108 protein-coding genes and 1 tRNA gene (2 of these 109 only partly in view) are annotated in these 113,281 nt (G+C 63.6%); 52 read left to right on the top strand and 57 right to left on the bottom strand.

Annotated features, from left to right (window positions below; genetic code table 11):
• Together NKH54_RS01655 and NKH54_RS01650 are read right to left on the bottom strand one after the other, a co-directional pair.
• Window positions 1–180, bottom strand: partial view of a hypothetical protein gene (locus NKH54_RS01655; RefSeq protein WP_023820626.1) — the 5' portion only. It extends 243 nt beyond the left edge of the window; the window shows 180 of its 423 coding nt (coding positions 1–180); its start codon is at window positions 178–180; its stop codon lies off the left edge, out of view.
• Window positions 180–1,433 (bottom strand): sarcosine oxidase subunit beta, encoded by a 1,254-nt coding sequence (locus NKH54_RS01650; protein ID WP_023671142.1) that lies wholly within the window; start codon window positions 1,431–1,433, stop codon window positions 180–182. The genes NKH54_RS01655 and NKH54_RS01650 overlap by 1 nt, the downstream gene beginning before the upstream one ends.
• A 201-nt stretch (window positions 1,434–1,634) precedes the next feature.
• Here NKH54_RS01650 and NKH54_RS01645 point away from each other — a divergent pair, with 201 nt between their 5' ends.
• The 8 genes from NKH54_RS01645 (at window position 1,635) to NKH54_RS01610 (ending at window position 7,830) form a co-directional block, all read left to right on the top strand.
• Window positions 1,635–2,003, top strand: coding sequence for a YrdB family protein (locus NKH54_RS01645; protein ID WP_023671141.1), 369 nt, complete (start codon window positions 1,635–1,637; stop codon window positions 2,001–2,003).
• Window positions 2,004–2,137: 134 nt separating this feature from the next.
• Entirely contained in the window at window positions 2,138–2,896 is a 759-nt protein-coding gene (locus NKH54_RS01640; protein WP_353027627.1) for an SDR family oxidoreductase, read from the top strand.
• A 105-nt stretch (window positions 2,897–3,001) separates the two neighbouring features.
• A complete protein-coding gene (locus tag NKH54_RS01635; RefSeq protein WP_023740928.1) occupies window positions 3,002–3,388 on the top strand; it encodes an SET domain-containing protein in 387 nt (128 codons plus the stop codon).
• Window positions 3,389–3,564: 176 nt separating this feature from the next.
• Window positions 3,565–3,843, top strand: coding sequence for a 30S ribosomal protein S21 (gene rpsU, locus NKH54_RS01630; RefSeq protein WP_023671138.1), 279 nt, complete (start codon window positions 3,565–3,567; stop codon window positions 3,841–3,843).
• A 203-nt stretch (window positions 3,844–4,046) separates the two neighbouring features.
• A complete protein-coding gene (locus NKH54_RS01625; protein ID WP_023686462.1) occupies window positions 4,047–4,901 on the top strand; it encodes a tetratricopeptide repeat protein in 855 nt (284 codons plus the stop codon).
• Between the two features lie 257 nt (window positions 4,902–5,158).
• Window positions 5,159–5,632 carry a DUF992 domain-containing protein gene (locus NKH54_RS01620; protein WP_023671136.1) on the top strand — a complete coding sequence of 158 codons (474 nt, stop codon included), beginning with the start codon at window positions 5,159–5,161 and terminating at the stop codon, window positions 5,630–5,632.
• An 89-nt stretch (window positions 5,633–5,721) separates the two neighbouring features.
• Window positions 5,722–6,201 (top strand): DUF992 domain-containing protein, encoded by a 480-nt coding sequence (locus tag NKH54_RS01615; protein ID WP_023671135.1) that lies wholly within the window; start codon window positions 5,722–5,724, stop codon window positions 6,199–6,201.
• 192 nt (window positions 6,202–6,393) lie between these two features.
• Complete coding sequence (locus NKH54_RS01610) at window positions 6,394–7,830, top strand: MFS transporter (RefSeq protein ID WP_353027626.1); 1,437 nt, start codon at window positions 6,394–6,396, stop codon at window positions 7,828–7,830.
• A gap of 120 nt (window positions 7,831–7,950) precedes the next feature.
• Here the strand turns inward: NKH54_RS01610 and coaBC are convergent, their stop codons facing one another.
• The 3 genes from coaBC to ubiE form a co-directional block, all read right to left on the bottom strand.
• The gene (coaBC, locus tag NKH54_RS01605; protein WP_023744160.1) at window positions 7,951–9,417 is read right to left on the bottom strand and encodes a bifunctional phosphopantothenoylcysteine decarboxylase/phosphopantothenate--cysteine ligase CoaBC; all 1,467 of its coding nucleotides are present in this window, start codon (window positions 9,415–9,417) and stop codon (window positions 7,951–7,953) included.
• A gap of 67 nt (window positions 9,418–9,484) precedes the next feature.
• Window positions 9,485–11,059 carry a 2-polyprenylphenol 6-hydroxylase gene (ubiB, locus tag NKH54_RS01600; protein ID WP_353027625.1) on the bottom strand — a complete coding sequence of 525 codons (1,575 nt, stop codon included), beginning with the start codon at window positions 11,057–11,059 and terminating at the stop codon, window positions 9,485–9,487.
• Window positions 11,060–11,090: 31 nt separating this feature from the next.
• Window positions 11,091–11,867 carry a bifunctional demethylmenaquinone methyltransferase/2-methoxy-6-polyprenyl-1,4-benzoquinol methylase UbiE gene (gene ubiE, locus NKH54_RS01595; RefSeq protein WP_023691856.1) on the bottom strand — a complete coding sequence of 259 codons (777 nt, stop codon included), beginning with the start codon at window positions 11,865–11,867 and terminating at the stop codon, window positions 11,091–11,093.
• A 133-nt stretch (window positions 11,868–12,000) separates the two neighbouring features.
• On the opposite strand from ubiE, the gene NKH54_RS01590 reads away from it, so the two are divergent.
• From NKH54_RS01590 to NKH54_RS01580, 3 genes are all read left to right on the top strand, one after another.
• A complete protein-coding gene (locus NKH54_RS01590) occupies window positions 12,001–12,972 on the top strand; it encodes an adenosine deaminase (RefSeq protein WP_353027624.1) in 972 nt (323 codons plus the stop codon).
• 114 nt (window positions 12,973–13,086) lie between these two features.
• Window positions 13,087–13,716, top strand: coding sequence for a uracil phosphoribosyltransferase (gene upp / locus NKH54_RS01585; RefSeq protein ID WP_023671129.1), 630 nt, complete (start codon window positions 13,087–13,089; stop codon window positions 13,714–13,716).
• A 129-nt stretch (window positions 13,717–13,845) separates the two neighbouring features.
• Window positions 13,846–14,403 (top strand): TIGR02281 family clan AA aspartic protease, encoded by a 558-nt coding sequence (locus NKH54_RS01580; RefSeq protein WP_353027623.1) that lies wholly within the window; start codon window positions 13,846–13,848, stop codon window positions 14,401–14,403.
• Between the two features lie 9 nt (window positions 14,404–14,412).
• Here NKH54_RS01580 and deoA read toward each other — a convergent pair whose 3' ends face one another.
• The 6 genes from deoA to NKH54_RS01550 all read right to left on the bottom strand — a co-directional run bounded on the left by deoA (window position 14,413) and on the right by NKH54_RS01550 (window position 20,704).
• Window positions 14,413–15,732 carry a thymidine phosphorylase gene (deoA, locus tag NKH54_RS01575; protein ID WP_352803009.1) on the bottom strand — a complete coding sequence of 440 codons (1,320 nt, stop codon included), beginning with the start codon at window positions 15,730–15,732 and terminating at the stop codon, window positions 14,413–14,415.
• On the bottom strand, window positions 15,732–16,550 hold the full coding sequence (locus NKH54_RS01570; protein ID WP_023733523.1) for a purine-nucleoside phosphorylase: 819 nt from the start codon (window positions 16,548–16,550) through the stop codon (window positions 15,732–15,734). Before NKH54_RS01570 ends, deoA begins: the two co-directional genes overlap by 1 nt.
• 12 nt (window positions 16,551–16,562) lie before the next feature.
• A complete protein-coding gene (gene cdd / locus NKH54_RS01565) occupies window positions 16,563–16,955 on the bottom strand; it encodes a cytidine deaminase (protein WP_353027622.1) in 393 nt (130 codons plus the stop codon).
• A 107-nt stretch (window positions 16,956–17,062) separates the two neighbouring features.
• The gene (locus NKH54_RS01560) at window positions 17,063–18,034 is read right to left on the bottom strand and encodes an ABC transporter permease (RefSeq protein ID WP_023683182.1); all 972 of its coding nucleotides are present in this window, start codon (window positions 18,032–18,034) and stop codon (window positions 17,063–17,065) included.
• A gap of 1 nt (window position 18,035) precedes the next feature.
• Entirely contained in the window at window positions 18,036–19,175 is a 1,140-nt protein-coding gene (locus NKH54_RS01555; protein ID WP_353027621.1) for an ABC transporter permease, read from the bottom strand.
• The gene (locus NKH54_RS01550; protein ID WP_023698756.1) at window positions 19,172–20,704 is read right to left on the bottom strand and encodes an ABC transporter ATP-binding protein; all 1,533 of its coding nucleotides are present in this window, start codon (window positions 20,702–20,704) and stop codon (window positions 19,172–19,174) included. Before NKH54_RS01550 ends, NKH54_RS01555 begins: the two co-directional genes overlap by 4 nt.
• A gap of 218 nt (window positions 20,705–20,922) precedes the next feature.
• Between NKH54_RS01550 and NKH54_RS01545 the strand changes: the two genes are divergently transcribed.
• Window positions 20,923–21,129 (top strand): SlyX family protein, encoded by a 207-nt coding sequence (locus tag NKH54_RS01545; RefSeq protein ID WP_196813704.1) that lies wholly within the window; start codon window positions 20,923–20,925, stop codon window positions 21,127–21,129.
• Window positions 21,130–21,142: 13 nt separating this feature from the next.
• Complete coding sequence (locus NKH54_RS01540; protein ID WP_353027620.1) at window positions 21,143–21,556, top strand: hypothetical protein; 414 nt, start codon at window positions 21,143–21,145, stop codon at window positions 21,554–21,556.
• Window positions 21,557–21,846: 290 nt separating this feature from the next.
• On the opposite strand, the gene NKH54_RS01535 is transcribed toward NKH54_RS01540, so the two are convergent.
• The 3 genes from NKH54_RS01535 to NKH54_RS01525 form a co-directional block, all read right to left on the bottom strand.
• Window positions 21,847–22,836: a BMP family lipoprotein gene (locus tag NKH54_RS01535; protein WP_023683177.1), complete on the bottom strand. Its 990-nt coding sequence runs from the start codon at window positions 22,834–22,836 to the stop codon at window positions 21,847–21,849.
• 252 nt (window positions 22,837–23,088) lie between these two features.
• A complete protein-coding gene (locus NKH54_RS01530; RefSeq protein WP_023691865.1) occupies window positions 23,089–23,412 on the bottom strand; it encodes a hypothetical protein in 324 nt (107 codons plus the stop codon).
• Between the two features lie 116 nt (window positions 23,413–23,528).
• The gene (locus NKH54_RS01525; protein ID WP_353027619.1) at window positions 23,529–24,275 is read right to left on the bottom strand and encodes a hypothetical protein; all 747 of its coding nucleotides are present in this window, start codon (window positions 24,273–24,275) and stop codon (window positions 23,529–23,531) included.
• A 360-nt stretch (window positions 24,276–24,635) separates the two neighbouring features.
• On the opposite strand from NKH54_RS01525, the gene NKH54_RS01520 reads away from it, so the two are divergent.
• From NKH54_RS01520 to NKH54_RS01495, 6 genes are all read left to right on the top strand, one after another.
• Window positions 24,636–24,725 (top strand) — tRNA-Ser (locus tag NKH54_RS01520).
• A gap of 283 nt (window positions 24,726–25,008) precedes the next feature.
• Window positions 25,009–25,968 (top strand): LysR family transcriptional regulator, encoded by a 960-nt coding sequence (locus tag NKH54_RS01515; protein ID WP_023686474.1) that lies wholly within the window; start codon window positions 25,009–25,011, stop codon window positions 25,966–25,968.
• A 153-nt stretch (window positions 25,969–26,121) separates the two neighbouring features.
• Window positions 26,122–27,135 (top strand): amino acid ABC transporter substrate-binding protein, encoded by a 1,014-nt coding sequence (locus NKH54_RS01510; RefSeq protein WP_023686475.1) that lies wholly within the window; start codon window positions 26,122–26,124, stop codon window positions 27,133–27,135.
• Window positions 27,136–27,305: 170 nt separating this feature from the next.
• Window positions 27,306–28,493: an amino acid ABC transporter permease gene (locus NKH54_RS01505; RefSeq protein ID WP_023686476.1), complete on the top strand. Its 1,188-nt coding sequence runs from the start codon at window positions 27,306–27,308 to the stop codon at window positions 28,491–28,493.
• A gap of 18 nt (window positions 28,494–28,511) precedes the next feature.
• Complete coding sequence (locus NKH54_RS01500; RefSeq protein WP_502901369.1) at window positions 28,512–29,636, top strand: amino acid ABC transporter permease; 1,125 nt, start codon at window positions 28,512–28,514, stop codon at window positions 29,634–29,636.
• A gap of 49 nt (window positions 29,637–29,685) precedes the next feature.
• Window positions 29,686–30,918: a MalY/PatB family protein gene (locus tag NKH54_RS01495; protein ID WP_353027618.1), complete on the top strand. Its 1,233-nt coding sequence runs from the start codon at window positions 29,686–29,688 to the stop codon at window positions 30,916–30,918.
• Between the two features lie 161 nt (window positions 30,919–31,079).
• On the opposite strand, the gene NKH54_RS01490 is transcribed toward NKH54_RS01495, so the two are convergent.
• From NKH54_RS01490 to NKH54_RS01480, 3 genes are all read right to left on the bottom strand, one after another.
• Window positions 31,080–36,038, bottom strand: a complete 4,959-nt coding sequence (locus NKH54_RS01490) for an autotransporter outer membrane beta-barrel domain-containing protein (RefSeq protein WP_353027617.1) — start codon at window positions 36,036–36,038, stop codon at window positions 31,080–31,082.
• Window positions 36,039–36,446: 408 nt separating this feature from the next.
• Window positions 36,447–36,740, bottom strand: a complete 294-nt coding sequence (locus NKH54_RS01485; RefSeq protein WP_023704064.1) for a hypothetical protein — start codon at window positions 36,738–36,740, stop codon at window positions 36,447–36,449.
• Window positions 36,741–36,932: 192 nt separating this feature from the next.
• Window positions 36,933–38,753: a PAS domain S-box protein gene (locus tag NKH54_RS01480; protein ID WP_023686480.1), complete on the bottom strand. Its 1,821-nt coding sequence runs from the start codon at window positions 38,751–38,753 to the stop codon at window positions 36,933–36,935.
• Between the two features lie 128 nt (window positions 38,754–38,881).
• Between NKH54_RS01480 and NKH54_RS01475 the strand changes: the two genes are divergently transcribed.
• The gene (locus tag NKH54_RS01475) at window positions 38,882–39,250 is read left to right on the top strand and encodes a response regulator (RefSeq protein ID WP_023671108.1); all 369 of its coding nucleotides are present in this window, start codon (window positions 38,882–38,884) and stop codon (window positions 39,248–39,250) included.
• A 435-nt stretch (window positions 39,251–39,685) separates the two neighbouring features.
• Here the strand turns inward: NKH54_RS01475 and NKH54_RS01470 are convergent, their stop codons facing one another.
• The gene (locus NKH54_RS01470) at window positions 39,686–39,844 is read right to left on the bottom strand and encodes a hypothetical protein (protein WP_023671107.1); all 159 of its coding nucleotides are present in this window, start codon (window positions 39,842–39,844) and stop codon (window positions 39,686–39,688) included.
• Between the two features lie 129 nt (window positions 39,845–39,973).
• Window positions 39,974–41,974: an AI-2E family transporter gene (locus tag NKH54_RS01465; protein WP_023686481.1), complete on the bottom strand. Its 2,001-nt coding sequence runs from the start codon at window positions 41,972–41,974 to the stop codon at window positions 39,974–39,976.
• Between the two features lie 185 nt (window positions 41,975–42,159).
• On the opposite strand from NKH54_RS01465, the gene NKH54_RS01460 reads away from it, so the two are divergent.
• Both NKH54_RS01460 and NKH54_RS01455 read left to right on the top strand, forming a co-directional pair.
• Window positions 42,160–42,393 (top strand): hypothetical protein, encoded by a 234-nt coding sequence (locus NKH54_RS01460; RefSeq protein ID WP_023671105.1) that lies wholly within the window; start codon window positions 42,160–42,162, stop codon window positions 42,391–42,393.
• Window positions 42,394–42,630: 237 nt separating this feature from the next.
• Entirely contained in the window at window positions 42,631–43,671 is a 1,041-nt protein-coding gene (locus NKH54_RS01455; protein ID WP_032997286.1) for an aminopeptidase, read from the top strand.
• A gap of 29 nt (window positions 43,672–43,700) precedes the next feature.
• On the opposite strand, the gene NKH54_RS01450 is transcribed toward NKH54_RS01455, so the two are convergent.
• Window positions 43,701–44,906: an ROK family transcriptional regulator gene (locus NKH54_RS01450; RefSeq protein ID WP_023751363.1), complete on the bottom strand. Its 1,206-nt coding sequence runs from the start codon at window positions 44,904–44,906 to the stop codon at window positions 43,701–43,703.
• A gap of 145 nt (window positions 44,907–45,051) precedes the next feature.
• Here NKH54_RS01450 and NKH54_RS01445 point away from each other — a divergent pair, with 145 nt between their 5' ends.
• The 7 genes from NKH54_RS01445 (at window position 45,052) to NKH54_RS01415 (ending at window position 52,014) form a co-directional block, all read left to right on the top strand.
• On the top strand, window positions 45,052–46,317 hold the full coding sequence (locus tag NKH54_RS01445) for an ABC transporter substrate-binding protein (protein WP_352543233.1): 1,266 nt from the start codon (window positions 45,052–45,054) through the stop codon (window positions 46,315–46,317).
• A 93-nt stretch (window positions 46,318–46,410) separates the two neighbouring features.
• Window positions 46,411–47,346 carry a carbohydrate ABC transporter permease gene (locus tag NKH54_RS01440; protein WP_353027616.1) on the top strand — a complete coding sequence of 312 codons (936 nt, stop codon included), beginning with the start codon at window positions 46,411–46,413 and terminating at the stop codon, window positions 47,344–47,346.
• On the top strand, window positions 47,339–48,244 hold the full coding sequence (locus NKH54_RS01435; RefSeq protein ID WP_023671100.1) for a carbohydrate ABC transporter permease: 906 nt from the start codon (window positions 47,339–47,341) through the stop codon (window positions 48,242–48,244). The genes NKH54_RS01440 and NKH54_RS01435 overlap by 8 nt, the downstream gene beginning before the upstream one ends.
• 25 nt (window positions 48,245–48,269) lie before the next feature.
• Complete coding sequence (locus NKH54_RS01430; RefSeq protein WP_023744138.1) at window positions 48,270–49,376, top strand: ABC transporter ATP-binding protein; 1,107 nt, start codon at window positions 48,270–48,272, stop codon at window positions 49,374–49,376.
• Between the two features lie 39 nt (window positions 49,377–49,415).
• Complete coding sequence (locus tag NKH54_RS01425; protein WP_023744137.1) at window positions 49,416–50,183, top strand: SDR family NAD(P)-dependent oxidoreductase; 768 nt, start codon at window positions 49,416–49,418, stop codon at window positions 50,181–50,183.
• Between the two features lie 26 nt (window positions 50,184–50,209).
• Entirely contained in the window at window positions 50,210–51,205 is a 996-nt protein-coding gene (locus NKH54_RS01420; protein ID WP_023744136.1) for a sugar phosphate isomerase/epimerase family protein, read from the top strand.
• A complete protein-coding gene (locus NKH54_RS01415; RefSeq protein WP_023744135.1) occupies window positions 51,202–52,014 on the top strand; it encodes an SDR family NAD(P)-dependent oxidoreductase in 813 nt (270 codons plus the stop codon). Before NKH54_RS01420 ends, NKH54_RS01415 begins: the two co-directional genes overlap by 4 nt.
• 408 nt (window positions 52,015–52,422) lie before the next feature.
• On the opposite strand, the gene NKH54_RS01410 is transcribed toward NKH54_RS01415, so the two are convergent.
• The 6 genes from NKH54_RS01410 to NKH54_RS01380 all read right to left on the bottom strand — a co-directional run bounded on the left by NKH54_RS01410 (window position 52,423) and on the right by NKH54_RS01380 (window position 56,731).
• Window positions 52,423–52,857, bottom strand: coding sequence for a hypothetical protein (locus NKH54_RS01410; protein WP_023671095.1), 435 nt, complete (start codon window positions 52,855–52,857; stop codon window positions 52,423–52,425).
• 693 nt (window positions 52,858–53,550) lie between these two features.
• Complete coding sequence (locus tag NKH54_RS01405) at window positions 53,551–54,099, bottom strand: dihydrofolate reductase family protein (protein WP_023744134.1); 549 nt, start codon at window positions 54,097–54,099, stop codon at window positions 53,551–53,553.
• A gap of 184 nt (window positions 54,100–54,283) precedes the next feature.
• The gene (locus tag NKH54_RS01400) at window positions 54,284–54,553 is read right to left on the bottom strand and encodes a PilZ domain-containing protein (protein WP_023726509.1); all 270 of its coding nucleotides are present in this window, start codon (window positions 54,551–54,553) and stop codon (window positions 54,284–54,286) included.
• Between the two features lie 397 nt (window positions 54,554–54,950).
• A complete protein-coding gene (locus NKH54_RS01390) occupies window positions 54,951–55,526 on the bottom strand; it encodes a DUF308 domain-containing protein (RefSeq protein WP_023704144.1) in 576 nt (191 codons plus the stop codon).
• 107 nt (window positions 55,527–55,633) lie between these two features.
• Window positions 55,634–56,221 (bottom strand): TetR/AcrR family transcriptional regulator, encoded by a 588-nt coding sequence (locus tag NKH54_RS01385; RefSeq protein WP_023704145.1) that lies wholly within the window; start codon window positions 56,219–56,221, stop codon window positions 55,634–55,636.
• Between the two features lie 147 nt (window positions 56,222–56,368).
• Window positions 56,369–56,731: a hypothetical protein gene (locus tag NKH54_RS01380; RefSeq protein ID WP_353027615.1), complete on the bottom strand. Its 363-nt coding sequence runs from the start codon at window positions 56,729–56,731 to the stop codon at window positions 56,369–56,371.
• Between NKH54_RS01380 and NKH54_RS01375 the strand changes: the two genes are divergently transcribed.
• The 4 genes from NKH54_RS01375 (at window position 56,730) to NKH54_RS01360 (ending at window position 59,501) form a co-directional block, all read left to right on the top strand.
• Window positions 56,730–57,050, top strand: coding sequence for a hypothetical protein (locus NKH54_RS01375; protein ID WP_353027614.1), 321 nt, complete (start codon window positions 56,730–56,732; stop codon window positions 57,048–57,050). The two genes, NKH54_RS01380 and NKH54_RS01375, sit on opposite strands and share 2 nt — an antisense overlap.
• A gap of 259 nt (window positions 57,051–57,309) precedes the next feature.
• Window positions 57,310–58,062 (top strand): DUF4142 domain-containing protein, encoded by a 753-nt coding sequence (locus NKH54_RS01370; protein ID WP_353027613.1) that lies wholly within the window; start codon window positions 57,310–57,312, stop codon window positions 58,060–58,062.
• A 31-nt stretch (window positions 58,063–58,093) separates the two neighbouring features.
• On the top strand, window positions 58,094–58,699 hold the full coding sequence (locus NKH54_RS01365) for a general stress protein (RefSeq protein WP_353027612.1): 606 nt from the start codon (window positions 58,094–58,096) through the stop codon (window positions 58,697–58,699).
• 181 nt (window positions 58,700–58,880) lie between these two features.
• On the top strand, window positions 58,881–59,501 hold the full coding sequence (locus NKH54_RS01360) for a hypothetical protein (RefSeq protein ID WP_353027611.1): 621 nt from the start codon (window positions 58,881–58,883) through the stop codon (window positions 59,499–59,501).
• 53 nt (window positions 59,502–59,554) lie between these two features.
• On the opposite strand, the gene NKH54_RS01355 is transcribed toward NKH54_RS01360, so the two are convergent.
• The 3 genes from NKH54_RS01355 to NKH54_RS01345 all read right to left on the bottom strand — a co-directional run bounded on the left by NKH54_RS01355 (window position 59,555) and on the right by NKH54_RS01345 (window position 62,885).
• Complete coding sequence (locus NKH54_RS01355; protein WP_023733545.1) at window positions 59,555–60,703, bottom strand: extracellular catalytic domain type 1 short-chain-length polyhydroxyalkanoate depolymerase; 1,149 nt, start codon at window positions 60,701–60,703, stop codon at window positions 59,555–59,557.
• A gap of 208 nt (window positions 60,704–60,911) precedes the next feature.
• Window positions 60,912–61,898: an aldo/keto reductase gene (locus tag NKH54_RS01350; RefSeq protein ID WP_353027610.1), complete on the bottom strand. Its 987-nt coding sequence runs from the start codon at window positions 61,896–61,898 to the stop codon at window positions 60,912–60,914.
• 246 nt (window positions 61,899–62,144) lie between these two features.
• On the bottom strand, window positions 62,145–62,885 hold the full coding sequence (locus tag NKH54_RS01345; protein ID WP_353027609.1) for a FadR/GntR family transcriptional regulator: 741 nt from the start codon (window positions 62,883–62,885) through the stop codon (window positions 62,145–62,147).
• Between the two features lie 38 nt (window positions 62,886–62,923).
• Here NKH54_RS01345 and NKH54_RS01340 point away from each other — a divergent pair, with 38 nt between their 5' ends.
• Window positions 62,924–63,922, top strand: coding sequence for an NAD(P)-dependent oxidoreductase (locus NKH54_RS01340; protein ID WP_353027753.1), 999 nt, complete (start codon window positions 62,924–62,926; stop codon window positions 63,920–63,922).
• Between the two features lie 34 nt (window positions 63,923–63,956).
• Here the strand turns inward: NKH54_RS01340 and NKH54_RS01335 are convergent, their stop codons facing one another.
• Window positions 63,957–65,552: an ATP-dependent nuclease gene (locus tag NKH54_RS01335; RefSeq protein WP_353027608.1), complete on the bottom strand. Its 1,596-nt coding sequence runs from the start codon at window positions 65,550–65,552 to the stop codon at window positions 63,957–63,959.
• A gap of 43 nt (window positions 65,553–65,595) precedes the next feature.
• Window positions 65,596–65,943, bottom strand: coding sequence for an AAA family ATPase (locus NKH54_RS01330; RefSeq protein ID WP_353027607.1), 348 nt, complete (start codon window positions 65,941–65,943; stop codon window positions 65,596–65,598).
• Between the two features lie 355 nt (window positions 65,944–66,298).
• Between NKH54_RS01330 and NKH54_RS01325 the strand changes: the two genes are divergently transcribed.
• A complete protein-coding gene (locus NKH54_RS01325) occupies window positions 66,299–67,186 on the top strand; it encodes an AraC family transcriptional regulator (RefSeq protein WP_023698608.1) in 888 nt (295 codons plus the stop codon).
• 320 nt (window positions 67,187–67,506) lie between these two features.
• Here NKH54_RS01325 and NKH54_RS01320 read toward each other — a convergent pair whose 3' ends face one another.
• Both NKH54_RS01320 and NKH54_RS01315 read right to left on the bottom strand, forming a co-directional pair.
• Window positions 67,507–68,301: a FadR/GntR family transcriptional regulator gene (locus tag NKH54_RS01320; RefSeq protein WP_353027606.1), complete on the bottom strand. Its 795-nt coding sequence runs from the start codon at window positions 68,299–68,301 to the stop codon at window positions 67,507–67,509.
• Between the two features lie 3 nt (window positions 68,302–68,304).
• Window positions 68,305–69,747, bottom strand: a complete 1,443-nt coding sequence (locus NKH54_RS01315) for an FAD-binding oxidoreductase (RefSeq protein WP_353027605.1) — start codon at window positions 69,745–69,747, stop codon at window positions 68,305–68,307.
• A 157-nt stretch (window positions 69,748–69,904) separates the two neighbouring features.
• Between NKH54_RS01315 and gloA the strand changes: the two genes are divergently transcribed.
• Window positions 69,905–70,315 (top strand): lactoylglutathione lyase, encoded by a 411-nt coding sequence (gloA, locus tag NKH54_RS01310; RefSeq protein WP_019856614.1) that lies wholly within the window; start codon window positions 69,905–69,907, stop codon window positions 70,313–70,315.
• Between the two features lie 74 nt (window positions 70,316–70,389).
• Here gloA and NKH54_RS01305 read toward each other — a convergent pair whose 3' ends face one another.
• The 4 genes from NKH54_RS01305 to NKH54_RS01290 form a co-directional block, all read right to left on the bottom strand.
• Window positions 70,390–71,358, bottom strand: coding sequence for an ABC transporter permease (locus tag NKH54_RS01305; RefSeq protein WP_023704158.1), 969 nt, complete (start codon window positions 71,356–71,358; stop codon window positions 70,390–70,392).
• Between the two features lie 4 nt (window positions 71,359–71,362).
• Complete coding sequence (locus NKH54_RS01300) at window positions 71,363–72,865, bottom strand: sugar ABC transporter ATP-binding protein (RefSeq protein ID WP_353027752.1); 1,503 nt, start codon at window positions 72,863–72,865, stop codon at window positions 71,363–71,365.
• 5 nt (window positions 72,866–72,870) lie between these two features.
• Window positions 72,871–73,854 (bottom strand): ABC transporter permease, encoded by a 984-nt coding sequence (locus NKH54_RS01295; RefSeq protein ID WP_023700938.1) that lies wholly within the window; start codon window positions 73,852–73,854, stop codon window positions 72,871–72,873.
• A gap of 159 nt (window positions 73,855–74,013) precedes the next feature.
• On the bottom strand, window positions 74,014–75,084 hold the full coding sequence (locus NKH54_RS01290) for a sugar ABC transporter substrate-binding protein (RefSeq protein ID WP_353027604.1): 1,071 nt from the start codon (window positions 75,082–75,084) through the stop codon (window positions 74,014–74,016).
• A 305-nt stretch (window positions 75,085–75,389) separates the two neighbouring features.
• On the opposite strand from NKH54_RS01290, the gene NKH54_RS01285 reads away from it, so the two are divergent.
• Window positions 75,390–76,985, top strand: a complete 1,596-nt coding sequence (locus NKH54_RS01285; RefSeq protein WP_353027603.1) for a GMC family oxidoreductase — start codon at window positions 75,390–75,392, stop codon at window positions 76,983–76,985.
• A gap of 459 nt (window positions 76,986–77,444) precedes the next feature.
• Here NKH54_RS01285 and NKH54_RS01280 read toward each other — a convergent pair whose 3' ends face one another.
• Window positions 77,445–77,582, bottom strand: coding sequence for an endonuclease/exonuclease/phosphatase family protein (locus NKH54_RS01280; protein WP_023691904.1), 138 nt, complete (start codon window positions 77,580–77,582; stop codon window positions 77,445–77,447).
• A 174-nt stretch (window positions 77,583–77,756) separates the two neighbouring features.
• On the opposite strand from NKH54_RS01280, the gene rsgA reads away from it, so the two are divergent.
• Entirely contained in the window at window positions 77,757–78,782 is a 1,026-nt protein-coding gene (rsgA, locus tag NKH54_RS01275) for a ribosome small subunit-dependent GTPase A (protein ID WP_023683132.1), read from the top strand.
• Between the two features lie 60 nt (window positions 78,783–78,842).
• Here rsgA and NKH54_RS01270 read toward each other — a convergent pair whose 3' ends face one another.
• The 7 genes from NKH54_RS01270 to NKH54_RS01240 are packed head-to-tail and all read right to left on the bottom strand — an operon-like array spanning window position 78,843 to window position 85,158.
• Window positions 78,843–79,634 carry a sugar isomerase domain-containing protein gene (locus tag NKH54_RS01270; RefSeq protein ID WP_023686509.1) on the bottom strand — a complete coding sequence of 264 codons (792 nt, stop codon included), beginning with the start codon at window positions 79,632–79,634 and terminating at the stop codon, window positions 78,843–78,845.
• Window positions 79,635–79,671: 37 nt separating this feature from the next.
• Window positions 79,672–80,442 carry a GntR family transcriptional regulator gene (locus NKH54_RS01265; RefSeq protein WP_023683130.1) on the bottom strand — a complete coding sequence of 257 codons (771 nt, stop codon included), beginning with the start codon at window positions 80,440–80,442 and terminating at the stop codon, window positions 79,672–79,674.
• A complete protein-coding gene (locus tag NKH54_RS01260; protein WP_023686510.1) occupies window positions 80,439–81,314 on the bottom strand; it encodes an ROK family protein in 876 nt (291 codons plus the stop codon). The genes NKH54_RS01265 and NKH54_RS01260 overlap by 4 nt, the downstream gene beginning before the upstream one ends.
• Window positions 81,311–82,051 carry a PIG-L deacetylase family protein gene (locus NKH54_RS01255; protein ID WP_031195993.1) on the bottom strand — a complete coding sequence of 247 codons (741 nt, stop codon included), beginning with the start codon at window positions 82,049–82,051 and terminating at the stop codon, window positions 81,311–81,313. Before NKH54_RS01255 ends, NKH54_RS01260 begins: the two co-directional genes overlap by 4 nt.
• Complete coding sequence (locus NKH54_RS01250; protein ID WP_353027602.1) at window positions 82,048–82,905, bottom strand: carbohydrate ABC transporter permease; 858 nt, start codon at window positions 82,903–82,905, stop codon at window positions 82,048–82,050. Before NKH54_RS01250 ends, NKH54_RS01255 begins: the two co-directional genes overlap by 4 nt.
• Complete coding sequence (locus NKH54_RS01245; protein ID WP_352711669.1) at window positions 82,902–83,834, bottom strand: carbohydrate ABC transporter permease; 933 nt, start codon at window positions 83,832–83,834, stop codon at window positions 82,902–82,904. Before NKH54_RS01245 ends, NKH54_RS01250 begins: the two co-directional genes overlap by 4 nt.
• Before the next feature lie 49 nt (window positions 83,835–83,883).
• A complete protein-coding gene (locus tag NKH54_RS01240; protein WP_353027601.1) occupies window positions 83,884–85,158 on the bottom strand; it encodes an extracellular solute-binding protein in 1,275 nt (424 codons plus the stop codon).
• Window positions 85,159–85,474: 316 nt separating this feature from the next.
• Between NKH54_RS01240 and NKH54_RS01235 the strand changes: the two genes are divergently transcribed.
• The 3 genes from NKH54_RS01235 to NKH54_RS01225 are packed head-to-tail and all read left to right on the top strand — an operon-like array spanning window position 85,475 to window position 88,517.
• A complete protein-coding gene (locus NKH54_RS01235; RefSeq protein WP_353027600.1) occupies window positions 85,475–86,767 on the top strand; it encodes an ABC transporter substrate-binding protein in 1,293 nt (430 codons plus the stop codon).
• Entirely contained in the window at window positions 86,767–87,657 is an 891-nt protein-coding gene (locus tag NKH54_RS01230; RefSeq protein WP_353027599.1) for a carbohydrate ABC transporter permease, read from the top strand. Before NKH54_RS01235 ends, NKH54_RS01230 begins: the two co-directional genes overlap by 1 nt.
• Window positions 87,654–88,517, top strand: coding sequence for a carbohydrate ABC transporter permease (locus tag NKH54_RS01225; RefSeq protein WP_023750102.1), 864 nt, complete (start codon window positions 87,654–87,656; stop codon window positions 88,515–88,517). The genes NKH54_RS01230 and NKH54_RS01225 overlap by 4 nt, the downstream gene beginning before the upstream one ends.
• A 6-nt stretch (window positions 88,518–88,523) precedes the next feature.
• Here NKH54_RS01225 and NKH54_RS01220 read toward each other — a convergent pair whose 3' ends face one another.
• Complete coding sequence (locus NKH54_RS01220; RefSeq protein WP_353027598.1) at window positions 88,524–89,708, bottom strand: Gfo/Idh/MocA family protein; 1,185 nt, start codon at window positions 89,706–89,708, stop codon at window positions 88,524–88,526.
• 302 nt (window positions 89,709–90,010) lie between these two features.
• Between NKH54_RS01220 and NKH54_RS01215 the strand changes: the two genes are divergently transcribed.
• From NKH54_RS01215 to NKH54_RS01180, 8 genes are all read left to right on the top strand, one after another.
• Complete coding sequence (locus NKH54_RS01215) at window positions 90,011–90,898, top strand: MurR/RpiR family transcriptional regulator (protein WP_353027597.1); 888 nt, start codon at window positions 90,011–90,013, stop codon at window positions 90,896–90,898.
• Window positions 90,899–90,977: 79 nt separating this feature from the next.
• Window positions 90,978–91,760, top strand: a complete 783-nt coding sequence (locus tag NKH54_RS01210; protein ID WP_023683118.1) for an SDR family oxidoreductase — start codon at window positions 90,978–90,980, stop codon at window positions 91,758–91,760.
• Window positions 91,757–93,292, top strand: coding sequence for a mannitol dehydrogenase family protein (locus NKH54_RS01205; RefSeq protein ID WP_353027595.1), 1,536 nt, complete (start codon window positions 91,757–91,759; stop codon window positions 93,290–93,292). The genes NKH54_RS01210 and NKH54_RS01205 overlap by 4 nt, the downstream gene beginning before the upstream one ends.
• Before the next feature lie 22 nt (window positions 93,293–93,314).
• Window positions 93,315–94,229 (top strand): sugar phosphate isomerase/epimerase family protein, encoded by a 915-nt coding sequence (locus NKH54_RS01200; protein ID WP_353027594.1) that lies wholly within the window; start codon window positions 93,315–93,317, stop codon window positions 94,227–94,229.
• 78 nt (window positions 94,230–94,307) lie between these two features.
• Window positions 94,308–95,342: an ABC transporter substrate-binding protein gene (locus tag NKH54_RS01195; RefSeq protein WP_023704174.1), complete on the top strand. Its 1,035-nt coding sequence runs from the start codon at window positions 94,308–94,310 to the stop codon at window positions 95,340–95,342.
• 266 nt (window positions 95,343–95,608) lie between these two features.
• Window positions 95,609–97,159, top strand: coding sequence for a sugar ABC transporter ATP-binding protein (locus NKH54_RS01190; protein WP_353027593.1), 1,551 nt, complete (start codon window positions 95,609–95,611; stop codon window positions 97,157–97,159).
• Complete coding sequence (locus NKH54_RS01185) at window positions 97,156–98,127, top strand: ABC transporter permease (RefSeq protein ID WP_023669686.1); 972 nt, start codon at window positions 97,156–97,158, stop codon at window positions 98,125–98,127. Before NKH54_RS01190 ends, NKH54_RS01185 begins: the two co-directional genes overlap by 4 nt.
• A 241-nt stretch (window positions 98,128–98,368) precedes the next feature.
• A complete protein-coding gene (locus tag NKH54_RS01180) occupies window positions 98,369–99,349 on the top strand; it encodes an ABC transporter permease (RefSeq protein ID WP_023704177.1) in 981 nt (326 codons plus the stop codon).
• Window positions 99,350–99,641: 292 nt separating this feature from the next.
• On the opposite strand, the gene NKH54_RS01175 is transcribed toward NKH54_RS01180, so the two are convergent.
• The 4 genes from NKH54_RS01175 to NKH54_RS01160 all read right to left on the bottom strand — a co-directional run bounded on the left by NKH54_RS01175 (window position 99,642) and on the right by NKH54_RS01160 (window position 102,565).
• A complete protein-coding gene (locus NKH54_RS01175) occupies window positions 99,642–100,082 on the bottom strand; it encodes a lipid-binding SYLF domain-containing protein (protein WP_023686526.1) in 441 nt (146 codons plus the stop codon).
• 438 nt (window positions 100,083–100,520) lie between these two features.
• Window positions 100,521–100,880, bottom strand: a complete 360-nt coding sequence (locus NKH54_RS01170) for a hypothetical protein (protein WP_353027592.1) — start codon at window positions 100,878–100,880, stop codon at window positions 100,521–100,523.
• Window positions 100,881–100,968: 88 nt separating this feature from the next.
• A complete protein-coding gene (locus NKH54_RS01165; protein ID WP_353027591.1) occupies window positions 100,969–102,117 on the bottom strand; it encodes an amidohydrolase in 1,149 nt (382 codons plus the stop codon).
• Window positions 102,118–102,145: 28 nt separating this feature from the next.
• Entirely contained in the window at window positions 102,146–102,565 is a 420-nt protein-coding gene (locus tag NKH54_RS01160; RefSeq protein WP_353027590.1) for a hypothetical protein, read from the bottom strand.
• Between the two features lie 235 nt (window positions 102,566–102,800).
• Between NKH54_RS01160 and NKH54_RS01155 the strand changes: the two genes are divergently transcribed.
• Window positions 102,801–103,790, top strand: a complete 990-nt coding sequence (locus NKH54_RS01155; protein WP_353027589.1) for a GlxA family transcriptional regulator — start codon at window positions 102,801–102,803, stop codon at window positions 103,788–103,790.
• On the opposite strand, the gene NKH54_RS01150 is transcribed toward NKH54_RS01155, so the two are convergent.
• Genes NKH54_RS01150 through eglC form a run of 3 tightly spaced genes read right to left on the bottom strand, consistent with a single transcriptional unit; the run spans window position 103,777 to window position 108,285 of the window.
• Window positions 103,777–105,096 carry an HlyD family type I secretion periplasmic adaptor subunit gene (locus NKH54_RS01150; RefSeq protein WP_353027588.1) on the bottom strand — a complete coding sequence of 440 codons (1,320 nt, stop codon included), beginning with the start codon at window positions 105,094–105,096 and terminating at the stop codon, window positions 103,777–103,779. The two genes, NKH54_RS01155 and NKH54_RS01150, sit on opposite strands and share 14 nt — an antisense overlap.
• A gap of 3 nt (window positions 105,097–105,099) precedes the next feature.
• Window positions 105,100–106,860, bottom strand: coding sequence for a type I secretion system permease/ATPase (locus tag NKH54_RS01145; protein ID WP_353027587.1), 1,761 nt, complete (start codon window positions 106,858–106,860; stop codon window positions 105,100–105,102).
• Window positions 106,861–108,285 carry an endo-1,3-1,4-beta-glycanase EglC gene (gene eglC, locus NKH54_RS01140; protein ID WP_353027586.1) on the bottom strand — a complete coding sequence of 475 codons (1,425 nt, stop codon included), beginning with the start codon at window positions 108,283–108,285 and terminating at the stop codon, window positions 106,861–106,863.
• A gap of 415 nt (window positions 108,286–108,700) precedes the next feature.
• Between eglC and NKH54_RS01135 the strand changes: the two genes are divergently transcribed.
• Window positions 108,701–109,144 carry an SRPBCC family protein gene (locus NKH54_RS01135; RefSeq protein ID WP_023683102.1) on the top strand — a complete coding sequence of 148 codons (444 nt, stop codon included), beginning with the start codon at window positions 108,701–108,703 and terminating at the stop codon, window positions 109,142–109,144.
• Between the two features lie 70 nt (window positions 109,145–109,214).
• Here the strand turns inward: NKH54_RS01135 and NKH54_RS01130 are convergent, their stop codons facing one another.
• From NKH54_RS01130 to NKH54_RS01120, 3 genes are all read right to left on the bottom strand, one after another.
• Complete coding sequence (locus NKH54_RS01130) at window positions 109,215–110,180, bottom strand: hypothetical protein (protein WP_353027585.1); 966 nt, start codon at window positions 110,178–110,180, stop codon at window positions 109,215–109,217.
• A gap of 128 nt (window positions 110,181–110,308) precedes the next feature.
• Window positions 110,309–111,811, bottom strand: a complete 1,503-nt coding sequence (locus NKH54_RS01125; protein ID WP_023691930.1) for a helicase HerA domain-containing protein — start codon at window positions 111,809–111,811, stop codon at window positions 110,309–110,311.
• A gap of 136 nt (window positions 111,812–111,947) precedes the next feature.
• On the bottom strand, window positions 111,948–112,589 hold the full coding sequence (locus tag NKH54_RS01120; RefSeq protein WP_023700072.1) for a glutathione S-transferase family protein: 642 nt from the start codon (window positions 112,587–112,589) through the stop codon (window positions 111,948–111,950).
• Window positions 112,590–112,735: 146 nt separating this feature from the next.
• Here NKH54_RS01120 and NKH54_RS01115 point away from each other — a divergent pair, with 146 nt between their 5' ends.
• Entirely contained in the window at window positions 112,736–112,966 is a 231-nt protein-coding gene (locus NKH54_RS01115; RefSeq protein ID WP_023669703.1) for a hypothetical protein, read from the top strand.
• A 132-nt stretch (window positions 112,967–113,098) separates the two neighbouring features.
• Here NKH54_RS01115 and NKH54_RS01110 read toward each other — a convergent pair whose 3' ends face one another.
• Window positions 113,099–113,281: the 3' portion of a hypothetical protein gene (locus NKH54_RS01110; RefSeq protein ID WP_023669704.1), read on the bottom strand. It continues 303 nt past the right edge of the window; the window shows 183 of its 486 coding nt (coding positions 304–486); its start codon lies beyond the right edge, outside the window; the stop codon is at window positions 113,099–113,101.

The raw sequence follows: 113,281 nt of genomic DNA, 5'->3' as shown, positions 1-113,281 counted from the left end.
CTTCTGGCCACCGCTCCACACGCATGCCAGAATGCCGGCGTCGATCGAAAACGGCCAATTGGCTTCGTTGCCGGCGCGGCTGATCGGCTGCGTCCGCACCTCGTCCGGTGACGGAAAATGGAACAGGTCCTGCTCCCCCGCCAGCACCAGCGGCACCGCTACAGCCAGTTCCACCATCATCAGTGCGCCACCGCCGCCGCTGCTGCCTCGTCGATGAGGCGCCCGGTGCGGAAGCGCTCGATGGTGAAGGGCGCGTTGATCGGATGCGGATCGTCCTTGGCAATCGTGTGGGCAAAGACATGGCCTGAGCCGGGCGTTGCCTTGAAGCCGCCCGTGCCCCAGCCGCAATTGACATAGAGGCCTGATACCGGCGTCTTGGCCAGGATCGGCGAACGGTCGGGCGTCACGTCGACGATGCCGCCCCACGAGCGCAGCATCTTCATGCGGGTGAAGATCGGGAACATCTCGCAGATGGCGTCCAGCGTATGCTGCAAAATGTGCAGGCCGCCGGTCTGCGAATAGGAGACATACTGGTCGGTACCGGCGCCGATCACCAGTTCGCCCTTGTCGGACTGCGAGATGTAGGCGTGCACCGTGTTCGACATCACCACGCACGGCACCACCGGCTTGACCGGCTCCGACACCAGCGCCTGCAGCGGATAGCTTTCCAGCGGCATGCGCACGCCGGCCATGTTCATGATCACCGAGGAGTGGCCTGCAGCCACCACGCCGACCTTCTTGGCGCTGATGAAGCCGCGCGTCGTGTCGACGCCCATGACCGCGCCATTGGCCGCCCGCTTGACGCCGGTGACCTCGCAATTCTGGATGATGTGCACGCCGCGCGCCGAAGCGCCGCGCGCATAGCCCCAGGCCACCGCATCGTGACGCGCCGTGCCGCCTCGCCGCTGCAAGGCGGCGCCGACGACGGGATAGCGCGCCTGCCTGGAAATGTTGAGCGGCGGGCAGAATTCCTTCGCCTGCTCAGGCGTCAGCCATTCATTGTCGATGCCGTTGAGACGGTTGGCATGGACATGGCGCTTCAGCACCTGGATGTCGTGCACATTGTGCGCCAGCATCATGACGCCGCGCGCCGAATACATGACGTTGTAGTTGAGTTCCTGGGAGAGCCCATCCCACAGCTTCAGCGCATGGTCGTAAATGCCGGCGCTCTCGTCGTAAAGGTAGTTGGAGCGGATGATGGTGGTGTTGCGCCCGGTGTTGCCGCCGCCTAGCCAGCCCTTTTCCAGCACCGCGACATTGGTGATGCCGTGCACGGTGGCGAGATAGTAGGCGGTGGCCAGGCCATGACCGCCGGCGCCGACGATGATGACGTCATATTCCTTCTTCGGCTCCGGCGAGGACCATTGTTCCTCCCAGCCCTTGTGGCCGCGCATGGCCTCGCGGGCGATGGCGAATACCGAATATTTTTTCAACGTTCCAGCCTCGCAATGGCGATGGGGTATTTTACGCAGCCCCGGCGCGCGAGGTGTATCACTAGCGAAACGGCGCTTCCACCCTTGCGCTGTTTGCGACGGCGCTTGCCGTTTTGCGCCGCGGCGGAAAAGACCTGCCCGGGCTGGCAGGCATGGCTGCGTTCGGACACACTGGCGATCGCGAGACTCTGGAGGACGAATATGGGCAACGCCTGGTGGAATCTGACCTTGCGTTTCCTGCTGGAACTTGCCGCGTTGCTTGGCCTCGGCTTTGCCGGCTGGAGCCTCTCCGGCGGATGGTGGCGCTGGCTCTTCGCCTTGGCCTTGCCGTTCATTGCAGCTGCGCTGTGGGGAACCTTCGCGGTGCGCGGCGATCCGAGCCGGTCCGGACGCGCGCCGGTTCCTGTACCAGGCGCAGTCAGGCTGGTGCTTGAACTGGCCATCCTGTTTGGCGGTGCAGCCGGATTCTATGCCGCCGGTCACACAACCACGGGCGTTGTCATCACGCTGCTCATCGCCATCAGCTACGCATTTTCGCTCGACCGCCTCGGCTGGCTGCTGAAGCAATAGTCCGGCGCGCGGCGCTTGTGCCGCTGCGAAGCCATTCAGCAAGTCGAGCACGTATCGGGTGGCTAGCACCGTCCCGAACTGCGATCAACATCCCGGTTGCCGGCACAGCCGGCGCGATGAAAGGATGTAAGAAAATGTTCGTACTCACCAATAAAATAGCGATCGTCACCGGCGCCAGTTCCGGCATCGGCCGCGCCACCGCAAAACTCTTCGCCGAAGAAGGCGCCAGGGTCGTCATCGCCGCCCGCCGCCAGGCCGAACTCGATGCGCTGGTCGTCGAAATCGAGAACGCCGACGGCACGGCAGTCGCGCTTGCCGGCGATGTCCGCGACGAAGCCTATGCAAAAGCCCTCGTCGATCTCGCCGTCGAAAAATTCGGCGGGCTCGATATCGCCTTCAACAATGTCGGCTCCGTCGGAACGATGGGTCCGATTTCGGAACTGTCGCTGGACGGATGGCGCGAGACGCTCGACGCCAATCTGACCAGCGCCTTTCTCGGCGCGAAATACCAGGTGCCGGCGATGGTCGAACGCGGCGGCGGATCGCTGATCTTCACCTCGACCTTCGTCGGTCACACAGTCGGCATGCCGGGCATGACCAGCTATGCCGCGAGCAAGGCCGGACTGATCGGCCTGACGCAGGTACTGGCCGCCGAATACGGCCCCAGGGGCGTGCGGGTCAACGCGCTGATGCCGGGTGGCACCGACACCCCGTCGGCAACATTCAAGACGCCGGAATCACGCGCTTTCGTGGAAAACCTGCATGCCTTGAAACGTGTCGCTGTGCCTGAAGAGATCGCCCGCGCTGCGCTCTTCCTGGCATCGGATGCGTCGAGCTTCACCACAGGATCGGCGCTGTTTGCCGATGGCGGCGTCTCGATCACCCGGACGTGAAGCATTTCGCGGGCCATCGCCCGCGCCGATCAGCCATAGAACCCGAAACCGGACTTGCTTTTTCCACGCGATTTGGCGATTCGGTTTCGGGTGAGGAGGACGGACATGCTGCTGATCAGGACCTATGTCGCCCAGAGCGCAATCGAAGGCGTCGGCGTGTTCGCCGCCGAGCCGATCAGGAAGGGCGCCTCGATATGGCGGCTCGATCCGGATTTCGACCGGCTGATCCCGATGGACAAATACGAGGCGGCGCCGCCGCACCTCAAGGAATTGCTCGACCGCTATGCCTATCCGAGCCCCGACCGTCCCGGCTTCATGGTCTATGAAGTCGATAATGGCCGCTTCATGAACCACGCCGAGCGGCCGAACACGGATTTTTCGCAATATGGCGGCGCCACCGCCACTCGAGATATATCAGCCGGCGAGGAAATTACCTGCGATTACGGCGAATTCTTCGAGGATTTCGCACGGCTCCATCTGGCCAACGCCTAGTTGGCGCCCTATCTCGGGGCTGCCGTGGCAAATTGGCGGTTGTCCTTCATTTCCAGTGTGGACAGCGCGGCCTGATTCTGCTATCAGCCGCCACAATTCGTGGTGTAAAGCGCCGCGGAGGCATGTGGCTATGGTCACTTGCCTGTTGATATCAAACCCGAAAGACAGGATTGCCCGTGCAGGTACTCGTCCGCGACAATAACGTTGATCAGGCGCTTCGCGCTCTCAAGAAGAAGATGCAGCGCGAAGGCATTTTCCGCGAAATGAAGATGCGCGGCCATTACGAGAAGCCTTCCGAGAAGCGCGCCCGTGAAAAGGCCGAAGCCGTTCGCCGCGCCCGCAAGCTGGCCCGCAAGCGCGCCCAGCGCGAAGGCCTGCTGCCGATGACGCCGCGCCCGGTTGCTGCCGGCGCCGCCGGTGGTCCTGGTGGTGCTCCGCGTCCGCCGCGGTTCTGACGCCAATTTTTCGTCCTTTTCGAAGGATACTCTGAGGTGGCGCGATGCGGAATCGCCGCCACCTTTTTGTTTGGAGCGCCGCCATTCTGTTGGAGGCCGTTCCCTTGAACGCGCAAACGGCGTTCTAGATTTTGTTACGACAATCTGTGACCCGGCCCGGAGGGGGACCTGGACGGCGCGGCTGAAGTGAGGACAGGGCAGACATGAACGCAATCGGCGTAGAGCGCAAAACCACAATGCGCGGTTTGGCCCTGGCGGCAGCCCTGATGTCCGGCCTGGTGCTGGCCGGTTGCCAGAGCGTTCCGACCGGCGAATTCAACAACATCGACAAGGCGCAAGGCTCGAGCGAGAACATCTCCTCGCTGTCGGCGGTGATCCAGCGCAATCCGCAGGATCCGGAAGGCTACAATGTGCGCGGCTCGGCCTATGGCCGTGGCGGCCAGTATCAGGCGGCGCTGAAGGATTTCGACACCGCCATCCAGCTCAACCCGAATTTCTACCAGGCCTATTCGAACCGGGCGCTGATCCAGCGCTTCCTCGGCAACCAGGCGGCCGCCCTTGCCGACTACAACCGCTCGATCCAGATCAATGCAAATTATGACGCCGCCTATATCGGCCGCGGCAACCTCTATCGCAAGGCCGGCCAGACCCAGCAGGCCTTCAACGATTTCCAGAAGGCGATCCAGCTCGACACCACGGATGCCCGCGCCTACCACAATCGCGGCCTGATCTATCAGAGCCAGGGCCAGCACAAGTTTGCCATCGAGGATTTCTCGACCGCCATCTCGCTGGCGCCGGACGCCGCCGAACCCTATAATGGCCGCGGCCTCTCCTATCTCGCCATGAATGACGAGGACAACGCCTTCTCCGACTTCAACATGGCCATCAAGCTCGACGGCAAGAACGCCGAAGCCTGGTCCAACCAGGCGCTGATCTACGAGCGCCGCGGCGACAAGGTCAAGGCCTCGAAGGCCTACCGCGAAGCCGTCCATCTCGACCCGACCTACCAGCCGGCCAAGGACGGCCTGTCGCGCACATCGGGCGCCACCGCCGGCTGAGATGCGGCCGCGCGCCGCCATCGGCGGCCTTTTATAACAACGTTCCATTCCTGATGCAGTGCGCCGCGTGAGCGGTTTCTCCCCGGGAAAGCGCAGAGCCCGTCCCCTAGGGATTGCGTATCCAGAAAACCCCACTATCACCCAATCTTAACCACCGGGGGCAAAGCGTTAACCCTTGCCTTGATCGCGCCAAGTTTTCAGCGGAACGCTCCGGGCCATTCAACCGTTGTTGAAGGCATTTTCGAAAGGACTGACCCATGATCAAGAAAATCATCTGTGCCGCGGCACTTGCCACGACGCTGCTTGCCGTTCCCGCCAGCGCCGGCAAGCTTCAGCTCGGCACGCTCGATTGCACCATCGACGGCGGCGTCGGTTACGTCATCACGTCGAACAAGGGCGTCGACTGCACGTTCCGCCCTTATCACCATGGGCCGTCCGAGAAATACACGGGGATGATCTCCAAGCTCGGCGTCGATCTCGGCCAGACGCATCAGGGCCAGCTGGTGTGGGCGGTTCTGGCCGCCACCCGCGGCCATGACGAGGGCGACCTTGCCGGCCATTATTACGGCGTCAACGCCGAGGCGAGCGTGGTGACCGGCGGCGGCGCCAATCTGCTGGTCGGCGGGCTCGACGGCGCCTTTGTGCTGGAGCCGCTCAGCGTCCAGGCGCAGACCGGCGTCAATGTAGCGGTCGCCGTGACCTCCCTGGAACTGATCCACTCGTTCAAATAAGCATCGGCAAATAAGGATCGACTGATCCCTCTACGCGCGGCGCGGAACAGGTTACTGTTTCGCGCCGTATGCTTGTTGGGGGATCCGCCGTGCTGAAACCAGCCATCGCCGCCGCTATCACCATCATCTGTACCGCCCAGGCCCAAGCGCAAGGCCAGGGTATCGAACTCGGTGTGCTCGATTGCGCCATCGGCGGCGGCACCGGCTTCATCTTCGGCTCCAGTAAGGATCTGAGCTGCACCTTCACGCCGGCCGACAAGAGCTTTTCGCCGGAAGCCTATTTCGGCGCCGTCAACAAATACGGGCTCGACATCGGCACCACCAAGCAGACCGTCATGCAATGGCTGGTGCTGACGCCGCTGAGGAACATCTATGCGCCCGGCGCGTTGGCCGGCGACTATATCGGCGCCAGCGCCGAAGTGACCGCGGCGGTCGGCGCCGGCGCCAATCTCCTGGTCGGCGGCTCCTCGCAGGCCTTCACCCTGCAGCCGCTCAGCCTGCAGACGCAGACCGGTATCAACATTGCGATCGGCGTCAGCCAGTTTCAGCTGCGCAGCATTGAGAACTGACCGGCGCATCAAGCGGAGAGGCTTCCGGCCAATCTCGACCGTTTTCACTTCGATAAAAAGCCACTTGAGCTCAACTGCGCTTGAGGTTTTACAACTCGCCTGACTGAAACAGCGCGCATGGCCCCGCCGGAAAGCCCGACTGGCTTCTGGCGCCATGCGCCGGCATCGAGATATGCAAAGGCAGGGTAAAGAATGACTGAAATCACCAGCAACAAGGTCGACTGGCGGGCATTGTGGGCAAGCGGCGAGCTCGCGCGCTTCTGCTTCATCAGCCTCGGCATCCTGCTGCACGCCACCAACGAGACGATGGTGGCGACGGTCATGCCGGCCATGGTCGGGGACCTCGCCGGTGTGCAGTTCGTCGGCTGGTCGCTGGCCGTCTACGAGCTCGGCGCCATTGTCGCTGGCGCAGCGGCCGGGCGGCTGGTCAGCTATGTCGCTCTACGCTCCAACGTCACGGTCGCCGCCCTGCTCTATGCCGTGGGCGCACTGATCTGCGCCACCGCGCCGTCCATGCCGGTGTTTCTTGGCGGCCGTCTGGTCGAGGGTCTCGGCGGCGGTGCGCTGGTGTCGCTGGCCTTCGTCTCGGTCGAGCGGCTGTTTAACCGCAGCATCTGGCCACAGCTGTTCGGCATCATGTCGGCGATCTGGGGCGTCGCCGCCTTCAGCGGCCCGATGCTCGGCGCGATCATGGTCGAGCTCCTGTCCTGGCGCTGGGCCTTCGGCGTCTTCGTGCTGGGTGGCATCGCCATGGCATCGGCAAGCTTCATCGTCCTGAACACGCCGGAAGCGACGAAGCCGCAAGCCGCCGCCGGCACCTCGCCGCCCTTCCCCTTTGCAGCACTTGGCTGCCTCGCCATCGCCGTCGTGCTGATCGCCACCGCAGGCGTCGACGTCGCCTTGCTTCGATCGTCGCTGCTGCTGGTCCTCGGCCTCGCCGGCCTGGCGCTGTTCGTTTTCGTCGACGCCATGAAGCCGCAATCGCGACTGTTCCCGTCGGGCCTGTTCTCATGGCGCTCGCCGGTCGGCAGCGGCATGAGCATGGTTGCCGCCTTCTCGGTGGCGACAGTCTCTTTTTCCATCTACGGGCCGCTTCTGCTTACCACGCTGCACGGCATCCCGATCCTGACCACAGGCTACATCATCGCCGCCGAATCGATCGCCTGGTCAATCCTGTCGATCGCCGTCGCCAATGCGCCGCTGCAGCGCGAACGGCAGATCCTCGTCATCGGCGCGCTGATGATTGCAGCCGGCCTCGCCGGTTTCGCCTATGCCATCCCCGCCGGCTCGATCCCGGTGATCCTGCTCTGCGCTTTGTTGCAAGGCGGTGGCTTCGGCGTGTCATGGCCCTTCCTGACCCGCATCATCGTTGCCTCCGCCCGCGACGGCGAGCAGACGATCGCCTCGGCCGCCGTGCCGACCATGCAGCGCATCGGCTACGCCGTGGGCGCCGCCATGGCCGGAATCATCGCCAATGCCAGCGGCTTTTCGGACGGGCTGAACCGCGAGGCAGCAGCGCACGTCGCCGGCTGGCTGTACCTGGCCTTCGTGCCACTTGGCATTGTCGGTTGCCTGGCGGCGTTGAAGATGGCTTTGGCGGCACGCCGGCCGCAATTGGCGACAGGCTGAGGGCACGGCGGATCGAGAATTTGGCGACAGCATTCCGCCGGCGCTGTCGGCGTCAAATGCCCTCGGCCACAAGGCTGCCTGCAAGACCATGGCCTGCCCGATTGCGGAACCGGCGGCCGCTCAGGCTTGCAAACGCTCGGCGATGAGCGCGGCGAGCCGCGCCGCCACCTCGTCCTTGCCCATCTCAGGCCATTCCTCGACGCCGTCCTTCGAGACGATGCGCACCTTGTTGCGGTCGCCGCCCATGACGCCGGTGGGGCCGACGCCGCTTTCATGCGAGACATCGTTGGCGACAATGAAATCGGCGCCCTTCTTCTTCAGCTTGGCCTCGGCATTGGCAATCAGGTCCTGCGTCTCGGCGGCGAAGCCGACAACCAGCCCCGGGCGTTGCCCGTGATGACCGACGCTGGCGAGAATGTCGGGGTTTTCGACCATTTGCAGCGCCGGTGGGCCCTGGCCCGCCACCTTCTTGATCTTCTCGCCGGCCGTGCCAGCGGTGCGCCAGTCGGCGACGGCAGCTACGAAGACCGCGGCGTCCGCCGGCAACAACTGTTCGACGGCCGCTTTCATCTCGGCCGCGGTCTCCACATGCGTCGTCACAACGCCGGCCGGATCGGCAATGCCAACCGGACCGGAGACCAGGCGTACATCCGCGCCCAGTCTTGCCAGCGCTGCCGCAATCGCATGGCCCTGCTTGCCCGAAGAGCGGTTGGCGATGTACCGCACCGGGTCGATCGGCTCATGCGTCGGCCCCGAGGTGACGATGATCCTGCGGCCGGCCAGCGGCTTCGGCCTGCTGTCGAGCAGTGCCTCGATCACTGCCACGATCTCCAGCGGCTCGGCCATGCGGCCCTCGCCCGCCTCGTTGCTTTCCGCCATCTCGCCCTTGGCCGGGCCGACGAAGGCGATGCCATCCTTGGCGAGCGTCGCCCGGTTGCGGCTCGTCGCGGCATGCGACCACATTTTCGGGTTCATCGCCGGCGCCATCAGCACCTTCTTGTCGGTGGCGAGCAGCACCGTCGAGGCCAGATCGTTGGCATGGCCGTTGGCGAGCTTGGCCATCAGATCGGCAGTGGCCGGCGCCACTACCAGAAGGTCGGCCTCGCGCGACAGGCGGATATGGCCGACATCGTGCTCGTCATTGCGGTCGAACAATTCGCTGAAGACATGGTCGGCCGAAAGCGCGCCGACCGAAAGCGTGGTGACGAACTCCTGCGCCGCCGATGTCATCACGACGCGCACCGCCGCACCGCGCTCGCGCAGCCGGCGGATCAGGTCCAGCGCCTTGTAGGCGGCGATGCCGCCGCCGATGATCAGCAGGATGCGCTTGCCGTCGAGGGTTTTGTGCGTTTTTGTGGATTGACCTCGCTCGGGCAGATCGATGTCAAAACCTCCATGAGGCTCAACCAAGCGGCGGATTGTTGCATAGAGGGTTTCGCTCTCGGGCATGCCGGCTTCCGCCGACAGCACGCTTTTGGCAAGCGCATCACGCGCCTCTTCCTCCATCGACACCCCGCGCGCCGCAGCGCGCTCACGCAATTTCTGCTTCACGTCGTCAGCTAGATTGCGGACAGTAATGGTGCCCATGACTTGCTCCGCGACATCAATAGCGCGACTGCAACGCTAGCACCACCGTTGCTAGCGTTGCAAGCGATCAAAGCAGCTTCCACGCGATGTAAACCAGCGTCAGCGCGATCACCCACAGCGCCAGCCGGCCCGAGCGGGTGTAACGGGCTTCGGCCTTGCCGATGGCGCGTGATGTCACCTCGTCGAAGCGGAGGCCGTGCTCCGCCATAAAATCGATCTCGCGCGACAGCCGCTCGGTGCGGGCGGCAAGATCGGGCACCTGGCGGGCCAGCGCCAGCAGCGCCTTGGCGCCGTCGCGCGCGTCCATCAGCAGGCCGCTCGGCCCGAGATTGCCGGCGATCCACTGGCCGACCACCGGCTCGGCCGTCTTCCACATGTTGAAGGCCGGGTCGAGCGTACGCGCGACGCCCTCCACCACCACCATGGTCTTCTGCAACAGGATCAGTTCCGACCGCGTGGCCATATCGAACAATTCGGTGACCTCGAACAGCAGCGTCAAAAGCTTGGCCATCGAAATGGTCTCGGCCGGCTGGCCGTGGATCGGCTCGCCGATGGCGCGGATCGCCTGCGCGAAAGCCGCGACATTGTGCTGGCGCGGCACGTAGCCGGCCTCGAAATGCACCTCGGCGACGCGCAGATAGTCGCGCGTGATGAAGCCGTAGAGGATTTCGGCGAGGAACCGGCGCTCCTTCTTGCCGAGCCGTCCGGCAATGCCGAGATCGACGGCGACAATATTGCCATTGGCCTCGACGAACAGATTGCCTGGATGCATGTCGGCATGGAAGAAGCCGTCCCGCAGCGTGTGACGCAGGAACGACTGGATCAGGTTGGTGGCGATCGCCTTCAGATCGTGGCCCGCCGCAGCGAGGCCGGCGATGTCGTTCATCTTGACGCCGTCGACCCATTCCATGGTCAGCACATCGCGCCCGGTGCGCTCCCAGTCGACCGACGGCACGCGAAAGCCCGGGTCATCCTTGGTGTTTTCGCCAAGTTCCGAAAGCGCTGCCGCCTCGAGCCTCAGATCCATCTCGATCTTGGTGGTTTGCGCCAGCGTCTCGGTCACCTCGACGGGCCGCAGCCGGCGCGACGACGGGATGTATTTCTCCTGCAGCCGGGCGGCGAGGAAATAGCTTTCGAGATCCTGAAAGAAGCGGCGGCGCACGCCAGGCCGGATCACCTTCACCGCCACCTTGGTATCGACACCGTCATGCATGGCCTGCGCGGGATGGACCTGGGCGATGGAGGCCGCCGCGACCGGCCCGCCGAACTGCGTATAGAGTTCGCCGATCTTGCGCCCGAGCGAGCCCTCGATCGCCGCCACCGCTTCCGCCTGCGAAAAAGTGTGCATCTTGTCCTGCAGCATGGCGAGGTCGAGCGCCATGTCGTTGCCGACGACATCGGGCCGCGTCGCCAGGAACTGGCCGAGCTTGACGTAGGAGGGTCCGAGCCGGACCACCGCCTTGGCCAGCCGGTCGCTGCGCTCATAAGCGAGTGCGCGGCGGCGGGTGAAGAGCCGGGCCATGCGCCAGCCGAATTTCGGCAGGCCGCCGAGTTCGTCGCCCGGCAATGCTGCGATCACGCCTTCGCGAACCAGCACCCAGCCGGCCCGTGCGAGCCGAAAGGCGGCGCCGACGCTGCTCATCGCCTACCCTGCTGCTGCAAACTGTGGTGCCTCAAAGCTTCCAGCCCGAATGCAGGGCGGCAATGCCGCCGGAATAGTTGCGGAACGACACGCGCTCGAAGCCCGCGCGGGTGATCATGGCAGCAAAGTTCTGCTGATTGGGAAATTTGCGGATCGATTCGACCAGGTAGGAATAGGGTTCGCCCTCGCCCGTCACCATCTTGCCGATCTGCGGAATGGCGTTGAACGACCAGGCTTCGTAGACCTTGTCCAGCAGCGGCATCTCGACCTCGGAAAACTCCAGGCACAGGAACCGTCCGCCGGGCTTCAGCACGCGAAAGGCTTCCGTCAGCGCGACATCGATGCGCGGCACGTTGCGGATGCCGAATGCGATGGTGTAGGCGTCAAAGGTGCTATCGGTGAAAGGCAGTTCCTCGGCATTGGCCTCGACGAAATCGGTGTTGCCGGACAGGCCCTTTTTCTCCGCGCGGTCACGGCCGACGCTGAGCATCGAGCCGTTGATGTCGAGCACCGTGGCATGCGTGTTGCCATGGCTGGCGTCTACAATGCGGAAGGCGATGTCGCCGGTGCCGCCCGCCACGTCAAGCACTTTCCAGCCCGGACGTTTCGGCGGATTGAGCCATGTCACCATGGCATCCTTCCACAGCCGGTGCAGCCCGGCCGACATCAGGTCGTTCATCAGGTCGTAGCGGTTCGCCACCTTGTGGAAAACCTCATTGACCAGAGGCTGCTTGTCGCCTGGCCCTACCTTCTTGAAACCATAGGAGGTTTCCATGCCGCCCGCGGCCGTGGTTCTCTCAACTGACATTATTTTGATCCGTCATAAAACCGGCGGGACCATAGCCGATCGATGGTGCGGGCGCTATTGTTTAAGGCGCGGTGTTCGGCCGCGCTTCCAGGTGGTGGGCTTACGGCCTGGACTGATGAGACGGGATAACTGCATGCCTTTGAAAGCGGAACTGCACTGCCACATCGAGGGGGCAGCGGCGCCCGAACTCGTCGTCCGCCAGGCGCAGAAATACGGCAAGGACACCTCGCTTTATATCCAGAACGGCTCGTTCGTCTGGCACGACTTCACCTCTTTCCTCGCGGCTTACGACTTTTCCGCCGACCTGTTCCGCTCCGAGGAGGATTATGCCCGCCTCGCCGACCATTATCTGACCAGCCTTGCCCGCGACGGCGCCATCTATTCCGAAGTCTTCACCTCGACCGACCATGCCGTCAGGGCCGGCCTGTCGCCCAAGGCCTACACCGATGCGCTCGGCGAAGGCATGCTGCGCGCCAAAGCCAAGACCGGCATAGAGGGCCGCATGATCGTCACCGGCGTACGCCATGTCGGCGTCGAATCGATCGAGCAGGCGGCGCGTTTTGCGGCGCGCTGCGGAAATCCGCTGGTCACCGGCTTCGGCGTCGCCGGCGATGAACGCATGGGCGAGATGGAGGATTATGTCAGGGCCTTCGAGATCGCCCGTGAAGCGGGTCTTGGCATCACCATCCATGCCGGCGAGTTGACCGGCTGGGAGACGGTGCAGGCCGCACTCGACCACATCCGCCCCTCGCGCATCGGCCATGGCGTGCGCGCCATCGAAAATCCCGACCTGGTGCGCCGCATCGCCGATGAGGGCATCGTGCTCGAATGCTGCCCCGGCTCCAACATCGCGCTCAAAGTCTACGACAGTTTCGCCGATCACCCTTTGCCTGCCCTGCAGGCGGCCGGCTGCAAGGTGACGCTGAACTCCGACGACCCACCCTATTTCTGGACCTCGCTGAAGCGCGAATACGACATCGCCGCCGAGCATTTCTCCATGAATGAAAAAGCTTTGACCGCCGTCACCAGGACGGCGATCGAAGCGGCTTTCGTCGACAGGAAGACGAAAAGCGCGCTGCTTGCCCGGCTCGATGCGAAGAGGTGACTGGTGACTGGTTTGCCGGCGGTTCGGCCTGTCAACGGCAATGATCGATCCATCGGGACTCGCAAACCTGCTCACTATTCACTATTCACTATTCACCATTCACTGGAGCAACCCATGCAGGGCGTCACCGTCGTCGACCACCCGCTTGTCCAGCACAAGCTGACCATCATGCGCAAGAAGGAGACGTCGACCGCCGGCTTCCGGCGACTGCTGCGCGAGATCTCGCTGCTGCTCGGCTACGAGGTCACCCGCAACCTCGAACTGACGACGACGACCATCGAAACCCCGATGGAAACCATGGAAGCGCCGACGCTGGAAGGCAAGAAGCTGGTCTTCGCCTCGGTGCTGCGCGCCGGCAATGGCCTGCTCGAAGGCCTGCTCGACCTGGTCCCGGCGGCCCGCGTCGCCCATGTCGGCCTCTACCGCGATCACGAAACGCTGGAGGCGGTGGAATATTTCTTCAAGGCGCCGAGCGATCTCGCCGACCGGCTGGTGATCGTCGTCGATCCGATGCTGGCGACCGCGAACTCGGCCATCGCGGCCATCGACAAGCTGAAGGAGCGCGGAGCCACCAACATCCGCTTCCTTTGCCTGCTGGCGGCGCCAGAAGGCATCGAGCGCTTCACCAAGGCGCATCCGGATGTCCCGGTCTTTACCGCTTCCATCGACCGCCAGCTCAACGAGAAGGGCTACATCATGCCCGGCCTCGGCGATGCCGGCGACCGCATGTACGGAACCAAATGACGGCGGCTGGCAAGGCCAGCTGGCATCCAGTCGTTTACCGCCCGTTTACGCAAAGCCGCGGTTTCGGGTTGGCGTTAAAGCGGCAAACACCATGTGCGCACGAGAATGGGCCTTCACGAAGGTCCGTTCATGCTGCGCAAGCTTCTCATTCTGGGCGTGTTCGCCGGAACGTCGGCATCGATCCCGATCGTCTATCAGTCGAACCCGCAGATTCTCGACAACCTGTTGAAGTCGACCGTCGCCGGCAAGCCGCAACCGCAGCCCGAGCTGAGCCTCGCCTCGGTTCCCGATAAGCCGGCCGCACCGCTGCCCACTGGGCGCAAAGTATTGGTGGCGGCCGACGAGCGCGGCCATTTCACCTCCGCCTTCAAGCTCAACGGCCGCCAGGTCGACGGCATGATCGACACCGGCGCCACTTTGGTCGCCATCAACACCTCGACGGCGCGCCGCATCGGCATCTCGCTCAACCCGTCGGACTTCAACCAGCAGGTCAACACCGCCAATGGCGCGATCAGGGCCGCCGTGGTCAACATCGATCGCCTGCAGATCGGCAAGATCAGCGTCGACAACGTCCAGGCGGTAGTGCTCGACGACAAGGCTCTGCGCACCAACCTCATTGGCATGAGCTTTTTGCAGCGGCTGGCAAAATACCAGGTCGAAAACGGCACACTGTTGCTGGTGCAGTAGCGCGTTCCGCTACCCGCGCGGCAGCACGCGCCGGATGACAGTCTTGTCGGTGGCTGGTTTCGACGCCCCGATCGTATAGGCCGAAAGCACGGCGGCTGCGGCCGCTTCGGCCTCCACTTGCGTGCGGGCGTGGACCAGCGCCAGCGGCTCGCCGGCCCGCACCTCGGCGCCGAGCGGCAGCAGCCTGGTGATGCCGACCGCATGGTCGATCCTGTCGTCCGGCCGCGTGCGCCCGCCACCGAGCCCGACCACAGCAAGGCCGATATCGCGGGTGGCAATAGCGGTGGCAAAACCGTTGCCTGTCGCCTTGACCGCAAACTCCACCGCCGCTTTCGGCAGGTATTTTTCCGGCTTCTCGACGAAATCGGCGGGACCGCCTAGGGCTGCGACCATACGCGCGAAGGCGGCTGCCGCGCGGCCGCCGGCCAGCGTCTCGGCCGCGCGCCTGAGACCGTCCTGATTGGAGGACGCCAGCCCTGCCGATTGCAGCATCTCGGCGGCCAGCGCCAGCGTCACATCCTCCAGTCGCTTGTCGCGGAGCCTCCCGGTGAGGAAATCGACGGCGTTGCGCACCTCGACCGCGTTGCCGGCCGCCGACGCCAGCGGCTCGTTCATACCGGTGACCAGCGCCGAGGCCTTCAGGCCGGCGCCGTTGGCGATCTCGACCAGGCTGTTGGCCAGTGCTGTCGCGTCGCGCGACTTCTCCATGAAGGCGCCATTGCCGACCTTGACGTCGAGCACCAGCGACTGCAGGCCGGCCGCGAGTTTCTTCGACAGAATAGAAGCAGTGATCAGCGGCACCGATTCCACCGTTCCGGTCACATCGCGGATCGCATAGAGGCGACGGTCGGCGGGCGCGAGATCGGCGGTCTGGCCGATGATGGCACAGCCGGTCTCGAGCACCGTCTTGCGGAAGCGCGCGATATCCGGCTGGCTGATATAGCCCGGGATGGCATCCATCTTGTCCAGCGTGCCGCCGGTATGGCCAAGGCCCCTGCCGGATATCATCGGCACATAGGCGCCGCAAGCGGCGACGATCGGCGCCAGCATCAGCGAGACATTGTCGCCAACGCCGCCGGTCGAATGTTTGTCGGTGACCGGACCCGGCAGGTCCGACCAGTCGAGCACATCGCCGGAATCGCGCATGGCGAGCGTCAGCGCCACCGCCTCGTCGCGGTTCATGCCGTTGAAGAACACCGCCATGGCAAAGGCGCCGACCTGACCGTCCGAGACGCTGCCCGAAGTCACGCCGGCGACAAAGGCCGAAATCTCCTGCGCCGACAGTTTCTGGCCATCGCGCTTGCGGCGGATGATTTCCTGGGGAAGCATCAGGCGTCGCCCTTCAGCTCCGGCAACCCATCCTGGAACACATGCGCAAGGATCGTCGCCAACCGTGCGCCGCCGATCGGCGCAATGTCCTTGGTCTCCTGGTGCGACAGTTCCGCCCCGGTCATCCCGGCGGCGAGATTGGTGATCACCGAACAGGCGGCTACGCGAAGCCCAAGGAAGCGGGCGAGAATGACCTCCGGCACGGTCGACATCCCTACCGCATTGGCGCCCATGACGCGCGCCATGCGGATTTCAGCAGGGGTTTCGAAGCACGGACCGGAAAACCACATATAGACGCCCTTGTGCAGCGCCGTCCCTGTCGCCTTCGCCGCCCGTTCGATCGCCGCGCGCAGGCCGGCATCATAGGCTTCGGTCAGGCCGACGAAGCGGCGGTCGCTAGGCTCGCCGATCAGCGGGTTGGAGCCGGAGAAATTGATGTGATCGGTGATCAGCATCACCGATCCAGGCAGCATGTCGGGATCGACCGAGCCGGCGGCATTGGTAAGGATCAGCTTGGTGATGCCGATGCCGGCAAGCACCTCCAGCGCCGGCCGCATCGCCGCAGCAACGCCGTGCTCGTAATAATGGGCGCGGCCGGACAGCATCAGCACCGGCGTGCCGGCGAAAAGCCCCGCGACCACCTCGCCGGCATGGCCAGTCACCCCGCTGCGGGGGAAACCCGGCAGGTCGGCATAAGAGATGCGCACGGCATTTTCGACCTGGTCGACAAGCCCGCCAAGGCCCGACCCCAGCACCATCGCCGTTGTCGGCGCCAACCCGTCCAGCCTTTCAACGAGGTGGTCCAGAGCTTCCTTCATATCAGCCAACTCTCACTTCAAAATGTCGCCACGAAACCCGTAGGGCAGCATGTCGCCCATCGTCACGGTCTCGACCACGCCGGTGTTGTCGCAAAGATAGAGCTTCGTGTCCGGCCGGCAGAACTCCGCCAGCCTTTGCCGGCAGCCGCCACAGGGCGAGCATTTGGCCATGCGCGAGGCAATGACGGCGATCTCGACGATCTTGCCGCCGCCGCCCATGATGTAATGGCCGAGCGCCGTGGTCTCGGCGCACCAGCCTTCCGGATAGGACGCGACCTCGATGTTGACGCCGGTGAAGACACGGCCGTCTTCGGTGCGCAACGCCGCACCCACCGGAAACTTCGAATAGGGCGCGTAGGCCTTGGCCATGGCCTCCTGCGCGGCTTCGAACAGATCATGCGACATCTAGACGTTCTCTCCGACGATCGTGGTCAAAACCCGGCCATTTGCGTTTTCCTGGCGCCTTTCGAGCACCAGCCGCATGTTCGACACAGTGCTCCTGGGCGCCCGGATCAACGTTCCTTGACATAAGGCACGCCGCCGGCGCGCGGCGGGATCGCCTTGCCGATGAAGCCGGCAAGCAGGATCACGGTCAGCACATAGGGCAGCGCCTGCATGAACTGCACCGGCACCTTGCCGATCAACGGCAGCGGCGAACCCTGCAGGCGGATCGCCGCCGCGTCGAGGAAGCCGAACAGAAGACAGGCGAACATGGCGTTCACCGGTCGCCATTTGGCAAAGATCAGCGCCGCCAGTGCGATGTACCCCTTGCCCGCGGTCATGTCCTTCACGAAGCCGCCATTCTGCACCATCGAGAGGTAGGCGCCGGCAATGCCGGTCAGCACACCGGTGCAGATCAGGGCCCGGTAGCGCAGCCAAGCGACCGAAATGCCGGCGGTGTCGACGGCGGCCGGGTTCTCGCCGACGGCGCGTAGGCGCAGGCCGAAGCGGGTGCGAAACAACACCCACCAGGTGAACGGCACCATGGCGAAAGCGAGATAGACCAGGATCGAATGGCCAGAGAGCAGCTCGGAATAGATCGGCCCTATGATCGGCACGTCGTGGATCGCGGCAGCACCAGGCAGAGTGATGGCCTCGAAACGCTCGCCCGGCTGCAGCGCCGGCGTTCGCCCGCCCTGCTGGAACCAAGCTTGGCCCAGAATGATGGTCGAGCCGGCGGCGACGAAGTTGATGGCCACACCGGAGACGATCTGGTTGCCGCGATGGGTGATCGAGGCGAAGCCGTGCACCAGGGCAAAGGCGACCGACATCACGATCGCCATGCCGAGACCGAGGAAGGCCGAATGGAAGACCGAAGCGGCGGCCGCACCTGCAAAGGCGCCGACCAGCATCTTGCCTTCCAGCCCGATGTCGAAAACGCCGGCGCGTTCCGAATAGAGGCCGGCGAGGCAAGCGAGTAGCAGCGGCACCGACAGGCGTATGGTCGAGTCCAGGATCTGCACGATGGCGATGAAGACGTCCATCTCAGGCGCCCTTCCCTTTGACCGCTTCGATGCCGACCGACCTTGGACTGAACGAGGCGAACAGCGCCTGGACGTAGGGCCGGAACATGTGCTCCAGCGCACCGGCAAACAGGATGACCAAACCCTGGATGATGACGATCATGTCGCGGGAAATCGCCGGCATTTCGAAGGCAAGTTCGGCGCCGCCCTGGTAGAGCATGCCGAACAGGATCGCCGCCAGCACGATGCCGACCGGATGCAGTCGGCCCATCAGCGCCACGGCGATGCCGACGAAGCCGGCGCCGGAGACGAAATCGATCGCCACATTGTGCTGGTCGCCCATCACCGGGTTCAGCGTCATCATGCCGGCCAGCGCGCCCGAAATCATCATCGCGATGATGATGATGCGGGTCTCCGAAATGCCGGCATAGCGCGCCGCTTTCGGGCTGTGGCCATAGGTGCGCATCTCGTAGCCGAGCTTGGTGCGCCAGATCAGCAGCCAGACCAGGAATGCCATGAGCAGCGCCAGCAGGAAGCAGATGTTGAACGGCGCCGAGCGGATCTTGGCGCCGAACAGTTCGATGATCCAGTTGAGTTTGGGCAGTTCGGCGCCGGCGAGGAAGTTGCGCGTCTGCGGCGCCTGCGACGCCGCCGGCTTCAACGGCCCGACCAGGAGGTAGACCATGATCGAGGCTGCGATGAAGTTGAACATGATGGTCGTGATGACGATGTGCGACCCGCGCTTGGCCTGCAGATAGGCCGGGATCAGCGCCCACAGCGCACCGACGGCGGCTCCGGCGACGATCGCCAGCGGAAAGGTCAGCCACCATGGCAGCACACTGTCGAAGGCAAGGCAGACCACCGCCACGCCGAGGCCGGCAATATAGGCCTGGCCCTCGGTCCCGATGTTGAACAGGCCGCAATGCGCGGCCACCGCCACCGACAGGCCGGTGAAGATGAAGGTGGTGGCATAGAACAGCGTGAAGGCAATGCCGGTTCCCTTGCCGAAAGCGCCCTCGACCAGGATGACGGCGGCACGAAACGGGTTTTCGCCGACCAGCATGACGACGAAACCGGCAACGATGAAAGCCACTGACAGATTGATCAGCGGGATCAGCCCATAATCGGCCCAGGCCGGCAGTTTGGCGTAAGGCGTGCTCACTCTGCCGCCTCCTGGCGATCGACGCCCGCCATCAGCAGGCCAAGCTCGCCCTCGGTCGCCTCCGGGCCACGTTCGCCGACGATGCGCCCGGCAAACATCACCAGGATGCGGTCCGACAGCGAACGGATCTCGTCGAGCTCGACCGACACCACCAGCACCGCCTTGCCCTGGTCGCGCATGGCAATCAGCCGCTTGTGGATGAATTCTATGGCGCCGACATCGACGCCGCGCGTCGGCTGGCCGACGATCAGAACACCGGGATCCTGCTCCATTTCTCGCGCCAGCACGATCTTCTGCTGGTTGCCGCCGGAGAAATTCGCCGTCTTCAGACGCGGATTGCCGGGACGGATGTCGTATTTCTCGATCTTGTCCTTGGCATCGGTCATGATGGCGTCGATGTTGAGGAACGGCCCTTTGAGGTAGCGCGGGTCGTCATGGTAGCCGAGGATCGAATTCTCGTTCTCCTCGAAGGCCAGCACCAGGCCGACATGATGGCGGTCCTCCGGCACATGGGCGAGCCCACGGTCGCGCAACTCGCCGGGATCGGCGGCCCCGGTCAGGTCGATCGGCTTGCCATCGAGCATCACCGAGCCGGAAACCGCGCGCCTGATGCCGGAAATCGCCTCGAGCAGTTCGGACTGGCCGTTGCCTGCGACACCGGCAATGCCGACGATCTCGCCGGCGTGGATATCGAAGGAGATGTCGTCGACCATGGTGACGCCGCGCTGGTCTTTCACCGTCAGGTTCTTGACGGCCAGCTTGACCGCGCCGGCCTCCGTCTCGCCCTTTTCGACCCGCAGCAGCACGCGCCGTCCGACCATCAGTTCGGCCAGTTCGCCGACTGTCGTCTTGCTGGTCTCGCGCGTCGCCACCATCGTGCCCTGGCGCATGACCGAGACATTGTCGGTGATGGCCATGATCTCGCGCAGCTTGTGGGTGATCAGCACCACCGTTTTCCCCTGGTCCTTCAACTGCCTGAGGATGCGAAACAGATGGTCGGCCTCGGCCGGCGTCAATACGCCCGTCGGCTCGTCGAGAATCAGGATTTCGGCGCCGCGATAAAGCGCCTTCAGGATTTCGACACGCTGCTGCAGGCCGACCGGCAATTCCTCGATGATGGCGTCGGGATCGACTTCCAGCCCGTATTCGCGCTCGAGCCGCTCCAGTTCGGAGCGCGCCTTGGCGATGCTCTTTTTCAACAGCGCATCGCTTTCGGCGCCGAGGATGATGTTTTCCAGCACGGTGAAATTGTCGACCAGCATGAAGTGCTGGTGCACCATGCCGATGCCGAGCGCGATGGCGTCGTTGGAAGTCTTGATCGACGCCGGCTTGCCGCCGACGCGGATCTCGCCGCTGTCGGCCTGGTAGAAGCCGTAGAGGATCGACATCAGCGTCGACTTGCCGGCGCCGTTCTCGCCGACGATGCCGTGGATGGTGCCGCGTGCGATCTCCAGATTGATGTCGCGATTGGCGCGAACGGCGCCAAAACTCTTGTTGATGCCGATCAGTTCGATTGCGGCTTGCGCCATGCAGCCTGTCCCACTCTTATTTTTTTATCGCTTGGTCAAAACGCCTAGCATGATGCCCCACCCGTGCCAATTGGCGGCGCAGTGGCCACTCTCGACAAATCCCGGTGCGCTTGTCAATTTCGAACGTGGCCGCAGACCTTCACATTCACTAATATGCAAGGCTCGACAGTCGCATCATGCTGCACCTGCGTGCACCAGGACCTGGGGAGTTTCGAATGATCATGCCTGTCGACCGGCTGACGACGCTGGAAATCCGCGCCGCCGAGCAGGAAAAGACGATCGAGGAACTGTCGGGCCAGATCGCCGAACAGTGGACGGTCATCGAGCGCATGCAGCGCAAGCTGGATGCGCTGACCGGGCGCTTCATGGCGCTGGAGGAACAATCGGCACCCGACGTGCCGATAACCAAACCGCCGCACTGGTAGCAAGGAGAAGCCGATGGCCGGTGAAAGCGATCGCGTTACGCGGGCGGGCGACTATGTGCTTGGCCTGATAAACGATCGCGACCGCGAGCGTGCCGAGCGAGACCTGGCGATCGATCCCGCCTTCCGCGACACGGTGATGCGGCTGGCCGAGCGCATGCATGTCTTCGACGGCACGGGGCGGCCCTCGGGCGACGACGATCGCTGGCGGCTGATCTCGCAACGCATCGCCGAACTGCCGCAGATGCGTGTGGTCGGCCAGGACGAAGCGAAGCCGGTGATCGGCAGACTGGAGCGGAAGCCCTATGGCGTCGGCGTGCATTCGCTCGGTGCCCGACGCGGCGCCGTCATCGCCATCGCGCTGAACGTGGTGTTTGCGCTGGGTTATCTCTTGGGCTTGTTGTCGACCGGCGGTGCGCTTCTGCCCTGACGTCCAAGGCAATCGCATATGGACTTGCGAAGAAGGACCCGCAACGCCGAAACTGCCGATCTCCCCCCTTGCGGGGGAGATGGCCGGCAGGCCAGAGGGGGTGTGAAGGATCGCCAACCTGATTGGCCGTTAGGCCGAGGGACAGCCCCCCTCTGCCTTGCCAGGCATCTCCCCCGCAAGGGGGGAGATCGGACGTCGCCGAGACCTCCGCCAATCCTCAACGTCCTTTAAAGCCCTCAAACAAAACCGCCGGGCTTTTACCCGGCGGTTCGTAAGCGAATTCTTATCAATCAATACGGGCAGGCGTTGTCGGCGGTATAGTCGTGCACCTGGATCGTGCCGGCGATGATGTCGGCCTTGGCCTTTTCGACGGCAGCCTTCATCTCGTCGGTGACCAGCGCCTTGTTGTTGTCGTCCATGGCGTAGTCGACGCCGCCTTCCTTGAGGCCGAGATTTTGCAGGCCGCCCTTGAAGGTGCCGTTCTTGCCGTCCATGAAGGCGGTGTAGACCGCAACGTCGACGCGCTTCAGCATCGAGGTCAGCACCTTGCCGGGCTGCAGGCCGTTCTGGTTGGAATCGACGCCGATGCCGAGCTTGCCGGCATCCGCCGCCGCCTGCAGCACGCCGACGCCGGTGCCACCGGCCGCGGCATAGACGACGTCGGAGCCCTGGTCGATCTGCGTCTTGGCGATCTCGCCGCCCTTGGCCGGATCGTTCCACGCCGCGGGCGTGTCACCGGTCATGTTCTGGATGACATCGGTCGCACCGGCCGCCTTGGCGCCGCCGACATAGCCGCATTCGAACTTGCGGATCAGCGGAATGTCCATGCCGCCGATGAAGGACACCTTCTTGGACTTCGAGGCCATCGCCGCCAGGATGCCGACGAGATAGGAGCCTTCGTTTTCCTTGAAGACCAGCGAGCGGACATTGGGCATATCGACGGCATCGTCGATGATGGCGAAGTTGAGATCGGGATATTCCTTCGCGACCACCTTCAGCGCATCCTCCCAGGCAAAGCCGGCCATGACGATCGGGTTGCGGCCGTCCTCGGCGAAGCGGCGCAGCGCCTGCTCGCGTTGCGAGGCGTTCGACACTTCGAACTCGACATAGGCGGTGCCCGTCTCGGTCTTGAACTTTTCGGCGCCGTGATAGGCAGCCTCGTTGAAGGATTTGTCGAACTTGCCGCCGAGATCGTAGAGGATGGCCGGCTGGACATCCGCGGCGAAAGCCGGAAGAACCATTGCGGTTGCGGCCAGGAGGCCGAGAACGATACGTTTCATGTGATCCACACCCTGTCGGTTATTTTTTTCCGTTACGCGCCGTCCGCCTGCCCGGTTCTCCGGCAGGCATGCGGCATCAGCCAGGAGTGTACTCCCCTCCCGCTCAAGGCAATCTGGCACGGCCCGAAACAAAATTCACGCGGAATTTTGACCTTTTGGAAAAGCATGCCCCCCGTTGGAAAAACATGCCCAAGACGGTGACAGCTGTGGGCGATTGCCACATTGTCGTCTCAAGTCCGCTGGGACAACCCATCAGCCCGGCGCGAATTCTCCGCCGCGCCGCCGGCGCCGGTAGCCGATCGCATAGAGGATGAAGGCAAGCACCGCGAACACGGCAAACCCGGGCTGGGCAAGCACCCAGGCGATGCCGCCATCCCATATCATCGGATTGACCTTGGCGCGCACGAAGGTCTCGAAGGCCGCGCGGGTGTCGGGCGAAACCGCCAGCCAGCTCGAATTCAGCGGCGTCATGACCAATGCGGAAGCCGCCACCGAGCGCGTCGCGTCGAGCACGGCCATGATGACGGCGACCGAGAGTGCGACCATGGCCGCGAGGCGAAACAAAAAACGCAGCATCGAAATCTTCCCCGGTCCTCAAGTTCCTCCCGAGGACCTTCCGGTCAAAGGCGAGGAATAGAATGCGCACGCCCGGCGTGCAATCGCCATACGCGAATTTGAAGCCTATCGCCCGCCTATATGGAAACCTTTCGGCTCCGCCGATGGACGAGCCAGACGCCGAGGACCCCGCCGCCAATGGCCCCGACCACCAGCCCGGCAAGGCCGATGAACACCGCGAAGTAGCCGCAGCCGCCTTCGAAACAGCTGATGTCGGTGGCTTCGGCGATCCCCGCGCCAAGCGCGAAGCCGGCGACAGTGCCGACGACGGCGCCGAGGATGATGCCGGCCAGCGCGGCGACGATCGAACCAAAGGCTGACGGTGCCTGCGCTTCCGGCCTTGCATAAAAGGCCTTGGCCTCGTCGCGGCGGCGCAGCAGGTAAATGCAAAACAGGCCGATGACGATTTCGGTGGCGGCGATCGCAAGCTCCCTGGCGGAGACGGTGAAATCGGGCACGGTCAGCGCATAGACCTGCTCGGCCAGCCGCCAGGCGATGGTGGTGATCTGCCAGATGGTGAAATGACGCGGAAAGCGCGCGGAACGGCTGAAGGCGAGGCCGAGCAGATAAAGCCCCCACACGATGGTGACGATGTCGAAGGCCAGTCCGCCAAGCACGAAATAGAAGATCCTGTCCGGCACGCCGGAACTCTCGAACAGCCACCGCGCCGAGACCAGCCAGTAGACCGACCATGCCATGACGAAGAGGAGCCAGACCACGGGCACGAAGGACAGCCCGCTGTCCGGAGGCCCTGCGGGCGTCAGCCCGCCTGGCATGCCTCCGGCCGGCGTTCCGCTGGCCGGCTGTTCATTGCTCGATGTCACGTCTGGACGTTGCCCCCGCAAAGCCTCCGCCGCACTCGACAGGTGGCGAGGGGCGAAGTCAAGCGCGGCCGGCCCTGCCGCCTTGCCCGTGCACACCATTCAGAACCGAAGCGCCTTAGAAGCGGAGCCGTTCAACGCCCCGCGAAACGATGCATGGCCGGCAAAGCGAATAGACTGCCGTTATGGCTTGGCATTCGGCGCCGGATCGACTAGATGAGCCCCGCGCCTGTTTGATTGACGGGCGCCGGGAAGGGCATCCGCTGGTTGGCGGTGTCCATCAAGCGGGTCTTCCCGCAAATCCCAAAGGGATGCATCTCCCCAACCCGCGTGGCAAAACCGGCCGGGCGCGAATGCAAGGACGGAGAGGTGGCCGAGTGGTTGAAGGCGCACGCCTGGAAAGTGTGTTTACGGGAGACCGTAACGCGGGTTCGAATCCCGCTCTCTCCGCCATTATCAAGCCATTGAAACCGCTGCGATTTTCCATCCCAGCGGGTGCGGCTGACTTTACTTCACATGCTCGCCCTGGGTTCATGGCGGATTGCCGGCTTGCTCGCCAAGCCAGGCGCAGAAATGCCGCGGAGCGATCCGGCGGTCGCCGTCACCTGTTCAACCGCCAGAGTTTCAAAGGCGTAGCCGGACCTCTGTCTTCACTCTTCGTGCCCCATCTGTCACCGTCGCAACCAACGCGTTAGTGCCGCCTGGTGCGGTCTCAGGTCGCAGATGAGGTAATTCCATGAATTATAACGATATCGACCTCAATCTATTGCGGGTCTTTGACGTGATGATGCGGGAAAGGAGCGTGACGCGGGCGGCTACCGAATTGGGCAGAACACAATCAGCTGTAAGCCACTCCCTGTCGAAGCTTCGGTATCTATTGCAGGATGAATTGTTCACCAGAGATGGCGGCGAGATGCGGCCAACTCCCCGGGCAGTTGAGCTGCTGTCGAATATTTCCGCCGCACTCGCAACGATCCGCGCATCGATCGACCGGCATCAGATCTTCAATCCAGCAACGACGCGGCGCAACTTTCGCGTTGGACTTACAGATTATCATGCCATGGTTTTCATCCCGGGCCTCATTCGAGAATTTTCCAGGCAAGCTCCTGGCGCGACGCTGAACGTCATTCCCGCAAACGGACCCGAAATCGGTTCATCGGTCTATCTGAGACAAGTTGACTGCGCGCTGACGGGAGCAGCGATACGCGACGACCCAGGTCTCTTGAAGGTGGAGCTTGGCCAGGACCGATTGTTTTGCGCAGTGTGGAGCGGAAGCAAGATCGCCAGAAGCGCAATGACGCTGGAAACCTATCTGGCCAGTTCCCACCTCCAGATTTCCGCAGATGGCCTGGCGGAAGGCCTCGCGGATGCCGCCCTCAAACAGATGGGTCTTCGCCGCAATGTCGTTGCGACCATCTCGAACTATCCGGTGCTGCCCTGGGCGCTTCGCGGCACTGAACTGATTACCCATTGCGGTGATGCCATCCTGCAAATGCTGGATGAGAGGAGTGAGGTGACGTTGGTCCCGCCACCCCTTCCGATAGCGAATGTGAATGCCTGGCTTATTGTTCACCGCCAGATGGCGAATGACCCGGGAACCAGGTGGCTCCGGGAAATCATCGTGGGAATCTACAACGAATCGCGGAGCAAGAGACACCAAGGCACCGTCGGAGCACCGGGGTCGGCCGTAAAATAGGTCGCGCGCGCTGCTTCACCACTCAACCGCTTTTCAGCTGCCAGTGCTTCGCAACTATGAGCAGCGCTCATTTTCACCATGAGAACAATCGATTTGACGAATACTTGGGCTGGAGAGCACATTCCCTTTCAGCAATAACAGGGGAATGCCGAAATGAGATCAACGTTCAAGGGCCTTCTTGCCCTCGCCATCGCGTGCACCGCCTCCTCGGCGTGGTCCGCAACCCTCGACAATGTCAAGAAAAATGGCGTGCTGACCTGTGGCACGAATTCGGCCACGGCTGGCTTCAGCCTTCCCGACAATGAAGGCAAATGGACCGGATTTGTCGTTGATTATTGTCGCGCCGTGGCCGCTGCCGTGCTCGGGGACGCGCAAAAGGTCAAGTTCATCCCATTGACGCCAAAGGATCGCTTCACCGCCTTGCAGTCGGGAGAGATCGACATTCTCGCCCACAACGCAACCTGGACATCGTCCCGCGATACGTCGCTAGGCATACTGTTTGCCGGCACGTATTTCTATGACGGCCAGGGGTTCATGGTGCGCAAGGCGGACAATATCACGTCAGCCAAGGGACTTGACGGCGCATCGATATGCGTCACCCAGGGCACCACGACCGAGTTGAACCTTGCCGACTATTTTCGCTCGCAGTCGATCAAGTACACGACGGTTGGTTTCGCAGACGAGGAAGCTGTAGTGAAGGCTTATGAGGAGGGACGTTGCGACGTCTTGTCCGCAGACACCTCCACCTTGAACGCGTCGCGGCTTCGCATGGCCAAGCCGGACGACAGCATTGTTCTTCCCGAGCTGATCTCCAAGGAGCCGCTTGGCCCGGCCGTGCGGCAGGGTGACGACCAGTGGCTCAATGTGGCGAAGTGGACGCTCTACGTCATGGTGGCCGCGGAGGAATACGGGGTCACCTCCAAGAACGTCGATGCCATGAAATCGTCGGACAACCCCAGCATCCGCCGCTTGCTTGGCGTGGACGGCAGCATAGGCAAGGACATCGGGCTCGGCGATAACTGGCCGGTCGAGGTGATCAAGCAGGTCGGCAATTACGGCGAAGTGTTTGATCGCAATGTCGGCAAGGATTCGCCGCTGAAAATGGAGCGCGGCATGAACGCGCTCTGGAACCAAGGCGGCGTTCAATACGCTCCGCCGATCCGCTAACGCATGTCGCTTAAAAATGGCCCCGGTTTTGAGACACGACATGCATAACGAAGACCCTAAAGCGCGTCGCCTGAGTCCGTTCAATGGCGACGCGCTTTAGGCAAAGGCATGGTTGCAAGGCGCTGGCGTGTTACCGTCAGCGCCTTGCACGGACCCGATAGGAACAGCCCATGTCCCATTTGTCGCTTCCCGCGCCGTCGCGCAGGAGGTTGTCGCTGCACGATACGAAGGTGCGGGGCATCTTCTACCAGCTCTTGCTCGCCGGCTGCCTGCTGGCCTTGGCCCTGGGCATCGGCATGCAGACTGCATCGAATATGCGGGTCCGGGGGATTCCGCTCTCATTCGACTTTTGGAATGAGTCTGCCGGCTTCGACATCAATCAAACCCTGATACCGTACGATGCATTGTCCAGCTACGGTCAGGCGTTCTGGGTGGGAGTGGTCAACACCCTCTACGTCAGTGTCCTCGCAATCCTGTTTGCGACCTTGCTTGGCTTCGTCATCGGCGTTGCCCGCCTGTCGCCGAACTGGATCGTTTCGAAGGTGGCGACCGCCTATGTCGAGCTTGTGCGCAATGTTCCGTTATTGCTGCAGCTGCTGTTCTGGTACAACGCCGTCCTCAAGCCGTTGCCCTCGCCGAAGGCGTCCATCGCCATTCCCGGCGGCATCTACCTCAACAATCGCGGCCTCATCGTTCCGGAGATTCATTTGCATCCGGGAGCGGGTCTGGTGGGCCTGGCATTCGTTGCGGCCATTTCCTGCTGCGTTGCATTCTGGTTTCGCGCCAGGAGCGTCCAGAGACGGACGGGCAAGCAGCTGCCGGTGCTTCTGGTCAGTCTGGCGATCTTGACAGGATTTCCGTTGGTCCTTTTCCTGGCGGCTGGCGAGCCGGTCTCGTTCGTCGCTCCGCAGCTGCGGGGTTTCAATTTTCAAGGCGGGCATCAGCTCTATCCGGAGTTTGCCGCTCTCCTGATCGGTCTGTCGGTCTACACCGGTTCATACATCGCCGAGATCGTGCGAGGTGGAATCCAGGCAGTGCCAAAGGGCCAGACCGAGGCTGCGCATGCGTTGGGGCTGGCGCCGGGCAAGACGCTTCGTCTGGTCGTCGTTCCCCAGGCGCTGCGCATCATCATTCCCCCTTTGACAAGCCAGTATCTCAACCTCATCAAGAACTCGTCGCTTGCCGTGTTCATCGGCTATCCCGACCTCGTTCAGATCTTTGCCGGCACGGTGCTCAATCAGACCGGAGCCGCCGTCCAGGTCATGGCGATTACTCTGTCGGTCTATCTCGTCATCTCCCTTGCCACGTCGTTGGTCATGAACGCGTGCAACCAACATTTTGCAATTGTTGAAAGGTGACGGATGAGCGATCAGTCCATGCGTTCGCCAATTGTGATCAGCGCGCTCATACCAGCCATGGCGCCTCCCGCGGACGTTCGACCGGGTCCAGTGAGCTGGATGAAAAAGAACCTGTTTTCGACGCCGTCTTCAGGCGCGCTGACAATATGCTTTGTCCTCCTCGCCACGTGGCTGCTGCATCACTTCCTGAGCTTTGCGATCTTCAACGCGGTCTGGAGCGGCGGCCATGAAGCTTGCCGTGCGAACAGCCAGGGGGCTTGCTGGCCTTTCATCGCCGAGAAGTTCGACTACCTGCGATACGGCGCGTATCCGGTTTCCGAGCGGTGGCGGGTGGACCTTGCGCAGGCGATCGGCGCCATCCTCATCGGTTGGCTCCTGTGGACGAAGGCTCCGCGGCGCAAAGTGGCGGCGTTGCTGTTCTTCCTCGTCTACCCCGTGGCCGCGTTCGTTCTCGTGCGCGGCGTTGCCTGGCTTCATTTGCCTGTCATCGATACGACGCTCTGGGGCGGTCTCTTGATCACGTTGCTGATGTCGATCGTGGGTATCGTCTTCTCGCTTCCGATCGGGGTTATCCTGGCGCTTGGACGCAGGTCGGAACTCCCTTTCGTCAAGACGGTTTGCGTCACGTTCATCGAAGTCGTCCGCGGCGTGCCGTTTATCACAGTGTTGTTCATGGCGAACTTCATGATGCCGCTCTTCGTCCCGGATTATCTGACGCCTGATCGACTGTTGCGCCCGCTCATCGCGATAGCGTTGTTCTCGTCCGCCTATATGGCCGAGGTCGTGAGAGCCGGCCTTCAGGCGATCCCGAAGGGCCAACACGAAGCGGCCAAGGCGCTCGGGATCGGCTACTTCGACATGATGCGCCTGATCGTCCTCCCTCAGGCGTTGACGATCGTCATACCGAGCATCGTCTCGACCTTCATCGGTCTGTTCAAAGACACGACTCTGGTCGCCATCGTCGGCATCGCGGATTTCCTGAAGGCCGTCGAAACGGCGCGCGTCGATCCGAACTGGGCAGGCCCGACGATCTCATCAACCGGCTACCTCTTTGCGGGGTTGGTCTACTGGAGCTTTTGCTTCGGCATGTCGCGTTACTCGCAATCTATGGAGCGCCAATTGGCGCGTGGCCACAAATCCTAGGAGGCGATGATGATGCCACAAGCAATGCCCGCGGCAAGGTGACTATCAAATGGCTTGTGCAGACACGCCCGCATCGGCGCATGGGCAGCGACATATCGCGGGAATAGATTTCGACCAGATCCACGACCGTCGGCAGTTCGGATCCGTCAAATGGGCCAACCAGTGGGACGAGTTCTCTCCCCAGGTCGAGGGCCAGGACCTGCTGTCGCTGTGGACGGCGGATATGGACTTCCGCGCTCCGGAAACCGTCATCGCGCGACTGCGCGAGGCTGCGGAGCATGGCATTTACGGCTACACACGCCGCGATCCGCGCCACTATGAGATCGTGCAATCGTGGTTCGCGCACCGGCACAACTGGTCGCCGAAACTGGAGACCTTGCTTCCCGCGCCGGCGATCATGCCGTCCGTGGCTGCGATACTGCGAACCTTCACCAAGCCCGGTGACGGCGTCATTGTGCAGTCGCCCGTGTACTCGCCCTATTTCGAAGTTGTTCAGGGAAACGGGCGGGTTCTGCTTACGAACCGGCTGAGGCTGCAGAACAACAGATATGAACTCGATCTCGAGGATTTCGAGAAACTGGCGGCCGGCGGTGCCAAGGCATTCCTGCTGTGCAATCCTCACAACCCTGCCGGAATGGCCTGGACCCTCGAAGAATTGGCGGCGTTCAACGACATCTGCGAGCGCCATGGCATCCTGGTCATATCCGACGACATTCACTGCGACATAAGGTTGTCGGATCGCCCCCACATCGTCTTCTCCTCCATCTCGGAAGATGCTGCGGAGAAATCGTTCATCTGCACCGCTCCAACGAAGACTTTCAATCTTGCCGGGGTTCCTTCGGCAACCATTTCGGTAGCCAGCAAAAAGCGCCGCGAGGCGCTTCTTGCCGCAATGCAGGCGTCATTCATGGTGAATGCGAACTTTTTCGGCCGCCTGGCCCTGGAGGTTGCTTACAGCAGCGGCGCGCCGTGGCTCGACCAACTCACGCGCTACATCGCCGGCAACATCGATCTGGTTTGCGAGTTCGCCGGTGAACACCTTCCAGGCATCACGCCCATGCGGCCCGACGCATCGTTTCTGGTGTGGTTGGACGCGTGCGCGCTCGATCGCCGAGTGGGTGGAATTCAGAAGTTCTTTGTCGATTGGGCCAAGGTTAATCTCTACGATGGCCGCGTCTACGGGCCTGGCGGCGAAGGCTTCATCCGCCTGAATGTCGGCTGCCCGCGTCCTCTGTTGCGCCAAGGACTGGAGCGCATGTCCAGCGCGCTGGCATCCCTGTGATCGAGCGCCAGGGTGCTTCGGTTGCGAGCCTGGTACTTGATGCCGGCAGCCGGTAAGGAAACGTCCGAGGGCCGTCGAGCCGGGTGGCCCGCAAGTCCGGATCCATAACCGTGCCGGACACGACGCTCAAGCCAAGGTCGACATGTCCATCTCGATCGCCGCTACCATTTCACAGCGAACCCGAGCTTGGCGCCCAGGGCGTGGCTATCGCCAAAATCCTTGAGGCTTGTCCGCGCTGTCCCTTCTCCGAAGACGGCGTAGCGGCCGCCCGCCCAGCTCAGCGAGCCACCAAGGCCGACACCGCCCCACAGCGCCTGATTTTCGCTGACCAGTTTCGTGCCAGACACATCGACATCATTTCCGTCGAGGAAGTCGTAGTAAAGGTTGCCGAGCCCGTAAATGTGCGTGCGGCTGACTTGCCCCGCATCGTCCACCCACTGGTCTTCATAGTCCGCGGAGAGGCCGAGGCGGCCGACGAGACTGTTGCTGCTGCCGGGCGACACGACGGCGCCAAACGGGTCGGTGAACGCGTCGAAGTCGACCGAGGAATAGGCAAGCTGGGCCTGCGGCGTCAGCGACCAGTTGCCGTTGAGGGCGATCTTCTGTCCGGTCTCGATGCTCAGCCCGTAGCCGAAACCGTTGTTGCCGTCCGCAAGCGTGGTGCCCAGCGTGGCCGACCGGATGTCACTGTCATACCATGTCGCCTCGGCCTGCGCGTCGACGTAGAAGCCACCGCTGCCGAACCAGGTGAGCGTGCTGCCGACGCCGTAGCCGGTGGCAGCGATCGACCCTGCCCCGAAGATCGAGGAGACGTCCGACGACGCGGTTCCGTAGTGGGCCGTAATCCCTCCGATCAGGGTACCGGCGTCGCTTTCGTGCAGCAGGCCATCGACGCCGGCCTGCAGCTTCCAGGTGGTCACGTCATAGTTCGTGCCGGAGGTCGACGTCTCAGGCTTGATCTCGGCATGGGCAGCTTCGATGCGCGCCCATATCGCCTTGCCGTCGACCGAGCCCTGGCCTGGCAGGTCCGCACCTTGCGGCGTAGCACCCTCGCCCCACGACCGATTGCCAATGCGTTGCTGCATGGTGCCCAGTTCATTGAAGGCCTGCAGCACCCCTTCATAGGCCTCGTACAGAGGCACGCCGGGCGAATAGAGCGGCTGCGGATCGGGATCGCCGTTGACCAGGGCCGAGCGCAGATACCAATCGCCATCGGCCGGTGTGCTGACGCCGTTCTTGTAGAGCCTGTATGCGTAGGCGCCCCCGACGACCGCTGCATCGTCTTCGAAGGTATAATTGCCGTCGAGCGAGAAGCTGCCGTTTGAGACGCCGCCGACGTCGACGATCTTGATGCCTCCGACCGTTTGGGCGCCCGACCCGCCGAAATTGACGACCTGAAGGGTACCCGTCCCTGACGTGTTGCCGGCGATCACCAGCATGTCTGTCGGCGAACCGTCACCACCGAGCGCAGCGTTGAGAACGACGGCGCCGCTATTGCCGACATAGTCGCCGCTTACGGTAAGTGTGTCGCCTGGGACGCCACCCGCGATGCGCACCGTTCCGGCGTTGCTCAGCCCCGCAATCGTCTGGGACGTGCCGGCAAGATCGAGCGTGGCGCCCGAGGCGACGGAAAACTGCGAGGAGGAACTGAACGCGTTCGCAGCGCCCGCGGCAAGCGTGCCGCCGCTGACCGTAGTGGCGCCGGTAAAGCCTGAGTTGTCCAACGCAAGCAGCAGCGTGCCTTGGCCGTCCTTGATGAACGTACCGGCGCCCGAGAGCACGCCGGCATAGCTGGCGGAGGCGACTTGGTCGAATGTGAAGGAGGCGCCGGCGCCGATCGCGACATCGCCACCGAAGCGCTCGGCTGCCGAGACGAGGCCGCCTTGATTGACGGTCCAGTCCAGCAGCGACGTGCCTGACAGCGTCAGCACGCCGGCGCCATCCTTCATCATTGCGCCGGTGCCGGAGATATCGCCGGCGAAGCTGGCGTCCGCCGCCTGGTCGAACACGACAGTGCCGGAATTGCCGATGTCGCCACGAATCGAGGTTGCATCGCCGACCAGCGTGCCAGCGCTGACCAACGTGTTGCCGCCATAGCTGTTCGTTCCCGTAAGCGTCAGCGTGCCGGCGCCGGTCTTGGCAAGGCTGCCAGCGCCAGAGATCGCACCGGACAAGGTCAGGTCGGCCACAGTGTCGAAGGTGCCGCCGGCCGACGAAAGCGTGACGTCGCGCGCCGAGCTGAACGCCGCTGTGTTGCGCAGCGTCCCGCCGGAGAGCGTCAGGCCGCCAGCGGCAACGCCGAGATTGTTGTCGGCTGAAACAGATAGCACGCCGCCCAGGACGGTGGTGCCGCCCGTGTAGGTGTTGGCGCCGGACAGCACCAGCGTGCCCGCATCGGTCTTGGTCAGGCTGCTGGTCCCGGTTAGCACGGAGGCGATGGTGGCGGTGTAACCTGCTCCGGCCACCGTGCCGTCGCCGACCCGAATGATGCTCTCGCCGCCAGCGCCATCAAGCGTGATGGCGTCGCCTTCGATGCGGTAGCCATCGGCGGCGAATTGCATGCCCGTAATCGCAAGCGCGCCGGCGCTGCCGTCGGCGATGACGGTGCCGCCGAGCGTCTGGAAGATGGCGAAGCCGGGCTGCGGCTTCATCGCGCCAGTTACCAGGCCGGTGCTCGTCGTCCAGTTCAGGCTTGTCGCCGTCCACGTGCCGTTGCCGCCGTCGACCAGATCGTTGTTGGCATTCCCGGCCGCGTCACCGTCCCAGAACAACAGGTCGTTACCGACACTGCTGATAAGATTGACCTGGTTGGCGACAGAAGTCTGCACCGTCAAATCGGCCGCCGTGACGCCGGCCGGCAGATTGCCGAGTTCGAGACCATTGTCGGTGAGGGCGCCGCCATAATTGATGAGCCGGTAGACGCCAGGGCCAAAGCCGCCTACATCGGTGATGTTGAGGCTGCCGTCCAGCGTCAGCGCTCCGGTCACCTCGATCAGGTCGTTGACACCGCCGCCGACAATTCCTGCCTGGCCGAGCTCGTAGTCGAGCATAGAACCGGAGCTCAGGCTGAGCGATCCGACCGTAAGCGTACCCGGACTGGAGCCGGGGGCCAGCACGCCGCCATCGGCGACGATCACCGCGCCGCCTATCGAGCCGGAGCCGCCCAGCGTGCCGCCGCTGTTGACCGTCGTTTCGGTATTCCCAAGCGAACCTTCGACGACGAGCTTGCCCCCGTCGACCGTGGTGCGGCCGGAATAGGTGCTGTCGCCGTTGAGCACCAGGGTGCCGGCGCCCTCCTTGTAGACGCCGCCCACGCCGCTCAGCTCGCCATTCGCGGTCAGCGTCGTACCCGCCGCCGCGCGGAAGTAGCCATAGGCGGAAGTGAGCTTGACATCGCGGCTCATGGCGAAGCTTGCTGTCGTGCCGAGTTCGCCGCCGTCGAGTGTCAGCAGGCCCGTAGCGGCACCCAGATTCTGGTCCGACGCGACCGAGATGCTTTTGCCGGTCCCGACCTTGGTGCCGCCGCTGTGGGTGTTGGCACCGGTCAGCGTCAGCGTGCCGAAGCCTTCGATGTCGACGCTGCCCGAGCCGGAGATATTTCCGCCGAAGGTGTGGGGGCCGAGGTCGAGAAACGAGACAGCGCCGTTGTCCAGGATGTCGCCACGGATCGCCACGGTGTTGCCGGCAAGCGTTCCTGCATTGACGATGTTGCCACCCGTATAGCTGTTGGACAAATTGCTGACGTTGAGCGTGCCGGCGCCGCTCTTGACCAGTGTGCCGGTGCCGGTCACCTGGCCTGACACGTCCAACTGCGTGCCTGCCACCGTGTCGAACCCGCCGGTCGAATTGATCAGGACATTGCGATTGGTGGCGAAGCTGGTGGTCGTGCGCAACGTGCCGCCGTCGAAGGTCAAGCCGCCCGAGAGGGCGCCCAGATTGTTGTCACTCGAAATTTGCAGGGTCCCGCCGGACAAGGTCCAAGGCGTGACGGCAGTTGTCGTCCCCGTTAGGGTCCAGGTGCTGTTTCCGGTTTTCTCGTAGAACCCAAACCCGTCATATTTGGCGCCAGCGCCGATCTGCGACACACCGAAACTGGCGCTGATATCGCCACCCAGCTTGAATGTATCCGCGGCGCTGAAAGCGACCACATTGCCTATGATGGTGGAGCCGGCCTGAATCTCCAGCGAATTGACGCCGCCGGTGAACTGGATGGCTTTGCCGGCTGCCGGCGTTCCGCCACCGGTGCCGACGGCACCGCCGCTGATCGTACCCGCATTGATGACCGCGATGTTGGCGCCCTTGATCCCTGCGGCGCCATCGCCGCCTGCCAAGGAGCCCTGACCGCCACTGCCGCCAACGATCGTCGCACCTAGCTTGTTGATGACGGTTCCACCTGAAAGCAGCAGAACAGCGGCGCCACCGTCCCCACCGCCGCCGAGAACTGTTCTTCCACCGGCACCCCCGAGCAGATTCCCGCTGTTCTGGATTGTCCCGCCGCCCATCAGGACGATGGCAGCTGCGCCGCCGCCACCACCTGCTTGGACCCCAATTGTGGAAAGACTCGTGCCGCCGGTAACGCTGCCGCCCGCCTCTACAAACACGTTTGCGGACGAGAATATGCCGACGCCGCCACCACCGCTGCCGCTGTTGCCATTGGTCCCACCTCGGCCGCCAGTGCCACCACTCACCGATCCTGTGCCAGTGACTGTAACGTCGGCCGTGGCACTGACGCCCACACCGCCACCGCCACCGCCGCCGCTCCTGACGACGCCATTCGTGCCAGGGGAGCCCAAAGCGCCGGCCCCGCCGCTGATGCTGGTTGCAATGGTCCCGTCTGTCGAGATGACCAGACCCGTAGCACCAGTGGCACCGGCAACGCCATTTGGGTTGTTGGCTGTCCCACTTACCGCTCCCGATCCTCCTGGCGCCCCGTCACCCGTCGTGAGGTCAATGCCGCCACCACCGCCACCAGCGGTCGCGCCATTGGCGGCATTCTGACCCGTGGCACTCGCGAGCGCGCCGTCAACGCCACCTTGTCCAGCGCCTGCGCTGCTACCATTGCCGCCATCGGCCCGAGCCGGCGCGGCGCTCAGCGCAAGGGCAACAGTTAGGATCGTCAAGGCGGAAGTGCCGGAGCGAAGCGACACGACTTGCGGCAAGCGCGCGAGATGCAAAACCCAAAACCCATCACGCGCAATCCGCTCCGCCATGCCTAAGCTCCCTGATTCCTGAGTGCGCGAAGGCAGCATGAAAGCTATTCGCCCGCAAGAAGTTTATAGTCGTGAGAGCTACCAAGAAGCTAACGGTGATCAGTAAAATGAAGTCTGCGACTTTTGAGCGACAGAAAATAGTCAATATTAGATATAGCTTATTAAACAGAGACCTTACGGAATCGCGAGAACAATCTCGCTGCATGAATTTATGCGGAAACGTTCGGACCTCCTGGGCCCAGCCGATCCCATCGGGCGGAGGTGAGTTTCGCCTCTACGGGGCGATGAGGCGCTAGGCTGCCCCTTGGGCGACCCTCACTATCCTGCAAGAAGTGATTCTGTAATCGACTCCCACTCTGCGTCTAGCTTGCCAGTTGCCACAGGCTGCCCGGCGCGGCGGTACCAGTAGGCTGCATTAGAAAGGTCGCCTTCTTTGCGGTGCAGATAGGCATGAACCCATACAGAGGCCGGATCAGATTCGTTGGCCTGCACACACTCATGCGCCCGCTCCCAATCGCCCTGTCTATCCCACCATAGAGCGTGGAGCGCCATCCCAAGATTCGCCGGGGGCTCTACACCCTGAAGGGTCGCACGGAACTCGTCGATGTCCATAGTTACCTCGCCTCTGGCTACGCCGGTCCTGTCCCGTTCCGTGCAACGAAATGCGCCCTCTGCCGGTGATTTGCTCTGCCGACTTTAGCAATGGCTCTGGCGATCTTTAGCGGAAACGGGGTTTTCGCTCGGCAAAGGCCGCATCAAGGGCTTCCAATTGACGAATGCTCGTTGCAGGGCTGCTTCCTGCTTCTAAGCTTCATGGTCGGCAGAAGCTGCCACGGAAACCAAAGGCGCTTCCAGGCTCCATGTTATGCCATGCGGACCGTGTTCGAGAATTCCCTGCCCACTGACCGCTGCGGGCGCAACCCGCTTCAGCACAACGGTTCCAAAGCCACCTTGTCCGACAGTCTGGACCTGCGGACCATCGGATTCGGCCCAGGTGAGGTGAAAGAGCCTCGAAGCACCGGAACCGGTGATGCCCCATGTGACCGAAATCCGGCCCTTGTCCCCTGAGAGCACGCCGTATTTGGCCGAGTTGGTCGCCAGTTCGTGGAAGGCAATCCCGAGATACTGAACTGCGTTGGGACTGAGCACCAATGATGGGCCCGACATTTCGATCACATCCCCCCGCGGGAAAGGCTCGACCTGGGCCGCCAAGAGGTCGCTGATCGTGGCACCCTTCCAATCCGCCGAAACAAGCAGGTCGTGAGATCGCGACAACGCCATGATGCGCTCGCGCACCTGGGTTTCAAAGTGTTTTGGCGTCTCCGATCGCTTGTTGGTCTCCCGGATCATCGACAGGATGACCGAATACTGGTTTTTCACCCGGTGGTTGACCTCGCGCATCAGCATGCGGATGCGGTATTCATTCTCCTTCGCCGACGTGATGTCTCGCGCTATCTTCGATGCGCCGGTGATCTGCCCGGTTGCGTTACGCACGGGCGATATCGTCAGCGAAACCGGAACCAGGCTGCCATCCTTGCGCAGGCGGGTCGTTTCGAATGGTTCGACGCGCTCGCCGCGGCGAATGCGTTGGAGGATGCGGGGTTCCTCGTCCTGATGGTCTTCGGGGATCAGCATGGTCACCGACCGGCCAATCGCTTCGTCGGCGGTATAGCCGAAAAGCCGTTCGGCGCCGTGGTTCCAGCTTTTTATGATGGTGTTGAGATCCTTGCTGACGATAGCGTCAAATGAGGATTCCACGATCGCTGACAGGTGCTGCCTGGTTTCTTCGGCACGCTGGCGGTCCGTCAGGTCCAGCAGCATGTTGACGGCGCCAATCAGAGCGCCGTGCTCGTCCCGCAGCGGTGTCGGGTAGGGCAGGAACGGAAAAAACGATCCATCGGGACGCTGCGCAACAGCTTGCTGATTGCGGACCGGCCTGTTCTCCTTGAGCGCGATGGCCATCGGGCATTCATCGTGCGGCAATTCCTTGCCGTCGGCACTGAACAGCTTGAACGTCACGCACCATTTATCCTTGCCGACCTCAGGCTCCCTGCCTGCCAGATCGGCCGCGGCGCGGTTGTAGTAGGTGATCGTCCCATCCTGATCGGTCGTGTAGATGGCGACGGGTAGGCCGTCGAGTATCTGGTGATAGGTACTGTCATGCTGCCTGAGCTCCGAGCGGGTGTGCACCAAGTCGGTTACATCGACCGTGAAGCACCGGGTGTTGATCAGCTTGCCGTCCCGGAAATGTCCGCTTGAGGTGACTTCGACGTGCTTGATCGATCCATCGCTGGCCCTCAATCGCGCCGGATATCTTACGATCTTCTCGCCATTGGCAAGGCGACCCAAAATGTCCTCTATGACGTCCCGGTCGGGATAGAACTCGGCGATGTGGCAACCGAGGTAGTCCTCTGCGGGATAGCCGAGAAGGTCGAGCTCAGCCTGGTTGGCATGCACGATTACGCCGTCTGCGTTCACCAGATGGAGGGCAACGGCGCCGTTTTCGAAGAAATCCTTGTAATCGAAATCCAGACCGTCATTGCTGGACACCCCCGGGTTTTCGAAGGCGACAACATTCGCCTGTGTTGCTTCATGCATCCCAAACACCTTGTCCAGTCCAACCAAATATAATGCGGCTTGGATCAGTTGGTTCCCATTGCTCGCGGTCTCGACCCGCTGCGTACGGGAACCGGACCCTAAAAGGGTCGTAGCCTCGACTCGTCTTCCATCTACAAACGTGCGATCATCCGCGCATGGGCAAACCCTTGGTCCTTGTCGTCGACGACGAAGCCTTGATAGCACTGGATATGGAGTCCACTCTTTCGGAGGCGGGCTTTGCCGTGGCATTGGCGGCGACATGTTCCCAGGCGAAACGTTTTCTTGCGGACCATACCCCCGCCGCAGCGATCCTGGACGTAAGGCTGTCGGACGGCGAGGCTGTTGACGCGGCAAAAACCTTGGCAGGGCGGGCGGTTCCTTTCATCGTCTATTCCGGCCTGGGGCTCGAGGAAACCCCCGAAGCGTTCTCGTCCGGCGTAAGAGTGATGAAACCCGCCGGACCTGCAGAGGTGGTCCGGGCTCTCAAAGCGATGACCGCCGGGCAGCAGAAGGCGACGGGATAGCCGTGCTCTGAGCACCTTCGGTCTAAACTAGCCAGGCGCTGCCGGAGCAGCTGCCGTGCCTCACGGAGCAGCGAATTGCGGCCGGTGCCGATCAGGCGAACAAGGTCGCGCGCTTGATCCTCGGTGATGCCGGTCTCTTTGGCAGTTGACAGCACCAGTGCTTCATTCCCTTCCACTTTCTTAGGGTTGTGCTCGTCCTTGCCCGTGCTGATCATGCCTTCTCCATCGGCTCAACGCCAGGATCTGAGACTCATTCTTCGACGCACGGTCAACCTCGCTGTGCCGCGTTTGAGCGACAGAGATAGCGGCTCAATTATTGCGTTGCCAGAAACGATCCTGGCAACAGCCAAGTGGCCGGGTCCGTTCGTACGATAAAGCGCCCCGCGCAGGGACGGCGCCAGCATGGGCCAGATCGACCAGACAGATTGACCGGTCCTATGCCTCTCCGAAATCGGTTTCGTTTCTTGACGTCGGTTGCCGCTCGTAGTCAACGGGCGGCGGCAGGAGCATGATTTCGGTCTCCTTGCGGCCGAACTCTCGGCCGATCTGGAACGCCGCGTAGATCGCGCCGAGGCGGATAAGGAATCTAAGCATGGGGGTTCTCCTTCGATGTTAGGAACCGCAAGGCCGCGAGATTGTTCCATGGTTTGCGAGTGGGGACGATCTTGCCGTCGCACCAGGCATTCCAGCGCCGGCGCGGCAATCTGAGACATGGCGGTGCGGCTAGGCTGTTGCGGCCGTTGCCTGGGCCGGGATCCGTTTTCGAGGGGCCGGACGGCGTCGATCGCGGCGTTTCGAAACGACTTTGAGGGGAACGGCCGGCGCTGGAGAAAGTGCGCCAAGCACAGCGTTGACCATGCCGTGGGCTACGAAATCGGCGCTGATGTCGGCGGCCAAAGCTTGCCTTTCTTGCCCGACATCGCCCTGCTCCGCGTCTGACCAGAACACAATCCCAATTCTCAAACCTGCCTTGGCGCGCTTCAGTCTCCGGACCAGAAAGCGGGCATGCTTGAGCGAATCCCGGTTCAGGAAACCGACCACGACGGTGTCGATCGCCTCTAGTTCGAGACGACGAATACCTGCCGGCTCCATATCGACAAAACTGGCCTTCGCCACCGTAGCACCTTGCACCTCCAGCACCTGAGCGAGCATGGCGGCAGCGGCATCGTCGAGTTCGCCGCGACCGCCGGCACAAAGCACCGACATGTCCTTGCCGTCGGGCAACTCGATCTCTTCCTCTTCGACGCCATCTGTTTCCCTGCTCGCGCTCCCTTCCGCGGTGGTTGCCGGCGCATCTTCCTCGCTTGCCTCTTCCTGTGCATCGTCGGCAAGATTTGCCACAAGAATTTGGGCGCTCGCCGCCACCTGCCTTCGCTGTTGATCGCCCATCACGCCACGCATGCGGTCCTGCTCGCCCAACAGGAGAGCAGGAATGGCGACAGTGTCGTAGAAATCGATCAGGTACTTCTCCTCGAGGATCTCCTCGGCATGGTCAGTGGCCTCGTCGGGATCGCCGGCCAGGAGCCGTTGATAGAGCCGGGCGTGAGATTCAAGGACGGGCTCGTTGCCAAACAGGACGTCGAGAAATTCGAACTGCGGAACATGTCGCCCGAGGACGACGAGGCAAACTGTCAGCGGCGTCGAAAGGACCAGGCCGAGCGGCCCCCACAACCATGTCCAGAAAATTGCCGCAACGATGATTGCCAAAGGAGAAAGTCCCGTGCGCGAGCCATAGAGCCACGGTTCGATGACGTTGCCGGTTACCAATTCCATGACGACAAACAGTGCGGCGGTCCACAGCACCAGCGACCAGCCGGGCGCAACCGCCAAGGCCAGAAACAAGGGCAGCAGCATGCCGATAACAGGGCCGATATAGGGAACGAAGCGCAGCGCCAGTGCCAGCAACCCCCACAGCAGCGCGTTGGGAATGCCGAGCACCCAAAGGCCAATCGCGATTGGTATCGCGTAGACGATGTTCACCACCAATTGCATGATCAGATAACGGCCAACCCGTTTGCCGGCATCCTGCAATGCCTGCGTTGTGCGATGGAGGTCGCCATAGCCGACGAGGCGGATAAACCGGTCGCGCAGATCCTCGCGCTCAAGCAACATGAAGATGACGACGATGATGATCAGGCCAGCTGATGCCAGCGGGCTGATCAACGGTCCGATGATGTTCTGCAATACCTCCAGAGGTCTCTCGCGGGCGACGATCTCGACGGGAACAGGCTCGCGCCGGGGCTTGTCGGCCGCAGGCGGCGCCACATCCTGCTTGTCGATCTCCTGACCGACACGCTCGATCACCCCGCTCAGCCTGGCAATTATGCCGCCACCAACGCCCGTCTCCTTGAGGGAACGTACCTTGGTCAGAATGTTTGTCTGGTAGACGGAAATGTTCTGAGCAAGCTCGCTTACCTGGGTCGCAACAATGAAGCTGAACAGGCCCAGGGCCGCGAATGCGCCAATCACGCTCAGAAGCACTGCGGGCAGCCGAGGCAAGCCGACACGCTTCAGTGCGGAGACCATCGGCACCAGAGCAAAGGTCAAAAGCAGCGCGATGGCAATGGGAAGGAACACCTCACGACCGAAATACAGCGCAGCTACTGTCGTGACGATGGTTGCCACGGTAGGCAGAGCTGTGCGCGGATGGGCATTGCCTGCCGCAAGAATCCGTCCTAGCCCCCGCTCGGACGATGAGATGTCGTTTCGACGATTGGCAGCCACGTGATTCCCCCCGTTTCCTAGCGATAGTTAGACCCATTCGCCTGCCGGGCAATGTTTAGCAGGGCCGAATACATACGTTTTGCGGTTTTGCGCCCTGGGCGCTGTGCTCTGACGGTTCAGTCGATATCGTCGGAGCCGCAAATCTGTGGTAAAGCCGCCGCCCAACCAACCAAAGGACGACATCTGTGAGCGAACCGACTGTGGCCGAAGCGACCGAAAGTATCTATGCCTCGCTGCGGGCGGACAATGCCGACATCGACGCCCATATCGCGACGCTCAAGGCTGCGCTGACACGAGAGGGCGCAAAACAGGCGGTGTTCGATCCGGCAAAATTGGCGCAGAACAACCGCTCGGGCCGTAAGTTGATGCAGGCTTATTTTCGCCAGCGCGGCGTGAGCGTGAGGTTTTCGGACCAGTAGCGCGCTGCAGCTTGGGGAACGGCGTCCCAACGGACGGTCCGTATCTCGCCCGCTCCGCCCTGCGGTGGACTTTCGTCAATCCTAGGCGAATGCCCGCATTGCCCTGCCCAGGTCGGTGTCGCCCCCTGCCCCTGCAGCTCTTGACGGAAACCGGTGCCTCCTGTTTGAGGTGGGCCAGGACGTTTGCTGCATGGGGAGATGGGCAAGGGTGGGCAAACAGTGAAGCGCGTTCTTCAGATGCTTGCCGCGGCGATCATCGCGTCCGGGGCGACCGGCTGCACGAGCATTTCCTACTACGCGCAGTCGTTGCAGGGTCACGCGCAGATCATGGCCGCGCGCAGGAATGTCGGGAAACTCATCCTTGACCCTTCGACGCCCGAGGCATTGCGCGCGAAATTGACGTCGGCCAGCGCGATAAGACGGTTTGCGACGGATGAACTGGCATTGCCCGAGAACAGCAGCTACCGCAGCTATGTCGACATCCATCGCGACGCCGTGACCTGGGCCGTTTTTGCCGCGCCGCAATTCTCGCTCGCGCCACGAACATGGTGCTTTCCGGTTTTCGGCTGCGTTCCATACCGGGGTTATTTCTCCCGGAAATCCGCGGCTGAAAGCGCTGTCGAGCTCCAAAGACAGGGCCTCGACGTCTATGTCTCGGGCGTCACCGCCTATTCCACGCTTGGCTGGTCCAGTGACCCGCTGCTGAGCACGATGCTTCGTCAGGACGACACCTATCTCGCAAGCCTTGTTTTTCATGAACTGGCGCATCAGCGCTTCTATGTCGATAACGATTCCGCATTCAACGAGGCGTTCGCCGTTGCCGTCGAAACCAGCGGCGTCAGGAAATGGCTCCGCGCCGCCGGCGACCGGGCCGGATTGCGCCGATACGAAGCCGACCGCAAGCGCGGCGCCGATTTTCTCGGACTGGTGTCGAAAACGCGCGACGAGTTAAGGCAGGTCTATGGTAGTCCCCGCACCCCGGAAAAGATGGCGGCCGCCAAGGCAGCAACCATCGACCGGTTGCGGATGCGCTATCGGCGGATGCGCGACAGGCACTGGGCGGGATACCGGGGATACGACGCCTGGTTCGCTGCCCCGATCAACAACGCCAAGCTCGCCGCAACTTCTGTCTACGGTGAACAGGTTCCGGCCTTTCTTCGCTTGTTCGACCTGTGTTCCGGCGACTATCCGAGGTTTTACGCTTCTGTCCGGCGGATCGCGGATTTGCCCAAATCGTCCCGCGCCGAAGCGCTCAAGGCTGCTGACACGTGCAATTGACTTGAACAAGCACAGGCAGGTCCTGACGATCACCCCAGCGACAGTTCCTTCGTCTGGTGTCTCAAAACGAGGCCGACCGCGCCCAGCAAGGCATCGTTCTCGGTGTGCCTGCCAACGATGATGCGCGTGCGCAGCGCGGGAGCGACATCCCGGGACTTGATCAGCGTGTGGCGTTCATAGGACGCGATCAGCGGCGTCAGCAGAATGTCGCCTGCCAACGCCATGTGGCCGCCGATGATGATAAGCGGCGGGTTGAGCACTGAGCCGATGAGGCCGAGACCCCGACCGGCGATCTCGGCGGTATCCTCGATCATCCGCAACGCCCTGACGTCGCCCTGCTCGGCCATGGCGATGACATCGTCCATGGTGACTTGCCGCCCAACGACACGCGAAATCTGTTCCAGCGGCCGGGTAAAACTCGCGTAGAGCTCCAGGCAGCCGCGATTGCCGCAGCGGCAAAGGTCGCCGCCGGGATCGATGCTGATGTGCCCGAATTCGCCGGCGCCGCCGGCGACGCCCGTCACCAGCCGGCCATGCTGGACAATGGCCCCGCCGACACCCAGATCGATCTTGAACAGCACGAAATCGTCCTGGCCGACGGCCGCACCCCACATCAGCTCGGCAATGGCCGCGCAGTTGCTCTCGTTGTCGGCGAAGATCGGCTGTTCCAGAACGGGGCCGAACACATCTCGTATGTTGACGCCGGCCCATGTTGGAACCATGCTGGCGCGCAGCACCACTCCATCGCGGCTGACAGGACCGGAGACGGAGACACCAACCCCCAGGAGCCCCGCCACCGGCAGACCGTTTTCCCTGTAAGATTGGGCAATTGCCGATTTGACCGCCTGGGCCGCCTGTTGCGGCTGGTAGTCCAGCGCCATTGGAATATTTTGTTCGGCAATGACGGAATGCGAGACATCGGCGACGATGAGCCGTATCTGCTGAAGAGCCAGGTGAATGCCGACGCAGGTGCCCGCTGTCGGATTGAGCGTCACCGCCGCGGCTGGCCTGCCGATGCCTCTGATGCCGTCGCGGCTGGTCGGGGCTTCGATCACCATTCCAGACTTTTTCAAGCCGTTAAGCGCGGTTGACACCGTCGAGCGCGCCAGACCGGTGGCGCGTGCGATCTGCAACGCGGAGAGTGCGCCGCGCTCGCTCAGGCAGCGCACGATCATGCTCTCCGGCGACGCGGAGGGTCTGTCGATCAGCCAGGTTCTAAGCGAAGGTTTTGTCATGGCTCAACATAAACATCGTTGACTGATAGCTCCAATATGTCATCTTGGAAAGAACTCGAGATTGACGCATCTCGCTGGCGGCGGCTTCAAACCGCGGCCATAAGCGGTCGAGACGAACCGTGCAACACGATATGGGAGTGAAACGATGAAGTCCGTCATGACCGCGCTTGCGGCCGCTGCTGCGTGCACATTTTTCGCCGGAACAGCCTTCGCCGAGCCCAAGACCAACCTTTTGCACCAATGGGCGACCGGATCGGACGCCCAGGCGATCGCCAAGCTCGGCGAGATGTTCACCGCCAAGGGCGGCAAATGGGAACAGACCTCGATCGCCGGCCACACCGCCAATACGCTGGCCAAGCTGCGCGCCGACGTGATCGCCGGCAATGCCCCGCCTGCCGTGCAGCTCAAGGGCCCTGAGATCGCCGAATGGAACGAGACCGGCATGACCGCCGATCTCGACGAGTTGGCGGCCTCGGAAGGGTGGGAGAAAGTGGTGGCGCCGGAATTGCTTCCGGTGATGAAGCCGACCGGCAAATGGGTCGCCGCGCCCATGAACATCCACCGCATCAACTGGCTCTGGGCCTCGCCCAAGGTCATGCAGGCGGCCGGCGTGGCGGAAATGCCCAAGACCTGGGCCGAGTTCAATGCGGCCTGCGACAAGATCGTCGCCACAGGCAAGATCTGCATCTCGCATTCGACCGCCGACTGGACGGATTCGACGGTGTTCGAGGTCGTGCTCTACGGCCAGGACATCGATCTCTACCGTAAGGCCTTTGTGGAAGGCGATGTCGAGTCCATGCGCAGCCCGGGAATGGTCAAGGCCTTCACGCAGATGCGCCTGATGACGAGCAAATATATGGATCCGGGCATGGTCGGCCGCGACTGGGATTCGATGTCGGCGCTGGTCGGCAAGGGCGACGCGGCGTTCCACATCATGGGCGACTGGACGATCGGCCTTTTGACCGCCGCCGGCTTCAAGGAAGGCACCGACTATGTCTGCGCCCAGGCGCCGACCGATTGGGGCAAACCCGGATTCATCCTCAACTCGGACTCGGTCGTGTTCTTCAAGCAGAAGGACCAGGATTACATCGACGGCCAGAAGCTGCTGGCCAGCCTGATCCTGTCGCCCGACTTCCAGACGGTCTTCAACCAGGCCAAGGGCTCGATCCCTGCACGCCTGGATATCGATCTGTCGAAGGGCTTCAATCCGTGCCAGCAGGTCTCGCAGAAGGATCTGCAGGCTTCGATCAAGGACGGCACACTGGTCCGCTCGATGGCCCACAACATGACCATCCCGCAGAAGATGCGCGGCGCGATCATGGACTCCATTACCGAGTTCGTGGCGACGCCGGACATGTCGCCGGAGGATGGCGCCAACGCGATGGCCGACGCGGCGGAAGCACAGAAATAGATGGCAATGGCCGGGCGCCATCCGCACCCGGCCATCCGCCATCCCGGTCCCGCGCTCCGCCAGTCCTGTGCTCTGCCAATCTCCGTGCTCTGAATGTCAAATCACGACCTGATCCTGTCGGTACCGACGCCCGCCCGCCCCTGGCGCGAGCGGCTGGGCTCCGCGATGCCCTTGCTGGTGCTCGGCCCCTCGCTTGTGGCGAGCTTCGTCTACGTCTTCGTGTTCACCGGCTGGACGCTCTATATCTCCCTGTCCAACTCCTCGCTGCTGCCGACCTACGGCTTCGTCGGCCTGGAGAACTACGCGTCGCTGTGGGCGAACCGGCGCTGGAACATCGCCTACAACAACCTGTTTTTCTTCAGCGCTTTCTACATCGTCGGCTCGGTGGCGGTGGGACTGCTGCTGGCGATCCTGATCGACCAGCGCGTGCGCGGCGAAGCGGCCTGGCGCACGATCTTTCTCTATCCGCTGGCCGTCTCCTTCATCGTCACCGGCACGGTCTGGAGCTGGCTCTACAATCCGACCGACGGCATCCAGGCCATGGTGCGCGGTTTCGGCTGGGCGAGCTTCAGTTTCGCACTCGCCAGCGACCGGCACTATGCGATCTACGCGGTGATCATCACCGGTGTCTGGCAGGCCTCGGGCTTTGCCATGGCGCTGTTCCTGGCCGGCCTGCGCTCGGTGGATCAGGACCTCGTCAAGGCCGCGCAGATCGACGGCGCATCGACGTTCCGCATCTATCGCAAGGTGCTTCTGCCAACCATTGCGCCGATCTTCCTGGCGGTCGCCGTCATCCAGATCCAGTTCGCCATCAAGACCTTCGACCTCGTGGCGGCCCTGACCAAAGGCGGCCCGGGGATCTCGACCACCTTCCCCGCCATCTACGTCTATGACCTGATGTTCCAACGCGGCCAGATCGGCGAAGGTGCGGCCGCCGCCATCATGATGCTTGCCGCTGTTGCCGTGGTGCTGGTGCCCTATTCATTCTGGGTGGTCTGGCGCCGGCGCAAGGAAGCCGGCCGTGGCTGACGTCTCCCTGGACCAGTCGCTCGACCGTCGCGCTGCCGCAGTCGCGTCGCGCCGGCATTTTCTCACCCGCTTCGCCATCTATGGGCTGCTGGTCGTCTTCGCGGCGATCTACCTGGTCCCGTTGCTGGTCGTGGTGCTGAATTCATTCCGCGACCAGCAGGAGATCGCACGCAACGGGTTGATCTCGCTGCCGCGCAGCTTCCGCCTCGATGCCTGGGGCCAGGCCTGGAGCACCTATTGCATCGGTGGCACCTGCGAGGGCATGCAGCGCAACTTCTACAACTCCCTGAAGATGACGATCCCGGCCACGATCATCTCGACGGCGGTCGGCGCGATGAACGGTTACATCCTGTCGAAATGGCGCTTCAGAGGTTCGGAAGCTTTGTTCACCTGCATGCTGCTCGGCGTCTTCATTCCGGGCCAGATTTCATTGATGCCGTGGGCGTTCATCCTCGGCAATCTCGGCCTTAGCAATTCGGTCTACGGGCTCGTCCTCATCCACGTCATCCAGGGCATTTCGTTCACCACTTTGTTTTGCCGCAACTACTACGTCAGCATCCCCGACGACCTGATCAAGGCGGCGCGCATCGACGGCGCCGGCTTCTGGCGCATCTTCCGCAAGATCATTCTGCCGCTCTCCTCACCGATCCTGATCGTCACGGTGATCTGGCAGTTCACCGGCATCTGGAACGAATATCTGTTCGGCGTCGTCTTCACCTCCGGGCAGCAACAGCCGATCACGGCAGCGCTCGTCGCGCTGACGGCAAGCGGCACCAATGTGCGCGCCTACGATGTCATGAGCGCCGCCGTGCTGATCGGCGCGCTGCCGCCGCTGCTGATCTATCTCTTCGGCGGCAAGTATTTTGTGCGCGGCCTGACGCAAGGTGCCATCAAATGAGGCGCGATCAAGTGAAGGGCATTGCATGTCGACATTGATCATCCGATCGCTGCGCAAGAACTTCGGCGCGGTCGAGGTGCTGAAGGGCATCGATCTCGAAGCGCGGAACGGCGAGTTCATCGCGCTGGTCGGACCGTCCGGCTGCGGCAAGTCCACTCTGCTGGCGATGATCGCCGGGCTCGAATCCGTTACCTCCGGCGAGATCCGCATCGACGGGCGGCTGGTCAATTCGGTGGCGCCGAAGGACCGCGACATCGCCATGGTGTTCCAGTCCTATGCCCTGTACCCGACGATGACGGTGCGCGAGAACATCACCTTCGGCATGGAAAGCCGCCGCGTCCCGAAGCCGCAGCAGGACGAGGCCGTCAAGCGGGTTGCCGCCTTCCTGCAGATCGAACCGCTGCTAGGGCGCAAGCCCGGACAGCTTTCGGGCGGCCAGCGCCAGCGCGTCGCCATGGGCCGGGCGCTGGTGCGCGATCCCAAACTGTTCCTGTTCGACGAGCCGCTCTCCAATCTCGATGCCAAGCTGCGCGTCGACATGCGCACCGAAATCAAGAAGCTGCATCACCGCGTCGGCAAGACCACCGTCTACGTCACCCACGACCAGGTCGAGGCGATGACGCTGGCGTCGCGCATCGCCGTGATGCATCAGGGCGAGGTCCAGCAATTCGACGATCCCGCCACGATCTACAACCGTCCGGCCAACATGTTCGTCGCCGGCTTCATGGGGTCGCCGGCGATGAATTTTTTGGCCGCCGAACTGAGCCAGGAAGGCGGTCGCCGCACTGTTGTCCTGCAGACCGCCGACGGCAAGACGGCCAGCCTGCCGATCGTCCAGGCGCTCCCATCCGACACGCCGCAACAGCTCGTGCTCGGCATCCGTCCCGAGCACATCTACCGCTTCGATCCCGATCTTGCGCGCCGCAAGCCGGGCATCGCGCAGATCGATGCCGTGGTCGAGTTGGTCGAGCCGACAGGCGCGGAGACCATGGCCGTCCTGCGCCTGGGCGGCAAGGAGATCACCGGTCGTTTCGACCCCGACGGCACGCCGCTTATGGGTGAGACGGTGACGCTCGGCATCGACATGGCGCGTGCGTGCCTGTTCGACCCGACGACCCAACGCCTGATCTGACCCGATCTGACCAAAGCTTGATTTGAAAAGAGTTCCGCCTTGTCCTTCGCCACCTATCCGAGCCTGTCCGAGCGCGTCGTGCTGATCACCGGCGGTGCGTCGGGCATCGGCGCCGACACGGTCCGCGCCTTCGCCGCCAATGGCGCACGAGTGGCGTTTCTTGATCTGCAGCAGGAGGCCGGCGAGGCGCTCGCGCGGGAACTCGCCGCCGCGGCAGCGCACGCGCCCCTGTTCCTGCGCTGCGATGTGACCGATATCCCCGCCCTCCAGGCCGCGATCGGCACGGTGCGCGACCGCCTCGGGCCTGTCGCAGTGCTGGTCAACAACGCCGCCGACGACAATCGCCTCTCGGTCGCCGACGTGACGCAGGAATACTGGGACCACGCCCAGGATGTGAACCTCAGGCACCATTTCTTTGCCGCCCAGGCCGTGCATCCGCACATGCAGGAATTGGGCTTTGGTTCGATCGTCAATTTTTCCTCGATCGCCTGGCGTTTCGGCGCATCAGAGATGGCCCCCTATGCGGCGGCCAAGGCTGCGGTGGTCGGGCTGACCTTCGCGCTGGCGCGGGCGTTTGGCCCCGACAACATCCGCGTCAACGCCATCGAGCCGGGCGCCGTCATCACCGACCGGCAGCGGGAGCTTTGGTACAAGACCCAAGGTTCGGTCGATCAGGTCGTGCAGCGCCAGGTGATCCGCAAGATTCTGCTCGGCGAGGAGATCGCGCGCACGGTACTGTTCCTCGCCGCCGACGACAGCCGCATGATCACCAAGCAGTCGATCACCGTGGACGCCGGCCTGCGATGACCCCACCTGACTCAAAGGATCGTTTCATGCTCGAGGTCGGCCTGAACCCCTACGGCCTGACCTATCATCTCGGCCTGCAGGGTCGCGGCACGCCACGCGCCAATCCTAGGCCTGCGGGGCTCGAAGGTTTCATCGCGCTGGCGACCGAACTCGGCGCGCGCGTGCTGGAGATCTGGGTGCCATGGCTGAGCGAGCTTTCCGACGACGCGGTGATCGCGCTACGCGAACGGCTCGCCGGCCTTGGCATCACGCCGGTCGTCAGCGGCGGCCTGCTGGTGGGCGAACCGCTCGACGATGCCTTTCGGGCCGCGCGCCTGCTCAAGGCCAAAATCATCCGCACGGCGCTGACGCCCATTCTCTGCGGCGACCGCAACGCCGCCGGCGAAAAATGGAGCGAGTACGCCGGCATCATTCGGGGGCGATTGGTGGAGTGGGGTCCCCGCGCGAATGCCGACGGGTATGTCCTTGCGATCGAAAACCACCAGGACTTTACCAGCCGGGAACTCGTCGATTTCTGCGCCCTCGGTGGTGACAGTGTGGGCGTCACCTTCGACACCGGCAACACGTTCCCGGTCGGCGAAGCGCCGCTCGATTTCACGCGCGCGATCGCCCCCCATGTCCGCCATGTCCACCTCAAGGATTACCGCGTGCAGTTCACGACCGAAGGTTACCGGCTGATCCGCTGCGCCATCGGTGACGGTGCTGTGCCGTTCGCCGAGCTGTTTGCAATTCTTGCCCAGCACCATGATCGCCTGACCGCCGTCCTCGAACCGGGCGCATTGGAGGCGCGGCATGTCCGCTATCTCAGCGACGACTGGTGGCGCGGCTATCCCCCGAAGACGGCACGCGAATTTGCCGCCTGCCTGGCGGCCGCGCAGCGCAACCGGCTGCCCGACGATGCCGACTACCGCACGCCTTGGGAGCGCGAAGCCGACGTCTCACTGGTTTCCTATGAGCTCGACATGATCCGGCGCAGCGCCGCCAACATGCGCAAATTTGGTTTGATGGAGAATATCCGATGACGGCACGTGAACTCGATGGATTGACCGCCTTCGTAACCGGCTCCGGCCGCGGCCTCGGCCGCGTGATGGCCGAGCGCCTGGCCGAACTCGGCGCCAATGTCGCGATTCACGACATGGACGAGGAAGCGCCGGCCAAATATGGCGAGTTCGCCAATCTGAGCGAAGTGGTCGAGCGCCTGAAGCGGCACGGCACGAAGGTGACGTCGGTGACCGGCAACATTGGCGACCAGAAGGCGGTGGCCGCGATGAAGCGCAAGATCGAGGCCGATCTCGGCGACGTCCATGTGCTGGTCAATTGTGCCGGCGGCGACATCGGCGCCAGGGGCGGCAAGCCGAACCCGAACAACGCCCTCGACATCGAACTCGACGACATCCGCGTGCTCACCGAGAACAATCTGATCGGCACGATGCTGGTCTGCCAGGCCTTCGTGCCGCCGATGAAGCAGCGCGGCGGCGGCTCCGTCATCAACATCGCCTCCGCGGCGGCACATCTCGGCTGCTCGCCCGAGGTCGTTTACTCCACCTTGAAGGCCGCGGTCGTGCATTACACGCGCTGTCTCGCCAAGGAACTGATCGACGACGGCGTGCGCATCAACGCGGTCAGCCCCGGCGCCACCAAGACGGCACGCTTCCAGGCGACCCGCGTGGTCGATCCGGAGCGCATGGATTCCAGCAAGAAGTCGCTGAACCGCTATGCCGAGCCGGAGGAGATCGCCGAGGCGGTGGCGTTTCTGGCTGGCCCGCGGGCGCGGTTTATCAACGGGCAGGTGCTGCGGGTGGATGGCGGGTTTACGATTTTTCCGGGGTGATGGGGCGGGCCTCGAATTTCAATTTCGGGGCCGAAAGCGGAAGTGCCGTTTTCGGGATTCCTGGGTTAAATTGCCCCCTCACGCCTCGAGCTTTTCGCAGCGTCAAAACGGCTGTGGAGGGATTGGCAGGCTATACCGCTGACGAAGCGCACATGTGACGCACCGAGGATAAGTAACCCCGCTTGGTCACGAGGGCGCTGCCGACCGGTTGGTCGAAACTGGCGCTGGTACTCGCTATTCACGAAATTGCCGATCACCCTGACGAGGTCCACTGAGCAATGGTGAACGTCATTTCTGAAGTCGCAAGCAACTCGGCCGCCCTACTCCATTGAGGTCAGCCATGCCTTCGCGGAGCCGACGCAATCTCTGCTGGAGCCTGCATGCTTCTTCAGGCGCAAGCGCTGTGTCTCAGTGCGGCATGAATCCTTTTCTCAGCCAAGCCAATATCTTGCTCCCATTGAGAACCCTGCGGACACGCCCGGCGGCCCAGCCAGCCTGCATGGTGGCGCCGGTGTGGCAACTGCAGACGATCTCATGCAACTGCCAATCGGAGAGTTCGAAGAAGCGTCTGGCTTCCCCGTAGGTATCCGATTGCATGCCCGATGCACGCAGCAGTGGATCGTCAAAGGCGACACTAATCGCCGATCCGACCGCGCGCGCTTCTCCGCGGACAGAGGGATGCAGATGCTCAGTCCCGGTGAGAGCCACAAGGGAGCGCGTCGGATTTCGATAGAGCAGTTCCGCCCACCGCTCTATCCGTTGCGTCCTTGTAGCCAGCAGAGCCGGCGATAGTGGACTGATGTCCGCGACTGACTGGAGTTGATCGAGTGTCTGGTGCTTCATGACTGCCTCCTGTTGGTCGTTCCAATCCCTAGGCCTTTGCTGCAGGATTGGCTCACACGCTAAGCCGCCTCGTAAAGGAGCGGCGGCCGATCAGGTGTTGCCACCAATCGCCCACAGGCACCGCGCGGCGGCATCTGCAGCGACACCAACTGCATTCCTTCGCCAATGTTCCAGCGGGATGAAAAAAACTGTGCGGCCGGCCGACCCGACGGATCCGGCTGGCGCACGCAGGATCCTGAACTGCTGGACGATGATGACGCAGGCCTGGAAAGGCGGCTAGGTTGGACCTTGCTTTTCAGGCTTGACCATGATGTTTCACTACCCGCTCGGTCATCGCGGGAAGGCCAGGAGCAGAGCCGCTGGCAACGGTGAGTTGCGGACCAGGGCGGGCGGTGGTGGACGACGCCCTTGGGCCGCCAGGTCACTGAAGGAGCAACCGAAGCGGCGCTTCGGGCGTAAAAGCGATGTCCCTGTAGGTCTGCAATGTCTGCTTATGGAGGAACGGCGGCAAGGCCTCTTTGACCGGCATGGGGCGCATTGCTGACCGGCAGATTTTCGGCCGACAGCAGACCCTCTGCTGCTTGGGTACGCAGCACGCAAGCTGACATGTGAGACCTCGGTGCGAAGGCCGGGACCAGGCCCACTGCGAACGTACGTGTTGGTTCGCATGTTGGCGCTGAAGCGCCTTATCGTTCAGCCTCGCGGCACATAGATCATATGAACCGTATCGTCATCGATCAATGTGCTCGACACCAGTTGCAGCGGAGGCCTTGCCTCGTGGAAGAAAGGCTTGCCCTTGCCGAGCACGAACGGCCTCACGTGCAGGTGATATTCCTCAATCAGGCCCAGCCCGGTCATAAGACCGGCCAGTTCCGGACCGGAAACGCTCAGGATACCCTCCGTGCGGGCCGCGATCTCGCGAATCTGCGCTTCAATATCGCCGGAGATGAGGGTGGCGTTCGGGCCGACCCGTGAAAGTGTGCGCGAAACGACCCATTTGGGCAGCTTGCGCCAGAGTGTCGCGAACTGGCGAAGCGAAGCATCCCATTCCGCGTGATCATCGTCCCAATAGCGCATGACCTCGTACATCCGGCGGCCATACACAGCGCCGGCATGGTTGCGAATCGTCTCGATCCAGTACTCGAAGTGCTTCTGGCTTGGTGCGCCCATGACCAGATTTCCGGCAAGGTCATCGACATAGCCATCGATGGAAACGTTCATTCCCAAGATAAGTTTGCCCAAAAGCAGCGCCTTCACCTAGTGGGTCCACGGACCAACCGCTTGTAATGCAAGCAGTCAGACGCTATAGCAACTGATTGCAAATCGCAAGCAGCATGGAAGAAGCGTTCGTGCCGCAAACGAGCCCTGCCTTGTCCCATCAACCCTGCACTTGAACAGCTGGGTGATCCGTCCCGGCTACCGCCATCTAGGCCTGCCTTCCCGAATCAAGCTGCACCCCAAGTCGCTCGTTCCGTCTCCACCGCACCACGGCGCGATAGCTGGTATGATCGACCGGCACGTGAAGGACGAAACGGTCGGGGATTGCGATATCGGCCTTGACCCGCAGCTCCGCACCGTGGGCGTGCTGGTTACAAACCAGACAATTGATACTGGCGTCGCCAACGCGGATTGTCGCTTCCTTCAGAACAAGATCACGGATATGCGACCGTCGCTCTATCGGTGGGTCAGCCGGCATTGCCTTATCCCTCTGATTTGACGACCTGAAACTCTTCTGAACCCGGAATGGAAAGCGCACTACCGGCCCAGCGGTTGCCTCGAAAGACTGACGAGCTCGGCTTCGTCGACCACGCCGGCCATATAGTTCGCGATAATTTCGCGATAATCCGGGATGCGATGGCGTCGCGTGCTTCGGGCGACTGACCGTCGCGCTTAAGCTGCTCGAATACACGGCCCAACAGCTCGAGTTCGGATGGCTGCAAAACGCCGGCCTCGGTGGCTTTGCGTCGAATGGGCATTTGTGATCCTCCACTGCGGTCAACAACATACGACCGCGGCAGGGAAACTCAACTCACCTGTCGAGGGCGCCACGCAGGCGGCGGCGACCACAAATCCCGTTTCGAACGATCGGCGCCTCAGCCGGCGGCCTCAGCCGCCTTGCGCCGCGCGTCGCTCACCGTCAGCCAGGCTGCCGAGACCAGGAAGTAAAAGGCGCCGAACGCGGCATAGGGCGCGACATCGGTGATGCCGACCGTCGCAGCGCTGCCAGCCATCCTCACAAAAAAGATGCCGGCCAGCGCCGACTGGGCGCCACTCAGCACCATTGCCCACTGCGCGCCGGACTTCCAGCGCCGGACTGCGGTTGCCAACTGAAAAAGGCCCGACAGGACCGCCCAGACGCCGAACACCGCGAGCACCGCATTCATGCTTTTGCCCAGAGCAATGGCGACCGCCGCCGTGGTGATGATGCTGATGACCAAATTCAGCAGCTGCGTCTTGTTGCGGCTTAGCCCGCCGCTGCGCTGGGCGTCGACGAAATTGGCCAGCGCATCCCAGGCGGGATAGGCGACCAACATGATGGCTGCCAGGGACGGCATTGTCCTGGAGGCAGTAAAGGCCAGCAGCACCCAGGCCGCCGCCACGGCAAAGCGTATGAAATAGTAGCTCTTGAGCCACGAGGATTGGTTGGCTTCATTCGTCTTGACAAGCATTTTCGGATTTTCCTTTTTTGTGTTTACCTACTAGAAGGTAGGTACGATGGATGCGTCGAAGAGAATTCGGCGGAGGGGCTCGCCGCCCCTGTCGCGCAAATTCCCTGTTAGTGAACCTTCCGAGACAGACGCTGAACGGTCGGCGTCAGAATGGCGCCGAAGATGGCGGGGTTGCCATAGGCGCGCGCGGACAGCATGGCGCCATGAACGGTCGCCATGAAGGTCTCTGCCTCCAGCTCCGCCGAGCCTGCAAATCCGAGAACCCCCTGCTCGGCGCCGCGCTCCATGACCCTGGTCAACCAGGACGACAGAAACCTGAAGTAAGCCCGCACTTCGACGGCAATTTCAGCCGGGAGCGCCGGGAGTTCGCTGGCAAGCAGCGCGCAGACGCAAAACGGAACGCTCGCATCCTCGATGCATTTTGCCCAGTAGTCGGCATAGGTCTGAAGCAGTGCAAGCGGGTCTGGGAGTTTACTTTCCAGATCTGCCATGCCTGCCTCGGTACGCTCGCGATGGCGCGCCACAAGCGTGCGGACAAGATCGACCTTGCTGGGGAAATGATGGTGGATGCTCGCCTTGCGGATCCCCACCTCGCCGGCGATATCGGCATAGCTGAATCCGTTGTAGCCGCCGGCCACGATGAAGTTTCGCGCGGACGCCAGAATCTGATCGGAAGTCGCCACAAGGTTGCTCATGGCGTTTACCTACCTACTAGTAGGACTAGCCGTCAACGCCGAATTTCGGAGCGGGGAGCTTTTCACTCAAGCGATACTGATCTGGCGTCCATACATACAAGGCCCGCCGGCAAAGCCGGCGGGCGCAATAGGTCGTAAGATACCTCGCTAGAACCAGCCTCGGTCGCGTTCCTGGCTTTGCCCGAGCAGCATGCCGATCAACAGCCCGGCAATGCCGCCAAGCACGAAAGCGCTGCTGATGGTGCCGGGATTTTGCTGGACGGCTTCGGACACCGTCTGCGCCTGCGATCTCAGCTGCTGCGTTGCCCGTGCCGCGCGCTCGGTCGCGCTGCCGTACCAGCCGCCGGCTTCGCCGACGGCATCTTCTGCGCGGTCGGCAAGCGTCCGGTTGATCTTGCTGATCTCGCGCCTCAGCGATGCGACCTGCTTCTCCAGGGCCTCCTGGGCCTCTCGGGCAGAAATCTTCGGGGTGTCCTTCGGGGTGTCCTTCGGGGTGTCGTTCTCGGCCATGGCTGTTCCTTTCGTTGAGGCAGGGGGAACGGCCAACGGACAAGGATGGTTCCGCTGCCTGCCGTCACGGTCATTCGCCGGGCCGGCCGCCAACTTTGGGAACACTCTCCCGATCCAACGGTTGTGGCTGATGGAGGGCACGCATTTGTCGAATCGATCGAGCCATGCTGAAACGCTGCGGACGGTCTCCGACCTGCTCCACCGCGCCCGCCGTGTCATTCGCGACGGCGGCCATGCGGCGGCGATGTTCGAAATAGACACGCTGCTGCAGGTCGCACAAACAGAGGTTGCGCGCCGCCTCGAACGCAACGATCGCTGAACCTCGATAGGCCACCGCGGGCGGTGTTCATTTGCCGGCGGCCAAGGGCCTCGTTTCCCTTTTTGATCGACTTGCAAGGCGCCCGTCGAGCCGGCCGCTGTCCTCAGCGTCGACATGGCAAAGGCGCAAAAAGCCGAGGATGAGGGGCCATCATCGCGGCATCGACCCTCCCGGTTATAACGCTTGGGCGGCGGAACAAAGCTTGGCCGCACTGGTTAGGCTCACAGCACGATGTGTGCCCCAACGAGGATCTCTGTCCATGAAAACACGTGTTCTTCTAGCTTCGCTGGCCACCGCCACAGCCATGATGTTCGCCCTGCCCGCCTTCGCCGCCGACAGTGCTCAGGACTTTGTCGACAAGGCTGCCATCGGCGGCCTGTTCGAAGTGGACTCCAGCAAGATCGCAGAAGGCAAGGCCCAGGATCAAGGCGTCAAGGATTTCGCCAAGAAGATGATCGACGATCACGGCGCCGCCAACGCCAAGCTTGCGACCATCGCCGGCGAACAGAAGCTGAAAGTGCCGACGGAGCTGGACGCCAAGCACAAGGCCGATCTGGAGGCTCTGCAGAATGCCAACGATGCCGTCGACAAGCCCTATGTCCAGATGCAGCGCGATGCGCATTCGGAGGCGGTCACGCTGTTCGAGAGCTATGCCAAGGACGGCGACAACGCGCAGCTGAAGACCTTCGCCTCCGAGACCTTGCCGACGCTCAAAATGCATCAGGAAATGGTCGAGAAGATCGCTTCCGCCGACAATGCATCCTCGACCACCAGCTCCACCACCCCTGCCGTGAGCACGACCGACACCACCAATCCGGCCGCCCCGGTCCCGGGTGCCAACAGCTTCACCGAGGATCAGGCCAAGAGCCGCATTCAGGATGCCGGCTTCTCCGGCGTGTCCAAGCTGACCAAGGACGAGCAGGGCATCTGGCGCGGTCAGGCCACCAAGGATGGCAAGACCACGACCGTGGCGCTCGATTATCAGGGCAACGTCGTTGCCGGCGCCAACTGAACCTCTGAACCAGATCGAGGAGATCAAGACCATGAAAACCGTAACAGGACTTTTCGACAACTACGATGATGCCTCCGATGCCGTCGGCGAACTGGAGGCAATCGGCGTGCCGCAGTCCGACATCAGCATCGTCGCCAACAATTCGGATGACTGGTACGACGATGGCGACACCTCCAACGCCGCCGAGGATGCAGCCGGCGGCGCCGGTCTCGGAGCCGTCATTGGCGGCGCCGGCGGGCTTCTGACAGGGCTCGGCATCATGGCCATTCCGGGCGTCGGTCCGGTCGTGGCCGCAGGATGGCTGGCCGCCACCGCGGTCGGCGCCGTTGGCGGCGCGGTCATCGGTGGCGCTGCCGGCGGCATCGTCGGGGCGCTGACCGAGTCAGGCGTCCCCGAAAGGGATGCGCATGTCTATGCGGAGGGCGTTCGCCGCGGTGGCACGATGGTGACCGCCAGGGTCAGTGACGAACTCGCCGATGAGGCCGAGCGTATTCTTGGCGAGTCCAACTCGGTCGATCTGCAAGACCGCCGACGCGCCTATGAAGCCGGTGGCTGGACCGGCTTCGATGCCAATGCCGACCCCTACACCGACATCGAGGCCGAGCGCGACAGAACGCGCAACGCCAGCCCACTCTGATCATCGAGCCCCGTCGCCGTACGGCGGCGGGGCCGAAGGTGCTGTCGGCGCACTGCAAGCGACGTTCAGATTCGGCCATAAGGGGCGGGTTCTATTCGGACCTGCCCCTTTTCGCTGTTGCCTTGGCTTGACCGGCTCTTGCCGTGTTAGCATCGAACCAACGAAACCAGCCCAGGAAAACATGTGCCCGTCCCCGCAACTGATTGCCGAATGGCCGTTGTCGCCGTCAGCGACACTCGGGTCCGCCGTGCGCTCCAAGGGGATCGAACGTGAAGTCAGAGCCCGACTGCTATGGGCAGTCAGGAAGCACGTCAAGGCCGAGACGGGCCGCATCGCATTGCGAATGTCGAGATCCGAAGCGGAAGCGTTCAAGGCCGCCTCTGCCAATATCTCCAAAACACTGGAGGGAGTGGAAGCGCTGCCTGTGCTTCCACGCGAGGTCGAGGATATCCTTACGATCTCTTCGCGCGAGCGCCACAAATGGCTCAAGGACGGTCGGCTGCAAAGCACCGGCACACGCACCGTCAAGATGCGTGGGCGATCAAAGTCTGTCACCTTCCACGTTTTCGACCCGCGCCACATCGAGGACGTCCTGGACCGCGATCTGGCAACCGTCTGGAGAGAGCAGGATGTCCAGGCGGTCGCCGAGAACAGGCGGCGCGGTGCGGGCAAGGCCGCGCTGACGCGCGCGGGAAAGGGCACCGGCCGGGCTCGCACTGCGAGGAAGGCCCGGAACACGGACGGCCCGGCGCCCGGATTGAAGGGCTGGGATGCGTTCGAGGACGAAGGCCTGCTGCGATAATGATGCTGGCGCTTGCCCTTGTATTTTGGGCGTGTGCGGGGCGAGCCTCAGCCTCAGCGCATCAATCCCGCTGCCCTGAGCGCGTCCTCGATGACCTTGGTAATCCCGCCCGCCGGACCGCTTGGCGGATTGACAGGCTCCGGGGCCGGATCGACACGGACAGCTCGCGGTTTTTCCTTCGGCGAGAAAGGCTGCAATGCAGTGCCTGAAGCGGCCTCGGCTTTCGCCGCGCGTCGTACGTCTGGCTTCGTCAGCCCCCAGAAACGGGCGATGTGGCGCGTCGAGGAAATCCCGACATCCAGCATGAACGGCCCTGCTTTGCCGAGAGCATTGTCGCCGCTCGCCTGCAATGGCGTGCCATGGCCCATGCCGGCAATGCTGTATGCCTCGACCACGTCGCGGCCTTTGCCATCGCACCAGACTTTTCGGCCCTGACCGTCGACCTTTTCCGTGCGTGTCGGCGCTTGAGCGAGGCCGTGCACGCCCTGCCATTGCGCCAGCACCGCGTCGGCATTGGAAGGCACCACGGTCGTATCGGCCGAGCCCTGCCAGACCGAAATCCTCGGCCACGGCCCCTTGTGCGGCGAAGCTTCCCGCAACAGACGCTGCAGGTCGCTTCTGGACGGTCCGCCATGGCCACGCATGCGGTCGAAGGCTTCGGGGATGGTCGAGGCGCTGCCATAGGCAAGCCCGGCAATGATCGCGCCACCGGCAAACACGTCCGGGTAGGTCGCCAGCATCACCGCCGCCATGGCGCCGCCGGCGGAAAGACCGGTGACGAATATCCGCTTGCGGTCGAGACCGTGGGTGACCACCGCCGCCTCGATCATCTGGCGGATGGACAGTGCCTCGCCGCTGTCGCGGCTTACATCGCCCGGCACGAACCAGTTGAAGCAAAGATTGGCGTTGTTGGCGCGCTGCTGCTCGGGGAGAAGCACGGCAAAACCCTGCTCGGCAGCAAGTTCGGTCCAGCCGGAACCATGATCGTAAGCGGCTGCATTCTGGGTACAGCCATGCAGCACCACGACCAGCGCTGCCTGCTTCGGCAGGTTTTCAGGGAGATAAAACCGCGCGCGCAAGGCGCCGGGATTGGACCCGAACCCTGTCATCTCGGACAGGTGATCGTCCTTGCTCTGTCCTGCACCGGCTGGCCGGCCGCGCATCGCGCTCAGCCGGGCGATCGTATCGGATATGTCTCGCAAATCGGTATCCTTGCGCGCCGGAATGGGCAGACTCGTGCACACAACGCACACGCAGCAATATCGTTGCTGCACTGCACAATAACAAGCGGCGCGGCCGATTAAATGACCGATGGATCATAGAATCCGCTGCACGGCTTGTGACGGACGAACGCAATTTGGCCCGGCTGACCTCTGGTCAGTCAGCCGATCGAGGCCGGCAGGCGCCGGGTTACCAGCGCTGATGCACGTAGGGCTTGATGTTCTCGTCGTAGACCGCCTTCACCTTGGCCATCGACTCGGAGGACAACGGCGCAAGCTCCGCCGCTTCCGCATTGGAAACCGCCTGCGCCGGATTGCGGGCGCCGGGAATGACAACCGTCACAGCGTCGAACATCAGGATCCAGCGCAGAGCGAATTTCGCCATCGTGGTGTCGCCTGACACCAGCGGCCGCACCTTCTCGACCGCCGCTAGGCCGACCTCATAGGGCACGCCCGAAAACGTCTCGCCGACATCGAAGGCTTCGCCTTTCCTGTTGAACAGGCGATGGTCGGTGGTCTCGAACTTGGTGTCCGCCCTGAACTTGCCGGACAACAGGCCGCTGGCCAGCGGCACGCGGGCGATGACGGCGACATCGTTCTTTTTCGCCTGGTCGAAGAACAGCTCGGCCGGGCGCTGGCGGAAGGCGTTGAAGATGATCTGCACGCTGACGACGCCGGGATATTGCATCGCCTTCAGCGCCTCTTCGACACGCTCGACGCTGACGCCGTAATTGCGGATCTTGCCCTGCTCGGTGAGCTTGTCGAGACGCTCGAACACCTCCGGATGATAGTAGAGATCGGTCGGCGGGCAATGCAGCTGCACCAGGTCGAGCGTGTCGGTCTCGAGGTATTTCAGGCTGCGGTCGATCCAGCCGGTGAGGTTCTCGACGCTGTAGCCCTCGACCGTCTGCTTCGGCAGCCGCCGTCCGGCCTTGGTGGCGATGAACGGGCGCGCGCCACCGCGTTCCTTCATCACCCGTGCGATCAGCTTTTCCGAACGGCCGTCGCCATAGACGTCGGCGGTGTCGAGGAAGCTGACGCCGGCATCGAGCGCAGCATGCAGGGCGGCGACCGCATCGCCGTCATTGACCTCGCCCCAGGCTGCGCCGATTGCCCAGGCGCCGAAGCCGATCTCGCTGACTGATCTGCCGGTACGGCCAAATTTCCGTGAATGCATCTCGCTGTTCCTGACTTGCGGCTTCGCCGGCAATGCCGGCTCCATGATTGCGATTTTTCGGGGAGCCTCATACCGCATGGCAACGCGATTGACATCCCTCTTCCTTGGATTTACCAGATCACAGGGTTGTATGACAACCCGGTAAGATTGCAACGATTTCGAGCCGGGAGGAACATGTCGCTGATTCGCGAATTCGATCTCCGACGGGGTCGCCGGATGAGCAGTCCGTCAACCGTGGTTGGCCCCCTAATCGTGAACAGCCTTGTTGCGCAGATCCTCGAAGCGGGCATAGCTTTTGGTCAGATGGCTGCGCATGGCGCGCCGCGCGGCATTGACGTCCCTGGCTCCGATGGCCCCGAGAATGGCGCGGTGCTCGCGCTGCATGCGGTCGAGATATTTTTCCCGCTCAGCCTCCGTCATCCGGTCGAGCCGCGTCCAATGGCGCGGGATCATGGCGCTGCCGAACGTGTCGAACAACCGGGTGAAATTCGGGTTCTGCGTCGCAGCGAGAATGGCGCGGTGGAAGCCGAAATCCTCTTCCGAGCCGGAGCCGCCGGCACGCACCGCCGCTTCCAGCGCATCGAGCCGCGCGCTCATCTGCTGGAGCGCCGCCTCGCTGCGCCGCTCGGCGGCAAGGCCGGTCGCTTCGACCTCGATGCCCATGCGCAGTTCGAGCACGCGCAGCACCTCGTCGATCGATTCGAGATCGTCGGGCAGCACGGAAAACGTCTTCGGAGGCGGATCCTTGGCGACGAAGGCGCCGAGCCCCTGGCGCGTGGTAATCAGCCCGCGCGCACGCAGCGCCGCCAGCGCCTCGCGCACCACGGTGCGGCTGACGCCTGTGGCAGCAACAATCTCCTGCTCGGTCGGCAGCCGCTGCCCCGGCGCAAGGTCACCGGATTCGATCTGCGCGATCAGCGTGTTGACCAGACCCGTCCGCAGGTTGGGCGCCTGCGGTATGGCGTCGAAAGTCATGGGCTCCGCCATCAGCGCGACTCCGGTTCGATTCTTGTTCAAAGAATTGCATCGACGGGTGCCCGCCGCAAGGTGACGAAAGTTCGGCCCGCTGGCACGAGCCATGGGAGGATTGCATGAAAGAACGCATCGGCTTCATCGGCCTGGGCAGCATGGGCGCCGGCATGGCCGACAATCTGCTGCGCAAAGGCTGGCCGCTGACGGTGCATGTCCACCGCAGCCGCACCGCAGCCGACCGGCTGATTGCGGCCGGTGCCACTGAAGCGGCCAGCCCGCGCGACCTCGCCGCTGCCTGCGACATCGTCATCCTGTGCGTCACCGGCTCGCGCGAGGTCGAGGCACTGGTCAAGGGCCCGGACGGACTGGCCTCGGCCAAGACGCCGCTGCTGATCATCGACTGCTCGACCTCCAACCCGTCATCGACGACAGCGCTTGCCGCCGACCTCGCGGAGCAGGGCATGACGCTGATCGACGCGCCGCTGGCGCGCACGCCCAAGGAAGCCACCGAGGGCAAGCTCGACGTCATGGTCGGCGGTACGGCCGAGATCGTCGCCCGAGCGCGGCCGGTGCTCGAAGCCTTCGCCGCGCGTGTCGTCCACACCGGCCCGACCGGCAGCGGCCACACCATGAAGCTGCTCAACAATTTCGTTTCGATGGGCTATTCCGCGATCTATTCGGAAGCGCTGAGCCTCGGCGCCAAGGCCGGGCTGACGCCGCAGGTCTTCAACAGTGTCATCTCCGGCAGCCGCATGGATTGCGGCTTCTACCAGGCCTTCTTCGACTTCGTCCTCAACCGCAACGAAAACGCCCAACGCTTCGCCATCGCCAATGCGCTGAAGGACATGACCTACCTCGCCTCCTTCGCCCAGGCCGCCGGCATCGCCAACCCGATCGGCGCCGCGGTGCGCAATGGGTTCGCTACGGCCGTCACAACAGGCCATGGCGAGAAATTCGTGCCGGCGCTGTCTGATATTGTCGCGGGGCTGAATGGGGTGAAGTTGGTGGAGGCGGCGGGGAGTGATGGGCCACCTATCGCCACCCATCACTAGCGATCACCCCACGGCGGAACCAAAGTAAGCGAGCCTACCGTTTCTGGAGCGCATTGAGCGCTTTGAAAAGCGTCTCTGCTCGACTCAGCGTACTCACAACCTCCGGTGCATCACCGCTCAAGGTTCCGGGATTGGCAAGGAGCCACGCCGACGGGGTAAAATGGTCGAACTCCGGTATGCTCTCTGGCAAGATCCGGAAGTATGCTTCGGCCTTCTTTACTTGTCGCTCGGTGCTTTCGTCGGCTGCTTTGAGCTTCGCGGGGTCGAGTTCATTTCCCCCGGAAAGGCCATAGGTCTTGTTCACGATGGCACAGAAAAGTTGCGGGTCGAATAGGTCCTCGACATCTGCTTCTTCCTGAGCGGTGAAGTCGGCCACTGTTAGGACGCCGCCGTCTTTGATGATCTGACTGCGCCTCAGGGCGTCAAGCTTGTTGCGGTCCTTTTTGGTGTAGTCGGATAGCGCAATCACATCGAGGTTGTTGCCGCCAAAGAGCGACACAAAGGCGTGGATCTTGTCGATGCCGCCCGCCGGGCAGAGAACCCAATTCGGATCAAGCCCAGTCCTGCTCCGGCGCCCAAGCTCAGCGGAAAGCGCCTGCAGATAAAGGATGTCGCCAGGGCCCTCGACGAGGATCGTGTGCTTACCTACAAAGAGCGTCTGCGTGAGGGAGTAGCCAAGAGCACCCTGTAATGGGAAGACCGAGTCCCGGTCCGCGTTAAGCACATCTTCGCGAACCTGGGTGCCAGTTGGCGTTCGGCGTCCATTGTCGCCGACCTTGACGAGGTCTTGTACGATCCGAGACGCCATCAAGTTCTCATGCGGCACCATGAACGGTGAGTGTGTCGAGTAGATCATCTGATGGTGAGGCGAGAGCTTCTCCGAGAAATAACGGAGCAAGTCAGCTTGAGCGAGGCCATGCAATGTGAGGCCCGGTTCATCGAGCAAGAGCAGAACTTTCCCCGTAGCTTCCTTCTTGACCCGGTCGAACTTGATGAGGAAGGAGAAAAACCAGGTGAAGCCGGCGCTTCGTTCCGAGAAGGATGTGTCTGCCCTATGGAGTTGGTTGTAGATACGCGCCCGACCAACTGCACCTGAGTTGAAGGGTACCGGATCACCGGACCTACCTTCTGCCACGCTAACGCGAACTTCGATGTCCTGGTTTTGGGTCCAGTACTCAAGGATTTCTTCTGTTAGCACGTTAGAGGCAGCTTGCAGCCGGGCATTGAAGCTCTCGAAAGTTGTAGCTCCAAGAATATCATTCAGAGATACACCCGAGTACTCTAGAAACTCCCAAAAAAGGCGATCCCCGCGAAGCTGGTCGTTCGTGAAGAGAGTGCCGTCGCCCTCCCGATCGTTGAGTGTGGGTAAATGCACGACGGCATTCATCCGGTCGTAGACGGAAAAATACATAAATTGAGGGAAGGAGGGCTGGAGGATTTGCATTACACGGCCGGGCACTGATGAATGTGGGTAGCTTGATAGCTTTTCGAGAAGCGCCCTGTGCTTGGGGTTTGAGCCTGCAAGTTCCTGCAACTTCGCGACGAGTTCAGCACTCGTTGAGGGGGTGCCTAACTGACTTTTGTCGGGGGCTGAAAAGGTCGCATGAGCAATCAAATAATTGATAGCCATGCTGTCATTTATCGGAACGGTCCAGTGGGGAACTTCAGCGCCATTAAGAGCGGGTAATAATAACCTGGTTGCCCGTCACCGCCTCTGAGCCGAACTCAGCCGCGATAAGGGCTTTTTGGGCGTCGTTGATCTCCCAGGTTGTGGTGGCAATAATCGCCTCTTCGTCCTTATGCCGCTCGCTATAGCGGGCAAGGAACCGCTTAGGGTAATCGCGCTCAATATCATACTGGAAAGGCGTAGCGGGGTGCGGGTTTAGTCCCGCCAAAGCCTGGAGGATCGCGGTTTTCCCCGCCTCGTTTTTTCCCACGAGGCACGTGAGATGCTCTACGGAGAAAACTCCGGAATCTTCGACGGAGCGGAAGTTTCGTATCTGGATAGTTTTCAATTCCACGAAGGCTCCCAGGAAAAATAAGAGATAACTCGAATAACTACCACGCTTTCATCAAACCGTCGGAGGCTGCACAATAGGAAGTCTTCTTCCAGTTAAATCGCGCAAAGTCGTTGATGACTTCCCCCAAGATGTCCGCTTCTTGCACGAGCGTGCCATGCGCTTACGCGAACGTAACATCACCAATCCAACCCAACTATCCTCTCTATTGCCACTTTGGCTCTAAAGCAACGACAGTTGGCCCGGTCCTTGGGGAAACTTGATCTGGCCACACCGGTCCATCCATGCCAAACCGCAAGATCGGTCGAGCGCGGCATATCCGGAAAGGCCTATCTGGTGCCGCCACAGAAGACACGGAATGAAGACGCCACTTGAAAACTACCATGCCCGGATGCAGAGGGTGCTGGACCACATAGACCAGCATCTGGACGACGATCTGGGCCTGGAGGCGCTAAGCGGCGTCGCGGCGTTCTCGAAATTCCATTTCCACCGGCAGTTCACATCAACCTTCGGCTTGTCCGTGCATCGCTATGTCCAGCTCGCCCGCCTGAAGCGCGCTTCGTACCGGCTTGCCGAGAGCGACGCCCAAAGCGTCACCGACATAGCGATGGATGCCGGTTACGACGCACCGGATGCCTTCGCCCGCGCCTTTCGGCAACGGTTCGGACAATCGCCTTCGTCGTTCCGGAAGTCTCCCGACTGGGGGGCGTGGCTCATGGCCTTCGGGCCGCTCGACAAAGCAAGGACCACGCTCATGCAGATAATCTTCGAACCCGCCGACGTGATGATCCGCGATGTGCCGCCGACGCCGGTGGCGATCATGGAGCATCGCGGCGACCGGGCGACGCTCCAGGACACCATCCAGCGCTTCATCGCCTGGCGCAAGGCGGCCGGCCTCTCGCCCGAGACAAGCCCGACCTTCAACATCTTCCGTTCCGAAAGGGAGCCGGCGAACCCGGCCGATTACAGCATGGATATTTGTGCCGGAACCGACCTGCCGGTAGAAGGCGGGCGGATCGAGGACGCGCAGATGAAGGCCGGCGTGATCCCCGCCGGACGCTGCGCGGTGCTGCGCTATCCCGGCAACACCAACAATCTCGAGCCGGCAGCGCTTTACCTGTACCGCGAATGGCTTCCGGCCAGCGGCGAGGAGGCGCGCGACTTTCCGATCTATTGCCAACGGCACTTTTCGTCGAACGGACCGGTGCGTGAGGTGGTGCTTGAGCTGTTTTTGCCGCTGAAATAGCGCGGTGGGGTGGCGGCCTATCTCCGGCCCTGAGCTGGTGAGCCGACGACCGAGTGACATCTGATATGGCGCTCCCCCACTCCGTCTCGGCTTCGCCGAGCCACCTCTACCCACATTCGTGGGGGAGAGGAAACCCAAGCTTTTGAAGGGCTGCGATCTCGGAGATTGGCATTTCCTCATCCCCCATGAAATGGGGGGTCCGAAGGACGGGCGAGACCCGTGGCTCGCCCCGGCAAGGTGGCTCGGCGAAGCCGAGACGGAGTGGGGGTCAGCGCCGCCATAGGCGATTGGCCCAGCGCGCGGACAAGGCAAGGCTATCCCTAAGCCTGCCCGCGCACAGCCTTCCGCAACCGCGAATGCCGCACCGGAGACGCTGCCTCGGGCCCCGGCGCTATCTCCGCAGCTTCCCCCTCATGCAACCCCACCCGCAACGCCGCACCCGCCAGGTGGTCGCGCATGGCGGCTTGTGCTCCTTCGGCGTCGCCGGCACGGATCGCTCTCAGGATGCGCTCATGTTCGCCGAGCGTGATGCGGGCCATGTCGTCCGACTTTTGCTGGTTGCCGGCGGCGAGAATGCTTTCGCGCACCCGCTCGGACACGAAGACCAGGAACTGGCCCATGTAGGAATTGCGCGTCGCCTCGGCGACGGTGCGGTGGAATTCGAGGTCGCTGCGCAGCCAGGCGACGCTGCCATACGGCGCGGCGCGCATGCCGGACAGCGCATCGCCCATGGCTTTGAGATCGGCGTGGCTGCGCCGCTTGGCGGCAAGGGCCGCCGCCTGCACTTCGAGGATGCCGCGCAGTTCGAAGAGGTTGCGGAACGAATCGGCGCGCTGCAGCGTCTCATGGTCGATGGTCAGCACCGTCGGGTTGTTGCTCTCGACCACGAAGGCGCCGCGCCCCTGCTGCGACCAGATTCGGCCTTCCGAGCGCAGCCGCGCGATCGCCTCGCGCACCACGTTGCGGCTGACCCCGAAAGTGGTTGCCAGCGCCGCCTCGGTCGGCAGCTGGTCACCCGGCTTCAGCCGGCCTTGCGCGATCTCGCGCGAGATGGAACTGGCCACCAGAGTGGAGAGGTGTGGGCCGCGATTGACCTTGTCGAGTTTCAGCGTCATCGCTCACCTATAGTCGACGGCGGGTGCGGACGCCAGAATGCGGCCGTTGCTGAGAATGTGGCGCGGGTCGAATGCGTCCTTGATGCCGGCGGCGAGGTCGAGCGTCACCGGATCGATGCGTTCGAGGAACGCCTTCTGCTTGACCCGGCCGATGCCGTGCTCGGCGCTGATAGAGCCGCCATAGCGATCGACGACGGTGAAGATCTCGGCTTCCGCCTGCTCGAACAGATGTTCCATCGCCTCGGTGCCCATGCCTTCCGGCGGCACGACGTTGAGGTGGATGTTGCCGTCGCCGACATGGCCGTAGGTGACGGCCAGCGCGTCGGGCCGGGCTTTCTCCAAGGCGGCCAGCGCATCGGTGACGAAATCGGCAAGCCTGGAGATCGGCACCGACACATCGGTGCGCAGGTAGCGCCCGCCCCTGCCCTGCCGCTCGACCATGATCTCGCGGTAGAGCCACAACCGCTCACCTTGAGCCCTGGTCGAAGCGATGACGCCGTTCTCGACGATGTCCTCGACGCTGCCGAGAAACCCCAGCAGCATATTGGAGAGGTCGATCAGCCCGCCCGACGACACCTCGATCAGCACATAGACGGGATAGGGCTGGCTGAGCGGATCGGGAAAATCCTGGCCTTCGCGCATGGTGATCTCGATGCCGCCGCGCAGGATCAGTTCGAAGGCGGTGAGCAAATCGCTGCAATCGCGCCGGGCGCGGGCATAGAGTGCCATCGCATCCTCGACCGAGCGCAAGCCGACAAGTGCTGTTTCGATCTGCGTCGGCTTGGGAAACAGCTTCAGCGCCGCCGCGGTGACGATGCCCAGCGTGCCCTCGCTGCCGATGAAAATCTGCTTCAGATCATAGCCGCGATTGTCCTTGCGCAGCACTTTCAGCCCGTTCCAGATGCGGCCGTCGGCCAGCACCACTTCGAGGCCAAGCACCAGGTCGCGCGTCATGCCGTAGCGCAGCACGTTGAAGCCGCCGGCATTGGTGGCGACATTGCCGCCGATGCGGCAGCCGCCCTGCGCGCCGAAAGTGATCGGCAGCAGGCAGTCGCTCGCTTCGGCGGCGCGCTTGGCGTCCTCGAGAATGCAGCCGGCCTCGACCACCATGGCGAAGTCGATCGGGCTGATCGAGCGAATCCTATTCATGCGCTCCAGCGAGATGACGATCTCGCCGCCATCCGCCGCCACTGCGGCGCCGACGAGCCCGGTCAGGCCGCCTTGCGGCACGACCGGAATGCGCTCGGCATGGCAGAACCGCATCAGCGCCGACATTTCCTCCACCGAAGAGGGCCGCGCCACCGCCAGCGGCCGGCCGAAATGATCGCCCGACCAATCTCGGCTGTAGCGCGCCAGATCCACTTCCTCGGTCAGCAGCCCGCCATTCGGCAGCAAGCCGGCCAGGGCTGCGATCTGCGATGCGGAGGGTGGCGGCACGGCATTCATGGATTGGCTCTGGGCCCCTCGGCAAAACGGCTGGACAAATACCGGCGTTGTCGTGTTATCATACAACCCTGATTGAGAACCTCAAGCGAGGCTTGCCGCCAAGCGTGCGATGTGGATGATCAGACCCGCAAATCACAGAATTCGGAGGACTTCCCCAATGAGCGACGCCCCGGGCTTTCGCTATATGCACACCATGATCAGGGTGCTCGACCTCGACAAGTCGATCGCCTTCTACACCGAAGTGCTCGGCATGACCTTGCTGCGCCGCGACGACTATCCCGGCGGCAAGTTCACCAACGCCTTTGTCGGCTACGGCCCCGAGGACAAGGAAGCCGTCGTCGAGCTGACGCTGAACTGGGGCCGCGAGGAACCCTATGAGATCGGCACCGGCTTCGGCCACCTGGCGCTCGGCGTCAATGACATCTACGCGGTCTGCGCCGAACTGGAAAAGCGCGGCGCCAAGATCCCGCGCAAGCCCGGCCCGATGCAGCACGGCACCACCCACATCGCTTTCGTCGAAGACCCCGATGGCTACAAGATCGAGCTGATCGGCCTCGACACGATGTAATCCGATCGGGCCGGACCGCATCGGCCTCGCGCCGATGCGGTCCCGTCCTGTCCGCGCTTGCCTGGGAGGCGGGATCACTTGATGACCGCGATCTTGCTGCGGTCGATGGTAATGGCGACGGCGGCAATGAGCACCGCGCCGAACACCATGTTTTCCAGGAAAATATTGACGCCGACGAAGGTCATGCCGATGCGCACGATCGAGATGATCAGCGCGCCGACCGCCGTGCGGGCAACGCCGCCGAGCCCGCCGGTGATCGCCGTGCCGCCGACGATGACGGCGGCGATGGCCGGCAGCAGCAGCTGGTTGGCCAGCACCGGCGAACCGCTCGACAGCCTGGCTGCCAGCACGATGCCGGCGATGGCCGCGAGCATACCCGACGCGGCAAAGGCGATGATCTTGGTGCGGTCGACATTGATGCCCGCGGCCCACGCCGCCGGTTCGCCGGCGCCGACCGCGATCGCTTGCCGGCCGAAGCGTGTGTAGCGCAGCGCCAGAAAGGCGGCGATGCCGATGACCGCCGAAATCAGCACCACCACCGGAATGCCGATGATGGTGGCGTTGATCCACGCCGTGTTTTCTCGGCCACCTTCCTCGATGGTGATGGCGCGGCCATTGGAGACCCAGAGCGCCAGGCCGGTGACCACGCCGCCGGTGGCGAGTGTCGCGACGAAGGACGGCACGCGTAGCTTGACGTGAACGACGCCGCTCAACACGCCGAAGGCGAGCCCCGACAGGATCGCCACCGGAAAGGCGGCAAGGCCGAGCGAAGGCAGCAATTGCGCCAGGATGACGCTGGCCAGCGATGCCACCGCCTGGATCGACAAATCGATGCCGCCAAGCAGGATGGCGAAGGTGACGCCGGTCGCCAGGATGAACAGCACGGCAGTGTTGGCAAACAAAAGCGCCACGGTTTCGCCGGTGAGGAAGCCGGGCGCGGCGATCTCAATGATCAAAAGCAGGCCGACAAGCAGGATCAGCGGAATGGCGCCTTGCGTCCACTTGCCCTCGAAAACCTGCCTGATGGAGAACGCCTCATTCATCGGTTCACACCATTGCCCTGAGAAGATCGACCTGGTTCGGCTTGTTGCCCGGACTGGCATCGAAGCGCGCGGTGATCTCGCCGTCGCGCATCACCAGCACCTGGTGCGACAGGCCGATCGTTTCCTCCAGCGTGTCGGAAATTAAAAGGATCGCCACGCCTTGCGCCGAGAGATCGCGCACCAATTCGTAGACCTCCTCCTTGGCGCCGACATCGAGGCCGCGTGTGGGATGGTCGAGCACCAGGATGCGCGAGCCCGCCGTCATCCAGCGCGCCAGCACCACCTTCTGCTGGTTGCCGCCGCTGAGCTTGCGGCAGGCGGCATCGGGGCCGGGCGCCTTGATGCGCAGCCGTTTGATCCAGTCGGCGGCAAGCCGGCGCTCCTTGCCATAGTCGATGGCGCCATGGCGCATGACGCTGGAGAGATCGGCCAGCGAAATGTTCTCCGCGATCGACAGGAACATCACCAGCCCTTCGAGCCGGCGCTCGCGCGGGACATAGCCGATGCCCTTGCGCACAGCCGGCTCCGGCGAGGAGAAGCGCACGGCATCGCCGGCGATTTTCATCTCGCCGGCATCATGCTGGACGAAGCCGCCAACGGTGCGCGTCACCTCCTCGCGGCCGGAGCCGACGACGCCGGCAATGCCGACAATCTCGCCGGCCCGGATCGAGAGATCGACGCCGTGATAGAAACCGTTGGCGCCAAGCCCCTTGGCCTCGACCATCACGGTATCGCGCGGCGCCAGCTGGCGGGCCTCACGGTAATATTCGGCCTGCAGGCCGCGCCCGACCATGATCTCGTGCAGCTCAGGCGCGGTGACTTCGGCTGCACGATGTTCGGCAACGACGGCGCCATCCTTCATCGTGTAGACGCGGTCGGAGATATTGAGCACCTCGTCGAGGCGGTGCGAGACGAAGACGAAGCTGGCGCGGGATTTGAGCGAGCGCACCCGCGCGAACAGCACCTCGATGTCGGCGGCGTTGAGCACCGAGGTCGGCTCGTCGAGCAGGATCAGCAACTGCCGCTCGACCACTTCCTCCAGGGTCAGCGCCTTGGCCAGCTCGACCATCTGGCGCGCCGCGAAGGTGAGTTCGGAGGTGCGCGCGATGACGTCGATGTCGATGCCGATCTTGGCCAGTTGCCGCCGCGCCGCTGCGTTCATGGCGCGCCAATTGACCAGGCCGAAGCGGGTGAAGCGGTCCTCTTCGCCGAGATAGATGTTTTCGGCGACCGTCAGGTTGAGCACCAGCGACTGCTCCTGGAACACCATGCCGATGCCATGCCTGGCCGCATCACGGGCGTTGCGCATGCGCAGCTGTTCGCCGTCCAGTGTGAGCGAGCCGCCATCCGGCCGGTAGCCGCCGGCCAGCACCCGCATCAGCGTCGACTTGCCGGCGCCGTTCTCGCCGATCAGCCCGACAACTTCATTGGGCCGCACCTCAATGGAGACGTCGCGCAGCGCCTGCACGCCGGGGAAATTCTTGATGATGTTGGACGCCTGCAGCATGGCGTTCACTTGACGATTTTCAGGCGGACACGGTCGAGCGACAGCGCCACCGCGGCGATGATCATCAGCCCCTGCACTGTCTGCTGGATGTAGGGCGAGATGCCGAGCAGGATCATGCCATTGGCAAGCACGGTGACGATCAGCACACCGATCAGCGTGTTGACCACACCGCCCTCGCCGCCGGTCAAAGCGGTGCCGCCGACGACCACTGCGGTGACCGCTGCAAACAGCCTGCCGTCACCGATCACGGCGTGCGACTGGCCGAGCTGTGCGGCGGCAAGCACACCGGCAATGCCGAAGAAGAAACCGGCCAGCGCAAAAGCAGTGATGCGCACGCGCACGACATTGACGCCCGAGAGCTTGGCGACATCCTCATCGCCGCCGATCGCCAATATGTGGCGGCCGAGCTTGGTGTGATACTGGATGACGGTGGCGAGCAGGAACGCGCCGAACGCGACCCAGACCGCCACCGGAAGGCCGAGGAAACGGTGCAAGGCCAGGTCGCGGATCGAGGCGTCGTTCAGCTTGATGGCCGTGCCGCCCAGCATATAGACCGACAGGCCGAGGCCGATGAACCACATGCCGAGCGTGCCCATGAAGGACGGGATGCGCAGCATGGTCTGGACGAGACCGCTGACGAAGCCCATGGCGGTGCCGGCGGCGATGGCAGCGAGCACCGCCCACCAGCCATAGTCGTTGCCGTTGCCGTCATTGGCGGCGAGCAGCACAAGCACCATCGCCGCCACCGAAAGCGTGCCTTCGACTGCGAGGTCGATGCTGCCCATCAGGATGATGAAGGTCAGCCCCATGGCCAGCGTCAGCGGCACGGCGGCGGAATTCGCAAGCCGCACCAGATTGCGCAGCTCGATGAAATTGGGGTTGGCAATGGCGATGAGTACGCAGAGTACAATCAGCACCGCCAGCGGCGCCAAGCTGCGCCAGCGCCTGCCGCCCAGGAATGTCGCGATGCGGCCGGGGAACGATGTCATGGGCGTCGTCCGCTCGATGTCCGAAACGGACTTCAGGGGTTCTGTATGGATTGTCAAGAAACCGCTTCCCGTCTGCTGGTGACAGCCGTCGCGACAAGGGGATCGCGACGGCTGCGGGAGGAAGCGGGCCGCCAGGGAGGTGCAGCCCACTCCGATGGATCAGGTACGGATTGCTCCGGTGACCCGGCCCCACAGATCGTTCCAGTCGATCTCGGGCTTCGCATCGACATTGGTCTTGTAATATTCCTCGACATTGTCGTGCGAGATCAGCACCGCCTTGCCGTAGAACTCACGGTGCTCCGGCGGCTCCTTGGTCGGGTCGAACTTGCCGATCTTGGCGTTGTAGCCGATGGCGAGACCCATGCCGCCCTGCCAGAACGGATCCGAAGTGACCGTGCAGGCGAATTCGCCGGTGCGCACCGCATCGACCGCCGTCTTGATGCCGTCGACGCCGACGATCGGCACCTTGCCGGCGAGGTTTTCGGCGCGCAGCGCTTCCAGAGCGCCCGAGCCCATATCGTCATTGGCCGCCCAGATGCCCTTGATGTCGTCGCCGAAGCGGGTGAGCAGATTGCCCATCAGGTCGAAGGCTTCGGTCGACTTCCAGTTGGCGACCTGGAAGTCGAGCAGCTTGATGTCCGGGTTGGCGGCAAGCGCTGCGTCGAGGCCCTTCTTGCGTTCGATCGCCGCCGTGGTCGAGATCAGGCCGCCGAGTGCGACGATGCCGCCCTTGCCGCCAATGGTCTTGAACAGGATCTCGGCGATGGTCTTGCCGCTGTCGATGCCGTCGAACTCGATATGCGAGACATAGTTCGGGTTGAAATCCTTCGGGTGCAGATCCCCCGGCTTGTTCCACTGGGTCACCACATAGGCACCGGCCTTGGCGCAGGCCTCGACGATCGGGCGCGCATCGGGCGTGTCGTTGGGATCGGAATTCAGCACCATGTTGCCGCCGGTCTTGGCCAGCATCGCCTTGATGTCGGCAATGCCCTTCTCGCTGTTGCCTTCCGAAACCAGCGTGACGTGCTCCAGCCCGGCCCATTTGGCATACGCTTCGGCGCCGGTCTTCCACACCGCGTGATAGGGGTTGGACAGCGAGCGGATCGACGTCACCAGTGTCGGCTTGTCCTGCGCGCGCAACACGCTCGGCATGGCGAGTGCCGCCACGCCGGCGGTGGCGCCCATTATCAGCGTGCGCCGGTTGACCGCAAAATTCTTCGTGTCGTTCATACCTCGAAACCTCCCGATTGAATTCTGTTCCGCCCGGCATCTTGCGCAGGGAGCGCGGCCGGGACCTCCTGGTGAGGATCGTCAAGCTCCTCCACTTGTACGACAACCCTTCAACACGATAACCATACCCTTTGTCTTGACGTGGCACAAGCGACTTGAGATCGTCGCGCGCAAGAGGAAGGGGCGGTGATTTTCATCGCCCGCCGGAGCATGATCCCTAGAAGTGGGAACCGGTTTTCTCGGACAAATCGAGAAACCGTTTTGTCCGGAGATCATGCTCCAACAAAGAGAACCCGGGAGTGGAAATGACGGATTACATCATTGTCGGCGGCGGTTCGGCTGGCTGCATTCTGGCCGCCCGGCTGAGCGAGGACCCGGACGTGTCCGTCATGCTGCTCGAGGCCGGTCCGCCCGACACCGATCGCTACATCCATCTGCCGGTCGGCTTCTTCAAGATGACGTCGGGGCCGCTGATCTGGGGCTATGACACCGCGCCCGGCAAGGAAATCGACGGCCGCACCATGGTCTATCCGCAGGCCCGCGTGCTGGGCGGGGGCTCCTCGATCAACGCCCAGGTGTTCACCCGCGGTTGCCCGCAGGATTATGACGGCTGGGCGGCTGACGCCGGCTGTGCCGGCTGGAGCTATGCCGACGTGCTGCCCTACTTCGTCCGCTCCGAGGGCAACGACACTTTTGCCGATGCGCAGCATGGCATTGACGGCCCGCTCGGCGTCTCCAGCGGCGCGCCGCATCCGCTGACCCGCATCTTCGTCAAGGCGGCGCAGCAGGCGGGCCTTCCTTTCCGCGCCGACTTCAACGCCGGTGAGCAGGCGGGCGCCGGCTTCTACCAGACGACGACGCGTCGGGGGAAACGCTCGAGCACGGCGGTCGCCTATCTGAAGCCGGCGCTCGGCCGCAAGAATCTGACGCTACGCACCGACGCCTCCGTCAGCCGCATCGTGGTCGAGAACGGCCGCGCCATCGGTGTCGAGATCATCGTCAATGGCCGCACCGAACTGCTCCGCGCCGAGCGCGAAGTCATCCTCGCCGCCGGCGCCATCGGCTCGCCGAAATTGCTGATGCTGTCCGGCATCGGCCCGGCCGTGCATCTCGGCCATCACGGCATCGAGGTGGTCCACGATTCCAAAAACGTCGGCCAGAATCTGCACGATCACATGGACGTCGATGTCGTCGCCGAGCTCAACGGACCGCATGGCATCGACCGTTACAAGAAGAAGCGCTGGCAAGCGGTCGCCGGTCTTGAATATGCGCTGTTCGGCAAGGGGCCGGTGGCCTCCAACATCGTCGAGGCCGGCGGCTTCTGGTGGGGCGACCGCGCGGAGAAGACGCCGGACATCCAGTTCCATTTCCTGCCCGGCGCCGGCGTCGAGGAAGGCATCGGCTCGGTTCCCGGCGGCAATGGCTGCACGCTGAACTCCTACCATGTGCGCCCGCGTTCGCGCGGCAGCGTCACGCTCAAGTCCGCGGACCTGCGCGATGCGCCCATCATCGACCCCAACCCGTTCGCCGAGCGCTATGATCTCGAACGCGCCATCGACGGCATCGAGATCAGCCGCGAAATCCTGTCGCAGCCAGCCTTCGCCAGATACATCAGCCGCGAGCATCTGCCCGGCAAGGCGATGCAGGGGCGCTCAGCACTCGAAGCCTTCGCCCGAGAACATGGCCGCAGCGCCTATCACCCAGTCGGCACCTGCCGGATGGGCGGCGATGCCGACAGCGTCGTCGATCCCGAGCTGCGCGTGCGCGGTCTGCAAGGCCTGCGTGTCTGCGACAGCTCGGTCATTCCAAGCATCGTGTCGTCGAACACCAACGCCGCCGTGGTCATGATTGCGGAGAAGGCTGCGGATCTGATTGCGGGGCGAACGCTGCCGGTGGCGTAAGCAGGACAATCGCATGTGGTGGCGCCACGCGATTGCCCTGCCTTGAGCACCTGTCGCTGAGCGCATAGCACTCGAACCGCACTAAAAACGACAGCCTCCCGCAGCGCCTTCAACCGACGCTTGCGCAACCCACCAACCGACCGGAAACCCCCGGTTGCGGGCTCGTTGCCGACGCCGGCGCGGGGATGTGAAAGCGCTTTTGCGCCAGTTCCGCGATCACACCATATGAACCGATCCAAGCTCTGCTAGCTTGTGGGCGTGGGACGTGTCCCGCTTTGGCCGGTGCTTCAGGCAACCCCATCCCAACCCCCCGCCCCCTGCGGTACCGGCCATCCCCCTCCCCCTTTTGGCAGGCTTCTCGACCTGCCATCCTCAGCCGTCCCTGCCAACTTCGAGGTCGACGACGAGGCCTGATGCGTGGCATGCAAATCCAGACCATCGGCAGCGTATCGAGGGATTTCACATCGGCTGTCTGGACGACGTCCTGGAGAGCGACAAATCGGGGTCGAGCCGCCTCAGCTCCCGGTTGATGGCCGCCAGGCGCTCCGGTTCGCCTTCCGTGTTGCAGACATTGAGAGTAACGACGCGTAAGCGCATCAGCGAACCACCGCCGCGATGCGTTCCAACGTGGTGCGCGAAACGGCTCGGCCATCGGCGCGGTTCGGCTTGCCAAATGCCGCCATGCCGCCCATACACGGCTTGAACAACCGCCCCGAGGGTCCGCGCCCATTTTGCCAAAGGATACTCTCCGATGTCTGTGACGCCGTCCCCCTGGTCAAAGCCGTGACGGCCTCCCTCGCAAGCCTGGGCTGGACGGATTTCTTCGGCGACCAGCTTGAAGCCGATGAGGCAGACCTCGTGCCGACGCGCATCGCCTCGGTGCACCGCGACCGCCTGGCCGGCCTGTCCCGGGCAGGGCCAGTGGATCTGACGCTGCCGGCCAATGCCAACACCGGCGACTACGCCGTCGGGGACTGGGTGCTGGTCGAGCAGCATACACATCTGCTGCTCCGCCGGCTGACCCGCAAGACGGTGCTGGAGCGCCGTACCCAGGGCGGCAGGATCCCGCAGCTGGCCGCGGCCAATGTCGACACGCTGTTCATCGTGACGTCCTGCAATGCCGATTTCAACATCGCCCGGCTCGAGCGCTATCTGGCGCTGGCCAACGAGGCCGGAACGACGCCGGTGATCCTGCTGACCAAGGCCGACACCGCTGACGATGCCGAGAGATACCAAAGCCAGGCTGCCGCCCTTCAGCGTGGTTTGCCCGTAGTGACGCTGAACCCGCGCGTCGCCGATGCCGCAGCGGCGCTTGCTCCCTGGTGTGGCGCAGGGCAGACGGTGGCGCTGGTCGGCTCCTCCGGCGTCGGCAAATCGACGCTGGTCAACACGCTGGCCGGAGCGGCGCAGCAATCGCCGCAACAGACTGCGGGCATTCGCGAGCACGATGCCAAGGGTCGCCACACCACCACGGCGCGGTCGCTGCACCCCATCGCCGGTGGCGGCTGGGTAATCGACACGCCGGGCATGCGCACGCTGCATGTCAGCGACGTCGCATCCGGCATCGACACGCTGTTTGCCGAAATCACCGAGCTCGCACCGCTGTGCAAGTTCCGCGACTGCACCCATGTCCACGAACCGGGCTGCGCGGTGCAGGCTGCGTTGAAGGCGGGTACGCTCGACCCTGAGCGCCTTGCCCGCTGGCGCAAGCTGTCGGAGGAAAACCAGGGCAACACGCCGGTTCAGAGCGGCCCGCGCGGCAACAAATCGCCTGCCGGGCGCCCGAAGCGGCGTTGAGAGGATAGGAATTGCGGAACGAGACGTCGGAGGCCCGGCATGTGCCGGGCCTCCCTTTTTTCACTCTCCGCGCATCGTTGCCTGGAAGGTCGGCAGGTGCTTCTGCTGCGCCTCCAGCATGCGCTCGCGGTAGACGCCGTAGATGACGTCGGTGTCGTGCAGCGTCACGCCGGCAATGGTCGGCGAGGCGAAGACCGGCAGTTCGATGCCGCGCTTGGCGAGCTGCTCGGCCGTGCGCGCGATCAGCTCATGCGCCAGGATCATGGCAAGCACCGTCGATGAGCCCGACACCGGCCGGCTCCAGCCCTCGACCGGCACGATGGCGTCCTCGATCGGCGAACAGGTGTCGATGACGAGGTCGGCGGCATCCGCCAGCCGCTTGCCGGACGAGTGCGTCGCCGGCTTGTCCAGATTGTTCTTGCTGGTGACAGCGACGACGAAGATGCCGCGCTTCCTGGCGTAGAGCGCGGTGTCGATGCCCGACGAGTTGCGGCCGCTATGGCCGAAGATGATGATCGAATCGCCCTTGTTGAGCGGCTGGTGGTCGAGGAATTTTTCGGCGTATCTTTCCGTACGCTCCAGCCACAAAAGCTCGCGCACGCCGCCGGCGCCGAGCACATTGTGCCACATCACGCGCGGGTCGGTCAGGGGGTTGAAGCCGACATAGCTGCCATAGCGCGGAAACACTTCCTGCACCGGCAGCACCGAATGGCCGGAGCCATAGAGATGCACCAGCCCGCCGCCCTCGAGCGAGTCGGCAAAGCGGCTGGCGGCCTGGCCAAAGGCCTCTTCATTGGCTTTCGCAGCCTGGTCGATGAGGGCGGCGAGACGGTGGATGTAGAGATCGGACACGTGGGTACTCCTGTTTGCTGTGTCGGTCTGGAATGGATCAGCTTCTCGGGTTCAGCGGCACGCGTCCGGCGCGCAGCGTCGAGCGGATTTCGTAGCGGTCGCCGCGCATGATCGAGACGGTGAATTCGAACGGGCCGCGCTCGTCGGTGGTGATGCGTTCGACGACGAAGGCCGGGCTGCCGACAGCGAGGTCGAGCAGTTCGGCGTCCGCCGCGCCGACCGCGCCGACCCGGTAGTTTTCCCGCGCCGCCACCGGCACGATGCCGTAATGGCGCTCCAGCGCCTCGTAGAGCGAGCCCTGCAGCAGGCCGGCATCGAGGAAGCCCGGCACGCGCACGGCCGACAGCTGCGCCGTCTGAATGCCGATCGGCTCGTTGTTGCCGAGCCGCAGCCTGCGAATGCGCACCACCGGATCGCCTTCCTCGATCTCCAGCGCGCCGGCAGCCGCCGCGTTGGCGGTGGTCAGGCTGCAGTCGAGCAGGCGCGAGCCCGCGACCACGCCCATATTGCCCATCTCCTGGGTGAAGCTGGTCAGCTCGCGCGTGCCGGCGACCAGCGTGGTCGAGCGCACGAACGTGCCGCGGCCATGTTCGCGCCTGAGCAGTCCTGCCTCCTCGAGGTTGCGCAAGGCGTGGCGCAGCGTGATGCGGCTGACGCCGAACAGGGCGCACAGCCTGTCCTCCGCCGGGATCTGGTCGCCCGTTGCCCATTCGCCGCTCTTGACGATGGCGCGGATCGCCTCTTCGACCTGATACCAGAGCGGCTCCGGCCGTCTGCGGTCCGGCTGCTGAAAGCTTGCTTCGCTCATCGCACATGCCTCCACCCTTGCCCAACGGCGCCGGCCAGCGCCGCGCCGACGAGGCCGGCGCGGGGACCGAATTTTCCGGGCTTGACGTCGATGCCGCGCAGATGCGGCGGCAGTTGGCGTCGCAGCGCTGCAAGCAGCGGCGGCCGGATCACATCCAGCGCCTCCGCCAAACCACCCGAAATCAGAACCGCTTGCGGATCGAGCAGCGCGACAGCGCCTGCAAGCGCGGTGCCGAGCTGTCGCGCCGGCAGTTCAAGCAAGGTGAGTGCGGCCAGTTCGCCGGCCTGGGCAGCGGCGATCAGCTGGCGGCCGTCGGCAAGGCCGATCTGTCCGGCAAGGGCATCAAGCGCCCGGCCCGACGCGACGCGCTCCAGCCAGCCGCTGCGCTCTTCACCATGATCCCTCACGTCGGCGCAGGCCCAGCCGAACGAGCAGGCGCCGCCATGCGCGCCGGCAACGATGCGGCCATTGGCCAGCACCGCCGAACCGATGCCGGTGCCGATGGCGAGCAGGATCGCATCCGACATGTTTTTCGCACTGCCTTCGACAGCCTCCGCCAGCAGCGCAATCTGCGCGTCATTGCCGAGCGCTACGCGCAGTTTGGGAAACAGCGGCTGGATATCGACGCCGTCGAGGAACGGCAAGTTGGGGATCCAGCGGCAGATTGAGCCCTCGACCAGACCCGGCACCGCGATGCCAAGCGCTGAGACCGACCCGGCCTCAGTGCACAGCGCGTCGATGCGCGCAATGAAGGCATCAAGGGTTGCCGGCGCCGGCTCGCTGCCCAGCGCCTCCAACGCACCGACATCGCCCGTAGATACGGCAGCGCGCAGATTGGTGGCGCCGAGATCGATGGCGAGTACCCGCGTCATCGACCCGACCCTTTGCCGAAGGGGAGCGAGAACAGACCGCTGCCGGCATTCCACGAATGCGACGCCGCCGCGAAGGCCTGCGCATGGCGCGTGCCGCGCAGGCAGCCGCGCAGCCGGTAGAGCGAACTGTAATAGTCGACATAGGGGAAGCTGCTCAGGCCGCGCGCCAGCTCATACTCCATGACCGCGTCGCGCCAGGCCTCGAACCCGTCGCTGACATCGACGAGATGCTCGGGCCGGAAGCCGTCATCGTCCTCCCAGTTCTCGCCGAACAGCAGCAGTTGCGGCGTGTGCGCCGGATGGTCGCTGGCAACGGTCGGCAGTCCGGCGAAGAAGATACCGGTCTTCGTCAAATGCGCGGCGGCGCGATGGTCCTTGTGCCAACTGCCATGCCAATGGGTGATGACGATCTCGGGTTTCAGCTCGCGAATGATGTCGCCCACTTCGAGCGCCGTCTGATCGTCTGTGGGCAGGAAGCCGTCGCGCAGGCCAAAGCCACGCATGGTGACGCCGAGCCGCTCCGCCGCGCTGCCCGCTTCCTCTTCCTTCTGCACGCAATAATGCGCGGGAACCAGGTACGGATGGCCCTGCTCACCCATGGTCAGATGCAGGAAGGTCACCGTGGCGCCGCGCTTGACGGCAGCGGCCGCCAGCGGCCCGGCCATCACCTCGGCATCGAAGGCGTGCGCGCCGACCACCAGGATGGATTTCGCCGCATAAATTCTGTCTTCGATCATTTCATGCCTCCTCCGGTGCCCACGCCTTCGCGAATCTGGCGCGCCAGCAGACAATACATGATCAGGATGGGCGCCATGGAGATCGCCAGCGAGGCGAACACCAGGCCCCAGTCGGTGCGGAACTGGCCGACGAAGACGCTGATCGCCAGCGGCACCGTCTTGTAGCGGTCGTCGAAGATGAAGATCAGCGGGAAGAAGAAATCGTTCCACACCGCGATCGCGGTGAAGATGGCCACGATCGACACCGCCGGCTTGACCATCGGCAGGATGATCTGGAACAGGATGCGGACCTCGCCGGCGCCGTCCATGCGCGCCGCCTCGTCCAACTCGCAGGGCAAGACGCGCATGAAATTGGCGAAGATGAACACGGCGAAGGGAATGCGGATCGCCGAATAGACCAGGATCAGCCCGGTCAGCGAATCCAGCAGGCCGAGATTGCGCATCAGCGTGAACAGTTCGACCGAGGCCAACCGGATCGGCAGCATGATGCCGGACAGGAACAGGCCGAGCATGATGGCATTCCAGCCAAGCTTGTAGCGGCTGAGCGGATAGGCGGCCATCGCCGAGACGACGATGGTGAGGATGACGGCGCCGCCCGTGACGATCAGGCTGTTGATGAAATTCTGGCCGAGATCGGCGCGCGTCCAGGCGTTGATGAAATTGTCGAAGGCAAAGCTTTGCGGCAGGCCGAGCCTGTTGTCGTAGATCTCGGCCGTGGTCTTGAAACAGGAGACGATGAGGATGTAGAGCGGCAACAGCACGGCCGCCGTCCAAACGACCAGCACCGTCCAGCCGGGCAGCCGCGCAAGCTGCCGAGAGATGGCCGGTCTTTGCGCAATCGCCAGCGCGCTCATAGCTGCACCGTGCGGCGATCGAAGAAGCGCAGCATCATGAGCGTGCCGATGCTGAGGATCAAAAACAGCACGGTGCCGAGCGCCAAAGCCAGACCAATATCGGTGATGCCGACAGCACCTTCCGCGCCGAAGGCCAGCCGGTAGAAGTACGTCACCAGCGTGTCGGTCGAATAGCTCGGATTGCCCTGCACGCCCTGCATGACATAGACGATGTCGAACTGGTTGAAGGTGTTGATGAACGACAAAGTCGTCAGCGTGCCCAGCGCCGGCATCAGCAGCGGCAGCGCGATCGAGAACAGCATGCGCGCATTGCCGGCGCCGTCAAGTTTTGCCGCCTCGAAAATCTGGCCGGAAATCTGCCGCAGACCTGCCGTGTAGATCAGCACCGGCAGGCCCATCCAGTTCCAGGCATCGACGGCGATCAGCATGGCGAGCGCGGTGTGGCTGTTGCCGAGCACAGTCAGGCTGCCCTGGTGCAGGCCGAGCCCGTTCAGCGCCCATTCGACGACGCCACCCGGTGCCAAAAGCAACCGCCACAGCGCGCCAATGATGACCGGGCTCAGCACCGCCGGAAAGAAGAACACCGACTGGAAGAAGGCCGCACCCTTGTCGCGCAGGAACAGCAGCCAGGCGAACAACAGGCCGAGGCCATTTTGGAAGACCATGATGCCGAAGAACCAGGCGGTGTTGTGCCACAGCGCGCCGTAGATCCGCGCGCCGCTGGGGAAAACGAACAGCCTTGAGAAATTCGACAGGCCGGCGAACTCGACCATGCGCAGCCCCTTCCAGACGAAGAAGCTGCCCCACAGCGACATCCCCAGGGGATAGAGGACGAACAGCGCATAGACCGCCAGCGCCGGCAGGATGAACAGCACGGCCATGCGCTGCTGCGTGCGGCGAAGGCTGCTGGTGCGGCGAAGGGTGCTCATGCGCTTTTCTGGTCCGTGAGAGGCCAGCCGCTTTTGCGACCGGCCGCGCCTACTGCTTCGGCTTGAACCAGGTGGCGACCGCGGCCTGCATGTCGGCCGCCAGCTTCTCCGGCGCGATGTTGCCTTCGACCATGTCGATGATCTCCGACTGCAGCACCGAAGACGCCGTCGGCGACTGCCAGCGGAAGCCGACCAGCGTCAGATACGGCGTCGAATTCTTCGCCATCTCCATCATCGCGGCCAGCACTGGATCCTTCACCGTCACATCCGTGCGGGCCGGCGGCCAGCCGAGCTCGTCGGCGAACATCTGCGCGAACTCTGCCGAAGCCATGAAGCCCAGCACCTTGGTCGCGGCTTCCTTGTTCTGGCTCTCGGAGACCAGGCCATAGGAGCCGTCGGAGAAGGCCGAGGTGTAGAGTTTTGCCCCGGCATCGTCGGCGGGGAACGGGAAGATCGAGAATTTCAGCTTCGGGTTCTGCGCCTTGAAGCTGCCGTTCTCGAACGAACCGCCGAGGAACATCGCCGCCTTGCCGCCGATGAACTGCTGCGTGGCGGTGGTGTAGTCGATGCCGGCGAAGCCGTCTGGGAAATACGGCTTCAGCTCTGCGAAGCGCTTCAGCGCCGCCACATAGCGCGGATCCTCGAAGGTCGCCTTGCCGCTCATCATCTCGTCGTAGAATTCAGGACCATAGACGGTCGGGCCGACGACGCCGACGGCGATCTCCAGTTCCCAGGCCGAGCCGTTGGCGCCGCCGGTGGCGATCGGCGTGATGCCGGCCGCCTTCAGCTTCTCGCAGACAGCGGTGAAATCCTTGTAGGTCTTGGGGATCTCGATGCCTTGGGCGGCGAAAATATCCTGGTTGTAGAAGACGCCCATCATCGGCACCGAGTAGGGCACGCCGTAGACTTTTCCGTCAGCGCGGCCACGCGCGCCGCCAAGCGCCGCGTCCTCCATGTTCTTCAGCTCCGGCACGCTGTCGTCCAGCGCGTCGAGATAGCCGGCCTCGACGAAGGGCTGCAACTCGCCATAGGCCTTGAGCTGGGCGATGTCGGGCCCGCGCCCGCCGCGCAGCGCCGTGCTCAGCCGGTTCTGGTAGTCGGCATCGGGCGTGAACTGGATGGCGACCTTGATGCCGGGATTCTTCACCTCGAAGGCATCGAAGATGCGGCGCATCGCGGCCTCGTCCTCGGTGCGCCAGCTCCACAGAGTCACCGTGCTGTCGGCGGCTCGCGCCGGCAATGAGGCGAAGACGCCGGCGCAGGCGGCGGCAAGGCCGCCGATCAGCCCAAGTGCTGCGCGCCGGTGAAGTGAAAGCATGCTCATTGCCAGTCTCCCATTGTTCTCTGTCCTTGGCGTCCCGCGGCGTTTCCGTGCCGTGAGAAGTCATTGGTTAGGCAAAAGTCATTATAACGACATAGCGGTATTCGCAAGAGGTCTGCTACGCCTCAGGAATGGCGGCGTTGGCCCGCTCACGACATTGCAGTACCTGCATCCATTTGTTACCTAACGATAAATATCAACATTCCAGCGCCGCAAAGAATTCTGTGACCGTACCGTGTGAGACTTTTTCGCCAGCAAGCCCTTGCGTCGCCGCGCTGACTTGTCATAACCTCATGTGAACCGATAGGGAGGATGAGGAATGTCGTTTGCCTGGACGTCGAAACTGGCACTGGCCGCAGGCCTCGCCATCCTGCCCGCCACCGGCTGGGCGCAATCGGTCAACATCTCCTATCTCACCCACTGGTCACCGGACACGGTCGCGCTGCTGGAAGCGGCGGCTAAGGATTATGCCAAGACCAATCCGGATGTCAGCGTCACCGTGCGCGCCGTCCCCTTCGGCGACCTCCTGACCACGCTGCGCTCGCAAGGCGGCGGCGCGGACGGTCCGACGATCGGCGGCATTTACGATCTCTGGTTGCCGGAACTGGCGCGCGACAAGCTGGTCGCGCCCGCCCCCGATGCGGTGGCCAGCGAGGTCAAGGCCGCATGGCCGGCGGGCATCACCAGCGCCGCCTCGGTCGGCGGCACGCTCTACGGCATCCCCAACGAAATCGACGTCTATGCGCTGAACTACAACAAGGCGCTGTTCAAGCAGGCCGGCATCGCGGCGCCACCCAAGACCTGGGACGAGTTCAAGGATGCGGCCAAGAAGCTGACCAGCCAGGATGCGGGACAGCAAGGCTTCGGCATGATCAACTCCTGGGCGGCCGGCGTCGTCCACCCCTTCGCCTCGCTGCTGGTCTCCAATGGCGGCGACCTGGTCAAGGACGGCAAGCCGGTGCTCGACAGCCCGCAGGCCGCGGAGACTTTCCAGCTCTATGAAGACCTGATCAAGTCGGGCGCCAGCGTGCCGTCGATGGCGACAGCCGACGCCAACACCACCGGCCCCTTCCTCGACAATTTCGTCTCCGGCAAGACCGGCATGATCATCATGGCCAATTGGTGGGAGAGCGCGCTGAAGGCCGGCATGGGCGACAGATTCGCCGACATTGCAACGGCGCCGATTCCCGTCGGCCCGAGCGGCGACAAGCCACATTCGATCTCCTATTCCTGGATGACCGTGGTCAACGCCAATGCAGGTGCGGCCGAGCAGAAGGCGGCATGGGACTTCCTCGCCTGGCTGAACAATCCAAAGTCCGGCAAGAGCGGCGCTTCCGCGATGTCGGATATCCTGATGTCGATGGGCATCCTGCCCTCACGCCTCTCCGACATCGAGGCGCACAAGGACAAGCTCGGCTCGGAATTCCTCTCCGGCTATGTCAGCGTGCTCACCGATGCCAAGCCGTTCCCCGTCGTGCCCGGCGGCCAGGAATTCACGGAATCGCTGCAGCAGACGCTCGAGGCGTTGCAGTATGGCCAGGTCTCGGCCAAGGATGCGCAGGCGACGGCGCAGGCCGACGCCATTTCGATCCTGGAGCGCGCCGTCAAATAATGATTCAGAGGTACCGTGCCTCGGCGGGCATCATGCTGGCGCCCGCCGTGACGCTGATCGGCATCTTCGTCCTGTTGCCGATGCTGCTCACCGTCTGGCTGTCGTTCCAGGACTGGTCGACGCAGACGCCGTTTTCCAGCGCCAGCTTCATCGGCCTCGACAATTTCCACGAGATTTTTGGGGTCTCCTCGGTTGGCCGCGATTTCAAGGCCGCGCTCGCCAACACAGCCGTCTACACCGCGCTCTCCGTCATCCTCATCCTGCCTCTGTCGGTGGCCTTCGGCCTGATGGTCTACCAGCAGGATGTGCCCGGCGGCACGGCGCTGCGCACGGTGCTGTTTGCCACCTACATGGTGCCGATGATCGCTGTCGCGCTGGTGTGGTCGAAACTCTATTCGCCGAGCGAAGGCCCTCTCAACCAGATGCTCGGCCTTATCGGCATCGGCCCGCAGCCTTTCCTGTCGTCGCCGCGCACGGCGCTGATCTCGATCGTCTTCCTCAATGTCTGGCAGCAGGTCGGCTATTTCACCGTGCTGGCGATCGCCGGGCTGACGCAAATCCCCGGCAGCCTGTATGAAGCAGCAAAGCTCGACGGCGCCAACCGTTTCGAGCAGTTCCGCTTCATCACCCTGCCGCTGATACGGCGCACGCTGCTGTTCAGCGCCGTCATCGCCATCATCAACGCTGTGCAGGTGTTCGAGCCGGTTGCCTTGATCACGCAGGGCGGGCCGGTCGGCTCGACCAATGTGCTCACCTACCACATCCGCCGCGTCGGCATCGAGCGTGCGCAGGGTGGACTGGGTTCGGCCATGGCGGTCATGCTGATGCTGTCGCTGATTGTCGTCGTCTGCGCGCTGTTTGCCTTCGCCAACCGGAAGAACGACGAATGAGCGCGGGATCGTCGAGCCGGCTGTCGCGCCGGCGCCCGTCCGGCCACAAGGCGCTGCTGGCGACGCTGATGCTGCTGGTCGCCGTTGCCTCGGCCTTCCCGCTGGTGTGGATGGTGCTGTCGAGCCTCAAGACGCCGGCCGAGAGCATGCAGGTGCCGCCGGTATGGATCCCCCTTACGCCGAGCCTCGACGCCTATGAGAAGGTGTCGGGCGTGGTCAATGTCGGCCGCTCGATGTGGAATTCTCTGGTCATCGCCTCGATCACCACCGCCGGCATTCTGCTGACCAGCATGATGGCCGGCTACGCCTTCGCCAAATACCACTTCCCCGCCAAGTCGCTGCTGTTTTCTGTGTTGATCGCCACCATGTTCCTGCCGCCGATCGTGACGCTGATCCCGCTCTATCGCCTGGTCGGCTCGATCGGCCTCAACGCCAGCCTCGCCGGCATCATCGTGCCCAATCTCGCCAACGCTTTCGGCATCTTCCTGATGCGCCAGTTCATCTCCGGCGTTCCCGACGAGCTCATCGACGCCGCGCGCATGGACGGCGCCTCGGAGTTCTTGATCCTCTACAAGATCGTCGCTCCCAGCGTCGCTCCCGCAATCGCGGCTCTGGCCCTCTTCGCCTTCGTCTACCACTGGAACAGCTATCTCTGGCCACTGACCGTGCTGCAGGGCAATGCCGACGCCTATCCGATCGTCATCAGCCTGAGCCGGTTGCTGAGCTACAACAGGGGCGCGGTCAACACCGGCCTGGTGATGGCCGGCGCGACGCTGGCCGTGCTGCCGCCGCTCATCCTGTTCGCCTTCCTGCAGCGCTTCTTCGTCGATTCCATCGTCGGCTCGGCGATCAAGGGATAGCTCGCCTCACCCGAACCTTGCCGCCGTCCATGCCCCACCCGCCGCATTCGACTCCACCGCCGCAGCAACAAACTTCACCCCCCGCGCGCCATCGACGACATCGGGCACCTGTGCCGCGCGCGCCGGATCAACCGTCCCGCCCGAACGGTGCGCGCGAACGATATCGGCGGCGTCGCGGTAGAAATTGGCGAAGGCCTCGATATATCCCTCCGGATGCGCCGCCGGCATGCGCGACACGCGCTGGCTCTCAGTGGTCGAGCCATGGCCGCCGCGCACCAGCGTGCGGGTTTCCTCGCCATAGATGGAGAAGCGCAGTTCTTCCGGCCGGCTGCCCGACCATTCGAGCCCGGCTTTGTCGCCATAGATGCGCACCGAGAGATCATTGTAGTGGCCGGGCGAGGTCTGGCTGGCGAGGATCGTGCCGCGCGCCCCGCCGGTCCAGCGCACCAGCACATGAGCATTGTCGTCGAGCCGGCGTCCCGGCACGGCAGTGAACAGATCCGCCGACACCGCCTCGGCCTCACAGCCGGAGATATAGCTTGCCAGGTTGAAGGCATGCACGCCGATATCGGCCAGCACCGCCGACTGCCCGGCGCGCGCCGGATCGGTGCGCCACTCCGCCTGCTTCTGGCCCTCGGCGTCGATCGGCTTGGTCAGCCAGTCCTGGATGTAGGCGCCATGCACAGACACCATGCGGCCAAGCGCGCCCGCCGCCACCATCTCGCGCGCCTGGCGGACCATGGCGTAGCCGGTGTTGTTGAGCGTGACGACGAAGCGACGCTTTTTCTCCCGCGCCAGCGCCACCAGTGCCTCTGCATCGGCCAGCGTCGTCGACAGCGGCTTGTCGCAGATCACGTCGATGCCGGCCTCGAGAAAGGCCGTGGCGATCGGCGCGTGCAGATGGTTGGGCGTGACGATGACCACCGCCTCGATGCCGTCCGGCCGCTCAGCTTCGGCTCGTGCCATGGCGCGATAATCGGCATAGCTGCGCTCGGGCGCGATGCCGATCTCGGCGGCCGAGGCGGCGGCGTTCTCCGGGTCCGACGACAGCGCGCCGGCGACCAGTACGATCTGGTCGTCCAGGCGCATGGCCAGCCGATGCACGGCGCCGATAAAGGCATTGCGACCGCCGCCGACCATGCCGACCCTGAGCCGCTTGCCCGCCGATCCGTCCGATGTTGCGTAGACCATGTTTCCTCCTGGGAAGACAGTTTTTGCCGTCGTCGAGTTCTGTCGCGCCCCCCTCTGTCCTACCGGACATCTCCCCCACGAGGGGGGAGATCAGCCACCACAGCGGCCTTCGCCAATCTCAGACGTCGCAAGAGGGCGCCGAAGGCGAAACTGCCAATCTCCCCACCCGTGGGGGAGATGTCCGGCAGGACAGAGGGGGGCGCCCTAGAGCGCTGCTTTTGACCGCTCGCATCAGTCACACTTTCGAACACGATTTCCAATTTTCATATTGTAAAACGATCGTATCGCGCTAGCCTGAAATGATGAGTGGGGCAAGCAAGGCATCCGGACGGTCCAGCACCGACGAGGCGGCGACGCGCAAGCGCGGACGCTCGCTGACCGCGCTTGGCTACATCCAGCCGCAGACCTATGAGGAGCTACGCGCGGTGCTGTCGTCGGGCACGGTGCATTTCCCCAAGCGGCTGCGCCAGGTGGCAATCTTCCTGTGGCAGCATCCGAGCGACGTCGCGCTCGGCACCATCGCGCAGGTTGCGGCACAGGCCGGCGTGCAGCCCTCGACGCTGGTGCGCTTTGCCCAGATCTTCGGCTATTCCGGCTTTTCCGATTTCCAGGGCCTGTTCAAGGAGCACATCAAGGGCTCATGGCCGGAAGGGCGCGGCGAACCGCGCACCGAGACCGAGCCAAATCTGCATTTCCTGCACGGCATGGTCGGCGCATCGCAGGCCTCGCTGGGCCGCATCGAGACCGGCTTCGACGTCGAGAGTTTCGACAAGATGGTGGCGCTGCTGGCGGCGGCCGAGCTGATCTATGTCATCGGCTCCAAGCGCGCCTTTCCCGTCACCGCCTATCTCTCGCTGACGCTCTCGCAGCAAGGCGTGCGCAACGTGCTGGTCGACAATGTCGGGTCCTCCGCACTCGACCAGATCGGCTGCATCGGCGGCCGGGATGCCGTGCTCGCTGTCTCGTTTAGCCCCTACAATTCGATCACGCCCGATCTCGTCGCGGTGGCGCATGAGCGCAAGGCGCGTATCGTCACCGTCACCGACAGCACCTTCAGCCCGCTGATCCCGCTCTCGGACAGCTGGCTGGAAGTGGTGGAATCCGACTTTGCCGGCTTCCGCTCACTGGCGGCCTCGCTCGCCGTTGGGATGGCGCTGGTCCATGGCGTGGCGGCGCGGCGCGACGAATGAGGCGTCACTGGTCCAATTGACTATCGGGAATTGCCGTTCCATATTTCTCAAAATAGAAACTTTATTCCCGGGAGGAGGAATGGAGATCCGGCTTGACGGCAAGGTGGCTCTGGTCACCGGGTCGACGCAAGGCATTGGCCGCGCCATTGCCGAGACGCTGGCGCGTTCCGGTGCCGCCGGGCTGTTGGTCACCGGGCGCGAGAGGGCGCGTGGCGAGGCCGTGGCGGCCGAGCTTTCGCAATTGGGCACGCCGACCATCTTCGTCGCCGCCGACCTTGCCGATCCTGACGCCCCCACCCTTCTGGCGCAGGCCTGCATCGAGCGCTTCGGCCGCATCGATGCGCTGGTCAACGCCGCCGGCCTGACCGATCGCGCCTCTTTCCTCGACGCCAGCCTCGACGACTGGGCGTCACTGTTTGCCGTCAATGCGCGCGCGCCGTTCTTCCTGATGCAGGCGGCGATTGCCGACATGAAGCAGCGCGGCCAAGGTGGCGCCATTCTCAACATTCTGTCGATCAATGCCCATTGCGGCTCGCCGGAGCTTGCCGTCTATTCCGCCACCAAGGGCGCGCTGGCGACGCTGACCAGGAACGCCGCCAACGCCCACCGCTTCGACCGCATCCGCGTCAACGGCATCAATGTCGGCTGGACCGACACGCCGGCCGAACGCATCATGCAGGCGGAGACATTGGGCAACGGCCCCGGCTGGCTCGACAAGGCCAATGCCGCGCAGCCTTTCGGGCGGCTGCTGACCCCGAACGACATCGCCAGCCTCGCCGTCTTCCTGCTGTCCGACGCCGCCGGCCCGATGACCGGCGCGGTTGTCGACCAAGAGCAGGCGGTGATCGGGGCGAACCGGTGAGCGCTTCCATCGAAACGCTTGGGCCGGCGCTGCTCGATCGCTTGCCGGCATCGGTGCAGACACCTTCCTATGACCGTACGCTCCTCTCGCCCGGCATGGCGCATCTCGGCGTCGGCGCCTTCCACCGCAGCCATCAGGCCGAATACACCGACGATCTCATCTCGCTGCGCTTCGACCGCTGGGGCATCGTCGGCATCAACATCCGTCCGCCCAGCCTTGCCGACACGCTGGGACGGCAGGGCGGGCTCTACACAAGGCTGATCCGCGAGAACAGCCATATCGAGGCACGCGTCATCGGCAGCATCGTCCGGGTGGTCGACAGCCAGGAGAGTGCCGCGCCGGCGCTGGGTGTGCTGATCTCTCCCGATATCGAGTTGGTGACGATGACGGTGACCGAAAAAGGCTATTGCCACGTCCCGTCCAGCGGCGAACTCGACCTTGGCCATCCCGACATCGTCCACGACCTCGCCAACCCCGAGACGCCGCGCAGCGTCCCCGGCCTGCTGGTGCGGGCGCTGGAGCAGCGCAGGGCCACACATGAGCGACCCATAACGTTTCTCTCCTGTGACAACATCCCGACCAACGGTACTATCCTGAACAATGTCGTGCGGACGTTTGCCGAACGGCGGAGCAAAGGGCTGGCCCGCTGGATAGAGGCCAATGTCGCCTTCCCCGCGGCCATGGTCGACCGCATCGCGCCGGCGGTGACGCAGGATGACCTCGATAGTGTCGAACAATGGTTCGGCTACCACGATGCCGCCGTTGCTGTCGGTGAGCCGTTCCGGCAGTGGGTGATCGAGGAAAAATTCGCCGGCCGCATGCCGCGCTGGGATCTGGTCGGCGCCACCTTCGTCGACGACGTCACGCCGTTTGAGCATCTCAAGATGCGGGTGCTGAACGGCGCCCAGACGACGCTCGCCACGCTCGGCGTGCTGGCCGGGCTCGAGCACACATCGGATGCCATGGCCGACCCGCTGCTGTCGGACTTCATCCGGCGCATGCTGGTCGAAGAGACTGTGCCGACGCTGATGCCGGTGCCGGGCATCCTGCCGCTCGCCTATGTCGAGCAGAGCCTTGCCCGGCTGAAGAACACCGCGATCCGCCACCGCAACCACCAGGTCGCAACCGACGGTTCGCAGAAGATCGTCCAGCGCCTGCTCAACCCGATCCGCGACCGGCTGAGCCAGGGCCAAAGCATCGGCCTGCTGTCGGTGCCGGTCGCCGGCTGGATGGCCTATCTGATCCGGGCCTCGGATCGCTTTGAAAGACGCTGGCCGGTGTCGGATCCCTATGCCGGCAAGGTCGCCGCAATCGCCGACGCGACGGGTCCCGATGCCAGCGCGCTGGTGTCCGCCATCCTTGCCATCGACGGGATATTCGACCCCGGCCTTGCCGCTGACGGGACGTTCCGCGCGGCCGTCACATCGGCGCTGGGCGACCTGCTGTCGGACGATCCGATGGCGGCTGTCCGGCACAGTCTCGAACAAGATGAGGTCGCGAGGTTGAAGCGATCCAAACAATCGGCATTATAGTCGTCGGGTCTAGGGAGGCAGAATGAAACTAGGAGTGCTTACAGCACCGTTTGCGGAGACGCCGCTTGGCGAGGTCGCCGGCTGGGCGCACTCGGCCGGCTTCGAGGCGCTGGAAATCGCCTGCTGGCCGAAGACCTCCGGCGCGACGCGGCGCTATGCCGGCACCAGCCATATCGACGCCGCCTCCACCTCGCCCGCGCAGGCCAAGGAGATCGTCGCCTCGCTGACGGAAAAGAAGCTGACGGTCTCCGGCCTCGGCTACTACCCCAACCCACTGCATCCGGACCCTGCCCATCGCGAGGCCGTCATCGGCCATCTGAAGAAGGTCATCGTGCTGGCCGCCAACATGGGCGTGCCGGTGGTCAACACCTTCTGCGGCGGCGATGCCTCGAAGACCGCGGACGTCAACTGGCAGGACGCGCTGAAAGTCTGGCCCGAGACCGTCGCCTATGCGCGCGATCACGGGGTAAAACTCGCCTTCGAGAACTGCCCGATGATCTTCAGCTATGACGAATGGCCGGGTGGGCACAACATCGCCTATTCGCCGCTGGTCTGGCGGCGCATCCTCGAAACCTGGGGCGGCGAGGTCGGCATGAATTTCGACCCCTCGCACCTGGTCTGGCAAATGATCGACCAGGGCCGCTTCATCAAGGAGTTCGGCCCCTACATGCTGCATGTCCACGCCAAGGATTTGATGATCGATCATGATGGTTTGTATGAGCGCGGGATTCTTTCCGCCGGGATAGGCTGGCAGGTGCCGCGCATGCCGGGATTGGGCGATGTCGACTGGAGCGGCTTCTTCTCCGGCCTCTACCGCGCCGGCTATGACGGCTCGGTCATCATCGAACATGAGGACAGGCGGTTTGAAGGCAACGACGATGCAGTGAAGCGGGGCTTCCTGCTCGCCTGCGACGTGCTGCGCCCCTTCGTCAAATGACGAGGTGAATGACTTGGTCCGATCCTGCCGAAGGGTCTGGCCCTGAGACGAAAAACAACAATGTGGAGGAGTACTGACATGAAGAAAATACTGACCATGGTCCCGTTGCTTGCGGGCGCTGCCTTGCTGGCGTCGATGGGCGTGTCGTCGGCCGAAGCCAAATATACGATCGGCATTTCCAACACCGTGCAGGGCAATGGCTGGCGCGAGGAAATGGTCTGCGCCATGAAGGCGCAGGCGCTGGCTTCGGGCGAAGTGACGAAGCTCAACATCGCCCACCGCAACACCGATGCCGCCGGCCAGCTCGAAGACATCCGCAATCTGATCAGCGCCAAGGTCGACGCCATAGTCGTCAACCCCGCTGATCCCGCCGGCATCAAGGCGGGCCTGGAAGAAGCCACCAAAGCCGGCATCGTCGTCGTTGCCGTCGACCAGGCGGTGACCGAACCGTCGGCCTACATCATCTCCAACAACCAGGAACAGTATGCCTATCTCGGCGCCAAATGGCTGTTCCAGCAGATGGGCGGCAAGGGCGAAGTGTTCTACATGCGCGGTGCCGCCGGCGCCTCGGCCGATAGCGATCGCGACAAAGGCTTCAAGAAGGCGCTGGCCGAAAACCCCGGCGTGAAGGTGGCGCAGGAAGTCTTCACCGGCTGGCAGCAAGATCAGGCCAAGCAGCAGATGCTGTCGTTCCTGGCCACCGGCACGCCGTTCAACGGCGTGTGGACGTCGGGCATCGACAACGTCATCGTCGACGCGCTGGTCGAATCGCAGGCGCCGCTGGTACCGGTGGTCGGCGCCGACAATGCCGGCTTCGTCGGCCAGCTGAGCTCGGTGAAAGGTCTCGTCGGTGCAGCCGTCACCAACCCCGGCTCGATCGGCGGCGCGGGCGTGACGCTGGCGCTGCAGATCCTCGACGGCAAGAAGCCGGCGCAGCAGACCGTGCTGGTCGACCCGCAGCTGTGGGACAACGCCACCGACGAAGGCAAGGCCAAGCTGAAGGCAGCCGCCGACCCGTCGCTCAGCCCGGAATGGCCGGTCTCGATCTCGATCCCGGAGTGGACGACCTACACGAAGGAGCAGATCGTGGCCTGCAAGGGGCCGGGGGAGTAAGCCTGGTTTGAATGAACTGGCGAGGACGGCGAACGGCCGTCCTCGTCACACAGACTAGCGCTCTACGGCGCCCCCTCTGTCCTGCCGGACATCTCCCCCACAGGTGGGGAGATTGGCTGTCATCTCGGCTTTCGCTAATTTTCTAGGTCGCAAGACGAGGGGCGGCGCCGGAACTGCCAATCTCCCCCCAAGTGGGGGAGATGTCCGGCAGGACAGAGGGGGGCGCCGTAGAGTGCCAGCAAGAGAATTTCTGAGCGGACATCGATTTGACCACCAGCCCCCTCCTCGACGCCACCGGCGTCGCCAAGAACTACGGCGCGGTTGCAGCGCTTCGCAACGCGTCGCTCTCCGTGCTGCCGGGCGAGGTCCACGCGCTGATGGGCGCCAATGGCGCCGGCAAGTCGACGCTGGTGAAGATCCTGACAGGCGCCATTCCGGCGAACGCCGGCCGCATCCTGATCCGCGGCGAAGCGCGCGACATTCGCTCGCCCGCCGCCGCGCGCCGCGCCGGGCTGCTGCCGGTCTACCAGGAGCCGTCGCTAATCCCCGATCTCGACGTTCTCTCCAATCTCAGGCTCACCGGCACGCCGGTCGAGCCGTTCCGCGCCTGGGTGCGCGAGCTCGGCATTCTTGACCTCGATCTGCGCGACACCGCGCGCGACATTCCGCTGGCCGTGCTGCGCGTGCTCGACCTGGCGCGGGCGCTCGCCGTCGAGCCCGACGTGCTGCTGCTTGACGAGATGACGGCGGCCCTGCCCGCCAACCTCGCCGAAAAGGTGCTGGAAGTGGTGCGCCGCCAGGGCGATTCAGGCCGCGCCGTGATCTTCATCTCGCACCGCTTCGTCGAAATCTCCGCACTATGCGACCGCGCCACCGTGCTGCGCGACGGCGAGACCGTCGGCGTCGTCGACATCGTGCCGGGCGTGGAAGAAAAGATCGTCGAGCTGATGCTCGGCACCCGCGTCGTGAAAACCCATGTCGCTGCCCGCAGTGCCGCCGAGAAGGCCGCGCCCGCAGCTGCCCGGCCGCGCATCTCCGTGCGCAATCTCCGCGTCGGTGCCAAGCTCAGTGACGTCTCCTTCGATCTCGCCGACGGCGAGGTGGCCGGCGTCGTCGCGCTCGAAGGCCAGGGCCAGGACGAGTTGTTCGCCGCCCTTGCCGGCTCGATCCGGCCCTCCGGCGGCACGATCGAAGTCGATGGCCAGCCGGTGAAATTCGCCCATCCGATCGACGCCATCCGCGCCGGCATTGCCTATGTGCCGGGCGACCGCTCGGAAGCGCTCGCCATGCAGCGCTCGGTGCGTGAAAACATCGCCCTGCCCTTCAGTGCCGCGCTGCGCAACTGGGGCCCGATCAACAGGCGCCGCGAACGCACGACCGTGCTCAGCGCCATCGAGCGGCTGCAGATCGACACCCGTGCACAAGGCGAAGTGCAGCGCCTGTCCGGCGGCAATCAGCAGAAGGTGACCATCGCCCGCTGGATCGCGGCGGATGCCCGCACCATCCTGTGCTTCGACCCGACGCGCGGCATCGATGTCGGCACCAAGCAGGAGATCTACAAGCTGCTGCGCGAACTCGCCGGCAACGGTAAGTCGGTGCTGTTCTACACCTCGGAACTCGAAGAGGTGCAGCGCGTCTGCGACCGCGTCATCGTCATCTTCGGCGGCCGCCTCGTCGACATTTTTCCGGTCGAGGAGGCCGACGAGCCGGCGCTGATGCGCGCCGCCTACGGCCTGCCGCGCGGCGCCAAGGCCGATATCGGCATATTGGCTGATCCGACCGCGAACACTTCGGCTTCGCCGGAGGCCGCGCCATGAGCCATTTCCTGCGCCGCCAAGGCTGGGTCGTCGGCCTGTTCGCCCTGCTCATCGTCCTGTTCATCGCCACCAGGATCATCCAGCCGGCCTATGGCAGCAATGATTTCGGCTCGCTCGCCCGAGCCGTTCTGCCCTATGCCTTCGCAGTCGCCGCGCAGACCGTCGTCGTCATCGCCGGCGGCATTGACCTGTCGGTCGCCGCCATGATGGCGCTGACCAGCGTCACCGCGGCGTCGATGATGAATGGCGCGAGCGAGGAATACGCGCTGTTCGTGGTGCCCTTCGTGCTCGCCATGGGTTTCGTGCTCGGCGCGCTCAACGGCCTGCTCATCGTCGTCACCCGCGTGCCCGACATTGTCGTGACGCTGGCCATGCTGTTCGTGCTGCAGGGTGCCGCCCTGCTGGTACTCGACGCGCCGGGCGGCGGCATCGCCGAATGGCTGAAGGCGCTGATCTCTGGCACCGTACCGATCCCCGGCCTGCCCGACGCCATAGACGCCTGGCTGCCCAAGGCGCTGCTGGTGCTGATCGTGTGCCTCTGCGTCATCTGGATACCGCTGCGGCGCTCGCGCCTCGGCCTCTCCATCTACGCCATCGGCTCTAGCGAACTGGCGGCGTTCCGCTCCGGCGTGCCGGTCAAGCGCACTCGCATCATCGCCTATGCGCTGTCCGGCCTGTTCGCCGCCTTTGGCGGCCTGGCGCTGACCATGAGCACCGGCATCGGCGCCCCCATCCCCGGCCCCTATCTGCTCGCCAGCGTCGCCGCCGTGGTGCTGGGCGGCGTCGCGCTCGGCGGCGGCAAGGGCGGCCTGCTCGGCCCGATCGTCGCCGTCTTCGTGTTGAGGCTGGTGCGCACCGACCTGACGCTGCTCGCCATCGACCCGAATGTCACCGCGATTATTGAAGGGCTGATCATGGTGGCGGTGGTGATGTTCGGGGCGTTTATCACCATGCGGGGGCGGCAATGATGGGTGTGCTGTCGCAGAGAGACGTCGGCGTTCCTTCGCGCCCCCCTCTGTCCTGCCGGACATCTCCCCCACAAGGGGGGAGATCAGCTGTCATCGCCGCTTTCGCCAGCCTTCAACGTTGCAAAAAGGAGCGAGGCGCTGGAGCTGCCAATCTCCCCACAAGTGGGGGAGATGGCCGGCAGGCCAGAGGGGGGCGCCGTAGAGCGCCATCCTCGCAGCACACAACACCAAGAGCCGCCCCATGAGCACCACCGCCATCACCCCGGTCCCCTTCGGCCGCCGCATAAAGCGCTTCATGGCCGATCGCCCGCTCATCCCGCTGATCGTCCTGCTCGCCATCCTGGTTATAATCCTGCAGGTCCTGCGCCCCGGCATCGTCAACGAGCGCTGGATCGCCAACACCATCAAATTCGCCATCCCGCTGGCGATCCTCTCGGGATGCCAGACCATAACCATGCTGACCGGCGGCATCGACCTGTCGGTCGGCACGGTGGCGACGATGAGCGCCTTCATCATGGCCACGCAAGTGGTCAACCAGGATCCGGCGGTGGCGTTCCTCCTGGCGATGATGCCGGCGGTGCTGATCGGCCTCGTCAATGGCATCGGCGTCGGCGTCTTCCGCGTCCACCCGCTGATCATGACGCTGGGCACCAGCCTGATCGGCACCGGCTGCCTGCAGGTCTACCAGCGCACGGTGATCGCCTCGGGCGCAAAAATCCCCGACTTCCTGGCTTGGCTCGGCACCGGCGTGACATGGGGCTTCCCCAACGCGCTGCTTTTGTTCGTGCCGCTCGCCGCCCTCATCGTCTTCACGCTCGCCCGCACCGGCTTCGGCCGCCTGCTCTACGCCGTCGGCGACAATGAGCGCGCGACCCGCCTGTCGGGCGTGCAATACTGGCAGGTCATCACCGCGCTCTACGTCACCTCCAGCGTGCTCGCCGGCATCACCGGCCTGCTCTATATCGGCTTGATCAAGGCGCCGTCGCTGTCGCTCGCCGAACCGCTGGTGCTGCCCTCGGTCGCCGCCGCCGTCATCGGCGGCACCTCCATCTTCGGCGGCCGCGGCGGCTACACCGGCACCATCATCGGCGCCCTGATCCTGACCGTGCTGACAACACTGCTGACCATCCTGCAGATGCCGGAGGGGGCACGGCGGATCTTGTTCGGGCTGATCGTGCTGTTCGTGACGGCGGCGTATTTGCGGATTGTGGAGGAGCGGTAGGGGCTGGCGCCCGACGCTGCATTGGGCGAAGCTTCCCCATCCAAAGTTCAGGCCAAGCGCACGGGAGCAAGTTCCCCCTCACCCGGATTGCCAACCGAATTGCGAAGGGCAATTCGGGGCAATCCGACCTCTCCCCGAGGGGAGAGGAGGGCGCCAGCGTCAACGCCAGCCTCTTCTCCCCAGCGGGGAGAAGGTGGCCGCGAAGCGGCCGGATGAGGGGGCTGGCGCAGCCATAGGCGATTATCATCGCACCAGACGAGCTTACCCCACCGAGAACGCGAGGGAGCGCCCCCTACTTCAACGAAATCGCCATCCCGCTCAAATCCGCATTCACCTGCAGCCCCACCTGCCGGCCCGTAAGCTCGAGCTGGGCGCCCTTGTCGTTGGTCATGACGATCACCTGCGCCCCCTTGCCGAGCGCGCCGCCACCGCCGGCCGCGCCATAAACCCCGGTCGCATCCCGCACCCTGCGGATATGGCGCACGGTGCCCCGGAAATAGGTCTTGGAAACCCCGAAGGCGAAGCCGCCCGAAACGCCGCCGATCGTGATGGGATAGGAGCGGCCGTGGAAGGTCAGCGTCCCCTCGCCGCCGGAACCGCCGACGAAGAAGGCCGCCTTGTAGACGGCAAAGCGGATCGTGCCGCTATCGGCATGCGCGGCGCTGGCAGCGCTGACGGACACAGTTGTGATGGCCGCAACCGCGAGCGAACGAAAGCTGGACGAGATGGTCATGGTGGGAGCTCCTCAAGTGCGCCGCTTGCCCAACCGGCAGGGCTCGTCGGCGTCGTAACAAACTTGAACAGTTCAGGCCGGATTTGGTTCCAGTGAGAGGCCGGTGGGTCCAGGCGCAAAGCCGGTGGGGAGAGCGGAGGAGCGCTTCATACTGGCGCTGCCAACGCCTCGGGGCAAGGGCTATCGCATATGAGCTTTTAAGAAGAGGACCCCCACTCTAACTTGCCGGGGCGAGCCACGGGTTTCGCCCGTCCTTCGGACCCCACAAGGCGAAGGGAACGCTGCCGCATGCCCAGCCCTTTTTTAAGTCGACCTAGACGGCTTTGCGGAAATCAGCGCCAACCTAGTCTCCCTCCCCTTGTGGGGAGGGATTGAGGGTGGGGGTACTCGTAGGGTGCAAGCCTCCGCTATGGTTCCTGTGCAAACCAAATCCTAGCCCTACGGATATTTCCCCGGCTTTGGTGCGTAGATTTGCGGATCGAAGTCCAGATCCTTCGGCAGCGGCAAGCTCGAGCACTGCAGATGCATCTGGCGCGCCAAGAGTCTGCGCTGCTTCTGCTCGTTCTCCTTGATGGCCGCCACGAGACCCATGCTGTAGGGTCCCAGCACGACGCCGGCGGCCCATCCCGGATGCTCCTTCTCGCTTTGGTCGTAATTCAAGGCATCCGTGCGGGCCTGCTGGCATTCCGGCGTCGCCCACTTCGGGTCTTGGGTCGAGAGCGAGGCTCCATACTGGACCGGAGACGATACGCACCCTGCCACTGTCGAAGTCAACGCGACGACCATTGCAATTCTCATCCGCAAGCCCCTCCTAATGTAGGAGGCGACTACAAGACGATTCCAGCGGGAAAAAGGCAGCTTCAGGATGCGGATTTTGCAGGGCCGCTCACCCCAGCAGGTTGCGCGCCGTGCGCATGAAGATCTTCGAGCCGATCGGGATCAGATCGTCGGGAAAATCATAGTCGGGATTGTGCAATGACGGGGTGCGCTCGCCCGCGCCGAGGAAGAACATCGCCGACTTCGCCTTGTGGCCGAAAATGCCGAAATCCTCCGAGGCGCGCATCGGCAGGGCTTCCTCGCTGCGCGGCACACCCTCTTCGTCCAACGCGCGGTTGAGATGCTCCACCGCATCGGGCGCGTTGACGCTGGCGACGAAAATCTCATGATAATCGCAGTGCACGGAAAGACGGTGCTCGGCCGCGATCCTGGTGGCCAACGCTTCCGCCGCCGCGACCAGTTCCGCCATGCGCTCGTCGCGCCTTGTACGCAGCGTCGCCCACACCTCGGCGTATCCGGGCGCGATGCCGAACACGGCCTCGCCCATCGTCGCATGGGTGACGGTCACCATCCTGAAATCCTCATCGGCGAAAGTGCCGCGCCCGAGTGCCGGAAGCGCCGGCATCAGCTGGCTGATCGCCGGCATCGGCGACACGCCGGTTTCGGGCATGGAGGAATGCGCGGTCTTGCCTTCCAGCACGATACGGATGCCGCGCGAGGCGCAGTTGACGACGCCGGGCTTGAGGCGAACCTCGCCGAACGGCACGCCCGGCAGATTGTGCAGGGAGAAAGCAAAATCCGGCGCGATCTCGCCAAAGCGTGGATCGGCGACGACGCCGGCCGCACCATTGCCGGTCTCCTCCGCCGGCTGGAACATCAAGACGACGCGGCCGCGCGCCGGCCGTTCTCGTCCGAGCTGGCGGCCGAGTGCGGCCAGGATCGCGGTGTGGCCGTCATGGCCGCACATATGCGATTTTCCCGGCACCTGCGAGGCATGCTCGACCCCCGAAAGCTCCTCGATCGGCAGCGCATCGATCTCCGAGCGGAACAGCACCGTCGGTCCCGCCTGGCCGCTGTCATAGACCGCCGCCACGCCATGACCGCCGAGGCCGGTCAGCACCTTGTCCGGCCCTGTATCGGCGAGGAAGCTCACGACTTCCTTGGCGGTCTGTTCTTCCTCGTTGGAGATTTCAGGTCGCTGGTGCAGCTTGCGGCGCCATGCCGTCAGCTCGATGATATCGCGATTGGTCAGGGTCATGGCTTGGGCTCCGCTTTGGTGCTGCAGGTTACACAAACACGATAGGGTTTTTCTCACGCCGTGCCATACTGATCAATTCCACTAGCCCATCGGCAAATTCCCGAACCCATGGGTCGGTGCTGGATTCGATTAGTCGCAATTCGCGCTCAAGCTCGCCGAAGCTCGGCTCCTCGATGACGTCTCCAACACCGCTGGCTGAAAGGAGGACCATCCGTTCCAGCGCTGACCCTTCGCCGAGAAGACCGGCAATCAGCCCCCCGAGCGCCGCAATGTGGGCTATGTTTCCGACACGCCAGTCACGCGTTGTGACATCGTCCCAGGTGAGAGTCACGTCTTCGGGATGGATCACCTCGCATTCGCCGTTTTCCGGATCCCGCTGAAAGCGATAGCCGGGGAATTCCCGCTCCATGGTCGAAACGCTTTTAAAAACCGCCAAGTCGAGACCCATGCTCCCTCCCGCCTAACCGAAGGTCATCCTTACATTCGGCTCCAACAATCGGTCAAAGCTCTTTTGGACCTATTCTCGAAACATTGGAGAAGAGATGGCCGACCGGTTGCACACTAAGGTCGTCAATCTCATCTCCGACATCTGGCGGCCAATCCTGAGGGGCATGGTGCTCGAGTCCGTGCCAATCTTCAGCAACTAGGCTCCATCCACCCGAAGGAACGGTTTCGGAGCAACAATGGCCAGGCGGTTTGCGTTTCTCTTGGTTCGCGACTTCACGCTGTCGCCGCTGTCGCTGTTCATCGACACGCTGCGGCTCGCCGGCGATGAAGGCGACCGCAGCCGCCGGATCGAGTTCGACTGGGAGATCCTCGGCGAGCGTGGCCTGCCGATCCGGGCGAGTTGCGGTGTCGAGTTGCTGCCGACCAAGGCGATCGGCAATCCGCAGGAGTTCGACAATGTCGTCGTGGTCGGCGGCCTGCTCGACACCAACCGCAGCCTCAGCTCCGAAAAGGAGGCCTTCCTGTTGCGGGCGGCCGAAAAGAGCGTGCCGCTGACGGCACTCTGCACCGGCAGCTTCGTGCTCGCGCGCTACGGTCTGCTCGATGGCTACAGTGCTTCCGTCAGCTGGTTTCACATCAAGGATTTCCGCAGCCAATTCCCTGATGTGAACGCCCATGCCGACAGCCTGTTTTCCGTCGATAGGGGCCGCTCGACCTGCGCCGGAGGCACGGGTGCGGCCGACCTTGCCGGCCATTTCGTGTCGCAGTTCATCGGCCGCAAGGCTGCGGAAAAAGCCGCCAAGATCCTCGTGCTCGACCGCATCCGCTCGAGCTTGGATGTGCAGCCCGTCGGCGACCTCTTTCCCGCGGCCTCGAGCCGCGCGGTGAAACGGGCGCTGCTTCTGATGGAAAGCAATCTCCAGGAGACGCTGTCGATCGCCGAGATCGCGGGCCGGTTGCATTTATCCCGGCGCCAGCTTGAGCGGCTGTTCGGCGCCGAGCTCGGCATCGGCCCGATGGCCGCCTATCTTGCGCTGCGCGTGCATCAGGCCAAGTCGCTGCTGGAGGGGAGCGACTTGGCGATCGGCGACATCGCCTACCGCTGCGGTTTTCCCAATGCCGGCCATTTCAGCCGTGTCTTCCGCCAGCAGACCGGTATCACGCCGACCCATCTCAGGCATCCGAACCGAATGTCCGGTGGGACACCCTCGCCTATCGCTCCGTGAACGCCCGCGCGAACGAGTCCAGCATCGGCCGCGCCAGATATTCGAGGAAGGTTCGGTCGCCGGTGCTGATAAACGCCTCGACCGGCGTTCCTGGGTAAAGCTGCTCGGCTTTCACGCCCTGCGGCAGCGTGTCGGTGATCTTCAGCCTGGCGCGGAAATACGCCTCATGCGTGGTTTCATCGATCAGCCGGTCGGCGGAAATTTGCGTCACCGTAGCCGGGACCTCAGGGGTGAGGCGCGCGTTCAGGGCGGACAGCCTGAGCTTCGCCGGCTGGCCGACGCGAACCAGATCCACGTCCTTCGGCCGCAGCTTCGCGTCGACGATGAGGCCCGACGCGGTCGGCAGGATCTCCATGATCTTCTGCCCCGGCGCAATCACGCTGCCTTTGGAGTTGTAGGTCGACGATACTACTATGCCGGCTGCCGGCGCCTTGATCGTCGTGCGCCCCAGCACCGCCTCGGCTGCGGTGATCTGTTCGCCGATGTCGGCCAGGCTGGTGCGGACCTCGTCGAGCTTGGTCAGCGCGTCCTCGACGCGTTGCGTCGTCGCGCGCTCGACCTGCGCCTGGGCTTCGACGATCTGCGTCTTGGTCGCTGCGATATCCGCCTCCAGCGCGCCGGCCTGGCCGACCAGATCGGCCTCGCTGCGCAGAAGCTGCGAATATTCGCTGCGGTTGGTGAGACCCTTGTCGAGCAGGCCGGTCTTGATGCCGAGTTCCTTCTTCACGATCTCGGCCTGTTGCTGGATGGCGAGTTTCTGCGCCTCCAGTCCCAGCGCCGACTCACGATGCATGGCGACGCGCTGCGCCAGGATCGACTGCTCGGAGCGGAACCGGGCGAGCCTGGCCTCGAACTCCTTCTGCTGTTCGTGCACCAGATTGTCGAAATCGCGCTGGAACGGCGCGGGTGCTGCTTCGGCGATCGGCGCCAGCCTGTCCGATCCGTCGCGCTCGGCCTCAAGTCGCGCGGCACTTGCCCTGAGCGCGATCGTCTGTCTGGTCAGCCGGTTGAGGTCGGTCTCGGCCGCCCTGCGGTCGAGCAGGACCAGCGGTTCGCCTTGTTGCACGCGGTCGCCTTCATGCACCAGCAACTGCTCGATGATGCCGCCCTCGGGGTGCTGGATGAGGATGTTGCCGCCCGTCGCCGAGATCGTGCCGGAGGTGATCACCGCGCCGGAGAGCGGCGCGTTCGCCGCCCAATAGCCGAAGCAGCCGACGAAGAGCGCTATGGCCACGTAGCCGACGACGGCCATGCGGCGGAAGTCGGTGCGCGGTCGACCTTCGAAGGCGAGGCTCTGCTGCATCATCGTCTATGACCCGAAGCGGACGCTGTGCGGGCGCACGGTCGGCACGAACGAGCCTGTCACCACCGCGCTCCCGGCCTTGCCGGCCGCCGGTTGCCTCAGCACCTCGCTCGCAGGGCCGAAAGCTTCGACCATGCCGTTGCGCAGGACCATGACGCGGTCGCAGGCCGCGGCGATCGAAGGGCGATGCGTGATGACGACTGTCGTGACGCTTACACTTCGCGCGGCCGAAAGCATCCCTTCGAGCGCCGCCTCCCCACTGCCGTCGAGATGGGCGTTGGGCTCGTCCAGCACCAGCATGCGTGGCTTGCCGTAGAAGGCGCGCGCCAGCCCTATCCGCTGGCGCTCGCCGCCCGACAGCACGGTATGCGACGGGCCTATCATGGTCTGATAGCCGTCGCGCAGCGTGAGAATCAGCTCATGCGCCTCGGCGCGCCTGGCCGCTTCGACGATCGCGGCGTCATCGGCGTCGGGTTCGAAGCGGGCGACATTTTGCGCGATCGATCCCGGGAAAAGCTCCACCTCCTGCGCGAGATAGCCGATATGCCTGCCAAGCTGGGTTTCGTCCCAGCTCCTCAGGTCGGCGCCGTCGACCCTGACCGCGCCGCCGGTCGGCTGCAGCGCGCCCACAAGCAATTTCGCCAGCGTCGATTTGCCGGCCCCGCTCGGGCCGACGATCGCCACCGCTTCGCCGGCGCCGATGGCAAAATTCAACCGCTTGAGGATGGGCTCCGTGCCGAAAGCCGCAGTCGGCGCGATGAAGAACAGATCCTGCACCGAAATCGCGCCCAATGGATCGGGCAGTGCGAGCTTGCGCCCCTGCGCTGGTTGCGCCGCAAGGGCGGTGTCCAGCCGCTTCCAGCATCGCTTGGCGTCGACGATCTGCCGCCAGGATCCGATCAGCTGGTCGAGCGGCTGCAGCGCGCGCGACGACACCAGCGACGAAGCGAAGATCATGCCGGCGGTCATCTGCCCTTGTAGCACCAGCCACGCGCCGGCGCCGAGGATCGCCAGTTGCAGCATCATGCGCAGCGCCCGCGACGTCGCGCTGAAGATCGCATTGGCGCTTCCGGAACGGTCATGCAGGGTCAGCGCCTCAGCAACGTGTTGTCCCCAGACCGCGGCGGCATTTTGCACCATGCCCATGGCGCGCAGCGTGTCGGTGTTGCGGGCGAAGGCCTGTTCCGCCTGGCTGGCCACCGCCGAGCGTTCCGCCGACATGGCATCGTTCCTGCCGATGGCAAGCTGGTTGGCCACGACCAAGAGAAACAGCAGCACGGCGCCGGCGAGCGTCAGCCAGAACAGGACGGGATGGATGAAATAGAGCAAGGCCAGGAAGACGGGCGCAAACGGCAGGTCGAACAACACCGCCACGCCGCGCGACCTGATGAAGTCGCAAGTCGTGGCAAGGTCGTTCAGCGGCGACAGCCCGCTGCCGGCATGTCTGGCGCCAAGCGAGGCGGCGAATGTCCGCGCGCCCAGTTTCAGGTCGACGGTGGCCGCAACACGTTGCGCGTAGATGGCGCGGACTGCGTCCAGCAGGCCGAGGAAGGCGAGCGCGAGGACCGCCATGGCCGAGAGATAAAGCAGCGTCTCGACGCTGGAGGACGGCAACACCCGGTCATAGACCTGCAGCAGATAGAGCGGGATCACCAGGAGCAGGATGTTGATCAGCAACGAAAAGATGCCGATATCGGCGATGCCGCGCAGGAAAACCGGGCGCAGGCCGATGGCCGCATCCCTGAGTGGCGCGCGGTCCCGTGACATCTAGACCGCGTGCTCGGCTGTCGTGCTCAGATGGCTCTGCTGCAAATCGTTCAGCGTATAGGCGTGGATATAGTCGATCTTCATTTGCGCGGGCGTCGCCAGATGGTCGGGCGGCGCGCCGGCTTGACCGCCGACCGCAAGGTCGACCAGCATATACATGGGCTTGTTCATATCGGACGGCGTCGCCGCTTCCGCGACCTGGACGCCATCATAGGTCCAGACCAGCTTGTCCGGCGTCCACAACAGGCCATAGGTGTGATAGCCGTCGGTGTTGGAGACATTCACCGTCGACCCGACCGTGGTGTGGGTTCCCGTCTCATTTGTGTGCGCGGTCATGAGAAGCGCATTCGGGTTCTGCCCATACATTTCGATCACGTCGAGTTCCGGGGGCCATGAACCGTCTTCGGGCAGAAGCCAGAAGGCCGGCCACGCGCCGGCATTTTCCGGGAGATCGGCCCGCATTTCGAAATAGCCATAGGTCTGCGAGAAGGTGTCGTGCGTCGTCAGTATGCCGGAAGTGTATTCGTAATTGTTGATCAGCGGCTTGATGTCGTCGGGCGCATGCGCCGCGGTTATGGTGAGCACGCCGCTTGCGACGCTGAACGGATGGACCGAGCTGGTCGGCGCATAATTGGCGTCGATATACCATTGCAGCTCGCCGTTCTGGGGCTGCGAGCTGCCGTTCTGCGCCCCCCACCAGAAATTGGAATCCCAGATGCCGCTCTGGCCGTTCCACAGGCTCAGCGTGTTGAAATCGTCGTTGAAGGACAGCGTCATGCCGGTCTTGTCGATCGGCAGCTCGAACTGGCCGGGCTGAAACTTGTCGATCGTGGTGTTGTGGAACACCAGCACCTCGCTCGAGCCGAGGTTCAGCTGCACGTTCGATCCCACCTGGACCATATTGGCGTGGACGGCCTCGAACGAGGTGAAGGCATAGCCGTTGAGGCGCACCGTGTCGGTCGCGCCGAAATCGGAGAAAAGGTCGCTGCCATTGCCCTTGGTGATGATGAAGGTGTCGGCGCCGGCGCCGCCGATCAGCACGTCATTGCCCTTGCCGCCGTCCAGCGTCTGGCTGCCAGCGCCGCCCGTTATGATGTTGTCCTGAGCATTGCCAAAGGCATAGTGGCCGTCGCCGGTGACGACGAGGTTCTCGAAATTGGCGGGCAGCTTGTAGCTCATCCAGGTATCGATCGTGTCGACGCCCGCGCCGTAGTTTTCGACCGCTTTGTTGATCGTCGAATAGAGATGGTAATAGTCGTCGCCCGCGCCGCCATACATGGTGACCTTGACGTTGGTGTCGCCCCAGAAGGAATCGTTGCCCGAGGTGCCGTAGCGGTAAGACGCGCCTCCAGTCGCCGAGAACCAATGGGTGGAAGCGCCGGTATAGGGAAGTGGAATGCCTTTGGCGTTGAGGACTGTGGTCATTCCGACACTCCTTGCGCGTGCTGCCTTGGTCGTTCGACAACCTTCGAGCAACCATTTCGGATCAACTTTTAAATTGATCCATCGTTCCAGGGAATCATCCTATAGTACACGAAGAAGATCGTCGCCCATCATTTAATAAATAATGCCGAAGGCGTTAAGCTGATCCTAATACAACTTTGTAGGAGAGACTTACAATTTTAATAAATTGTGAGATCCGCGCCGAAAGGTTAGGCAACCTGTCAATGAGCATGCAATTTGACGCGACACGACCGCCTGCCTGAGGCGGCGACTCGAAGTCGCGGGCAGATGGCTGCCGGCAAAGGGCTCAAGAAAATTTGACAGGCTATGTCGGACCGGGTGAGGTTCACCCGTCCTTGGGGCATCGAACAACGAAACCACAAAGGATACCGAAGAGATGCCAAGTACCGTACGTTTGCACCGCGTTCTGACGACCAGCCCGGAGAAGGTCTACCGCGCATTCACAGAAGCCGACGCGCTGGCGAAATGGCTTCCGCCGAACGGCTTCACTTGCACGGTACACAGCTTCGACGCGAAAGTCGGTGGCGCCTTCAAGATGTCGTTCCGAAACTTCACAACGGGCGGCAGCCATTCCTTCGGCGGCGAATATCTCGAACTCGTTCCCGGCGAGCGCCTGCGCTACACCGACAGGTTCGACGACCCCAATTTGCCCGGCCAGATCGAAGTGACCGTGCTCCTGAAGAAAGTGTCGGTCGGCACGGAACTCGACATCACGCAGGCCGGCATTCCGGACGTTATTCCGGCCGAAGCCTGCTATCTCGGCTGGCAGGAGTCGCTGCGCAATCTGGCAAAGCTCGTCGAACCCGAGATCAATCAGTAGAGCCCATCGGATCGGCGGCGCCGCCCAGCCAGTCCGCGCCGCCGACAATGCCGAGCCGAGGACTCATCCCTCACGGCCCGGTGCAGATCGGCAACGGTTGTGGCGGCGGTGGCGGGTTGTCCTTGGCGTATTGCGCGATGATCGGCTCAAGGCTCTTTCGCGGCCAGAATTTCGGCTTGCCGATCTCCTTCAGGCAGGACGCATTCCAATAGGCGCCCGATTTACCAACGGCGGTGATGTCGCGCGATTCCGGGTATATATAGAGCGTCGTCGGATTGCCCTTCACCATCGAAATGATCTGGTCGGCGTCGGACGGCGACCAGCTGGTGCAGCCATTGCTGCGGCCGCCGGCATAATCCACCAGCTTGCCGTATGGCACGAAGCCGTCATGGTCGGCATAGGAGCTGTTCGGGTTCTTGCGCAGGCACATGCCGCGCAACAGCCGCGCCGCGTGGCCACCGATCACCCGCTGCCTGGCATTCGCCGTCTCCCCCTCACCGTCGAACTGGATGAAGGTGCGCAGCAGCGCCTGGTCCTTTTTTGCGCCGATGCGGTAAAAACCCTTGAATGAGGTCTTTGCCTCGCCGGTCATATAGGCGCCACCGGTCGTCAAGGACGAGTCCAGGGCATTGCCGAAGTTTTTCGCGCAGCGTTTGCCGTTGGAGAAATCGACCACGCCTTTCAAATTGCGGCCGCCGCCATGGCCCGACGAGATCGCCCTGAACGACTGCTTGGCCTCGCAAATGACGTAGTAGCGCCGCCCTAGCACGCCATTGCCGAGATCGCCGGGGCGCGTTGCATCCATGGCGAAATAGCACCCATTGTGGACCGCGCCTTGCGCGACCTTTTTCAGGTAAAGCGCGCGCGCCCGCTCCAGCACCACTTGCGAAATCTCGCCGTCGTCATTGCCGACATGGGCCTGCAGCCAGGCCGGTATATCGGAGGACGCGGCAAAAGACCGGGCAGACACCGTCAAGGCGATGCCGGCGATGGCGAGGAGGCCAAAGACAAAGACAGCCAGAGATTTCAACCGCACCGGACAACCCTCCCGCCCGAACCGTTCTGCGATTCTCGGAAACCCATCATAAATCGTCGCGCGCCGATCGGCGAAACACATCATATTCAGAACCGCGCAAGCAAGTCAGGTAGCTGCCTGTTCGCCTTTCAGAGCGCCAGGCTGCCCTGTTCCGCCTCCGCGGCATTGGGGTCGCCCGGCGCCGTCGCCCAGGCGAGCTCGACCAGCGTCACCGTGCGGCGGCCGGTGCCGTCGAGCTGGCAGACGATGAGGCCCTGCTCCTCGATATAGGTGAGCAGCCGCCGGGCGCGCCGCAGCGAATGCGAGCCGTAGGCGCGCGCGATCGCCGCGTCACTCGGGCACGGCCAGCCCTCCTTGGCGGCGCGGGCGATCATCATGAACACGCCCTGCATGTCCTCGGGCAGCAGCGAGGCGCGCACGGAAACGTCCTGCCAGGCGTCATCGCCTGCCATGTCTGCGCCGAGCCCGGCGCGGGCACGCGTCAGCATGCGACGGAATTCTGAGAGGTCCGGCACCACCGAAGCGAGGCCTTCGATGCGGCAGCGGACGACGAACTCCTGATAAAGCACGCCGATGACGCGGAAACCCGCATCGGGCTGCGCTAGGATGGCGCGCAGGACACGGTCCACCCGCTCTCGCCGCTCGGCCATATCCTCGGCGCTTACCGCCGGTTCCGCAGGTTCCGGGCGGATCTCCATCGCCGCCGATTTGGCCGCCATCAGCTGGTCGAGCAGCTCCGGCGACGCCATCCGGCGCGGCGCGCGCATCGTCTCGGGCGGCGGCGCCGCCAGGATGATGGCGCGCGCGTCTTCAAGCGCTGTTTCCGGCATTGCCATCAGCCGCGGCGTACCGTTGCGCGGGCTGGTCTCGGTCTGGCCGATGCGCACGCCCAGCGGACGGCGCGACAGCGCTGGGCCCAACGCCATGAAGTGCCCGCGCTCCAGGTCTCGAAACGCCTCGGCCTGACGCCGTTCCATGCCCAGAAGGTCGGCGGCGCGCGCCATGTCGATATCGAGGAAGGTACGGCCCATGAGGAAATTGGACGCCTCCGCCGCGACATTCTTGGCGAGCTTTGCCAGCCGCTGCGTGGCGATGATGCCGGCAAGGCCGCGCTTGCGGCCGCGGCACATCAAATTGGTCATGGCGCCGAGCGAGAGCTTTCGCGCCTCGTCGGACACTTCGCCGGCCACGGCGGGCGCGAACAGCTGCGCTTCGTCGACCACCACCAGCATCGGATACCAATGCTCGCGGGCAACCTCGAACAACCCGCCGAGAAAGGCAGCGGCGCGCCGCATCTGGTTCTCGGCATCGAGCCCTTCGAGATTGAGCACCGTGGAGACGCGGTGGATGCGCGCCCGCTCGCCGGCTGCTTGCAGGCCACGCTCCGTATGCTCCTCGGCATCGATGACCAGATGGCCGTAATGGTCGCCCAGCGAGACGAAATCGCCTTCCGGGTCGATGATGGTCTGCTGCACCCAGGGCGCGCTCTGCTCCAGGAGCCGGCGCAAAAGGTGCGATTTGCCGGAGCCGGAATTGCCTTGCACCAGAAGCCGGGTCGCCAGCAGCTCCTCAAGGTCGAGCGCCGCCGGCGCACCCGCCGTCGTCTGTCCCATCTCGATGGCTACGGTCATGTCACGACTCTCCTTGCGGACAGGGCTTATCAACCCGGCCGCGAGCCGTCGAGCGCGCCATGGCAACTCGCCCGCTGTTCCACACCTATGCTGCCAAAGCGCCACACATCAGCCCATCTGCCCAAAGGGAAGCACATCAAGCGGAGTTGACCGGCGGCAGAAGCGGCGCGTCCAGCCCGTCGAAGGGATCGCGCCAGGCATCGATGGCTTCGAGCCGGCGATACCAACCCAGAACAGAGGGATAGTCCGCCAGCGGCAGGCCGGCTGCATCGTTGAACGGCAAAAACGTCGCCATACGGAAATCGGCATAGGAGAGCGACTTGCCCACAAGCCATGGCCGCTTGGCGAGCTCCGCCTCGAGAATCGCTGCCGCGATGCGGAACTCCGCCAGCCCCTCCTCGACCTTGCCCTGGTCGACGGGCCCAATCCCGTAGCGCTGCTTGGTTCCGCGCTCGAAATGCACGATGTCGCAGGCCCGGACGAAATTCTCCTTGCCCCAGCTCAGCCAGCGGATCATGTCGGGTTGGTCATCGCCGCCGCGCCAGAAATCCGAACCCGCTTCGCGCGACAGAAGGCAGGCTATGGCGTCTGCTTCCCACAGGCTGCCGCCCGGCCATGCCAATATCGGCAGGGTAAGATTGGGATTGAGCTGACGAAACCGCTCAGCCTGCCCGGGCGCCATGGGTGCCGCAAACTCACACTCGACCTTGGCCTGCAGATGACGTGCAGTTGCAACCGCGAGGCGCGGATTGGGATTGCGGCTGAAGTACAGTTTCATGTCCCGTCCTGGACGCTGTGGGCTCGATCCTATCAAACACGCAAACGTGCCCTCCAGGCAATCTGGTCGGACCACGATTCCGCTGGCACACGCCGTCGTTCGGCGTATTATTTCCTTCGGGAGAGGGTTCTTGGCAGGAGGAAGCCATGAACGTAGTGCCGAGCGTACCTGTCATCGACGTGACAACCCAGAACCTTGTTTCCTCTGCGCTTTCCAGATTCCGCGCCGGCGATACCGTCTCGACCAGGGCGGCGCTCGACGCCATCCGCCGCATGGATCCAACCTGTGTCGACAGCGACGACGATCTCGTCGAACTCGTCGTCATGGCGGCAATTGGTAAGACCATGGCGGTTGTGTTCGACCACCGCTCCCGCTAGCCCTGTTGGACGAACCTGTCCCGTTCAACTCGCTTGAGCTCGAGTGGGTTCGGTTGGCGAGCTTTTACAGCTGCAGCCCGGAAGCGGACGTCTTCGTGCGCGAAGGCCGGCAATAGCATAAGCGGGTAAACCTCAGATCCCCAAGGGATGTGGCATGTAGCCGACGAAGCCGCCGATCTTCCAGTGGCCCGCCACCTTCCTGCAAAAATACAGCGTCTGCCATTTCAGCTTGTCGACGCTGCCATCGGCCTTGGCCACCGAGCCGTTGAACTTCTTGTGCAGCACGGCGCGGTCGCCATCGACATCGATGTCGCG

The organism is Mesorhizobium sp. M1004, assembly GCF_040318795.1.
Classification (GTDB): Bacteria; Pseudomonadota; Alphaproteobacteria; order Rhizobiales; family Rhizobiaceae; genus Mesorhizobium.
This window is presented reverse-complemented; position numbering and strand designations above follow the sequence as displayed.

What these genes read in the sequence shown, in the direction of transcription:
- NKH54_RS01180 (WP_023704177.1), top strand. Translation starts at nt 98,369, where the DNA reads ATGAGCACCACCGCCATCACCCCGGTCCCCTTCGGCCGCCGCATAAAG.
- NKH54_RS01625 (WP_023686462.1), top strand. Translation starts at nt 4,047, where the DNA reads ATGAACGCAATCGGCGTAGAGCGCAAAACCACAATGCGCGGTTTGGCC.
- NKH54_RS01560 (WP_023683182.1), bottom strand. Translation starts at nt 18,034, where the DNA reads ATGGACGTCTTCATCGCCATCGTGCAGATCCTGGACTCGACCATACGC.
- NKH54_RS01580 (WP_353027623.1), top strand. Translation starts at nt 13,846, where the DNA reads ATGCTGCGCAAGCTTCTCATTCTGGGCGTGTTCGCCGGAACGTCGGCA.
- NKH54_RS01135 (WP_023683102.1), top strand. Translation starts at nt 108,701, where the DNA reads ATGCCAAGTACCGTACGTTTGCACCGCGTTCTGACGACCAGCCCGGAG.
- NKH54_RS01420 (WP_023744136.1), top strand. Translation starts at nt 50,210, where the DNA reads ATGCTCGAGGTCGGCCTGAACCCCTACGGCCTGACCTATCATCTCGGC.
- NKH54_RS01445 (WP_352543233.1), top strand. Translation starts at nt 45,052, where the DNA reads ATGAAGTCCGTCATGACCGCGCTTGCGGCCGCTGCTGCGTGCACATTT.
- NKH54_RS01350 (WP_353027610.1), bottom strand. Translation starts at nt 61,898, where the DNA reads ATGCATTCACGGAAATTTGGCCGTACCGGCAGATCAGTCAGCGAGATC.
- NKH54_RS01550 (WP_023698756.1), bottom strand. Translation starts at nt 20,704, where the DNA reads ATGGCGCAAGCCGCAATCGAACTGATCGGCATCAACAAGAGTTTTGGC.
- NKH54_RS01535 (WP_023683177.1), bottom strand. Translation starts at nt 22,836, where the DNA reads ATGAAACGTATCGTTCTCGGCCTCCTGGCCGCAACCGCAATGGTTCTT.
- NKH54_RS01345 (WP_353027609.1), bottom strand. Translation starts at nt 62,885, where the DNA reads ATGGCGGAGCCCATGACTTTCGACGCCATACCGCAGGCGCCCAACCTG.
- NKH54_RS01245 (WP_352711669.1), bottom strand. Translation starts at nt 83,834, where the DNA reads ATGAGCACCCTTCGCCGCACCAGCAGCCTTCGCCGCACGCAGCAGCGC.
- NKH54_RS01260 (WP_023686510.1), bottom strand. Translation starts at nt 81,314, where the DNA reads ATGACGCGGGTACTCGCCATCGATCTCGGCGCCACCAATCTGCGCGCT.
- NKH54_RS01315 (WP_353027605.1), bottom strand. Translation starts at nt 69,747, where the DNA reads ATGAATGCCGTGCCGCCACCCTCCGCATCGCAGATCGCAGCCCTGGCC.
- cdd (WP_353027622.1), bottom strand. Translation starts at nt 16,955, where the DNA reads ATGTCGCATGATCTGTTCGAAGCCGCGCAGGAGGCCATGGCCAAGGCC.
- NKH54_RS01470 (WP_023671107.1), bottom strand. Translation starts at nt 39,844, where the DNA reads ATGCTTAGATTCCTTATCCGCCTCGGCGCGATCTACGCGGCGTTCCAG.
- NKH54_RS01530 (WP_023691865.1), bottom strand. Translation starts at nt 23,412, where the DNA reads ATGCTGCGTTTTTTGTTTCGCCTCGCGGCCATGGTCGCACTCTCGGTC.
- NKH54_RS01640 (WP_353027627.1), top strand. Translation starts at nt 2,138, where the DNA reads ATGTTCGTACTCACCAATAAAATAGCGATCGTCACCGGCGCCAGTTCC.
- NKH54_RS01430 (WP_023744138.1), top strand. Translation starts at nt 48,270, where the DNA reads ATGTCGACATTGATCATCCGATCGCTGCGCAAGAACTTCGGCGCGGTC.
- coaBC (WP_023744160.1), bottom strand. Translation starts at nt 9,417, where the DNA reads ATGGGCACCATTACTGTCCGCAATCTAGCTGACGACGTGAAGCAGAAA.
- upp (WP_023671129.1), top strand. Translation starts at nt 13,087, where the DNA reads ATGCAGGGCGTCACCGTCGTCGACCACCCGCTTGTCCAGCACAAGCTG.
- NKH54_RS01195 (WP_023704174.1), top strand. Translation starts at nt 94,308, where the DNA reads ATGAAGAAAATACTGACCATGGTCCCGTTGCTTGCGGGCGCTGCCTTG.
- NKH54_RS01485 (WP_023704064.1), bottom strand. Translation starts at nt 36,740, where the DNA reads ATGGACATCGACGAGTTCCGTGCGACCCTTCAGGGTGTAGAGCCCCCG.
- ubiB (WP_353027625.1), bottom strand. Translation starts at nt 11,059, where the DNA reads ATGAGCAGCGTCGGCGCCGCCTTTCGGCTCGCACGGGCCGGCTGGGTG.
- ubiE (WP_023691856.1), bottom strand. Translation starts at nt 11,867, where the DNA reads ATGTCAGTTGAGAGAACCACGGCCGCGGGCGGCATGGAAACCTCCTAT.
- NKH54_RS01390 (WP_023704144.1), bottom strand. Translation starts at nt 55,526, where the DNA reads ATGCTTGTCAAGACGAATGAAGCCAACCAATCCTCGTGGCTCAAGAGC.
- NKH54_RS01540 (WP_353027620.1), top strand. Translation starts at nt 21,143, where the DNA reads ATGGCCGGTGAAAGCGATCGCGTTACGCGGGCGGGCGACTATGTGCTT.
- NKH54_RS01255 (WP_031195993.1), bottom strand. Translation starts at nt 82,051, where the DNA reads ATGATCGAAGACAGAATTTATGCGGCGAAATCCATCCTGGTGGTCGGC.
- NKH54_RS01170 (WP_353027592.1), bottom strand. Translation starts at nt 100,880, where the DNA reads ATGAGAATTGCAATGGTCGTCGCGTTGACTTCGACAGTGGCAGGGTGC.
- NKH54_RS01645 (WP_023671141.1), top strand. Translation starts at nt 1,635, where the DNA reads ATGGGCAACGCCTGGTGGAATCTGACCTTGCGTTTCCTGCTGGAACTT.
- NKH54_RS01375 (WP_353027614.1), top strand. Translation starts at nt 56,730, where the DNA reads ATGGCTGTTCCTTTCGTTGAGGCAGGGGGAACGGCCAACGGACAAGGA.
- NKH54_RS01225 (WP_023750102.1), top strand. Translation starts at nt 87,654, where the DNA reads ATGAGCGCGGGATCGTCGAGCCGGCTGTCGCGCCGGCGCCCGTCCGGC.
- NKH54_RS01185 (WP_023669686.1), top strand. Translation starts at nt 97,156, where the DNA reads ATGAGCCATTTCCTGCGCCGCCAAGGCTGGGTCGTCGGCCTGTTCGCC.
- NKH54_RS01515 (WP_023686474.1), top strand. Translation starts at nt 25,009, where the DNA reads ATGAATTATAACGATATCGACCTCAATCTATTGCGGGTCTTTGACGTG.
- NKH54_RS01400 (WP_023726509.1), bottom strand. Translation starts at nt 54,553, where the DNA reads ATGCCGGCTGACCCACCGATAGAGCGACGGTCGCATATCCGTGATCTT.
- NKH54_RS01115 (WP_023669703.1), top strand. Translation starts at nt 112,736, where the DNA reads ATGAACGTAGTGCCGAGCGTACCTGTCATCGACGTGACAACCCAGAAC.
- NKH54_RS01590 (WP_353027624.1), top strand. Translation starts at nt 12,001, where the DNA reads ATGCCTTTGAAAGCGGAACTGCACTGCCACATCGAGGGGGCAGCGGCG.
- NKH54_RS01235 (WP_353027600.1), top strand. Translation starts at nt 85,475, where the DNA reads ATGTCGTTTGCCTGGACGTCGAAACTGGCACTGGCCGCAGGCCTCGCC.
- NKH54_RS01280 (WP_023691904.1), bottom strand. Translation starts at nt 77,582, where the DNA reads ATGCGCTTACGCGTCGTTACTCTCAATGTCTGCAACACGGAAGGCGAA.
- NKH54_RS01265 (WP_023683130.1), bottom strand. Translation starts at nt 80,442, where the DNA reads ATGAGCGAAGCAAGCTTTCAGCAGCCGGACCGCAGACGGCCGGAGCCG.
- NKH54_RS01145 (WP_353027587.1), bottom strand. Translation starts at nt 106,860, where the DNA reads ATGTCACGGGACCGCGCGCCACTCAGGGATGCGGCCATCGGCCTGCGC.
- NKH54_RS01230 (WP_353027599.1), top strand. Translation starts at nt 86,767, where the DNA reads ATGATTCAGAGGTACCGTGCCTCGGCGGGCATCATGCTGGCGCCCGCC.
- NKH54_RS01570 (WP_023733523.1), bottom strand. Translation starts at nt 16,550, where the DNA reads ATGAAGGAAGCTCTGGACCACCTCGTTGAAAGGCTGGACGGGTTGGCG.
- NKH54_RS01240 (WP_353027601.1), bottom strand. Translation starts at nt 85,158, where the DNA reads ATGAGCATGCTTTCACTTCACCGGCGCGCAGCACTTGGGCTGATCGGC.
- NKH54_RS01370 (WP_353027613.1), top strand. Translation starts at nt 57,310, where the DNA reads ATGAAAACACGTGTTCTTCTAGCTTCGCTGGCCACCGCCACAGCCATG.
- NKH54_RS01295 (WP_023700938.1), bottom strand. Translation starts at nt 73,854, where the DNA reads ATGACATCGTTCCCCGGCCGCATCGCGACATTCCTGGGCGGCAGGCGC.
- NKH54_RS01360 (WP_353027611.1), top strand. Translation starts at nt 58,881, where the DNA reads ATGTGCCCGTCCCCGCAACTGATTGCCGAATGGCCGTTGTCGCCGTCA.
- NKH54_RS01335 (WP_353027608.1), bottom strand. Translation starts at nt 65,552, where the DNA reads ATGGCTATCAATTATTTGATTGCTCATGCGACCTTTTCAGCCCCCGAC.
- NKH54_RS01510 (WP_023686475.1), top strand. Translation starts at nt 26,122, where the DNA reads ATGAGATCAACGTTCAAGGGCCTTCTTGCCCTCGCCATCGCGTGCACC.
- NKH54_RS01305 (WP_023704158.1), bottom strand. Translation starts at nt 71,358, where the DNA reads ATGAATGAGGCGTTCTCCATCAGGCAGGTTTTCGAGGGCAAGTGGACG.
- NKH54_RS01500 (WP_502901369.1), top strand. Translation starts at nt 28,512, where the DNA reads ATGCGTTCGCCAATTGTGATCAGCGCGCTCATACCAGCCATGGCGCCT.
- NKH54_RS01160 (WP_353027590.1), bottom strand. Translation starts at nt 102,565, where the DNA reads ATGGGTCTCGACTTGGCGGTTTTTAAAAGCGTTTCGACCATGGAGCGG.
- NKH54_RS01410 (WP_023671095.1), bottom strand. Translation starts at nt 52,857, where the DNA reads ATGAAGCACCAGACACTCGATCAACTCCAGTCAGTCGCGGACATCAGT.
- NKH54_RS01610 (WP_353027626.1), top strand. Translation starts at nt 6,394, where the DNA reads ATGACTGAAATCACCAGCAACAAGGTCGACTGGCGGGCATTGTGGGCA.
- NKH54_RS01285 (WP_353027603.1), top strand. Translation starts at nt 75,390, where the DNA reads ATGACGGATTACATCATTGTCGGCGGCGGTTCGGCTGGCTGCATTCTG.
- NKH54_RS01155 (WP_353027589.1), top strand. Translation starts at nt 102,801, where the DNA reads ATGGCCAGGCGGTTTGCGTTTCTCTTGGTTCGCGACTTCACGCTGTCG.
- NKH54_RS01450 (WP_023751363.1), bottom strand. Translation starts at nt 44,906, where the DNA reads ATGACAAAACCTTCGCTTAGAACCTGGCTGATCGACAGACCCTCCGCG.
- NKH54_RS01215 (WP_353027597.1), top strand. Translation starts at nt 90,011, where the DNA reads ATGAGTGGGGCAAGCAAGGCATCCGGACGGTCCAGCACCGACGAGGCG.
- NKH54_RS01365 (WP_353027612.1), top strand. Translation starts at nt 58,094, where the DNA reads ATGAAAACCGTAACAGGACTTTTCGACAACTACGATGATGCCTCCGAT.
- NKH54_RS01175 (WP_023686526.1), bottom strand. Translation starts at nt 100,082, where the DNA reads ATGACCATCTCGTCCAGCTTTCGTTCGCTCGCGGTTGCGGCCATCACA.
- deoA (WP_352803009.1), bottom strand. Translation starts at nt 15,732, where the DNA reads ATGCTTCCCCAGGAAATCATCCGCCGCAAGCGCGATGGCCAGAAACTG.
- NKH54_RS01505 (WP_023686476.1), top strand. Translation starts at nt 27,306, where the DNA reads ATGTCCCATTTGTCGCTTCCCGCGCCGTCGCGCAGGAGGTTGTCGCTG.
- NKH54_RS01385 (WP_023704145.1), bottom strand. Translation starts at nt 56,221, where the DNA reads ATGAGCAACCTTGTGGCGACTTCCGATCAGATTCTGGCGTCCGCGCGA.
- NKH54_RS01220 (WP_353027598.1), bottom strand. Translation starts at nt 89,708, where the DNA reads ATGGTCTACGCAACATCGGACGGATCGGCGGGCAAGCGGCTCAGGGTC.
- eglC (WP_353027586.1), bottom strand. Translation starts at nt 108,285, where the DNA reads ATGACCACAGTCCTCAACGCCAAAGGCATTCCACTTCCCTATACCGGC.
- NKH54_RS01300 (WP_353027752.1), bottom strand. Translation starts at nt 72,865, where the DNA reads ATGCTGCAGGCGTCCAACATCATCAAGAATTTCCCCGGCGTGCAGGCG.
- NKH54_RS01495 (WP_353027618.1), top strand. Translation starts at nt 29,686, where the DNA reads ATGGCTTGTGCAGACACGCCCGCATCGGCGCATGGGCAGCGACATATC.
- NKH54_RS01150 (WP_353027588.1), bottom strand. Translation starts at nt 105,096, where the DNA reads ATGATGCAGCAGAGCCTCGCCTTCGAAGGTCGACCGCGCACCGACTTC.
- NKH54_RS01320 (WP_353027606.1), bottom strand. Translation starts at nt 68,301, where the DNA reads ATGACGCTGAAACTCGACAAGGTCAATCGCGGCCCACACCTCTCCACT.
- NKH54_RS01120 (WP_023700072.1), bottom strand. Translation starts at nt 112,589, where the DNA reads ATGAAACTGTACTTCAGCCGCAATCCCAATCCGCGCCTCGCGGTTGCA.
- NKH54_RS01635 (WP_023740928.1), top strand. Translation starts at nt 3,002, where the DNA reads ATGCTGCTGATCAGGACCTATGTCGCCCAGAGCGCAATCGAAGGCGTC.
- NKH54_RS01415 (WP_023744135.1), top strand. Translation starts at nt 51,202, where the DNA reads ATGACGGCACGTGAACTCGATGGATTGACCGCCTTCGTAACCGGCTCC.
- NKH54_RS01125 (WP_023691930.1), bottom strand. Translation starts at nt 111,811, where the DNA reads ATGACCGTAGCCATCGAGATGGGACAGACGACGGCGGGTGCGCCGGCG.
- NKH54_RS01210 (WP_023683118.1), top strand. Translation starts at nt 90,978, where the DNA reads ATGGAGATCCGGCTTGACGGCAAGGTGGCTCTGGTCACCGGGTCGACG.
- NKH54_RS01380 (WP_353027615.1), bottom strand. Translation starts at nt 56,731, where the DNA reads ATGGCCGAGAACGACACCCCGAAGGACACCCCGAAGGACACCCCGAAG.
- NKH54_RS01440 (WP_353027616.1), top strand. Translation starts at nt 46,411, where the DNA reads ATGTCAAATCACGACCTGATCCTGTCGGTACCGACGCCCGCCCGCCCC.
- NKH54_RS01455 (WP_032997286.1), top strand. Translation starts at nt 42,631, where the DNA reads ATGCTTGCCGCGGCGATCATCGCGTCCGGGGCGACCGGCTGCACGAGC.
- NKH54_RS01250 (WP_353027602.1), bottom strand. Translation starts at nt 82,905, where the DNA reads ATGAGCGCGCTGGCGATTGCGCAAAGACCGGCCATCTCTCGGCAGCTT.
- NKH54_RS01200 (WP_353027594.1), top strand. Translation starts at nt 93,315, where the DNA reads ATGAAACTAGGAGTGCTTACAGCACCGTTTGCGGAGACGCCGCTTGGC.
- NKH54_RS01290 (WP_353027604.1), bottom strand. Translation starts at nt 75,084, where the DNA reads ATGAACGACACGAAGAATTTTGCGGTCAACCGGCGCACGCTGATAATG.
- gloA (WP_019856614.1), top strand. Translation starts at nt 69,905, where the DNA reads ATGAGCGACGCCCCGGGCTTTCGCTATATGCACACCATGATCAGGGTG.
- NKH54_RS01475 (WP_023671108.1), top strand. Translation starts at nt 38,882, where the DNA reads ATGGGCAAACCCTTGGTCCTTGTCGTCGACGACGAAGCCTTGATAGCA.
- NKH54_RS01165 (WP_353027591.1), bottom strand. Translation starts at nt 102,117, where the DNA reads ATGACCCTGACCAATCGCGATATCATCGAGCTGACGGCATGGCGCCGC.
- NKH54_RS01620 (WP_023671136.1), top strand. Translation starts at nt 5,159, where the DNA reads ATGATCAAGAAAATCATCTGTGCCGCGGCACTTGCCACGACGCTGCTT.
- NKH54_RS01325 (WP_023698608.1), top strand. Translation starts at nt 66,299, where the DNA reads ATGAAGACGCCACTTGAAAACTACCATGCCCGGATGCAGAGGGTGCTG.